Here is a 115343-nt window from a genome sequence, read left to right as displayed (position 1 = left end):
GATACAACGGGTAAAAAGCTTCGGGAATATAAGGCAGATTCAGGGGCTGGCGCTGCTCAACCTTGCTGGCCAGTTCGCGGGTAAGATGATGCAGGAATAACTCGATGCGACGGGATTGGCGATACCAAAGCCACCCCAGCAGCGTGATGCAGGCACCGAGAAATGCCGCTAGATAAACCATGGGCTGAACCTTACCACTGAGTCTCCCTCGCAGATTGTTAAAGGACGCGCCCACTTCCATGGCAGGGGAAACTCCCCTGCCGAGGGCAAAGATTACTCGTAACTTGCCTTGATGGAATGATAGCTGTCAAGGAAGGCGTCACCGGCCAGATCGTCCGGCGTCACCGGCAGACCACGGGCAGCAAACACTTCGAGGCGTTGCTCAAGCTCGCTGCCGGCGCGCAGTTCACCAGTGTAGAAGGCGGCAGCGCGGATAAAATCGAGGTAGGTCACTTTTTCGGGCAAATAAGGTAAATCAGCCCAACGTTCCACCACTTCCATCACTTCAGGTGCAAAGTCCCAGCTCTTGAGAACCGCACGGCCGATGGGGCCCTGCATCTTGCGCACCAGTGAGCGCAGGTGCTCGATGGTGGTAAAGAGTTCAGGATGGGCTTCCGCTTCAGTCAGCACCGGCAAGGCACCGATGTTGTGCACCAGGCCTGCCAGAGTCAGGGTATCGTAGTTCAGACTACTGCCTGGATGCTTTTTATTGTAAATCTGCAACAAAGCACAGGCCGATGCCGTTACATCGATAGAGGTGCGCCAGGCTTCATCCATAACTTCCCACACCATTTCGTTGGTGGAGATAAACAGCTGCTCCATGGCAACTGAGGTGGCGATAGACTTGATTTGGGTCAGACCGATACGGGTTACCGCAGCGTTAATGTTCTCGGCTGGCACACCACGGCTGTACAGGGCACTGTTGGCAACTTTAATAATACGTGCCGAGATAGCGGCATCCTGCCCAATAATTTCAGCTACTTGCTTAAGGCTTGAGTCGGGGCGACCCACCACTTCCTGAACCCGCATGGCCACTTCAGGCAACGTCGGCAGTACCAGGGCATCATCCTTCAGCTTCTTAAGCAATCCGACCAATAGCTGGTGCTCGTTCGACATCTTGGCTCCCATCTGAAAAAAGTTATTCTGATTATCATTGCAGTATATCAGTCTGAAGACGCAGACGAAGTTCAAAATATCACCATGCAGTGACATACCGGCAACATTTTAGCGTATTGGTCCATAATTCCCTACTGGATCACTCAGATTTGCACATTGGGGTCAGGATTGAGTAAAATGCGCCCCCGCGATCCGCGACTCGTTAACTATTTTCTTCGGGAATTACTATGTTCAAACCTGAGCTTCTGTCGCCGGCAGGCACACTGAAAAACATGCGCTACGCCTTTGCTTACGGTGCAGACGCCGTTTACGCAGGCCAGCCCAGATACAGCCTGCGGGTACGTAACAACGACTTTAAACTGGAAAACCTGAAGACCGGCATCGAAGAGGCCCACAGCCTTGGCAAGAAGCTGTACGTGGTGAGCAACATTGCCCCCCACAACGCCAAGCTGAAAACCTACCTCGATGACATGGCCCCTGTGGTTGCCATGAATCCGGACGCCCTCATCATGTCTGACCCGGGTCTTATCATGATGGTGCGCGAAGCCTTCCCTGATCAGGTGGTTCACCTGTCGGTACAGGCCAACGCCATCAACTGGGCCTCGGTGAAGTTCTGGCAGTCTGTGGGCATCAAGCGGGTTATTCTGTCCCGCGAACTGTCGCTGGATGAAATTGAAGAAATCCGTCAGCGCTGCCCGGACATCGAACTGGAAGTGTTCGTGCACGGCGCCCTGTGCATGGCCTACTCCGGCCGTTGCCTGCTGTCTGGCTATATCAACAAGCGCGATCCCAACCAGGGCACCTGCACCAACGCCTGCCGCTGGAAGTATGACGCCCACGAAGCCACCGAAAACGAAGCCGGTGATGTGGTCGCCATTCACACGCCAGAAAGCGCTGTGCAACTGGAAACCCCTACGCTCGGCAATGGCCCTGCCACAGACAAAATCTTCCTGCTGCAGGAAGAAAACCGTCCCGGCGAATACATGCCTGCCTTTGAAGATGAGCACGGCACCTACATCATGAACTCCAAAGATCTGCGTGCCATCCAGCACGTGGAGCGCCTGGCCAAAATTGGCGTGGATTCATTGAAAATTGAAGGCCGTACCAAGTCGTTCTACTACGTGGCCCGTACCGCTCAGCTGTACCGTCAGGCCATTGAAGATGCCGTGGCTGGTCGTGGTTTCGACCCTCACCTGATGACCCGTCTCGAAGGTCTGGCCCACCGCGGTTACACCGAGGGATTCCTGCGTCGCCACGTGCACGACGAGTACCAGAACTACGACTATGGCTACTCCATCAGCGACAGCCAGCAGTTTGTGGGCGAGTTTACCGGTAAGCGCAACGAAGCGGGCCTGGCCGAAATCGATGTGAAAAACAAGTTCATCGTGGGTGACAGCGTTGAGCTGATGACCCCCCAGGGCAACATCAACCTGACCGTAGACACCCTCTACAACCGTAAAGGCGAGGCTGTTGAAGCCGGTCTGGGTTCCGGCCACATGGTGTACCTGCCAGTGCCTGCCGAAGTGGATGTGAACATGGGCGTACTGCTTCGCAACCTGCCAAACGGTAACAACACCCGTAACCCACACGGCGACGCTGAAGTGATCCCCACCAAAGCCGAGTAATCTCGCCAGGGGTTATCCATAAAAAAGGCTGCATTGAATGCAGCCTTTTTATTTGCCATCCTGATACGCTTTAAGTGAGTTCCAGCCCAGCTTTGGCCTTAAAGGCCTTAGCAATCAAAGTGCGAATCTGTGTTTCAGCGATTGCAGCAGTGGCTCAGAGCCAGACAGGCGCCACTCGAGCCAGTTATCCCACTCCAGTTTTAACGTATCCCCGGCACGCACCAGCTCATAGCTGTCGTAGTCGATACCTTTATCGAACGCGAAGGGGCTGTACTGGGCCTTTACCCGCCACCCTTCTGCCTTGAGGCTTTCAAGCACCTGATTTCCCTTATCTGTGGCTATCCATTCGAGCACCATGGCATATCTCCTTTGCCGCTGCCGGTGATTGATTAACGCTGCCAAGAGGCTCGGGCTGCTGCGTAGAGCCTGTGGGCCGCCCGACGAAACAGACATTGGTTAAAAATGTAGCACATGAACATGACACTTTGTATGCAGCGCCAGTATGAACAGGCGCCCGAGCAAAGCCGCGCCCTTAGCTTGCTGCACCCTTCGCTTCTCGCACTCTTAGCTTGCTGGGCCCTTAGCTTGCAGCGCCCTTAGCTTGCAGCGCCCTTAGCTTGCTGGGCCCTTAGCTTGCTGGGCGCTTAGCTTGCAGCGCAAAGATGAACAAAAAACAACCAAACGATCAGCCCGCGCTTTAGAGTAAAGATTCGATTATGCACCGAGAAAGGCGCGATTGAAGGCAAAGGCATATTTTTACAAATCGGCCCAGCAACAGGCGCTTGCTTATGCAAGCAAATAGAATTATCAAGCAAGTCAAAATCAACACAAGCCATTAAAGATGAATCAAATCAGCCAAATTTACCCTGCCACCATGCTGTTTATGCAAGCAGAAAGTGCAGCAGACCACAAAGGCGCTACAACCCATAGCAAGGGGTGAAAAACCGGCCATAAAAGCGGGCGCTCAAGCCATAAAAACACCGATTATTATCGAAAAATTTACACAAAAGTTTCATATAAACAGCGCATTAACATCCATCATCCCTGTGGCATACTCGCGCCGCGAAAGCACCTCAAAGGGACTTGCACGCATCGGCAGGATGCCAATAACAATAATTGCGAGACCAACTAGGATGAAAATGAAAACTACCCTGACCGCGCTGTTACTGGCCGGTCTCAGCGTTCACGCCCAAGGCGCGCTGCTGATAAGTGAAGTCCTTTACGATGCCCCGAATAACGACAGCGTTGAGGAATTTATTGAACTGTATAACTCAGGTTGTGAGTCAATCGATCTGAGCCAATACCAACTGAGTGACAACAACGCCAGCCTTAGCCTAAGCGGCACTCTGGCCGCCGGGCAGTACTACACCTTGGCCATTAATGCCGCAGGCTTCAGTAACCTGTTTGGCAAAACCCCCGACTATGCGCCCCTGCCCTTCAGCCTTGGTAACTCAGGCGATTTTGTAAAACTGACCCGCGGCGCCGAATTGATGGATGTGGTCGCCTGGGAAGGCGGTCTCAGCGGCTGGAGCCTGAATGTCAGGGACATCGCCCTGGAGCGCACCACGGTACAAAACACTCAGTCGCAGGCCGATTGGGCAGCCGCAAGCTCGGCAGGCACACCGGGCACAGGCGAGCTGGCAGCCTGCAGCTCCACACCCGCACCGAACAACCAGTTAACCAAGGGTGAAGTGCGCAGCAACCTGAGCGCCAACTCCGGCCAAGGCCTGTCGTTCATTGCCGATATTCCCGATGGCGCCACCAACATGGTGGTCACGCTCGCCGGTGGCAGTGGCGATGCCGACCTTTACGTGCGTCAGGGCGCTGAGCCTTCCAGCAGCCTTTATGACTGCGCCCCGTACCTCAGTGGCAATAACGAGCAATGTGAGTTCGCCACCCCCACGGCCGGTCGCTGGTACATTCTGGTGCAGGCTTACAGCAGCTTCAGCGGTGCATCCCTGTCGCTGGATTATCAGCAAGGTGATGGTGGCAGTGGCAACGGAGGCGGTGATAATGGTGGCGGTGATAATGGCGGCGGCTCGGGCGGCGAGCCGACACCGCCCGGATACAGCTACGACAGCTACTACGCCCAGGCCATCGGTAAAAGTGGCACTGAGCTTAAATCGGCGCTGAACCTCATCATTCGCGGCCACACCCGCTACAGCTACAGCCAGGTGTGGGATGGCCTCAACTACACAGATGAAGATCCCGCCAACCCTAACAACGTTATTCTGCTGTACACCGGCCGCTCGGAGCCCAAAACCAACCGCGCCGGTATGAGTAACTCCCTCGACGCCTGGAACCGCGAGCACGTTTGGCCCAAAAGCCATGGCTTCCCCGACAGCAGCAGCCACGCCTACACCGACCTGCACCACCTGCGCCCGGCCGATGTTACCGTTAACAGCAGCCGCAGCAACAAAGACTTCGCCATGGGCGGCACGCCACTGGACGAGGCACCGGCCAACAGCACTGACAGTGACAGCTTCGAGCCTGCCGATGCAGTCAAAGGCGATGTGGCGCGGATGCTGATGTATATGGATGTGCGTTACGACGGCGACAGTGCCAGCGCCACCCCGGATCTGATGCTGGTATCAGGCACCACTTCCACCGAGCCCAAGCTTGGCGATCTGTGTACCCTACTGGCCTGGCACAATCAGGATCCGGTCAGCAGCTGGGAGCGTCGCCGTAACAACCGGGTGTACGAGTGGCAGCACAACCGCAATCCCTTTATCGACAACCCTGCCTGGGCAAACGCCCTGTTTGGCAGCCGCTGCAGCAACTGATGTGGCAGCCACTGATATGACAACGGCTGATGTTGTAAAAGCTGCAACCTGAGCAATAACAACCTCGGGAAACAGACATAAAAAAGGCCCCGACGGGGCCTTTTTTATCTGCGGCGGCTCAGTCGGCCAGCAGGCTGACCATCTCATCACAGCCATTATGGAATGAGCTGGCTTTGGCATAATCCAGGGCAACTTTTTCATCGCCATTTTTAATCGACTTATCGGCGCCCTTGGCCAGCAAATATTTGCCCGCCTCGGTTTGGCAAAACTTGGCGGCCTGAATTAATGCCGTGTCCATTTTATTCCAGTCCTGAATATTGATATCGATCCCCTTATTCACGAACTTTTCCAGCGGTGCCAGTTTGCCCATGGCAGCACCATTATGGAACTCGGTAATATCCTGACTCGAAAACATATCGTCGCCACAAACGCCTTTTTTAAAGCGCATCACAGAGCCGCGCTTCAATTCCAACAGGTCCGCATTCAAGCTCAGCAGCTTATGGTTTCCCACCTTGGCCAGATACAAGCCATCGGCGTCCAGCTCCCATTCGCCGGTCTGCTTAAAAGCACTCTCAACCCAGGTGTAATTGCCGTCTGCCGCAAGATTTATATCAATTTTTTCAGGCACTTTAGAGCCAAAACCTTCCTGCTCGTAAAAGCACCAGTCCCCTACCAGCGCCGCCTTATCCACGGCAACCGCTTCAGCAGCAACAGATGAAAACCCCATACCAGCCAGCAAAAGCCCAGCAGCCAATGTCGTTATTCTCATAGATATCCCTATTTTTAAAATCCATATTACTCAGGTGGTTGCGGGGAATCCCCCGGCAACACCATTAATAACATACAAATGTGCAGCAGCAATACCACCATTACACTTTCTGCACGGCTTGCCGCCACTGCAGGTTTCCCTAGCTAACTCAGGCTGAGGATAGCGCATGCGATTACCCATAATTTGCTGCGCTTGGATGAGTTCAAGGCGGTCAAACTTTGACAACCAGGGGGAGAATGAGGTTTGGCAACCTCTGTGTGCCGGTGGTTTGTGATTCCGACTTAAGCCATTGGTTCATTGGAATTTTCATGATGGTTGTGTTTTTAGCAGTACAAGTTGATTGCTGACAGGACGGAGTTTGAACTAACGGCGCAGTTTGTCACTCCTTGATGAGAAGTCGCTTTGCAAGCGACTGAAAATCGCGGCCTTCCAGCCCGCCTCCGGGCAAGGGGTGTTGCTTGCCCAACACCCCTTGCAACCCCAAGGACACCCCGAACGAAGCCGAGCACTTTGGTCTTACGGACTGAAAACGGCCACCGCGACCGACTCGCTCCCAGCTCGACGGTCTCTGCCTCGATATCCCTATCTCGGCTTACCCGTTTCACTCAGCCCAACGCCCAAAGCGGCTTCGATGGGGTTCAAAAACCGGCGCAATCTGTACGTGAAGAATTGTGCCTGCCCTATCTTTCATTAATCACTCTTAAGTGCTTTGTTAACTATCTTGTTTCGCCTTGCGCAATTCTTCAAATGTAGAGTGCAGCATTCTTGTACGACGATACATATTGAATAAAGAGAAACCATTAAAAGGCACAATTTCTGATTGTAATACTCCTCCTGCACTGCCGGGGTAAAATGATAGGAAAATACGGTTCTTTTCTACGGTTCTCTTAAATATTTTCAGTTGTTCTTCATTTACTTGCTTTAAGAAAGTTGTAACAGGGTCAGTGTCTTCGGCATATGAGAACGGAATATTAAACCATGTTTTAGATGCAACCTCTTCTAGAGCAGTAGCCGCTATATCGAAGTTTGACTGTACCTTTGGCACTGAAAGAAATAAGTTCGCATACTTGCCAGTGAACTGATGTACTTGAATTGACATCGCTACAAGTCGTTTGCGCTTCAGAGCGATTTCATGACCTCTAGTGTTTTGGTATGACACTAAGAATAGTTTTTCCTGATGATCTTTAGACTTTCGAACTCTTGCTGAGGTTTCTAATATTTCATTAGCATAAATTTCGCAATCAGTAACGAGTGCCCCGACCTCAGTAAAAAAAGCGTTTAACTCACCCCAAGCTTGTAACTTTATATTGGCTAACAGCTGTGATTTCCAGTTTGACGTAGCACTTGCGTAAGCGACCAAAAAACCGACAACTGTTACCAATGAACTTACTATTGCCACCTTCATTTCATCATTCAATGTCCTTAACCAAACCATTAGCTCATCAAAAGAATATGCAGGATAACCAAAGATAGATTCACAAAAATGACGTACTACAAGCAACGTAATCAAAACACCGTATAAATTCCCCAAGAAGAAACGTGTGCAAACGCCTAAGCTGATACATATATAAAAGAAGACCGTTTTAGCAACGGAAATATACTGTAAAGTCAAATGTAACCTCCTAGATAGTCAACGCCCTGTTAAGGGATTAGCAACGCAATACCGAAGCTGACGCATACCACCTTAATCACTTAAACCAACGCATAGTAAAATGCCATGCGTTGCGAATCCCTCTTGAACAGTTTGTTAGACGAATGATGTGAATGTTTGTCTTGAAACTAACGAACCATCATTATGATTGGCAATCATCTTTCGCGTACTTATATCAAAATCATTTTGAGTCACTTCGTATGCGGAAAATAGATCTTTATCCAATGGAACTGAAGCATAAGGATTATAGTATATATGTAAGCCATCCAAGTGTGACTCTTTATGTTCACTCGATGGGTAAATATACGTGTCAGAGCCAAATACAAAATCGCCACTTAATATTCTCATTGAGAAGACATCATAACCGGGCTTTACTATCTTATGAGTTGTACCTAGCATGTTATGACCCTCTTTTGCCATAAACTCATCAACATCCATTTGACGATAGCGCGTTGCTCGAACAATGTTCTCTAGACCAGCTTGAACTACAGCTTTGCCAAACATACCCGTAGTAGAGAAAATTACCGCGCTAACTTCTTTGTAACTTGGGTTGGTGAATATACCTAGTTCAACCTTTTGACCATTTTCCTTTGAGATATGACTTATTTTTTGTCCATTGCCCATTCAGGGCCGGAGCATACTTTGAGCAGTTTCTAACCAAAGAACACTCTTTCCCGATAATCGTCGCACCAGCCAGCCTGTTTTAGCTTGTTTCTCTGGCTCGGGGCGCCACAGTCACATTGCCGTAGCATATTCATGACGAAGCGGCGGAACAGGGCTACGTTTTCGACAGCCCCTTCAAGTGCTATCCGTGAGTCGTCTTCTTTGAAAACTACATCCAGCACGTAATGCTGACTGTTTTCAATCCGCCAGTGCTGACGGATGTAATGACCAAGCAATTTATGCCGTGGTGATAGCGAGCTCACGTAGTAGCTGGTATCTGTCGTTGTCTTACCATTCTGCGAGCGATGTCGTTCCACAGCGACGATGCTTCGGATTGTTGGCCATCTTTCTGCAAGCTTTTCAGGCAGCTTTGCCTTCAGTTGGAAAACGTAGCGCTCTTCTTTTCGGCCATGGGCTTCTTGTTTGATTTCGGTGACAACTTTCTCTTTCTTCGCATCGAAAACAGTCTGAAACTGCGACTGAACAGCCTCCCAAAGAGCAGGCTGGTTATTTTTGACCTGAACAACAACGTGAGCCTTCTTTTCGCTGATTTTCTCCAGCGTTTCGCGCTGGCAGTGCAAGGCATCAAGTGTGATCACCGCGCCTTTCAGGTTAAGAACATCAAGCATCTGCCGAACCACGCTGATTTCACCGTTCTTGGTTTGGGTTGGCTTTTGGCTAAGGACCAATCCGTTTTCGGTGTCGTAGGCTGTAACCAACTGCAACGCCGTTTTGGAGTCATTGCGGTAAGAGCCTCTGAGCACCTTGCCGTCAAAAGCTATTACGGGTTTACCGATGCTGGCTCGCTGTTCATTCACCCAATTCAGCAGCGCTTCGAGCAATGACTCCGCGACCACGGTACGAAGGATCCGCGCAATAGTGTGTCTTCGGGGAATACCATGCTCAAACGGGCGAAATTTTCGCAGCCATGGCAGTTTATGGTCACCGTAAGTTTGAATATCCTGCCAGCCCTCGGCACCTGACATGATGGCGCTTAGTACGAGGAACATGACATCCACAAGGTCATGCCTTTGATTAACTTCAGAGCGGGTTTCTTCTACAACGGTCAGGTGTTCGAGCAAGTTCATTGGAGCAGCGACTGATTAAATGAACCGCTATTAGATCACAGCTGATCTGCTCACTCAACACTGGCTAGAAAAGTACGATCCCGCCCTGATTGCCCATTGGTGGGGGTGGGTTTAGCCCATAAAGCACCCTATTTATAGCCATATTGTTTTGCGAATACGAAAGATGGTTATCGAAAGGAGCTACAGCGATGACAAAAGGGTTACCTTTGACATGTTCTAGTGAGTAATATGGGTGCTTTTTATTGTTAGTACCAATGAATAAATCTCTTTTATCCTTTAGCTTTCCAGCAAGTTTAATTGTTGATCCATCCAAAAATTCATCGTTGTTTTGCATTGAAACTGAACGAAGTGATTCGTTCAAATAATATTCTGTCTTTAGATTATCCCTACTATTTGAAGTAACAGCTTCCACATTTACGATACGACCAGATCTATGACACAAATTGAAATCAGGGCTTTCTTTGGAGTAGTCGATACTGAAGCCAAAATCAACAAATGCTTTATTTAGATAAAGCTCCCACAATGACGAGTTGAATGATATCTGAAAGTCTTGAATGAACTTTTTAGATTCTTTCTTTCGCCCCATCAGACCTGTAGCCCAGCTGTTTATAACATCGATGGTTGGTTCATAGCCTTTAGTAGAGATGATTCTCTTGAATAAAGGATGAAGCCGATCTTCTTTTACTGCTGGTTTAAACAATTCCAAAGTTAATCCTCATTGTTTGATACGAGTGCTTATTCGCCTAACGCCCGGCACAGCGGCGAGGTAAAATTGGCGCTAAATTTGCGCCAGCAAAATTAGTGACGGCTTTTGCCGAGTCCGACTGCTGCCGCTTGTTATGTGTGTATTTCAAACTCTAGCTTTCCACCTCGAATATTGACCGAACCAAAGTCACCTGCCAAATAAAACGAGCCATCCTCGATATTGAGTACATCAATGCTTCCGAAATCTGCCGCCCCTTCAGGATCGGTAGTTGAACGGACCAGATCCTTTAGCTTTAGCCCTTGCACTTCATTTACGTTCACAAACCGAAGTGTTGCTTTCTTGTAGCATGTATACTCATTATCCTTTGGCTTTGAGTAATGTTCCGACTCAGGCCAAATGCTTGCCTCTAATTCGAAAGACAAACGATCACCTTCGCAACACCAATCCAAAACGAATGAATCGTTGAGATCTATACCTTTGAAAATTTCGAATTTAGACCATTCCATGCCGAGACTCGCTCACACATAACATTTTATTCATACGACCTTGCAAGGTTACCCGAGCTTGTAAGCTCGCCCTACCTTGCAGGGTAGCTCTATTTACCAATAGCAACTCGGCTGCAGAAGGTTGCTCCAATCCCGCTCGAAGCGGCGGCGGGTGTTGCTGAAAATGGCGTGGCGAGGCATGGATGCCGAAGCAGCGACCGTTGAGCTTGGAGCGAATCGGTCGCGACAGCCAATTTTCGGCTAAAGCCCGACGGGGCTGTCCGCTTCGTCGCGGGTCGCTGGGGGATTGGACAAGGGGGCCTGTCGAAACGGTCCCCTTTCCCCGGGTGTGGGTCGGAGACCCACGACCTTCGTCAAGCGCAGCTTGGCATGCCGAAGGCATTAAAAACGCCCCACAGCTGCACCCAGCAACACCAAATAACCAATAAAAATAACGCTATAGCAGGAAGAGGAAAGGTTCTGTGAACAAGATCAGAAGACTGGCTGCATCCCTGCGCAATTACGGATATCTAAGGGTGGTTTCTGTCGCTGACGGCTCAATCCCTCTAAACCAACAACACACACTAACGAGCCAATCTACCCAAGAAAACAGACTAAAACAAGCGTACCAATTAGCAAAAAAACAAAATGAAACAACATGCTAAGCACATGACATAAATAGCGAAAAACGCTATCGACGCACCACAAAGTTCGAACTAATCCTTAGCGACCACGGGATACCCCCAAACAGCTGCAATGGCACTCAGCCAAGTGCCCAGCAACCGGTGGGCAGAGCCTCCCAATGAGTGGTATACTCCCCGCCCCGACGGCTAAGCTGTAGTAAAGAGCCATGCACTGTGCCCAGAGCCAGCAGCCAACAGCCGAGCGAAAGCGCAAGCCGGCTTTAACGTGTGACCACCGCAAACGGTGGTAATATTTTCGAGGTTTTTCAAGGCAATGGCCTTAATAATTGACGACAGCTGCATTAACTGCGATATGTGCGAACCCGAGTGTCCCAACCAGGCGATTGCCATGGGCGCTGAGATCTATGAAATCGATCCGGATCGCTGCACCGAATGTGTGGGCCACTACGACAAGCCTACCTGCGTGTCTGTCTGCCCGATTAACTGTATCGACCCCGATCCGGCGCACCCTGAAAGCCAGGACGAGCTGCTGATTAAGTACGCCCGCCTCACCGGCAAGCTCTAAGCCAAGGGCCGCAGCCAGATACAAAAAGGCGCTGATTATCAGCGCCTTTTTACATTCTGCCACTTCGCTTTCTTAACCATATATTGCTAATCGCTTGCCGCTTTTGCGCGGTCAGGCTTTTGCGAGCCCAGCTCAGAGAGCAGCGACAATAGCAGCATCCCCAGCAGCACCGCCACTATCACAGAGCCCAGCCGCATCAATGACGAGGTGAGCGACGCGGCGCCCTGATGACTTATCACCTGATACACCAGCATCACAAAGCCACTCATCAGCAACTGATATTCAGCCATCGACACCTTGCGGGCGGTGGCGGCGGCCCCAAGCCAGAGCGCCAGCGCCACGGCCAGCAGCATTTGCAGCCACCAGACCATATCGAGCCAAAATGCGATAAGCAGCGGCAGGCTGTAAACCACCGCAAGCCAAGTGGTCCACAGCCGCTGGCGGGCATTATGACTGCCGGCAAGGGGATTGGGGTCTTTTATCAGGCTGGTGAGGGTGATAACGATAAGCAGTGCCTGACTGCTGTCGGCGTCCATCAGCAAAAAGATGATCAGCATGATAAACAGTGCCTTGGCCAGCACCTTAAGCCAATGGCTGGGGGTCACCTCCCAGCTGATATCGGCGCTGACTTCCAGCTCGCCGCCGGGAAACAGCCAAAACATCAGATAAATCACCCCTATGGCACTGATAAAGGCCAGCGCCAGCAGCCAGGGCAGATTGGTGAGCGTCATCGCGTACTGAAAATGCAGCACAGTTACCACTATGCCGAGGATCATCATCATCAGCCCAACTACGTCTTTGGGATTCAAGTGGATGCGTGACAGGCTGTAAAACAGCACCGCGAACAAAAACAGCCAGGTACCGGTTCCTGTGCCGCCAAGCAGATTGCCCGCCGCACTTTGCACCAGTGCCGCCACGACCACCACGGCGGTAAGCTGCAGCAATACCGACACCGACGGCTTACCGGGCATCAGGGTAAGCATGACCACGGTAAACACAGACACCAGCATCGGCAGTGGCACTTCGAAGTATTGCAGCAAAAACAGCGGCACCAGAGTGCCCACCGCGACCCGCAGCAGCGGGTTGGCCGCCGCGAAATATGGGCGTTTGCTGGCACTGCTACTGGCACTGCCTGCGCTATTGGCGCTGGGCTCTGCAGCCGCTGTAGTCTCTTGCTCAGCCATGGTCAGGCTCCACTCCTGGGTCGCTTGTCACCCAGCCAGGACAGATTTCACGAGACATAGGTCAGCTTGCTCCAACACCACATCCACAGACTGGCAAGCATATCGCCAAGGCTGCTCTCGCCGGTGTAGAAGGCCACTGTGGCCTGAGAGCCGAACCTCAGCTCCCGGTCGATGCCATTGGTATCAAAGCGAATATGCACCGGGAAACGCCGCGCCTGCTGCTTGCCGGTCTGGGCCGACTCAAAGCCGGTGCTCTGGTCGATATTGTTGGCGCCGCCACTGCCCCAACCAATGCTTTCCACTTCCCCTTCGAACACCCGTCCCGGCAGCGCATCAAACACTATGGCTACCTTGCCGCCGCTGTGGATATGCTCGAGGGAGTTTTCCCGCACCATCGCGGAAATCCACACTTCGCGGGGGTCGATAAAGGTCAGCGCCGCTTGTCCGGGCGCCATATATTGGCCGGTGGTCAGCTGCACATTGGTCACCAGCCCGCGGGAGGGCGCGCTCACCCGGGTCCGCTTGAGGTCAAGCTCGGCCTTGGCCAGCGCCGCCATGGCCGCTTTAAGCTCAGGGTTGTTTTCACCCACAGGCCCCAGATTCTGCTGCGCCTGAATAAGCGACGCCTCGGCTGCCGCCAGCGCCGCCTTGGCTCTGTCTTCGGCTTCGCGGGCGTTATCGAGCTCTGCCTGACTCAGTACGCCGCGACTGGCGAGCGCCGCCACCCGCTTGGCCTGGGCCGACGCATTGGACAGCGCCGCCCTTGCGTCACCCACCTTGGCCTGGGCCACTTCCACCGCCGCAGTGTTGGCACCAAGGCTTTGACCTACCCGCTCCAAATCGGCCCGCGCCTTGGCCAGGGCGATATCGTATTGGCGGCTGTCGATTTCAAACAGCAAGTCACCTGCATCCACCACCTGATCGTTTTTCACCTCCACCCGGGTAATGCTGCCCGCCACCTCGGGGGTAATGCGCACCAGATAGGCATGCACGTAGGCCTGGGTGGTCATGGGGGTAACACGGTCGGCCCACAGGCTATAGAGCCAAATGGCAAGCACCGCCAGAAACAAATAGCTGCTGATTTTTTTAGACGCCTTTGCAGACTCAGTCATGGGGTATCTCCCTGATCCTTAATGGTTCCATGCTAGCGCTATGGGTAAAAGTTCGCCACCGTTGGCTGTGCATTTGTGAGGCAGTGCAAAGCTCAAACCGAGACAATAAAGCCGCCAAACGGCAAGCGATTTGGCAAAGGACGTAGCCTGCCGCTACTTGGCGGCATTCACGGCGGGACTTAAGTAAAAAAACAGCCCGCAAAAGCGGGCTGTTTGGTGCAATCATCTGAGCTGCTGACTGGCTCTGGCTCAGTCTCTGGCTCAGGCTCAACGTCAGGCCCAGGCAGGCTCGGCCTGACGTTCCAGCGCCTGCAGGGCGCGGGCAAGCTGCGACAATGTTGTCGTCACAGGCGATGGCAACCGCTCAAGGTCGATGGCCAGCAGCAGGTTTTTCACCATCAGCCCAAGCTCGGTATCGCCTTCAATGGTGAGTTTACGCTGGAAGAACAGGGTATCAGGGTCTTCTTTACCGGCCGCAATCAGCAAAAGCTCTTTGGAGTCGGCACTGAAGCGCACCTCGGCCGCTTGCCCATTGGCTTCATTAAGCTGGCGGTTAAACGCGGCTTCACGCACGCACAGGCGGCCTGCGCTTTGCACGCCCTCACCTGCTTCAAAGCTGACCTCAAACTTAAGCCCTAAATCGGTCACTTCAATGCCCACCCAGCGACCTTCGAGGAAGTCCAGCTCTCCATCCTTCACTTCCCTTGCGAGCAGCAAATTCAGCCCGGGGCGCAGCACCGCCGCTTTGGCAGCAAAGGGCACACGGGACAGCGGCAGGCGCACCAGTGCAGGGGCGATGTCGAGCGCGTCTTTGGCAAGACGGGCGGCAAAGGGGAAAGGCATAAGAGGTCCTCAGTACGGCGAACAAACATCCGGCGAGTCTAACTTGCTTTTAATTCCAGCCATTTGTCTTACATCAATTCCCGGTGGGGTAAACATGGGTACACTGCGGGCGTTTTGCATTTCTTAACACATTTTTGAAGCGTTTATTGAAGAGAGTCACACTATGGAACTCCTGTGTCCGGCCGGTAATCTGGCCTCGCTCAAGGTGGCGCTGAATGCCGGGGCCGATGCCATTTACCTGGGGCTGAAAGATGACACCAACGCCCGCTCCTTTGCCGGGCTGAACTTCACTCCTGAGCGGCTTAAAGAGGCGCGCGCCCTAACCCGCGCCGCAGGTAAAAAGCTGTTTCTTACCTTAAATACGTTCCCCAAACCCGGCGAAGAAGCGCGCTGGTATTCAGCGGTCGACATGGCGGCAAGCATTGGCGCCGACGCTTTGATTGTCGCGGATGTGTCGCTGCTCGATTATGCCCATAGCCGTTACCCCGAGCTGCCGCTGCATCTGTCGGTGCAGGCCAGTGCCACCAACCTTGCCGCCCTGAGTCTGTATAAAGATGCCTTTAATGTGGAGCGGGTGGTGCTGCCAAGGGTGCTGTCAATGAAACAGGTGCGTGACCTTGCCGCCGACACCCCGGTGGATTTGGAAGTGTTTGCCTTTGGCAGCCTGTGCATCATGGCTGAAGGCCGCTGCCATCTGTCATCCTATGTTACCGGGCAGTCGCCCAATACCGGCGGTTCCTGCTCGCCCGCCAAACATGTGCGCTGGCAGGAGCAAGGGCCAGACCGGCTGACCCGCCTCAATGAAGTGCTTATCGATAAATCTTCCGCCAACGAACAGATGGGCTATCCGGTGGTGTGCAAGGGACGCTTTATTGCCGAAGACAGCCATACCCCCGAGTATCTGCTGGAATCCCCCACCAGCCTGAATACCTTAAGCCTGCTGCCGGAACTTGCCCGCGCTGGCATTGTGTCGCTCAAAATTGAAGGCAGACAGCGAAGCCCGGCCTATGTGGAGCAGGTCACCCGGGTGTGGCGCGCCGCCATCGACAACTATCTGCGAAACCCGGATGCCTATCAGGTGCAAAGCGATTGGGACCGAGCCCTGGGCAAGGTGTCAGAGGGACAAGTCACCACCCTTGGCGCGTACGAGCGCCGTTGGCAGTAAGCGATAAAAGCAGGAACAAATACCATGAAAACCAGTTTAGGCCCCCTGCTGTACTGCTGGGAAAAGGACAAAGTCAGCGACTTTTATCAGCATGTTGCCCAAAGCGACATTGAGCTTGTGTACCTCGGCGAAGCCGTATGCAGCCGCAGGCGTGAACTCAGAAGCAGCGACTATCTTGAGCTTGCCAAAATGCTCAAAGGCAGCGGCAAGCAGGTGGTGCTGTCAACGCTGGCGCTGATTGAAGCCGCCGGCGAGCTCAGTGAGCTTAAAAAGCAGGTTAACAATGGCGAGTTTATGATTGAAGCCAACGACATGGCGGCGGTGGGTTATGCCCGCGAGGCCGGCGTGCCCTTCGTTTGTGGCCCCCATATCAATCTCTATAATGCCGCCAGTATTCAAAAGCTTGCCGACTGGGGCATGCAGCGCTTTGTAATGCCGATCGAGCTTTCAAAAGACTGGCTTGCCAAGGTGCTTGAGCAGCTTGGCGGCAAACCGCAGCGCCCCGAGGTGGAAGTGCTCGGCCATGGCCATCTGCCACTGGCGCACTCGGCCCGCTGCTTTACCGCCCGTCACAAGGGGCTTGCCAAAGATGGCTGCCAAACCATTTGCCGCGAGCACAGCAAGGGATTGTTGGTGCAAACCCAGGAGTCGCAGCCACTGCTGCGCTTAAATGGTATTCAGACCCAGTCGGCGGCCTGCGTTAATCTGGCCGGACAATGGGCCGAGATGCAGGCAATGGGGGTGGATTGGTTTAGGATCTCCCCGGCCTCAGCGACCCTGCCAACGCTCGATATCCATACGCCGGTGACGGCGGATGAGTGCAATGGTTATTGGTTTGGCGAAGCAGGCTTTAGCCGCTCCACAGGCTAACCTGACCGTTGGGGCGTGTACTGCTTGAATGCAGGGAGAGAGCATCGCACAGGGAAGTGCTGCTATTCGGGACGTCGCAGCAATTCAGCCTGCCACAGCAGCATGGCCAGCAAACTGCCCCATTCCAGCACCGCAGGCCACCACAGGCTTGGACGGGGGAACGGCGAATAGGCTTCTTCATAAAAGGGGCGGTTAAACGGCAGTGACTCCAGCGCCAGATGGGGCAACACCAAAAAGGCGCTGACAAACAGTAAACTGACTGAGCAAAGCCCCAGCGCCAGAGGGCTGCTCGGACGCTCACTTCTGAGCGCAAGCCACAGCAAATACCCAAGGGTTGCCGCAAGCCCAAAATAGAAATACCACTTCAGTGCCACCGTGTGCAGGTGATAGACGTTGGACGGAAACAGGCCAGACAACGCCAGCGCCAGCCAGCTCGCCGCCAGGGTCAGCCACACCAGCACACCAAACCCTGAAACACTTCGCATCCCCTGCAGGCTCGCCAGTGTCAGCAGCAAGCCGCCAAAGAACACCCCGCCATTGGCCAGCACCGCCAGCGCCGACAGACCATAGGTGCCAAGCTCCGACAGGCTGTGATTGAACGGGCTGAACAGCTCACCTTCAGCCGGGTGGTAACCCAGGGCAGCACTGAGCAGACTGACGCAAATCAAAAAGGCGCCCACCGCAAACATCTGTCTTGCGAGCCTGAGAACCCTGTGCCCTCTGGTGTTCAGTTGCATTGCCCTGAGCGTCCCCTGTTAACTGCGACCTGGCTGTTGTCTTTGACCCGCATCGGATGCTCCCAAGGGAGCGACATCCGTGCCGGGGCTTAGCGAGAAACTTAAAAAACTGCTTTTTTACCATACAGATAATTAACGTCCTTTGCAGTATGACCGTATGACATTTTTTTAAGCGCCCCTAAAACCACAACTCAGAACAAATAACCAGAATCAGCCGGTTTGACCACGAATTCACCTACACCTTACAAAACTCATGGTTATGTGGAACAAGCAACTAATTTACATCAATAAAAAAGTGTAAACCCCTGCATCAAACAAGGTTAAAAACTGCTACATTGTTCGCAAATTTTCAAGTTATTCGACCAACATCAACTTTCGTAGTAGAAAATGTCCAGAAACCGTCCAGTTAATAATCGCGAAGTCCCGCTGCGCAGGGATGATGAACTGATTTCCACCACAGATTTACGCGGTGTTATCACCTATGTGAATCCACGTTTTATTGAAATTTCGGGTTACACAGAGTCGGAGCTCCTGGGGCACTCCCACAATCTGGTGCGTCACCCCGATATGCCTGCCGCCGCCTTTGCCGAAATGTGGACCATGTTGAAAAAGGGCAAGTCCTGGCGCGGCGTGGTAAAAAATCGCTGCAAAGACGGCGGCTTTTATTGGGTTGACGCCTTCGTTACCCCGATGTTTGAGGCCGGTAAGGTCATAGGTTACCAGTCGGTGCGCCGGGCGCCGGAAGCAAACTGGGTGCGCCGCGCCGAGGTGCTTTATCGCCGCCTGCGTGATGGCAAGGGCATCCCCCGTCATCTGTCATTGGCGCAAAAACGGGTGCTGTCGGCCATAGTGGCGGGCAGCGGCCTGCTGGGCTGCGCCTGGTTGTGGGGGCCGGGTGTGATGGTGGCAGGTGCCGCGCTGATGGCGCTGAATCTGGCGATTTTTTACGATGAAGCCTTTCGGGTACCCGCCCGCTTGATGGCGCTCAAGGCCAACTACGACTCGGTAAGCCGCTACGTATATGCGGGCCACGACACTTCATCGGTGCTGGAATTTCAGTTGCTGCTGCAACAGGCGCGTATGCAGGGCGTGCTGGGTCGCAGCCAGGATCAGGCGCTGCAATTGCAGCAGATTGCCGAATCTTTGGTGGTTGCCACCGGCCAGACCCAGACGGGTCTGGATATGCAGCGCCGCCAGCTGGAGCAGCTGTCCTGCGCCATGGAAGAGATGAGCGCCACCATCTCTGAGGTCGCTTCCAACAGCCAGCAAACCTCGGCCAATATCGAAGATGCCCACCAGCTTTGCCGTCAGGGCGAGCAGGCCATGTCCCGCAACCGTCAGCGGATCACCAATCTGGCAGACGCTGTGGCAACCGCCGCCAGCAATGCCGAGCTGCTGAATCGGGAAGCCGAACGGGTGGCCAGCGCCATGGGTGAGATTGATGCCATTGCCGAGCAAACCAACCTGCTGGCACTGAATGCCGCCATTGAAGCCGCCCGAGCCGGTGAGCAGGGGCGCGGCTTTGCGGTAGTGGCCGATGAAGTGCGGGCATTGTCGGCGCGCACCCAGCAGTCAACCCAGAGTATTTCCCGCAGCGTGGAGCAGATGTTCAGCATGCTGGGGAACTGGGCCGAAGAGATGGGCCGCAGCCAGCAGGAGGCCGAGGCCTGTGCCCATGCCATTGCCGCCAGTGTGGAAGACATTTCAGCAATTTACCGCCAGATCAGCGACGTGCACGATTTTGCCCGTCAGAATGCGGTAGCGGCCAGCCAGCAAGGCACTGTGGTGCATGAAATTAACCACAATCTGCAGGAAATCGCCCATGCTGCCAACGAGAACCTAAGCGCCATGAGCCAGGTGGCCCGTGCCGCCAGCGAGCTGCAGGCGAGTGCCGACAAGGCAAGTTCACTGCGCAGCACATTCGGCCAATAAGCGGTACCTTTGGCCAATAAGCAGTTGATAAATAAAAAGGCGAGCCCGGAGCTCGCCTTTTTTACCCAATAGCCACTGGCCTTCCAACACCCCTGTGATACCCCTTTTAACCCCCTTGCAGCCGTTTACCACCGGGTTTTAGCAAGGCATTCACTTAGCGGCCAACCGGCTCACCTAAACCAGACAACAGCCTTCACAGCAGGGCTTACAACAGCCTGCACAACAACAGCTTAAGCAGACCGCAACAATCGAGTCACACACAAATAACACCATGATTATCATGAATTTATTTCGTGATGTTTCGCCACTGCAAAGGTAAGCTATATCCAGTCATTCATGGTCAATAACTATGCTCAAGCTCAAACTTGAGCAATATCGTCCGCGAATCGTTTTACAGCGCCGCCCATTGGGAGTAATCTTGCCCCCTTGCCGATTTTCGGCCTGCATGGACATGCAATTGGCGCTGCGTATATGGCAGAGCCCCAGCCCCAGGAACCGGGTTTTTAAAGCTCACTCGCAACAGGTTAAGGTGCTTTCACCGTGGCTACAGAAAAACAAAATCACAACATTCGGACGATCCTGACCTTTATCGTGCCGTCTCTTATTGGCCTTCTGCTGTTTATGACTCCGGTCAGCTATCAGGATGCCATTACCATTCCTATCGCCATTATCTCCAAGGCGCTGCAAAACGCCCTGAGTGATTCGGCCACCGCCGTGGTAACGGCTGTGGTGGTGATGACCACCCTGGCCTCGATTCTGACCAAGGTATTCAAGCCCAAGTTTGTTACCCAGAGCAGCTTCCTCAGCGGCCTGCTCAATGTCAGCCCCATGTGGTTTGTTATCCGCATTCTGGGTGCCGTATTTATTGTGATGACCTTTGGCGGTTTAGGTCCTGAAGCCATTACCTCCGGCAATACCGGCGGACTGGTGCTGAACGACCTGCTGCCGGTGCTGCTGAGTGTGTTTATTTTTGCCGGTATGCTGCTGCCACTGCTGCTGAACTTTGGTTTGCTTGAGCTTTTTGGCGCACTGCTGACCAAAATCATGCGCCCAGTGTTCAATTTGCCCGGCCGCTGTGCCATCGACTGTATGGCATCCTGGCTCGGCGATGGCAGTGTGGGCATTCTGCTGACCAGCAAGCAATACGAAGGCCGTTTCTACACAGCCCGTGAAGCGGCGGTGATAGGTACCACCTTCTCGGCGGTGTCCATTACCTTCTCGCTGGTGGTGATTTCCCAGGTGAAGCTTGAAGCCCTGTTTGTGCCTTTCTACCTTACCGTGTGTCTGGCCGGTATTGTGGCGGCGATTGTGGTGCCCAAACTGCCACCGCTGTGCTGGAAGAAAGACAACTACATCGATGGCAGCCCGCGCCATCCTGACGATGAAGTGATCCCTGAAGGCCACAGCACCCTGTCATGGGGTTATGACCGCGCTCTCGCCAAAGCCGCCGCCAGTGGCGGGGTGAAGGAAACCCTCACCGAAGGCGTGAAAAACGTAGCCGATATGGTGTTTGGCATTCTGCCTGTGGTGATGGCAATCGGCACCATGGCGCTTATTGTGGCCGAGTACACTCCGATATTTGACTACCTGGGCATGCCCTTTATTCCACTGCTTGAACTGCTGCAAGTCCCTGAAGCCACCGAGGCGTCCAAGACCATTGTGGTGGGCTTTGCCGATATGTTTATCCCCTCCATTCTGGCAGCTGGTATCGAGTCTGACATGACCCGCTTCGTGATTGCGGCGCTGTCAGTAACTCAGCTTATCTACATGAGCGAAGTGGGTGCCCTGCTGATTGGCTCACGCATTCCGGTGAATCTGCCGGAACTGTTTGTGATCTTTATTCTGCGTACCCTGGTTACACTGCCGGTGATTGCCGGTGTTGCCCACCTGATTTTCTAATCGAAAATCCCATGAAAAACCGGCGCCTGACGCCGGTTTTTTATTGCCTCCGACTCGCATCTTTTCATTCAGCTTCTACACTTTAACTACTTATTCAAAGGGTTCTTTACGTGAAGCTGACCATTTCCGCTCTGCTGATTTTTTGCGGCGCCTTGTTTTGCGTCCAGGCATACGGTTACACGCCGGCGTTCCAAACGTTGGAGGCTGAACACGGCCTGTCGATGAACACGGTGAACGATCTGGTCACTGACGACAGAGGCTATCTATGGGTCGCCACCCAGGCTGGCCTGAACCGCTACGATGGTCAATCCTTCAAAGTTTATACCCACAACCAAACCAGCAAAGGCCCCTCGGCCAACGACATCAGCTTTGTGTATGTCACCCAGTCCGGTGCCCCGGGCGAGCTGTGGCTGCTGACCGAAAATGCCGGCCTAAACCATTATCGCCACCAAAGCGACGACTTTGAGGTATTCGGCGCCGATGCCGGTATTCCCGATGTGGCCTTTACCGGCATCGCCGAAGACCATTTGGGCAACCTCTGGCTTGCCACCGACAAACAAGGGCTACTGGTGTTCTCCCCCGCTGAAGGCAAGGTGATAAAACGCCTCAATAATCAGTCAAGCCCCGCCCTTGCCGATAACCATCTGCAGGGGATAACCGCCGATGGTCGCGGCGGTTTCTGGATTATCAGCCAATCGGGGGTATCTCACCTTGGCTTCAGCGGCAAGGAGGTTAGCCCGGATGCACTCAAAGGCCTTGGGGTCAGTGCTATCACCGCCGACAGCGCAGGCACCCTCTGGCTTGGCACCCACAGCATGGGGCTGTTCAGCTATCAAATCGAAGAAGACATGCTGGAGAGCTTCCATCAGCACTTTCCGCCGGAAATGTCCCCCAATACCATTACCGATTTACGCCTCGACCGCGAAGGCTCGCTGTGGATAGCCACCTCCGGCAGTGGCCTGGCCAAGCTTGTTCCCAAACAGAACAAGATTTCCCTTTATGCTCACTCCCCCAGCGACTACCTGAGCCTGACCAGCCAAACCCTCACCCGTCTGTGGGCTGACGACAACAACCTGCTGTGGATAGGCACCCGCAGTGCAGGTGTATCCCGTTTGTCGCTGGCAGCGGCCGTCTTTGGCCATGTGCATGGGTTAAGTTTTGCCGACCACAACCTGCGCAGCACCGATATTCGCAGTATCTTCCGGGACAGGCATGGCCAGCTGTGGGTTGGCTCGACAGGTGGCTTAATGCGCGCCATGGAAGACAAGGGCGAAGTCTCCGGCTTTTTAGCCCACAATCTGCCGTTCGATGGCCTCGATCAGGCCTTTATCAGTTTTATCAATGAAGATGACGAAGGACGGCTGTGGATTGGCACCCGCGGGCTTGGACTGATTATCGCCAGCGCCGATCGTCAATCGGTGGAGCACTTCAGCTACCAGCCGGGGGTCAGCGGCGGCTTGCCAAGCAACACCCTCTACAGCCTGTTTCACGACAGTAATCACAACTACTGGATAACCACCCTAGATGGCGGCATCAGCCGCATGGACAGAACCACAGGCCAATTTGAGTCCATCGACCGTTTTGGCAGTAATATTCTGCCCGAGGATCAGGTCACCGGCATGGCCGAAGATGCCGCCGGCAACCTGTGGGTGTCGACCTATGGCGGCGGCCTGGCAAGGCTTGCCAAAGACGGCAGCGCCACCCATTTCAATACCGCCTCCAACCCGGCACTGCCCAGCAACCATTTGTTTTCTATCTATATGGATAACCACAGTCGGCTGTGGATTGCATCGGACAATGGTGAGTTTTCGCTGGATACCCAAAGCATGATCCTGCAGCACTTCAACCAGGACAGCGGCCTGGTGGGCAATGTGGTATACCTGTCGATTCTCGATAAAGCGCAGCGACTGTGGGCAGGGACTTCCACCGGGCTGAGCATCATAGATACGACCAGCGGCCATATCCGCAACTTCACCCGGGCCGATGGCCTGCAGGACAATGAATTCAATTTCGGCGCTGCCTTTGTCGATAACGATGGCAGCCTGTACCTTGGTGGCATCAATGGCTTTAACCACATTCGCCCCGACAAGCTGAGCCCCAGACCTGCCCCCAGAGCGCCGGTGATCCACAGCTTTTTGCTGATGAATAAGCCCGCCGCCTTACCCGCGGCAAACCGCGATGACGCGGCGCCGCGGCTTGATATCAGCTACCGCGATACCCTGTTCTCATTTAGCTATCAATCACCTGCGCTGATTGACGGCAATCAGCTCAATTACGACTACCGTATGCTGGGGCTGGACGATAACTGGTTCAGAGACTTAAACGGCCATCAGGCAAGCTTTACCGGCTTGAGCCCGGGTAACTATCGCTTTGAGGTCAGGGCGAGAAATATCGATGGAGCCCTGAGTCCGGTCACCGCGCTGGATATTCATATTTTCCCGGCGCCCTGGCAGACCTGGTGGGCATACAGCCTGTATATACTGATGATGGCATCTGTGCTTGGCATCATCCTCTATATGAGCATGTCGAAATACCGCGCCAAGATGGCGCTGCTTGGCAAAATTGCCGTCAGTGAACAGCGCTTGCAGCAGGCGCTGTGGAGCAGTGGCGATGAATTCTGGGATTGGGAAATCGCCAATAAACGTCTGACCCGCTCCAACACCTTTATGCTGTATCCGGAAAATGAAACCAGCCTGGAAAGCACCCTGGCGGCGGTGATCCATCCCGACGACCAGCCGCTGGTGATGCAAACCATGGAAAGCACCCTCTACCACGGTGAGGATGAATTTGAGGTAAGTTACCGCGGCCGCACCGGCGAAGACAGCTGGCTGTGGGTGCTCAACCATGGGCGGGTGATTTCCCGTGATGAGAAGGGCCGCCCCAACCGTATCATGGGCACCATCAAAAACATCCAGCGGCTCAAGGAAGCCGAAGAGGCACTTCGCAGCCTCAATGCCGAGCTGGAACACAGGGTGCTGGACCGCACCCGCGAGTTGTCGCAAAAAAATGAAGAGCTGAACGAGACTCTGGAAGAGCTGAGTCAGGCAAGGGATGAACTGATAGACAAAGAAAAAATGGCCACTCTGGGCGGTCTGGTGGCGTCCATTACCCACGAAGTGAACACCCCCATAGGTATCTCTGTCACCGCCGCCTCTCACCTGCAGGACAGGGTGCGCGAGTTTACCGCCGCCTTCCAGAACGGAGAGGTGGATGAAGACGACTTTATGCAATACCAGAACGAGGTAAACGACTGCTGTAAGTTAATGCGCACTAACCTCGAGCGGGCGGCCAAGCTTATCAGCAGCTTTAAGAAGGTGTCGGTCGACCAGTCCCACGAGGAGCTGCGCGAGTTCGACTTATGCCAGTATGTCGATGAAATCTTTTTATCGCTCAATCCGTTACTGTCGCGCTCCGGCCACCACTACAGCTATCAGTGCGATCCACAGATGTACATTAACAGTAACCCCGGCATCTTCTATCAAATCATCAGTAACCTGTTTAACAACTCGATTATCCACGCCTTCCCCGAAGGTGGCTCCGGCCATCTAACCCTGAATATCAGCCACCATGAAAACGGCATAGTGATTGATTACCGCGATGATGGCTGCGGCATGAGCGAAGAAGTGCAAAGCCACATTTTTACCCCCTTCTTCACCACCAAGCGCGGCAAAGGCGGCAGTGGTCTGGGGATGAACATAGTGTATAACCTTGTTCATCAGGTGCTTGGCGGTGAAATCACCCTGGAAACAGCCCCAGGCGAAGGTGCCCACTTTGTTATCACCCTGCCGGAAACCATTCTGGTGAAAAGACTCGCCTGAGTCAGTAAGGTGCCATAGCTGAAACTCGGCCGACGCCACCCGCTAAAACTCATCTGCGCTGCATCGCCAAGTCCCCCCTAACCTTCCAAAGCACCAGGCGATAATTGTCATATCCGCGTCATTTGGCCGTCATTTCAGCGTCATCCCCCCATCCTAGACTGCAGCTATTGCAAACGCCCGGAGTCGCTATGGACACCAACACGCCATCATTGACGGCAGCCCAGTCCGCCACTTCTTCCTGTACTACTGACAGCTGTAATACTGACGGTAACGCTAATACCGACACTAAAATTGCGCCCACTACTGGTATCAAGATCAGCAGCAACGACAACATCAACCCCAAGCTCAGCGCCAACGATTCATCCGCTACACCACTATCATCAACGCCCACATCATCAGCACCCCGCTCATCAACACAAGACTCCCCAGGCAAACGTCGCGGCGGCGCCCTTGGCAGCTTCCACTGCCTGTGGATTTCCGATGTGCACCTTGGCACCCCGGACTGCAAAGCCGAAGCGCTGCTGAGCCTGCTGTCGTCCTACCATTACGACAAGCTGGTTTTGGCGGGCGATATTGTCGACCTGTGGGCGCTGAAACGGCGCAGCTACTGGCCTGAAAGCCATAAAAAAGTGCTGGAATTACTGTTGGCACTGGCCGAGCAGGGCGTGGAAATTGTTTATGTACCCGGCAACCACGATGAGTGGTTCCGCCGCTTTGAAGGCGGTCTGTTCCGCGGTATTCGCATCAGCCTGTTCCACGACCACCTGAGTCGCCAGGGGCTTAAAGTGCGGGTAATCCATGGCGATCAATTTGATGCCGACATCGCCATCGGCCGCTTCCATGCCCGGCTGGGCGACAACCTGTATGACCTGCTGCTGTGGCTTAACCGCGCCCTGCACAGCGCCCGCAAACGCCTTGGCCTCCCCTATTGGTCACTGGCCGGTTACATCAAGTCGCGGGTGAGCAAAGCTCAGGCCGCCATTGGCAAATACCGCGATGCCGCACTGCGTTACTGCGCCGCCGAAGGCTGCGACATGGTGGTGTGCGGTCATATCCACCAGCCCGCGCTGGATGAAAACAGTCAGCGCATTTACGCCAACACAGGTGACTGGGTCGAAAACACCACCCTTATCGCCGAAACGCCCCAGGGCAATTTCCAGCTGCTACGGTGGAACCACGGTGCCCATCGCCTGGAACTGGAACAGGAAATCTTGCTCGCCACCAAGGCCCGCCGCCGGGTCGCCTGATACGGGAACCGCCATGATATTTACCGTCGATAATCTGATAGACAGCCACCTGCCCCAACTCTCGGGCAAAACCTGGCTTAAGCGTCCGGTCAGCGCCGCCCTCAAATACCTGCTCCATGAAGAAGAATGTAACCGTATCGCCTCGGAATTTGGCTTTCTGCGCGGCGTCGACTTTGCCAGCGCCGTACTGGAAGCGCTGAATTTCAGCTTCAGCGTGCCCGATGCCGATATCGACAATATCCCCCGCGAAGGCCGGGTAGTGATTTTTGCCAACCATCCCATCGGCTCTTTGGATGCGCTGGCGATGATCAAACTCATTGGCGAAATCCGCCCGGATATCAAGGTCGTGGCCAATGAAATCCTGATGGCCATCGAACCGCTGCACCCAATTTTGCTGCCGGTACGCAACATGGGTGGCGGCACGCCCAAACAGCATTTGGAAGCCATTCACCGTCATTTGCAAAACGAAGGCGCACTGCTGATATTCCCCGCCGGGGAAGTGTCGCGTCTGCGTCCCAACGGGGTACGCGACACCCGCTGGCAATCCGGTTTTCTGAAAATAGCCCAGGCCTGCGATGCACCGCTGCTGCCGATGTTTGCCGATGCGCGCAACTCCGCCACCTTTTACGGTACCTCTATGATTTACAAGCCGCTTTCTACATTGCTGCTGGTCAAAGAGATGTTCCGGCAGAAGCAGCGAACTATGCCTATCCGCATTGGTGAGCTGATCGCACTCGATACCCTGAGAGCCAACGACTTTGACCGCACCACCATGGTGGGCCTGCTGAAAAACCATTTGTACCGCATCGGTAAAAACCGCCCACCGCTGTTTCGCACCCAAAGTCCCATCGCCAGACCCGAGTGCCGCGCCGAGCTGAAAGCGGCGCTGGATGAATGCGAGCGTCTTGGAGAAACCGCCGATGGCAAAGGCATTTACCTCTACCGCCACAAAGGGGCAAGCCCCATCATGCGCGAGATTGGCCGCCTGCGGGAAGTGGCATTCAGAGCCGTTGGCGAAGGCACTGGCAAGCGCCGCGATATCGATGCCTTCGACAGCCACTATTTTCATCTGGTGCTCTGGGATGGCGGAGCGCTGGAGATAGTGGGCGCTTACCGCTTCGCCTGCGCCGCCTCATTGCATCAGGCCAACGGACCGCAAAGCCTATACAGCCAAAGCCTATTTGATTACACCGACGCCTTTGCCCCCTGTTTTGCCGAGGGCCTTGAACTTGGCCGCAGCTTTGTGCAGCCCAAATACTGGGGCAAGCGCAGCCTGGATTATCTCTGGTTTGGCATCGGCGCCTTTATTGCCCGCAACCCGCAGTATCGCTACCTGTTTGGCCCAGTATCGATAAGTGGCCAGATGCCGCTGGCCGCAAGGGAGATGCTGGTGCACTTCTATCAGCACTTTTATGGCGCCGCCGAGCCCATGGCCCGTGCCAAACAGCCGTTTCGTATCTCGCGGGAGCGACGTGAAACCCTGGACAGTCTCTATCAGGGGCTCAGCGAAGATGAGGCCTTCAAGCGCCTTAAGCACACGCTGTCGGGCATGGGGGTGGCAGTACCAACCCTGTACAAACAGTACAGTGACCTGTGCAGCGAAGGCGGCGTGACCTTCGCCGATTTCGGTGTCGACCCCGACTTTAATCACTGTATCGACGGACTGGTGCGGGTAGATTTAACCAGGCTCAAAGCCAGGAAGCATGAGCGATATATTGGGGTTCATCGGCAAGGGCAGCAGGAGCCTGACAGGTTGCAAACAACCCAAGTCTGACTCGCGCATGCGCAAGGAGTCTGATATACCTAGAGAAACGGGATTTCTCAGGAATGGGTTATGGAACTGAATATCGCCGATATCATGATCACCCGCTTGGTGACCATAGAAATGGACGACCGCCTGGTGCTGGCAAAGGAAATCTTTGATCAGGCGAGTTTTCATCACCTGCCGGTGGTGGATGAAGACGGTAGCCTCAGCGGCATGCTGTCGGAGCGGGATCTGCTGCGCGCCATCAGTCCGCACATAGGCGCCATCGGTGAGACCAATCGCGATCAGGAAACCCTGCAAAAACGGGTGCATCAGGTCATGACCCGCGATCCTGTGACCATAGCGCCGCACAAGTCATTGGATGACGCCAGTTTATTGATGCTCGAATACAGCATAGGTTCACTGCCGGTACTGGAAGACGGCAAGCTGGTCGGCATTATCACCTGGAAGGATTTGCTCAGGGCATACAGCCATCTTGGCCGCCGCCCCTGACGCTTCTGTTCATATTTTTACATAATTTATCAAAAGCCATTCACGCCCGCCCGCAAGGCCATTCACATCCTTTTTTTATAGTGGACGCATCAAAGAAACGGAGATGCGTCCATGTCACACCCCACTCAATCCCCCAAGGAGAGCAGAAGCCGGGAGCTTAAGGGCTTAGGCTTTATTGTTTTTCTGCTTTTTCCGGCACTTACCGTCACCTTTATCAGCCTCTACGGTTTGGCGCTCTGGGTTTACCAGGCCGTCACCGGCGTTGCGCCCCACTGATTTTCGAGGATATTGCATATGAAATGGTTCTCTTCTCTCTGGCAAACCCTCGGTAAGCCCGCACTCACTCTGAGTCTGGGCTTTATTGCCATCAGCGCCTTTATCATGGGTATCGTATTCTGGGGCGGCTTTAACACCGCACTGGAAGCCACCAATACCGAAGAGTTTTGTATCAGCTGCCACAGCATGGAAAGCAAGCCGTATCAGGAGCTGCAACAGACTGTGCATTGGTCAAATCACTCCGGCGTGCGTGCCACCTGCCCCGACTGCCACGTGCCTCACGACTGGAGCCGTAAAATCGCCCGTAAAATGGAAGCCTCCCACGATGTGTGGGGCTGGTTATTCCAGACCGTCAACACCGACGAAAAGTTTGAGGCCAAGCGCCTCGAGATGGCGAGCCGTGAGTGGAAACGTTTCGATAGAGACAACAGCCTTGCCTGTAAAAACTGTCACGATTACAAGTCGATGAAGTGGGACACCATGTCACCTCTGGCACAAAAGCAGATGAAACGCGCCGCCGAAATCGACCAGTCCTGTATCGATTGCCACAAGGGTATTGCCCACAAGCTGCCAGATATGGGCACTGCCCGCGCCCCTGAGCTGATTGCCGAAGTGGGCAGCGGCGTCACCCCAAGTGTGGGCGAAAGCTACTTCAGCGCCCTGACCAAGCCTTTGTATCTGGATGCCACCACCGCCGAAGAAGCGGGTACTCTGAACGTGGCCACCAAGGTCAAGGTGCTGGAAACCAGCGGCAAGCGCGTAAAAGTGGCCATCGAAGGCTGGCGCAAGCGTGTGGGCGCAGGCCGGGTGATTTACTTCGACTTTGGGGTGAACATCCTCTCGGCCCAGCTGTCGCTGGATGCCGCCAAAACGCCAGACCTTATCCGCACCTTTGAAGAGAAACAAGACCCCATGACGGGCCTGATGTGGGAGCGGGTTGAAGCCGACATCTGGACCGACGCCGACTACCTGCTTGGCGACATTGCCCCGCTGTGGAGCTATGCCAAGTCGACCTACAGCACCAGCTGCAGCGTGTGCCACACCCAGCCAGACGAAGCGCACTTCGATGCCAACACCTGGCCGGGTATGTTCCAGGGCATGTTGGCCTTCGTCAACATGGATCAGGACACCCAGGCACTGGTACAGAAGTACCTGCAGGAACACTCAGCCACCTTTAACAAAGATGCCCACTAAGGGGAGACAGTCAGATGAAAAGACGTGATTTTTTGAAAGGCCTGATGTCAGCCTCCTGTATGGCCATTGGCGGCAGCAGCCTGCTGAGCCCATTGAACGCACTGGCCGCGCCCCGCGGCCGTGACGAGTGGCTCACCACCGGCAGTCACTTCGGCGCCTTTAAAATTCGCCGTAAAAACGGCGTGATTGCCGAGGTCAAACCCTTCGAGCTCGATAAGTATCCAACGGATATGATTAAGGGTATCAAGGGCTTGGTGTACAACCCATCCCGTATTCGCTACCCCATGGTCAGGCTCGACTTTTACAAGAACGGCCACAAGAGCAATACCGCCGAGCGGGGCGACTTCCGCTTTGTGCGGGTGACCTGGGATGAAGCGCTGCAGCTCTTTAAAGAGTCGCTGGATGAAATCCAGACCAAATATGGCCCAAGCGGCCTGCATGCCGGCCAAACCGGCTGGCGCGCCACCGGCCAGTTGCACTCCTCCACCAGCCATATGCAGCGCGCTGTGAGCATGCACGGTAACTTCGTCAAAAAGGTAGGCGACTACTCCACCGGCGCCGGTCAGACTATTCTGCCTTATGTGCTGGGCTCCACCGAGGTGTATGCCCAGGGTACCTCCTGGCCGCTTATCCTTAAAAACACCAAGACCCTGATTTTGTGGTCAAACGATCCGGTGAAAAACCTGCAGGTGGGCTGGAACGCCGAGACCCACGAATCCTTCGGCTATCTGGCTGAGCTGAAAGAAAAAGTCGCCAAGGGGGAAATTCGGGTCATCAGCATCGACCCTGTTGAAACCAAGACTCAGGCCTACCTTGGCTGCGAGCGGCTGTATATCAACCCCCAGACCGACGTGGCCATGATGCTCGCCATCGCCTACGAGCTGTATCAGCAAAAGCTGTACGACGCCGAATTTGTTAAGAGCTACAGCCTGGGCTTTGAGGACTTTTTGCCTTACCTGCTTGGCAAAACCGACAACACCCCCAAGACGCCTGAGTGGGCCGAGGCCATTTGCGGCGTGAGCGCGGCAACCATTCGCGACCTCGCCAGGGTGATGGTGAAAGACCGCACCCAAATCATGATGGGCTGGTGTATCCAGCGTCAGCAGCACGGCGAGCAGCCTTACTGGATGGCGGCGGTGCTGGCCACCATGATAGGTCAGATTGGTCTGCCCGGCGGTGGTATCAGCTATGGTCACCACTACTCCAGCATCGGTGTGCCCGCCACCTCGGCAGCAGCCCCCGGCGCTTTCCCCCGTAACCTCGATGAAGGCAAAAAGCCACTGTTTGACAGCAACGACTTCAAAGGCGCCAGCAGCACCATTCCGGTGGCGCGCTGGGTGGATGCCATCCTTGAGCCTGGCAAAACCATCGACGCCAACGGCAGCCGGGTGACTTACCCCGATATCAAGATGATGGTGTTCTCGGGCAACAACCCCTGGAACCACCATCAGGACAGAAACCGCATGAAGCAGGCGTTCCAGAAGCTGGAAGCCGTGGTCACCATAGATGTGAACTGGACCGCCACCGCACGCTTCAGCGATATAGTGCTGCCCGCCTGTACCACGCTTGAGCGCAACGATATCGACGTGTACGGCAGCTACGCCAACCGCGGCATTCTGGCGATGCACAAGATGGTGGAGCCGCTGTTCGACAGTTTGTCCGACTTTGAAATATTCACCCGTTTTGCCGCCATCCTCGGCCGCGAGCAGGAATACACCCGTGGCATGAACGAAATGCAGTGGATTGAACACCTGTACAACGAGTGCCGTGAGGCCAACAAGGCCAAGTACCCGATGCCGGATTTCGCTACCTTCTGGAAAGAAGGCTATGTGCACTTCGGTGAAGGTGAAGAGTGGACCCGTCATGCGGATTTCCGTGCCGACCCGGAAATCAATCCGCTGGGCACCCCATCGGGGTTGATTGAAATTTTCAGCCGCAAGATTGCCGCCTTTAACTACGATGATTGCCCAGGCCACCCCATGTGGATGGAGAAAAAGGAGCGCAGCCACGGTGGCCCCGGCAGCGACAAGCACCCGCTGTGGCTGCAATCCTGCCACCCGGATCAGCGCCTGCACTCTCAGATGTGCGAAAGCGAAGAGTACCGCGCCACTTACACAGTCAAGGGTCGCGAGCCGGTGTACATCAGCCCCGAGGATGCCAGGGCCCGCGGCGTGAAAGACGGTGATATAGTGCGGGTATTCAATGACCGCGGCCAGCTGCTCGCCGGTGCTGTGATTTCCAAGCGCTTCCCTAAAGGGGTTATCCGTATCCACGAAGGCGCCTGGTACGGCCCGGTGGGCAAGGATGGCAGCAAAGAAGGCGGCAACGAAATCGGTGCCCTGTGCTCCTACGGCGACCCCAACACCCTGACCATGGACATTGGCACTTCCAAACTGGCGCAGGCCTGTGCGGCCTACACCTGTTTGGTGGACTTTGAGAAGTTTGAAGGCAAGCTGCCCGAAGTCAGTTCGTTCACAGGCCCTGTGGAGGTAACACTGTAATGAAAACGTCTCACTCTTCGCTTGCAGAATCCTCGTTTGTAGAAACGTCTTTTAAAGAAACAAATGACGGCATGGCCGCTAATGAAATGAATGCCGTGCGCGCCTCGGTGTGGCAGCTCTTAAGCTCGCTCTTTGCCAAAGAGTTAAGTGCTGAGCGCATTAGTGAACTTGCCGGCGCAGATCTTTGGCAAGCATTTGCCGGGGAAGCCGAGCTTGAGGGGCCCGCCGCGCAAATCCAGCAGGCCCTGATTGAAGCCAGCCAGGCTCAGGACGACAATGCCCGCCTCGAACTTGCCGCCGATTTCTGCAGCGCCTTTTTGCAAAATGCTGAGCACTGCGCCGCGCCCTACGCAAGCCTCTATCTTGGTGATGCTGGCGAAAAAGCGGAGAATGAGACGGTTGGTCACGATAAAGCTGCCCAGGATAAAAGCGAGCGCAGCCTCTACGGCGAAAAGCATCAGCTGATGAGTGATTATCTGCGCTCGGCAGGTCTTGGGCTTGCGGATGATTTTCGTGAGCCAAGCGACCATCTGGCTGTGATCCTTGCCTTAATGGCGCACCTTTGTGAGCAGGCAAGTGCTGACAGCCAGCGGGCGTTTCTTGAAAGCGCCATTTTAAGCTGGCTGGCGGAGTTTAATGCAAGGCTTGGCAGGCTTAAGCTTGTAAGCCCGCTCTACGGTGCCCTTGGCGACTTTACACTCGCCTGGGCAAAGCTCGATACTGAGATATTGCGGGGCTGAACCGCATCTCTGTGTTTTGTCGCGGTGGTCTGCCGCTGACCATTGAGTCAGTCGCCGACCATTGAGCCAGCCCAGCAACCGGGCTGGTTCAATCATTGGGCCTAATCAATCATTGGGCTTAATCAATCGATAGCGTTGAGCCAATCAGCCAGCGCTTGCAACGACGCCTGCCACAGCGCTTTGAGTTCTGGCAGGCGTTTTTCTTGCCACTGGGTTTCTGTTATCTCGCTGTGCTGCAGCGCCTTTTCCAGCTCAGCCGCCGTCTGTGCCAACGCCTCCAAACCCATGCTGGCACTGGCGCCTTTTAGCGCATGCAGGCGGGTTTGGCGCTCATGCAAAGCCACGCCCCGCTCAAAGGCCGCAAACTGCGCCTTGCTGGAGGAGCTAAACTGCTGCGCCATCTCATCCAGGGTCTCGCGGCCGAGAATATCCAAATCGAGCTCAAGCTGTTCGGTATTTAACAAATCGAAGCATGAAGCCAGAGCGCCGCTGGCCGCACTTGGCGCCGTGCTGGTGGGTGGCACTTGTGTCTGTTGCATTTGTGTCTGCTTCACTTGCGTCAGTGACGCTTGCCTCAGCGAGGCATCCCCCAGCCACAGCCCCAGAGCCGCCAGACTAAGCGGCTTGGCAAGCACAGTTTCTATGCCCGCCTGCTGATAGTCCGCCACCGCATCGGAATCAACCTGCGCGGTAAATGCCGCGACCCAAATACCCTCTGGCAGCGATGGCAACAGGCTGCGACCATCACCGTCCGGAAGCTGCATATCCAGCATCAGGGCATCGAATTGCTCTGCGGCCAGCAGCTGGCGCGCCTCGGCCAAATCCCGCGCCCAAGACGCCTCGTGGCCCAGGGTAGCGAGATAGCCACGGGCCACCAGCGCATTCACCTTGTTATCTTCCACCAGCAGTATCCGCCTGGGCGATGCCGCCTCAAAGGACTGAACCACCGCCTCGGCCGGGGCTGCACTGTGAACCAACGGCAGACTGAAACTGAAGCGACTGCCAATGCCCAGCTCACTTTCAACCCGAATGCCACCCTCATTGCCGCTGTCAGGCTCCGGGTCCGCTGCGGACATCAGGCACACCAGTTCACGGCTGATGGCAAGCCCAAGTCCGGTGCCACGGGCTCTGCCCTGCACATCGCCGGTCTCATAAGGGATAAAGAGTCGCTGCCGGGTCGCTTCGTCCATGCCAACGCCGGTGTCGGTCACGCTGAAAACAAGTCTTTGGCCCTCAACGCTAACCTGCAATACCACAGCGCCATGCTCAGTAAATTTAATGGCATTACCCAGCAGATTCAGCAGCACCTGCCTGAGTTTGGGGCCATCGAGGCTCACGTATTGCGGCACATCGGGCGCCAGCAGTTCAAGCCTGAGTCCGGCAAGGCTGGCACCGGCAAGCATCAGACTCATCACTTCATCCAGCAGCCGCGGCAAATCCACAGGGGCGGGCTGTGCCTTAAGCTGGCCTTTTTCGAGCCGTGAAAAATCAAGAATATCTGATAACAAAGTCTGCAAGAGCACGGCGCTGTAGCGTGACAGCCCCAGTAACTGATGCTGGGGCTCGGTTAGGCTTTTATCCTTATCGAGCAGCTCCAGCGTGCCCATTAACCCATTGAGCGGCGTGCGAATTTCATGACTCATAGTGGCAAGGAAGCGGCTCTTGGCCTGACTTGCGTTTTCCGCCGCCTCCCGGGCACTGGCAAGCTCGGCGGTGCGCTCTATCACCTTCACTTCCAGCGCGGCCTTATGGCTGGCAAGCTCGCGGGCACTTTCCCGAAGCTCGCCGGACAGCTCCTGATTGCGAATGGTTTTGGCTTTAAAGGCCTCGATTGCCTCCGCCATGGCGGTCAGCTCATCATCGCCGTGGGGGTCGAGACTGATATCGGTATTGCCCCGCGCCAGACTGTGCATGGCGGCAGTGGCTTCACCGAGGCGCACCGCAATGCCTTTGTAAATCACCCGGTACGACACCAGCAGAATAAGCAGCAACATGGCAAAGCCGGTTCCCCACAACCCCACACCCGCCCAGGAGAGCTGGCGCAGATAGTCTTTACGGGCCTCAAGCGCCTTGGCGCCCTGGGTTTGCAGCGCCCGGTCGAGGCGTTGGCTCAGACCAAACAGCTTATCCTGCAGCAGTTGCTGCAATGAATTGGCCGAGCGACTGGCGGTCAGAAACTCGGCTCTGAGTTTCAGCATTTCCCCCACCCCCAGTAAACGCCGGGTTTCTTCTTCGAGTGAGGCCTGACGCACAGGGTCACGCACCAGCTGGCTGACGCGCTTGAGTGGCCAAAGGCCGCTTTCCAGCGCGCCATCAGCTGAGCTATCCGCAGCGCCCTCACCGAGAATATCACCCAGGGGCAGCCCCGAGTCTGTGCCTTCATCGGCGAGTTCGGCCACCAGCGCAATACGGTTGATAAGTGACAGAGCGCGCTGCAACTGGCTTTGAATATCAAGCTCTGTTTCTATGATGTCATCGAGTAAACGGGCGCTGCGCCCCTGCCCGGCCTGCTGCGGATACGCCTGACTGAGTTTCGCCAGAATAGCTGCATCCACCACAGCCAGCTCGGCCTGCAGCAGCTCACGGGCATGGGCGCTGGCAATGGCCAGACTGTTGGCCTGCTCGCTCAGCATATTCAACAGCGCCAGCTTACGTCCTACCCGATTACCAAGCTCGGCCAGACCCGAGACGATATCGCCCGAGTCCCGCCCCAGGGTGTTGGCGGTATCTACCCCCAGGCTTCTTAGCTTCTCGGCGGCGCTCAGCAGATTGGCCGTTTCGATGGACAGCTTGCGGCCAATAAACTCCCGCTGATTTTCTTCACTGACCCGGGCAAGCAGCTGGGTGTTCTCGGTGAGCGCCGAGGCCGATTGCACCAGCTCGCGGGCGGCATCGGAAGCGGGTAAAGAACGCTCGTAGAGCATGTGGTCGGCCTGCTTAACCCAGTGAAGGCTCACCGAGCCCAAACTCACCAGCAACAGCAGCAATGCAGCCAACAGCACAAAGGCCAGAATGAGGCGTCCGGACAGACTGGAGAAGGACAATGAAGGAGGGGTCACAGGCTCACCTATAGCTGATACACTTCGGCTGTGACCATCTTACGGAACTCTTGCCGTGAACATAAGCCCCAGGATCCTTTTACTCTTGATAGCGCTGGGAATTTCCACCGCCGAGGCCGCCCCATGGCAGCTAGAGCAGCGAACGCCCTTTAACGCCATCGAGCAGCAAACCAAGCCGCTGCGCCTGACGCCCCTTGGCCGTGCCCAACAGCCATGGAAGCTGTGTGTGCTGGTGCCGCATTTAAAGGATGCCTACTGGATTGGCATTAACTATGGCCTTGCCACTCAGGCAAAAAAACTCGGCATTAGTTTTGAGATGTTCGAAGCCGGCGGCTACCCCAATCACGACCGCCAACTGACCCAGCTGGACCAGTGTTTAAGCGGCGAGTTTGATGCTGTGCTGCTGGGCGCCGTTAGTCCTCATTTGCTTAAAAGTTTGCCGGGGGAGCTGAATAAGCCGGTACTGGCGCTGGTGAACAAGCTCGATGATGCCAGGGTCGGCACCCACATTGGGGTGAACTGGTATCAAATGGGCAGCCTTATCGGCAATGCCATTAAAAGCCGCTTTACATCCAACGCCAGCCTGGCGCTGCTCGCCGGGCCTGAGTCTGTTGGCGGCACCGACCTGGTTGAGCAGGGCATCAGCGAAAGCCTCAGCGGCAGCAAGCTCAGCATTGGCGCCATTCGCCATGCCGACAACAATCGTCATCTGCAGCGGGAGCAGTTACAGCAGCTGCTTGAATCGAGCCGTCCTGACGCCATTGTGGGCAGCGCTGTGGCCATTGAAGTGGCAGTGAATCAGTTTGGCCAGACGCCGCCGTCCCATCCGATTGTGTTGGGCTCGAGTTATTTTTCCCCCGCCATTGCCCGCGCGCTGCAGCGCGGCAAAATCGCCGTGGCCTGTGACGACAAGGTAGTATTACAGGGCATGGTTGCGGTGGATTTGGCGGTAAGGCAGCTGCAGGGTGATGATGCCTTTGGCGATGTAGGGCCGGCTATTGTGGTCAGAACCCCGGACAACAGCGATGCGCCGGCACTGGCGGATTCACTGCCGCCAGCCGAGTTTTACCCCGTTTATCGGTTTAATCCCTGACACTGGCTGCAAACAGATAGCCTTCACCGTGGACGGTCACAAACAGCTCAGGATTCAGCTTGCCACGCAGGCGGCGGATAATCACATCTATGGTGCGGTCGTTGGCATCTTCGCTGCGATGACTGGTTTGCTGCATTAAACGCTCCCGCGACAACACCTGCCTTGGGTGCAGCGCAAACGCCACCAGCAATTCAAACTCCGCCTTGGTGAGCTTGATAATCTCCTCACCCCGGGACAACTTGCGGCTGCCAAGTTCAAGCACGTAATCGTCGAACTCGATTCTGTCATCGCCCTCGTCCATGGCGGCCATTGCCTGCTGTTTTGCCTTGGCTACCAGAGAGATACGCCACAGCAGGTTTTTTACCCGCACCAGCAGTTCGCGCAGTTCAAACGGTTTGGTGACGTAGTCGTCGGCACCCATCTCAAGACCAACGATTCTGTCGACAGCTTCGTCGCGGCCACTCACCAGGATGATGCCCACTTCGGAGCGGCTTCTCAGCTCACGGGTCAGTGACAGACCATCGGTGCCCGGCAGATTGATATCCAGCATGATAAGGTCCACATGGGTCAGCGCCAGTTGCTGCCACATGTCATCGCCATTGGCCGCTTCCAGCACCCGATAACCTTCCTTGCTGAAATAGCCTTTCAGACGGGTGCGAATGACCGCTTCATCATCGACAACCAGGACTGTGTAAGCCATGGGATACCTCCGGGAACTTTGACTGCATCAGTATATTCATATTTTTTCATATTTCATATCTGCCGGGCAGAACTGGGATCAGCACAGCAACCTTGGCCCCGAAATCGCGGATAACATACGGAAAAATCGGTTGCACTCTTTTACAGCCGCAGCCGCATGACTTATGCTTATGGAAGTTTACCCGGCCAGTAGAAAGGACCCACTATGGACGAGAGGCGCAAGTTCTCGCGAATACTGTTTGACACCAAAGCCACCTTGTCCGGTGATGGAATGCAATGGGAAACCCGTATTCTTGACTTAAGCCTGAATGGCGCCCTGCTGGAGGCCCCGGCTGAGTTCGCACCCGCCAGTGACAGCCTGCTGTTGTCGTTCACCTTGCCCGACTCGGATGTGGAAGTACAGATGCAGGCGCTGATAGCCCACCAGAAACCGGGGATGATAGGCCTGACCTGCCAGCATATTGATGTGGAGAGCATCAGCCATTTGCGGCGCATGGTGGAGCTTAACCTAGGTGATGCCTCTTTGCTGAACCGGGAGCTGGAGAACTTTATCGAATCACATGAAAAAGGGGACTGAGGTCCCCTTTCTTTTTGCGCCGCAGGTACAGACTTGCCTGTAAGGCCAGAGATTACAGCGCTGCCAGCGCCTCAGTAAGCTTGCCCACACCGATAATTTCCATGCCTTCGGGCGGCTTTTTCGGCACATTGGCTCTGGGCACTATGGCACGGCGAAAACCGTGCTTGGCCGCCTCAATCAAGCGTTCCTGCCCATTGGGCACGGGGCGGATTTCACCGGACAGACCCACTTCGCCAAATACCACCAGATCCCGCGCCAGCACTTCACCGCGAAAACTCGACACCATCGCCAGCAGCAAGGTCAGGTCGGCACTGGTTTCCGAAACCTTCACCCCGCCCACCACGTTTACGAATACGTCCTGATCCGACATCTGCAGGCCGCCATGACGATGCATGACCGCCAGTAACATGGCCAGACGGTTGGCATCCATCCCCACGGCAACCCTGCGGGGGTTGGACAGGGCCGAGTTGTCCACCAGCACCTGTAATTCCACCAGTAGCGGCCGGGTACCTTCCCAGACCACCATCACCAGCGAGCCGCTGGACGCTTCTTCGCCGCGGGAGAGGAAAATGGCCGATGGGTTAGCTACTTCTTTAAGCCCCCGCTCGGTCATAGCAAACACCCCAAGCTCGTTAATGGCACCGAAGCGATTTTTATGGGAGCGCAGGGTGCGGTAGCGGCTGTCGGAGTCGCCTTCAAACATCACCGAGCAGTCGATGCAGTGCTCAAGCACCTTAGGGCCTGCCAGGCTGCCATCTTTGGTCACGTGGCCAACCATGATCACCGCAATGCCGTGCTGTTTGGCAAAACGGGTAAGAAACGATGCCGACTCGCGCACCTGGGCCACACTGCCCGGAGATGATTGCACATCACTCATGTGCATCACCTGAATCGAGTCCACCACCATCAATTTGGGTTGTTCTTTAAGGGCGATATCGCAAAGGGTTTCGACGCTGGTTTCCGAGAGCATTTTCAGCTTCGAGGTCGGTAGCCCCAGCCGATGGGCGCGCATGGCCACCTGCTGCAAGGATTCTTCACCTGTGACATAGAGCGCGGGCATGACTTCCGCCAACTGACACAGGGTCTGCAACAGCAGCGTACTCTTACCCGCCCCCGGATGGCCGCCAATCAGAATGGCGCTGCCGGGCACTATGCCGCCGCCAAGTACCCGATCAAATTCTTTAAAAGAGCTCGGGATCCGCGGCAACTCATTGAGATCAATCTGATCCAGCGTTTTTACCTCGGATGCCCCGGCACCGGCGTAACCGCTGAAACGGCCGCCACGGGCCGGGGTTGCAGCCCCCAGACGCACCTCGGTAATGGTGTTCCACTCCATGCAGGCGCTGCACTGCCCCTGCCAGCGAGGGAAGTCCTGGCCACACTCGTTACACACATATGCGGTTTTATTCTTTGCCATAACTCTCTAAATTTCGTATAAAATTGGGTAAAGCTCCCAGAAAAACGGCCGACAATAGACTAGCAATTCCTTTCTCCGTTGGCACGGCAAAAAGACAAAACTCCATGAGCCTGACCGAACATTCAGCACTGATAGAACAGCTTAAGCCCCTGATGATGGAACCGAACTTTTCCCAGGTGTTTGAGCATCTCACCGAGGGGGAATCCAATTCCACCCGCTTTTTGCTGAAAATGGAGCTGAGCCGCCTCGGCGCCGACTGCACCCGAATCATCGACTTACGCGACAAATCTGAACTGCCCTGTGAAGAAATTATCATAGGCAAACAAACCCATTTCCTCGATGAACCGGCCAAAAATGCCTTCGAACAATCCCTCGCCCTGTATCAGGGAAAGTACACCATGGGTGTGTATGAAGAGGTGATGGATGCCCACAAGCGCCGCCGACTGAAGGCCAGAGAAACCCCCAACCAGACAAGCGACAACGAGAGCCAGCCATTCAGTGTTCCCGGCGTGGTGCTTGGTAATTACTTCAGCCGCACCGAAGAGCGGATGAACTACGCCATGAAAATTCTGGTATCTCAGCCGGGGCGGGAGGAAGTGGCCGGGATCACCGCCGATCTCTCGGTGGGCGGCGCCCGAATTCGTCTGCCCGCACGGCACCCGTTTTCACTGGACTTGCCGCTCAAGGTAAAGCTCACTGAACTCAGTCAGGAATTCTATTACGAAGATTTGCAGCGCGGGGTGGAGTATCAAATCGTCAATGCCGAGGGCAATGGCGAGTTTACCTGGATGCGGCTTAAGCGCGTGGGCGGCTCCGACGGCCTCACCGAGATGCTCACCAACCTCATTCGCGGCTATAAGTTCCGCTACAAGGTAGACATCAACGACGTGCTGGTGACGGCAACGGGTCTGGGGTTTGAACGTCACTATCTGCCCCACTTCCCGCACCTGCCGCTGTTTGTCGACTCACGCGGCGAACGGCCAAAGCTCAGCCACATGCTGCTAAGCCCTGATAATCAAGGAATTTTGCATTACTTCCTCGATGAGAACGACGTCAATCAACTCGAAGGTATGCTTACCGCAGGCCGCCTCGCCATGGCGCTCAAGCACCCGGACGATGCCGACCACAGGATGCTGTTCAGCTTCACCCACAATGCCAACGGCAAACTCTATTTTTATTCCGCCACCCTTGCCGAACTAAAGCACCGCAATGAGCGGGAGCTGTTTTTGGGTTTTGGTGCCAGCAAGCCAAGCTGGCGGGTATTCCGTCTTGGCATGGAAGTCATTGACCACGGCAAACGCTACAAGTGTTCGGTGATCCCGGGGGATGCCGAAAACTACTCGGCCCTGACCGAGCAGCAGCTGAGCGGCTTCAGCCATGTACTGCAATTAATGGACTTAACTCAGGAAGAGGCCAGAAGCCAGTATCGCAGCTGGTACAACAATGCCAACGCCAATGCGCTTAAGGTATACGGCCAAAAGAAACTGCCCCAAAGTGGTATCAAGCCAGTATCGCTGGAATTCAGCGAACGGCGCCGCGAGGCCAGATACGCCTTCAAGACCCTGGTGCAGATCCAGCAGGGCGGCCACAAGGTCGAAGGCATCAGCCACGACATTTCCAGCCGTGGCCTGCAGGTCATTCTGGATAACACCGCCGCACTGGAAGAAGGCAAACCGGTTACCCTGTCGTTGCCCAAGCTGCAATCCATCGCAGGCAAGACCCGCCTCGATGGTCTGGCCTACCGGCTGGTACGCAGCCGCAAAGACGGTATGGTGCTGCACCTTGCCGCCATCGTCGGCCACGAGGTTCATGCCGGGGTGGAGTTTCTGAATAAGCTCATAGTGCACAACCGGGAAAAACTCGAGCACTTAAGTGAGAACAACAGCGAAATCAAAGATCTTGCCGACGGCATGAAGAATTTGGTGATGAGGCGGCTCTACGGCGTACCCTTCTTTGTCGAGAAGACCGCCCGCAATCTGGTGGTCAGCCACTTGGGGATCAGCGTTCAGGGCAATGATATCAGCGATATGTTTGCCGCCCTGAGCCAGGAGTCCCACAGCTACAACCTGGCGCCACTGCTGGCACAGGGTGCACTCAAGCGCGACATTCTTGAGCCAATGCGTGGCATGCGCCCCAACGATGAAATGACCTCAACTGAACTCTTTGTGCAGGTGATCCGTCAGTCCCGTGGCGGCATTTTGCTGAAATGCGTACCTGTGGCCGAGGTGGGTGACACAGACGCGCAGCTGGCGTTTATCAGGCAAAGCAATCAGTTGGGTAAATTTATGGCGCTGCGCCTGTACCGAGGCGTGGCAGGAAAGCCCGATAACAGCGCCATTCGCCGCGAACTCGAGTACATTCATGTGCATGCCCAGCACAAGGCCAAAGCCCTCGAAGAGCAGCTGTGGCGGATTGTCGGCGTGGGTGAACTGTTGGATGTCAGTGACGAAGTGGTCCTGAGATACCCGTCGCTGTGGCGCCAGAGCGGCTCAGACAGCGCCCCGTAACCCTTCCACATCAAACCCCAGCAGCCAGTCCGCCACGGCGCCAAAATGGTCTGAAGGGGCATCCATATGGGTCAGCATTCCGGCATGGTCGTAGTCGTGCCGGTAACCGTTGGCCCGCGACAGCAAGGTAAAGCGCGCATCGGCCGCGCAGCACTCTGCCATCATGTCTTTTACATCACTGGGGTTACCAAGCACTGTATCGCGGGCACCGGCAATAAACCAGGCAGGGGGGATTCCATGGGCCTTGGCCGCCTTTGAATAGTCAAAACCGTCATCATGGTCTATCCAATCGCCACGCACCCAATCGATACTCTCATTCAGCGACGCCTGGCCTTCATTGTCCATCCCCAACTTCAGCGCATCGGCGGGCAAAAAGCCCTTATGTTTGGCGATGGCCGGTGCCAGACGATTCCAGAACATGTCCACCATGGCCCATTTCTTAAAGGAGCTGACCCGGATAGTGCGCTTGCTGCCAAAGGTAAGCAGCGACCGCACTCCGGCTGCCAGTTGTGGATAGCGCACCAGACTGCTTGCCATCAGCACGCCGCCCCAGGAATGACCGCACCAGTGCACGCCCGGCGCGCCGGGATGTCGTCTGGCAATAAACTGCTGCGTCAGCGGTAATTGCTCGCGGATCACCTTGCCCTGCCCCGGGTCAACGCCCTTTGACAACTTGGGAGTACTGAGGCCCCGACCGGCGGTATCGAGCACGTAAACCTCAAAGCCACTGCGGGCAAGAAAGCAGGCAAAACCTCTGCCGGAGTCGCTGTAAAACACCCGACCATTGGACATGGCGCCGTGCAGCATCAGCACGGGGGAGCGCGAAGGATTCGGCTGAGCCGGCGCTATATGGCGCAAATGCAACTGGCCGCCGTGGTAGGGAATAAACAGCGATTGCTGCACAATATCCTGTTGCGGCAATGGCTTGGATGAAGGGGAAATCTGGGGCTCTGTCATGATGTGAGAAGGTCTGTGCCTGGGCCAATATTCAATCAGGCTAAACCAGAGCACAGACAAAACTCAAGAGTAATTACTCAAACCCCACGACTGCGAAAGCCGCGGGCAACCGCATCAGGCCCTGAGCAGGAACGGCAGCACCCGTAAATCCAGCGCCTTGATGGCCGCATCGGCCGCTGCGGCCAACTTGGGTTTGGCATGGAAGGCGATACCAAAATCGGCCCGCTGCACCATGGGGATGTCATTGGCGCCATCGCCAATGGCGAGACGCTGCCCATCGCCAATACCGTATTCGGCGCTGAGACGACTGACCACATCTGCCTTGAAGTTGGCATCAACCACAGTGCCTGTTACCTCGCCCACAAGCTTTCCATCTGCAATCACCAGTTCATTGGCAAAGGCCGCGTCCAGCCCAAGAGTCTGTTTAAGATGGCCCACAAAGGGGGTAAAGCCGCCGGACGCCACGGCGAGGCGCCAGCCATGGGACTTAAGCTCGGCCAGCATCTCGGTCAGGCCTTCCATCAGTGGCAGTCGGGCACAAAGGTCATCGATAATTCCGGCATCGGCACCGGCAAGTTTGGCCACCCGCTGACGCAGGCTTTGCTCGAAATCAAGCTCGCCCTGCATGGCACGCTCAGTGACTTCAGCCACGGCTTCACCCACCCCGGCCATGGCGGCAAGCTCATCGATACACTCGATTTTGATGGCGGTCGAATCCATGTCCATCACCAGCAGCCCAGGCACATTGAGGCGCGCCAGAGTCTGTGGCAGCACAAAGCTTTCAACGCCCTGCATATCGGCAAACACCGCGGCGAGTTTATCGGTGTCATCACCGATAATTTCAAGGCCAAACATCGCGTTCTGGCGCTCGAGGGTGCATACGGAAACACAGTTTCCGCCAATAGCGGCAAGCACAGAGTCTGTCAGTGCGGCATCCTGCCATACCAAACGTACACGCCGCCCGGCGGTATGGTCTGCCTCCCGATACAGTGCAATCCGGCCTTCACTGTTGCTGGCCAGGGTTTGCAGGCGGGAAGTCAGCAGGCTCGCTTGGGTGTTTTCCATGGGTTTGGTTTCTCCGGCTATCCGCTTTGAGCCATATCCTTTATGATTAGCGCAAAGGGTCATCTACAAGGGTCAAGGTGTTGTATCTTAAAGGGCTAAAGAAAAGCCAAAAAATCAGCCGACTGCTGCAGATTGCCATCGCATTGGCGCTGCTTGCCGGCCTTGTTCAGTTATGGCAGTCAAGCCTACTACAAGGCCAGCAGCTTCTGAAGTCCCAAACGGAAAAGATGGCCAGATTGTTGGTGCAGCAAACGGCCTATGGTGCCGCACCGGCGTTGCTGCTGCAGAACGATGAACAATTGCAGTGGCTGGCAACCGCTTTGGTGGAAGATCCCAAGGTGATGTCGGCCGCAATTTATGGCGAGCAAGGCACCCGGCTGTCGTTCGCCCAAAGCGTGACCGAAGAGTGGCTGGAGCCTGAGTCTGATGAGCTTAAAGCCCTGCTTGCCCCCTACCCGCCCTTTGTGGAACCTGTGATTCAGGACGATAAGAACCTCGGTTACGTGGAAGTGCGGCTCGATCCCAAGCTGTTTTTGGCGGAAATCGAAGAGGTTCACAAGCTCAATATGGAGCAGCAGCAAATCATGCTGCTGGTAGCAGGCTTAATCGGCATGTTGCTGTCCCGCGCCATGTCATTCAAACGAGCCCATTTTGACCGCCGTAAGTTCCGTGCCAAGCGCCATCTGGCCACTATGACAGGCGAACTGCCAGCGCAAGATCCACCGCAGCAGAAAAGTACAGAGTCTGATGAGAATAAGCAGGATAATGTCGCGGCGGATGAAGATAGCGCGCAGCAGACAAAGGGATAAACCGGCTCAGGCTTAGCACCGCTTGTGGGTGCATAAAATAGAAAAGGCTCCCCAGGGAGCCTTTTTCAATACCACGGCTTAACCGCCGCAGCGTACCGGATTACAGATTGATAGCTGCATCCAGAGTCATGATGATCATGTCGTTGAAGGTGGTCTGACGCTCATCAGAGGTAGTCTTTTCACCGGTACGGATGTGATCAGATACAGTTACCACACACAGAGCGCGGGCACCGAACTCGTGAGCCACACCGTACAGACCAGCGGCTTCCATCTCAACGCCCAGAACACCCATTTTCTCCATTACGTCGAACATTTCTGGATCTGGAGTGTAGAACAGGTCAGCAGAGAATACGTTACCAACGCGGGTCTGGATTCCGTGAGTCTTGGCAGACTCAACCACAGCGCTCAGCAGGCTGTAGTCGGCGATAGCGGCAAAGTCCTGGCCTTTGAAACGCAGACGGTTAACCTGAGAATCGGTACAGGCACCCATTCCGATGATCACGTCGCGCACCTTAACGTCGGTGCTGATGGCACCACAGGTACCTACGCGGATGAGGTTCTTCACGCCGTAATCTTTTACCAGCTCAGTGGCGTAGATAGAGCAGCTTGGGATACCCATGCCAGAGCCCATCACTGAGATGCGCTTGCCTTTGTAGGTACCGGTGAAGCCCAGCATGTTACGAACGTCGGTTACCTGCTCAACGTTTTCGAGGAAGGTTTCGGCAATGTACTTGGCACGCAGTGGATCGCCTGGGAAAAGTACGGTTTCTGCAAATGCACCTTCAACGGCATTAATGTGTGGTGTAGCCATCTGTATAACCCCTGTATTTTTGTTTAAGACTTAAGTCTTTGATAATAGGCGACTCAAAGGAAGTCGCCAAAACGAAACTTTTTCAGCCCTGTGCTTACTTTGCAGCTTGCACGAAGGATTCGCCATACTCCATCGGACTTAATCCGAAGTAGTGGGCAATGGACTGACCAATATCGGCGAAAGTACCGCGCTTACCGAGGGAACCCGCATTGAGACCAGCGCCATACGCCAGTACTGGCACGAATTCGCGGGTGTGGTCGGTACCCTGCCAGGTTGGGTCACAGCCATGGTCAGCGGTCAGCAGCAGCAGATCGCCTTCTTCCAGCAGCGCCATCAACTCAGGCAGACGGGCGTCGAAGTATTCCAGCGCCTTGGCATAACCGGATACATCGCGGCGATGACCATAGTGGGAGTCGAAGTCCACGAAGTTGGTGAACACGATAGTGTTGTCACCGGCCTGCTTGATTTGCTCAAGCGTGGCATCGAACAAGTCTTCCAGTCCTGAGGCCTTCACCTTCTTGGTGATACCGCAGTGGGCGTAAATATCGGAAATCTTACCCACACTGACCACATCGCCGCCGGCTTCTTTGAGCTTATCCAGCACGGTTTTTGATGGTGGCTCAACCGCATAGTCACGACGGTTGCCGGTACGGGCAAAGTCACTTGGGCCAGTACCCACAAACGGACGGGCAATCACGCGGCCAATGTTGTATGGCTCCAGCTCTTCACGGGCGATTTCACACAGGCGATAGAGGTTCTCAAGCCCGAAGCTTTCTTCGTGGCAGGCAATCTGGAACACGCTGTCGGCAGAGGTGTAGAAAATCGGCTTGCCGGTTGTCATGTGCTCTACGCCAAGCTCTTCCAGAATGGCGGTGCCGGAAGCGTGGCAGTTACCCAAATACTCGGTTAAACCGGCACGCTCCAGGATTTTGTCGGTCAGCTCTTTCGGGAACGAATTGGTGTGGTCGCTGAAATAGCCCCACTCAAACAGCACGGGCACACCGGCCATTTCCCAGTGACCACTAGGGGTGTCTTTACCTGAGCTGAGCTCCTGGCAGTGACCGTAGGCGCCAATGATATCGACGTTGTCGCCAAAACCGGCAGCGAAGGCGCCTGTGGCTTCTTTGGCGGCATGGGCCAGCCCCAAACGGCTTAAGTTTGGCAGCTTGAGTTCGCCGTCACGGCCGTTGTTGGCTTTGCCCTCGGCACACATCTTGGCGATATGACCAAAGGTGTTGGAACCCACGTCACCGAACTTGTCGGCATCGTCTGCGGCACCAATGCCGAAGGAGTCCAGCATCAGAATAATGGTACGTTTCATAACTTGTTCCCCTTACAGATCTTCAGCGCGTACGTACTGATAGATCTCAGGTGTTTTCTCGGGTTGCTTGTCGGCAATCTCGATAGCGCTTCGAACGGCACGAGCCGCTTCTTCGAAGGCATCTTCCGACTGAGCATGAATTACGGCCAGCGGTGTCGCCTTGTCGATGGCCTGGCCCAATGCACACACATTGGACAAGCCCACGCTGTAATCCAGCGCATCACCAGGCTTGCGACGACCGCCGCCCAGAGTCACTACGGCGAGGCCCAGTTCACGGGTCACCATACTATAGGCAAAGCCTTCACGTTCTGCATAAACCGGGCGTACTATTGCCGCCTGCGGCAGATACTTGTCGTAGCTTTCCACAAAGTCGGCAGGACCACCCAGACCAGACACCATCTTGCCGAAGATCTCGGCGGCGCGGCCGTTATCCAGTACCGCATTGAGCTTGGCGCGGGCCTCGGCTTCATTGGCAGCCAGACCACCGAGCACCAGCATCTCGGCGCACAGGCCCATGGTGACTTCATAGAGTCTTGGGTTACGGTACTTGCCGGTCAAAAAGTCGACCGCTTCTTTCACTTCCAGCGCATTACCGGCGCAGGAAGCCAGCACCTGATTCATGTCGGTGAGCAGTGCAGTGGTCTTGGTGCCGGCGCCATTGGCAACGGCGGTAATAGAGCGGGCCAGTTCCAGTGAGGCTTCATAGGTCGGCATAAAGGCGCCGCTGCCCACTTTCACGTCCATCGCCAGCGCATCCAGGCCTGCGGCCAATTTCTTCGACAGAATCGATGCAGTGATAAGAGAGATGGACTCGACAGTGGCAGTGTTGTCACGAATCGAATAGAAGCGCTTGTCGGCAGGTACCAGATCGCCGGTTTGACCAATAATGGCCACGCCAGCTTCTTTCACGACCTTACGGAACAGCTCGCTTGAAGGCTCAGTTTGGTAGCCTGGAATGGCATCAAACTTATCCAGGGTGCCACCGGTATGACCCAGACCTCGGCCTGAAATCATAGGTACATAACCGCCACAGGCGGCCGCCATGGGGCCAAGCATCAGCGAAATCACATCGCCAACACCGCCGGTGCTGTGCTTGTCGATAACCGGGCCATTGAGGCCAAGGCTGTCCCAGTTGAGCACTGTGCCGGAATCACGCATGGACGTGGTCAGCGCAATGCGCTCGTCCATGGTCATATCATTGAAATACACCGCCATACCCAGCGCGGCAATCTGTCCTTCGGATACGCTGCCATCGGTAATCCCTTTCACGAAGAATTGAATTTCTTCCTTGCTGAGGGCATCACCGTTGCGTTTTTTGCGAATAATCTCTTGTGCCAGAAACATACTGCTGTCTCCAAGAATGTCGGTGGCTTTCAGTTTCCACCGACGATTCGTCCTCTGGAACGCCGAAACTGTAAAAATATTACAGGCTCATATTAGCCAAAGATGAAGCTGACCGTTTCGACGCGGATCACAATTCAGACCAGGGCTTAGTAGCCTTGGGCGCCTTTTGGTGCTTCTGCCAGCTCCAGGGTGTGCAGCAGACTGCTAAGCAGACTGGAAGCACCGAAGCGGAAGGTACGTGGAGTCACCCAATCTTCACCCAGAATGCGTGCAGCGGTGCCCAGGAACTCGGCGGCAGCAGCGGCATCACGCACGCCACCGGCAGGCTTGAAGCCTACTTCGCGGTTCTTTTCGGCAATCACGGTCAGCATAATTTCAGCTGCTTCCAGGGTGGCGTTCACAGGCACTTTACCGGTAGAAGTCTTGATAAAGTCAGCGCCGGCATCGATAGAGATTTCAGAGGCCTTGCGGATAAGGGCTGGGTCTTTCAGCTCGCCGGACTCGATGATGACTTTCAAAAGTACATCGTCACCGCAAGCTTCTTTACAGGCTTTCACCAGTTCAAAACCGACAGTTTCGTTGCCTTCCATCAGCGCACGGTATGGGAATACCACGTCCACTTCATCGGCACCGTAAGCTACGGCGGCGCGGGTTTCGAGCACAGCAATGGCGATGTCGTCGTTACCGTGGGGGAAGTTAGTCACAGTGGCAATCTGGATATCATCGGCATCAAGCTCAATCAGCGTCTTGCGTGCGATAGGAATAAAACGGGGATAGATACAGATAGCGGCAGTGTGACCTGCTGGGGTGACGGCCTTTTTGCAAAGCTCGATGACTTTCTCTGCAGTGTCGTCATCGTTCAGCGTAGTGAGGTCCATCAACTCAATGGCACGCTGGGCTGCTTTTTTAAGATCGCTCATAGTTGTTCTCCGAGACGTAATTCAAATGAAACAGAAATAATGTCCAGGGCAACGCCTTGAGGTTGGCGGATTGTTTGAATAATTATGGCCGGGCCTTCAGGCGGTGCCTTATGCCGAAAGGGCATAGTTACAGGTATTCAGTGTCGATAATATTTATCACGACTTGAATCCTTGAAGACCGGAAAGGGGAAACTGACTGTTTCTGCTTTCCGCGAAAAATCCCTTTTAACGCGAGAGCTCACAAACCTTACTTAAACATGCTCTTGGGGATAAAACCATGCTTGAGTAAAGATTAAGACCTAAGCATTAAGCGTGGAGCCGTGCAGCGCACGGCTCCAACAGTACAATTAGAAGTTGTACTTGGCAGTGAAGATAGCTGCGTCGTGGTAAGCAGCAGTACCCAGCTTGTGATCAGCATAGCGATACTGCAGACCGAAGGTCAGCTCTTGAGTGGCGTTCCACCACAGAGATACAGCACCGTTCTGACCAGTAGATTTCAGCTTGTACTCGGTACCGTTGTAACGGAACTGTTCTTCACGAGCGAATTCAGTTTCGTGCCAGTTGGTAACCATGAACTTCTGGCCAAAAGCTTCGAAGTTGTAGCCCAGTACCCAACCAGCCATGTAGCCGTTGAAGCCTGAACCAGCGTAAGTTTGGTTTTCGTAGTGTACGCCCAGGAATGGCTTGATCCAGAAGCCAGAATCGGTGAACACGTCGTAGCTCACACCCACAACCAGGTTCTGGTCGAAGAAGCCGTCTTCTGCAACAGTCAGGCTGTACAGGTGAGAGTATACGTTCCAGTTGCTGCTACCGATGTTGGCAGCGATAGAGCCTTTGGCAGCGATACGGAAAGAGTTGGTTGTACGGCCGTCAGCACCAGTGCTGTCGTTGATGTTTTCTGGGTTTTCCAGATCGATGAAGCCGTATACGTCACCCCAAGAGTAACCAGCACCACCTTCCAGCTCCAGGTATACGAAGTCTTCTTTGGCGCCACCGTAACCGTTGTTAGAACGATCTTCTGCTTTAGCGGTCCAGTCCAGGTAGTTCACGGACATGTTAGAGAAACCGTAGAACTGTTCGGCCTGAGCGGTACCGGCAGACAGAGCAGCAAAAGTAGCGGCGGCAACAGCCATCATTTTAACGTTTTTCATCATCAACCCCATTTATCTAGGTATTTGCTGCCTTTGGCAGCGTTTTTGTTTTGCCCGCGTATTCTACCTTTCCCGTGCGAAAGCACAATAATTTTGGCAGTAAACGCGAACACAAAATTCTTATTTGTGAACAAAGTCGTGAAACGACCCCTTATCCCAATTAACCTTTTTAACAAGCGGCTTACTTTGGGACCCCACAGAAGTTTAGAACACGGTGGGAAATGATTCAGACTTTATTCTTTGGAAAATGGTTGAATTAACTGGGGTCCTGCCCTGATAACAGGACCCCGGAGGCACTACTGTTACAGCGCCAGGAACAGACCTGCGAGAGTCGCACTCATCAGGTTAGCCAGAGAACCGGCGATAACGGCACGGATACCCAGCTTGGCCAGATCGTGGCGACGGTTAGGTGCCATGGCACCCAGGCCACCCAGCAGAATGGCGATAGAAGACAGGTTAGCGAATCCACACAGAGCGAAGGACACGATAGCCTTGGTTCGGTCAGACATAACAGCACCGGTCTCGGCTACTACCATACCGCCGTCAGCGATGTCTTTCAGGTATGGAGCAAAGTTCAGGTAGGCTACGAATTCGTTCACAACGATCTTCTGACCGATGAAAGAACCAGCAACCAGGGCTTCGTTCCAAGGTACACCGATAAGGAATGCCAGAGGCATGAAGATGTAACCGAGGATCAGCTCGAGGGTCAGACCTTCAACACCGAACCAGCCACCTACACCACCGATGATACCGTTGATCATGGCAATCAGACCCACGAAGGCAATCAGCATGGCGCCTACGTTCAGGGCCAGGTGCATACCAGAAGAAGCACCGGCAGCGGCAGCGTCCAGAACGTTGGCTGGCTTGTCAGGATCTTCTGGCAGCTCGTCCATTTCGTTCTTGGTGTTTTCAGTTTCTGGGTGCATCAGTTTGGCCATCAGCAGACCACCTGGAGCGGCCATGAATGACGCAGCTACCAGATACTCAATTTTAACGCCCATAGAAGCGTAACCGGCCAGAACAGAACCAGCGATAGAAGCCAGACCACCCACCATGATGGCGAACAGCTCAGACTGAGTCATGGTTGGGATAAATGGACGTACAACCAGAGGAGCTTCGGTCTGACCTACGAAGATGTTCGCAGTAGCAGACATAGACTCGGTACGGCTGGTACCCAGTGCTTTCTGCAGACCACCACCGATGATACGGATAACCCACTGCATTACACCCAGGTAGTACAGTACAGCGATCAGAGAAGAGAAGAAGATGATTACTGGCAGTACGTTGATGGCGAAGATGAAGCCAACTTTGAACTGTGCCAGATCACCGAACAGGAAGTTGATACCGTTCTGGCCGTAACCGATAACAGCAGACACACCGTCAGAAACTGACTTCAGGATGTCTTTACCCCAAGGTACGTACAGAACGAAACCACCGAAGGCAGCCTGAATTGCGAGAGCGCCACCTACGGCACGAACGCTGATTGCCTTTTTGTTATTGGAAAGGAGGAAACCTATTCCAAGTAGGACTGCTACACCTACCAAGCTCATTAATATACTCATTAACCATCACCCTTTTGTTAACACTTTTTAGTTATGTTGTTAACCAACCTATTTCCGAGCAAAATTATACCTTAGCCTTTGCTGAAAATCGTCGTTTTGATCAAATTTTTGAACTTAAATTTCAACTGCTTAGCAACACATCTCATTGCGACAAACACCTGTTTAAGTGAAAAAACCTACAGCTCAAACAGTTGCGTTACATTGGCCAACAGTCGTTCTGATATTAGAACATTGGATTTTTTTTTGCAAATGGGCCATTTTGGTGATGATTTGACCAATTATCAGCGGAGAATTACGCCGTGAGACTGAGTTTTTAGGGGCCATAGCCGGTGAATCTGTCTCGCAAATGAAACTTTCTATCGGCAACTGAGCCACCACTTTATGCAGCTTTACTGCATCATCATTCAAAAGCAGTCCACCAATGCCCAATCGATAACCAAGCTCAATATAGCGTTTGGCGATTTCCACGCTGCCATAAAAGCCATGGATCACCCCGGAGCGTGGCAGCTTATAGCGTGCAAGCAGCGCCAGCAGCTCATTGTGCGCCTTCACGCAATGCAAAATAAGCGGTAACTCAAGCTCTGCAGCCAAAGCCAGCTGCGCCTCTAAAAGCGGCGTTTGCCACTGCCAGTTCACGTTTTTGTGTTTATCAAGACCGCACTCCCCTATTGCCACCAGCCGCTGCTCGCCTGCCAGACCATAAAGCCGGGAGCGAAGTTCAGCCATCTGTAACTGCCATTGCGAAGTCGCCCACCAGGGGTGAATGCCGAGGCTAAAAGGGCAGTCAAACTGCGCCGCCACCTCCAGCTGTTTATCCCAATGGGCCGGTGACACCCCGGGAATGAGACAGCGGCGGATATTGGCGGCATGCATGGCTGAAAACAGCTCTGCCCGGTCGTCGTCAAACTCGGCAAAGTCCAGATGTGCATGACTATCGACAATGTAAGTTTCTGACATATCAGCGCTCTTTGTGCTGAGGGGCATCCACGCCCTGCCCTTCGGTGTTGGGCTTGGATGCGCTCGCCAGCGGTGGGTCTTGCAGTCTTGGGGCGCAGCAACGGCGGTTTTCCGGTGTCAGCCCCATCTTGTCACACCAATCTGTATAGGCCTTCCAGGCTCGCTTGATGACATTCAGCATGGATTTCCCTCCGTGATAACAACTGGCCATATCAGCAGCCAACTAACAGGTAAATTTCAGGCAATAAAAAAGGCGGGAAAGCCCGCCTTTTTCAATCGGGAATTAATGCTCCCGGGTCTTGGCAAACTGGATGTCGGGATAACGCTCCATCGACAGATTCAGGTTTACCATGGTGGGGGCGATATAGGTCAGGCTATCGCCACCGTCCAGCGCCAGGTTGGCGGAACACTTGCGCTTGAACTCATCCAGTTTACGGGCATCGTCGCTGTATACCCAGCGGGCGGTGGCCACGTTTACCGCTTCATAGATGGCTTCTACATTATATTCCGACTTAAGACGGGCCACGACCACTTCAAACTGCAGCACACCCACGGCGCCCACAATCAGGTCGTTGGAGTCCAGCGGACGGAATACCTGCACCGCGCCCTCTTCAGAGAGCTGTACCAGCCCCTTGAGCAGCTGCTTTTGCTTCAAAGGATCTTTGAGGCGAATGCGGCGGAACATTTCCGGGGCAAAGTTAGGAATACCGGTGAACTTCAAATCTTCACCCTGGGTAAAGGTATCACCAATCTGGATAGTGCCGTGGTTGTGCAGACCGATAATATCGCCGGCAAAGGCTTCCTCGGCGCGCTCACGGTCACCAGCCATAAAGGTTACGGCGTCGGAGATGTTCACGGTTTTACCAATGCGCACGTGCTTCATCTTCATGCCCTGGGTGTACTTGCCCGACACAATGCGCATAAAGGCGATGCGGTCACGGTGCTTGGGATCCATATTGGCCTGAATTTTAAACACGAAGCCGGAGAACTTGTCTTCACCGGCTTCCACGGTGCGCTCGCTGGTTTCACGTGGCATGGGCGCCGGCGCCCAGTCAGTCAGACCGTCGAGCATATGGTCTACACCGAAGTTACCCAGTGCGGTACCGAAGTAAACCGGGGTCAGTTCCCCCTGCAGGAACAGCTCATGGTCGAACTCGTTGGACGCGCCGCGCACCAGTTCCAGCTCTTCACGCAGCTGCTCGGCAAAGTCACTGCCTACGGCAGCATCGAGCTCAGGGTTATCAAGACCTTTTACAATGCGCAGTTCCTGAATGGTATGGCCATGACCGGTCTGATACAGAATGGTCTCATCACGGTGCAGGTGATAAACGCCCTTGAACAGCTTACCGCAGCCGATAGGCCAGGTAATAGGAGCGCAGAGGATGTTAAGCTCGGTCTCTACCTCGTCGAGCAGCTCCATGGGATCGCGAATATCACGGTCGAGCTTGTTCATAAAGGTCACGATAGGGGTATCACGCAGACGGGTCACTTCCATCAGCTTACGGGTACGGTCTTCCACACCCTTGGCGGCGTCAATCACCATCAAGCAGGAGTCCACCGCGGTCAGGGTGCGGTAGGTATCTTCCGAGAAGTCTTCGTGGCCGGGGGTATCGAGCAGGTTCACCAGACAGCTGTTGTACGGAAACTGCATCACAGAGGTGGTAACCGAAATACCACGCTCCTTTTCCATCTCCATCCAGTCAGACTTGGCATGTTGATTGGAGCCGCGGCCTTTCACCGTGCCCGCGGTCTGAATTTGACGGCCGTGCAACAACACCTTTTCGGTGATAGTGGTCTTACCGGCGTCGGGGTGAGAAATAATGGCGAACGTACGACGTGACGCCACTTCTGCAAGCAGTGAATTTGACATGGATAGCTTTCTTTCAAGTAGCGTCGCCGCCCGAAGGCGGCGACTCGAATGGAACTTAATTGGCGGGTATTTTCGCCTATATTGGCGAGGAGTACAACGACAGACTCAGGGTTGCTCGAGTTCGGCCTGTGCCTGATTGGCAAGGCGCCCCAGTTCTACCCGGGCATATCTGTGTTCGACAAAGTCGTAGATGTTGGTGGCAAGCGCCAGACGGAAGTAATTGGCGGCCGCTTCTTTGTTACCGGCAGCTTCTTCGGCTTTGGCCACGTAGAAGTAGGCTTCACAGAGGCGCTCTGAATATTCACGTGGATGATTCAAGCCGCTGCGGGCGCGCTCAAACAGCGCTTTGCGGGACAAGGTCCCCAGGTAATAGTCACTGATGGCACTGGCCCAATCATCTCCTTTGAGCGACTTACGATGCTCCGCCAGCCTTGCCAGCGCGGCGGCGCGGTCAATGTCGGCATCAATCAGGAAATACCACAGGGCGCGATAACCATCTGAGGGGTCGCGGCGCAGGAAGTTATCCATATCCGCCACCGCAAGGTCTGCTCGCTCGCCGTAATAGAGGGCAATTCCACGGTTCAGATAGGCGTAATCGTAGTTGGGCTCGAGTTCAAGCACCGCATCAAATGCCTCGTAGGCGTTGTCGAAGTCGCCTTCCTGGGTGTAATAAATACCAAGGAAATTATAAGCATCGGCAATATTGGGGCGAATTTTCAGCGCCTGATGAAAGTCGAGTCGGGCCATCAACCGCAGCCCCAGGGTGTCGTAAATAACGCCACGTTCGTAGTAAACGCGGGAGAGCTGATCTTCGTTCAAATCCATGCTGGCCAGCACTTCATTGAGCCTCGCAAGGCCCACTTCATGCTTATAGTCGGGTAACAGCGGCGCCACCATCAAACGGCCTTCACCGGCGTTATCGAAACCACTGCTCTGGGTTGAGGCACAGCCGCCCGACAGCACAGATAAGCCAAACAGCCCGGACAACATCAACGTCTTGAGTTTACGCTCCATCAAACACTCACCTTCACGACCAGGGAAACCCAAATGGGCTCTGTTTGGCTCCATCATAGCAATCCATCCCGAGTGTCGCCATCAGCCATTGATATTTATTACAAATTGCCAAACTTGCAGCTGTAGCAATAAAAAAAGGAGATCCGAAGATCTCCTTTTTATGTCAGCTCAGCAGCAATTATTCAGCGGCTGGCTCTTTGGTTTGTGCTTCTTTGATAGACAGACGCACACGACCCTGACGATCCACTTCCATTACCTTCACGGTAACTTCCTGGTTCAGTTGCAGGTGGTCAGATACGTTGGCTACACGCTCATCGCTGATCTGAGAGATGTGTACCAGACCATCTTTGCCAGGCAGGATGTTCACGAAGGCACCGAAGTCAACGATACGGATAACCTTACCTGTGTACAGACGGCCCACTTCCACTTCAGAGGTGATTTCCTCGATGCGGCGGATAGCTTCGCGGGTAGCGTCGCCATTGTTAGAGGCAATCTTCACAGTACCGTCATCTTCCAGCTCGATGGTGGTACCGGTTTCTTCGGTCAGCGCACGAATAACCGCGCCGCCTTTACCGATAACATCACGGATCTTCTCTGGGTTGATCTTGATGGTGGTGATACGTGGTGCGAAGTCAGAGATATCTGGACGGGCGCTGCCGATGGCCTGGTCCATCACGTTCAGGATGTGAACGCGGGCGCCGTAAGCCTGTTGCAGAGCGATTTCCATGATTTCTTTGGTGATACCTTCGATTTTGATGTCCATCTGCAGTGCAGTAACACCATCACGGGTACCGGCTACTTTGAAGTCCATGTCGCCCAGGTGATCTTCGTCACCCAGGATGTCAGACAGAACCACGAAGTTGTCGCCTTCTTTCACCAGACCCATGGCAATACCAGCCACGGAAGTCTTGATAGGTACACCGGCATCCATCAGCGCCAGAGAGGTACCGCACACAGAGGCCATGGAAGAAGAACCGTTGGACTCGGTGATTTCAGATACCACACGTACAGAGTATGGGAACTCTTCGGCAGACGGCATTACCGCATTGATACCACGCCATGCCAGCTTGCCGTGACCGATTTCGCGGCGCTTTGGCGAGCCAACCATACCGGTTTCACCCACAGAGTATGGAGGGAAGTTGTAGTGCAGCATGAAGCGGTTGGTGCGCTCGCCCATGATGGAGTCAATCTTCTGAGCATCACGCTCGGTACCCAGAGTACAGGTTACCAGCGCCTGAGTTTCACCGCGGGTGAACAGCGCGCTGCCGTGGGTACGTGGCAGTACACCGGCCATTACAGACAGGGCACGGATCATGTCTGGCTCGCGGCCATCGATACGTGGCATGCCAGCGATGATGCGGCTGCGAACTACGTTCTTCTCGAGGCTACCCAGCAGATCGGCGGCTTCACGTACGTTCACTTCAGGATTGGCTTCCTGCAGCTTGGCGATGGTGGCTTTCTTCACTTCACCAACGGCTTCGTAACGCTCTTGCTTGGCCATGATCTGGTAAGCGGCAGTCAGACCTTCTTCGGCCAGTTCTTTGATTTGCGCAACCAGAGTTTCGTTCTTAACAGGTGCAGTCCAATCCCAACGTGGCTTGCCGGCTTCGGCAGCAAACTCGTTGATGGCAGAGATAACAACCTGCTGCTGGTCATGACCGTAAACCACGGCGCCCAGCATCACTTCTTCCGGCAGAGATTTAGCTTCAGATTCCACCATCAGTACGGCGCCCTGGGTACCGGCAACCACCAGATCCAGTTCACTGCCAGCCAGTTCGGCGGCACCTGGGTTCAGTACGTATTCGCCGTTCACATAACCCACACGGGCAGCGCCCAGAGGACCGTTGAAAGGAATACCGGAGATAGCCAGCGCAGCGGAGGTACCAATCATGGCAACGATGTCCGGCTCAATCTGAGGATCTACCGATACCACTGTGATGATGACCTGTACTTCGTTGGTAAAGTCATCGGGGAACAGAGGACGGATAGGACGGTCGATGAGACGGGCAATCAGAGTTTCGTCTTCAGAAGGACGGCCTTCACGCTTGAAGAATCCACCTGGGATCTTACCGGCTGCGTAGGTCTTCTCCTGATAGTTTACAGTCAGCGGAAAGAAGTCACGGCCTGGGTCCGCTTCCTTTTTGCCCACAACAGTTACCAGAACTGTAGTGTCGCCCATGCTGGCCATAACGGCACCATCGGCTTGACGAGCGATTACACCTGTTTCCAGGGTGACTGTATGCTGACCATACTCAAAACTTTTTACGATAGGATTCACGTGACCCATTCCTTAATTAATGACCTTGAAATACGCGCGTAAGTATACTGCAAGTCAAGCAGATAGTTAAAGAGCGGATTCTGGTGACAAATCTGCAACTTTTCACTAAAGTGAGGATTATTGGTCGGCAAAAAAGAGCGCCAGGCGCCAAGTATGTCGATGTCCTCCCTGACCCGGAACCCGATTGATGGCGATAAGGTTTAAGTCACTTACTTGGAAACAAACCAACCTCGTTGTTTTTTCAGCGCTATTTTTTGCTATTGCCGTGTTTATTGTGGAACTGTCACTGATGGTGATGTCCACCCGTGAAGCGCTGACTTCCAACCAGCAGGAGCTGCTGGATTCGGTTGAACAGCCTGCCGCCAACGCCGTTTGGGCCCTCGATGACAACCTCGCCCGCCAAACCCTCGAAGGGGTGCTCAAAGTTGAGCATGTGGGTGCATCCGTGATTGAGCTGGATGACGGTTCCATGTTTGTCTCAGTCAGCAACAGCAAAAATACCTATTCAGACTTTTTTCGCGATCTCAGTGAAGAGCTGTTTGGTGACCTGCGCGAAATCTCACGTCCCCTTTACCGCCCCTTCTACTTTGAAGGCTCACGCCAGCAGCAACTGATTGGCACCCTGACCATTTTTTACGATACCCAGGAGCTTGCCAACAGCCTGTTCGGCCAGCTTAAAGTCGGCTTCCTCGCCACTCTGGCGCGGGCCTTACTGCTGACCATGGTGTTATCGATTGTGTTCCACCGCTTTTTGACTCAGCCCATTGCCCGCATCAGCGAGGCCATCGACAAGATTGAGCCTGAGTCCCCCGATGAAAACCTGCTGCCGATTTCAGATGCCCACAAGGACGACGAGCTCGGGCTGGTAACCACCAAGCTGAATCAAATTCTGCTGCAATTTGGCCAAACCCAAAGCAAGCTGCGCAAGATGGCCACCAGAGACCCGCTCACCGGGCTACCAAATCGCACCCTGCTGCTGGAAACCATTGCCGTGACCATTCAGCGCGCCAGAGTGCACAGACGTGCCTTCGCACTGCTGTTTATCGACCTGGACCGCTTCAAAAACGTAAACGACTCCCTTGGTCATGCCCTTGGCGATCAGTTCCTTGCACGTATTGCGCGGCTGCTTGAGCGGGTTGTCGGTGATAAAGGCACAGTCGCCCGCCTTGGCGGTGACGAGTTCGTAATTCTGGCTGATGAAATTAACTCCGCCGATATGGCGGCAGACTTTGTTGATAAGCTGCTGTTTCAGCTAAATAACCCAATTCAGCTTGGTGACCACTCAATCCACCCGGCCGCATCGGTAGGGATCTCCCTCTACCCGGAAGACGGTAACAGCGCCGAAGATCTTATTCGCCACGCTGATATCGCCATGTACAGCGCCAAGGCCTCCGGCTCGAACCAATGGGCCTTCTTCAAGCAGCAAATGACCGAGCGCGCGGCCGTGCGTCTGCGCACCGAAGCCTCGCTGCACGATGCCCTGAAAAACGATGAGTTTCTGCTGCACTTTCAGCCCAAACTGGACCTGTCCACCGGCAAACTCATGGGCTGTGAAGCGCTTATTCGCTGGAAAAAAGATGGCCGTCTGATAAGCCCCATGTCGTTTATTCCTGTGGCAGAAGAAACCGGCATCATAGTGCCCATCGGCCGCTGGGTATTGGAGCAAAGCTGCAAGACGCTGCGCCAATGGCAAAAGCAATATAACTTTGCCATCCCTATTGCGGTAAATGTCGCATCACAGCAGTTTGCCGACGCAAGCCTGGTGCCCGACATCAAACAAATGGCATTGCGCTATCAAATCCAGCCGGAGCTGCTGGAAATCGAAATCACCGAAACCTCATTGATGAGCGATGTGGAAGCGGCCATCAGCAAGCTTGAGCAGCTTAAGAATGCGGGTTTTGGTATTGCTGTGGATGACTTTGGTACCGGCTATTCGTCGCTGTCGTACCTGCGCCACTTGCCCATCACCACCATGAAAATCGACCGCTGCTTCGTGTCTGACCTGCCAAGCGACAGCGCCATCGCCTCGACTATTCTGATGCTGGGTAAGCAGCTGGATCTGCGTATTGTGGCTGAAGGGATTGAAAATGAGCTGCAACTGGAGTGGCTGAGAAAAGCCGGTTGTGGTGTGGGTCAGGGCTTTTATTTCAGCCCGCCGCTGCCGGTGGAAGAGTTTGAACAGAAGTATTTCCAAAGCAGTACCGCCAGCGTCCATGATTTGAGTGGCTGATACTGATTAGGTCATCAAGCACCCACAAGCCTGAAAAACAGGCATGAAAAAAGGAGGCATAAGCCTCCTTTTTCCTGTATCTGCGGTGCTGATTAGCGACGCAGACCCAGCTTTTGGATCAGCGCAGTGTAACGCTGAGCATCGGTACGCTGCAGGTAAGACAGCAGCTTACGACGAGAGCTAACCATACGCAGCAGACCACGACGTGAGTGATGATCGTGGATGTGAGTCTTGAAGTGACCCTGCAGGTGGTTGATCTGAGCAGTCAGCAGAGCTACCTGAACTTCAGTAGAACCAGTGTCGTTTTCACCACGGCCAAACTCAGCCAGGATTTTTGCTTTAGCTTCAGTACTTAGTGACATGAATATCTCCAAAATATCAGTAAATTGTCTCAGCCGATCACTAACTCAGCCGAGAAGACGCGCTATTTTAGCCGCATTCAACCTTGGCCGCAACCGCTTTAATCGTTGTCGTTTGTGAAGACAACCAAGCGCTTGGGCGCCAATTGACCATCGTCGTTCATCTTGCCGATGCCAACGAAGCGTCTGGCTTCACCGAGGGTGATCCGCATCAGCGAATCGCCGCTGATGCCAGCAACCCGAACCGGATTACCATTCATCAGATAAGGCGCCACCGCATCGGGAATGTTCACTTCGGGCAAGTCGGCCACCGCGGTGTCCATCGGCAGCAGCAGTTGGTCGAGCAGAGTCTTGGACTCGACGCCCTGCTCTTCGGCCTGTGCTACCAGCGCTTCCAACTCTTCGATGGTGACCATACGCTCATAGGGGTAGGCCGCCACGGCAGTGCGGCGCAGCATAATGACGTGAGCACCACAGCCAAGTTTTTCACCGAGGTCATCGATGATGGTACGGATGTAAGTTCCCTTGGAGCAGTGGATATCCAGCGTCAGCTCATCGCCTTCAAGCTTGATAAAGTTAAGCTCGAACACAGTGATTGGCCGTGCTTCGCGGGGCACTTCCTTACCTTCGCGGGCATATTTGTACAGGGGCTGGCCCTGATACTTGAGCGCCGAGAACATGGACGGCACCTGCATGGTATCGCCGCGGAAACTGTCCAGCGCCGCATCCAGTGCGTCCTGGGTAAAGTTCAGCGGTCGGGTGCTGACCACTTCGCCGTCGGAATCACTGGTATCGGTACGCTCACCCAGTTTGGCGGTTACCAGATAACGCTTATCGGCATCCAAGAGATGCGATGAAAACTTGGTTGCCTCGCCCAGACACACTGGCAGCATGCCAGTTGCCAGCGGATCGAGCGCACCTGTGTGGCCGGCTTTGGCCGCATTGTAAAGCCGCTTCACCCGCTGCAATGCATGGTTGGAACTCATGCCAGTGGGTTTATCGAGCAGCACTATGCCGTCGATATTGCGGCCCTTGGTGCGTCTTGCCATCAGTTTTCTCCGCCCTCGGTAGCCTCGCCTTCTTCGTCGGCGTGGCCTTTTTTGGCTTCGTCATTGCGGATCACCTGGCTAACCAGGTTGGACATGCGCATACCTTCCACCAAAGAGGCGTCGTAGATAAAGCGCAGTTCAGGCATCACCCGCAGCTTCATGCGGCCAGCAACCAGGGTACGAGCGAAGGGCGCAGCGGCGTTAAGGGCAGCCAGCTTGTCCTCAATAATTTTTGGATCTTCTTCGAAGAAGGTGACATAAACCTTGGCGTGGCTCAGATCGCGGGACACGTCCACATCATTCACTGTCACCATGCCGATACGGGGATCTTTCATATCCCGCTGCAGCACCATTGCCAGCTCCTGTTGCAGCTGCTGGCCGATGCGGCGGGTACGACTAAATTCTCTTGCCATGATGTTATTACCGTAAAATCAACAAGGGCGGCCTAAGCCGCCCTTTTGGTTGTTAGAGTGTCCGTGCGACTTCGATGGTTTCGAACACTTCGATTTGGTCGCCTACGCGAACATCGTTGTAGTTCTTCACCCCGATACCACACTCCATGCCGTTGCGGACTTCGTTAACGTCGTCCTTAAAGCGGCGCAGAGACTCGAGCTCACCTTCGTAGATAACCACGTTGTCACGCAGTACACGGATTGGCGCGCTGCGCTTCACAACACCCTCGGTGACCATACAACCGGCGATTGCACCCAGTTTAGGCGACTTGAACACATCGCGCACTTCGGCCAGACCGATGATCTGCTGCTTGAACTCAGGTGACAGCATGCCGCTCATGGCAGACTTCACTTCGTCAATCAGGTCGTAGATCACGCTGTAGTAGCGCAGATCAACGGCTTCAGATTCGATGGTCTTACGGGCCTGAGCATCGGCACGCACGTTAAAGCCAACCATGATGGCGTTCGAGGCCGCAGCCAGAGTGGCGTCGGTTTCGGTCAGCGCACCCACACCGGAAGCAATGATATTGACCTTCACTTCGTCGGTAGACAGCTTACGCAGCGAGTCGGAAATGGCTTCCAGAGAACCCTGTACGTCGGCCTTCAGTACCACGTTCAGTTCCTGTACTTCGCCTTCGGTCATGTTGGCGAACATGTTCTCCAGCTTGGCCTTCTGCTGACGTGCCAGCTTAACTTCACGGAACTTGCCTTGACGATACAGGGCAACTTCACGGGCTTTACGCTCGTCACGCACTACAGTGGCTTCATCACCGGCTGAAGGTACGCCAGACAGACCCAGGATCTCTACTGGAATAGAAGGACCGGCTTCCTGAATTGGCTTGCCGTTCTCGTCTTTCATGGCACGGATTTTACCGTACTCGAGACCACACAGAACGATGTCGCCCTGACGCAGTGTACCTTCCTGAACCAGAACGGTTGCTACCGGACCACGGCCCTTGTCGAGCTGAGATTCGATAACCACACCGGCGGCCATACCTTCGCGGCGAGCCTTGAGTTCCAGCACTTCGGCCTGCAGCAGAATGGCTTCGAGCAGTTCGTCAACACCGGTACCCGCTTTGGCAGATACGTGAACGAACATGTTGTCGCCACCCCAGTCTTCCGACATAACGGCGTGCTGGGCCAGCTCGCTCTTCACGCGATCCGGATCGGCTTCTGGCTTATCCATCTTGTTCACAGCCACAATCAAAGGCACGTTACCGGCCTTGGCGTGCTGGATAGCTTCGATGGTCTGTGGCATTACGCCGTCATCGGCGGCCACTACCAGAATTACGATGTCAGTTGCCTTGGCACCACGTGCACGCATTGCGGTAAACGCGGCGTGACCTGGGGTATCCAAGAAGGTGATCATGCCGTTATCGGTTTCTACGTGGTATGCACCGATATGCTGGGTAATACCACCTGCTTCACCGGCGGCAACCTTGGCACGGCGGATATAATCCAGCAGCGAGGTCTTACCGTGGTCAACGTGACCCATGATGGTTACTACCGGGGCGCGTGGCTCCAGCTTCTCATCATCGTCACGGTCGGCCAGTACCTGATGCTCCAGCTCGTTTTCACGCAGCAGTACCACCTTGTGGCCCATCTCCTCGGCAACCAGCTGAGCAGTTTCCTGATCCAGCACCTGGTTGATGGTAACCATGGAGCCCATCTTCATCATCTGCTTGATGATTTCGGTAGCTTTCACGGCCATCTTCTGCGCCAGCTCGGCTACAGTAACGGTTTCACCAACACGCACTTCACGGTTCACAGCAGCCACAGGCTTGTTAAAGCCGTGTGCCATGGACTCAGGCGTGTTCTTGTGACGCATGTGCTTCTCACGACCTTCACGGGCATCTTTACCACCACGCTTACTCTTGGTCTGAGTCTTGTTGCGGTTGCGACGGCCACGCTTCTCTTCGTCCTGATCGGCGGTGTCTTCGGCGGCACGGGCCACTTTAGAGGTGGTCACATGGTGATCGCCAAAACGCTCGGCCTCGATGCGACGACGCTCTTCTTCGGCCCAACGGCTTTCGTTTTCTTCAGCCAGTGCACGCGCCTTTTCTTTGGCAGCGGCAGCTTCTTCGTCGGCCTTACGCTTAGCAGTTTCTTCCTGCTGCGCTTTCAGGCGGGCAGCTTCGGCGCGAGCTTCTTCGGTCTCAGCCTGTTTGGCCGGATCTTTGGAAGCAGCCTTGGCATCAGCTTCTGCCTTGGCTTTTGCCTTGGCAGCGGCTTCGGCTTTGGCCTTGGCGTCAGCTTCGGCTTTTGCTTTGGCAGCAGCCTCTGCTTCGGCTTTTGCCTTGGCAGCGGCTTCGGCTTCTGCCTGAGCGCGGGCTTCTTCTTCCGCTTTCAGGGCAGCTTCGTTGCCATCACGCTTCACGAAAGTACGCTTCTTACGCACTTCTACTTTAACGTCTTTAGACTGGCCACCGCTGGATACACTCAGGGTAGACACAGTTTTACGCTGCAGCGTCATCTTGGTTGGCTGCGCGTCGCCGCCGTGTTGCTTCTTGAGATAATCAAGCAGCTGCTGCTTTTCAGTTTCTGTCACACTGTCGGCTTTGGCCTTTTTGATACCGGCCTGGGCGAACTGTTCAATCAGTCGCTCAACAGATTTGCCAACTTCTGTGGCTAATTTCTCTACCGTCATTTCCGTCATTAGTTACCTCCCCTGTTGATCGACTTAAGACTCTTCGCCAAACCAACAGATGTTACGGGCAGCCATGATCAGCGCGCCGGCTTTTTCTTCTGTCAATTCTTCTATTTCGATCAAATCATCAATGCCTTGTTCGGCCAAATCTTCCAGAGTGACAACGCCACGGCTGGCCAGTACAAACGCCAGGTGACGCTCCATACCGTCAAGATTCAGCAGCTCTTCGCTCGGCTCAGCGCCGTCCAGGGCTTCTTCCGAGGCCAACGCACGGGTAGAGATAGCTGCTTTGGCACGCTCGCGCAGCGCTTCAACGATGTCGTCGTCAAAGCCGTCGATGGCCAGCAGTTCAGCTACGGGTACGTAAGCCACTTCTTCCAGTGAGGTGAAGCCTTCATCGGCCAGCACCTGAGCAAAATCTTCATCTACGTCCAGTGACTCCATGAACAGGGTAACCACCTTGGCGCTTTCGGCCTGGTGCTTGGCGTTCATGTCTTCCACTGTCATTACGTTCAGTACCCAACCGGTCAGCTGAGTTGCCAGACGCACGTTCTGACCATTGCGGCCGATGGCCTGGGCCAGAGAGTCCGCTTCAACCGCGATGTCCATCGAGTGGTTGTCTTCATCAACGATGATAGAAGCCACATCGGCAGGGGCCATGGCGTTGATCACGAACTGGGCTGGGTTGTCGTCCCACAGCACGATATCCACGCGCTCACCACCGAGCTCGTTAGAGACGGCTTGCACACGGGCACCACGCATACCGACACAGGCACCGATAGGATCGATGCGGCGGTCGTTGGACTTCACGGCAATCTTGGCGCGACTACCTGGGTCACGGGCTGCACCCATAACCTCAATCATTTCGTCAGCAATTTCTGGCACTTCAACACGGAACAGCTCAATCAGCATTTCCGGCTTGGTGCGGGTCAGATACAACTGAGCGCCACGGGCCTCAGGGCGTACTGCATACAGCAGGGCACGAACGCGGTCGCCTGGGCGGAAAGATTCACGGGCAATCAGGTCTTCCTTGTACAGCACGCCATCGGCGTTGTTGCCAAGGTCAACGATCACGCTGTCACGGTTGGACTTTTTAACCACACCTGTGATGATCTCGCCTTCTTTATCGTAAAACTGTTCAACTACCTGAGCACGTTCGGCTTCGCGCACTTTCTGCACGATAACCTGCTTGGCAGTTTGGGTGGTGATACGGTCGAATACCACGGACTCAATTTCGTCCTCGATAAACTCGCCAACCTGAATTTCAGGATCTTCATAGCGAGCGGCTTCGAGGGTAATTTCGCGGTAAGGGTTTTCCAGCGCTTCGCCGTTATCCTCTACCACCATCCAGCGGCGGAACGTTTCGTAGTCACCGGTCTTGCGATCGATAGCCACACGAACGTCGATATCACCTTCGTACTTTTTCTTGGTAGCCGTGGCCAGTGCGGTTTCCAGCGCCTCAAAAATCTTTTCACGCGGAACGGCTTTTTCATTTGAAACCGCTTCAGCGACCAGCAGAATCTCTTTATTCATCGTCTTGCCTCGTTCACCTTGAAACTATCAAAACTTCGCAATAATGTTGCCTTTGCGGATATTGTCCAGGGCAACGACCAACGCTTTGCCATCGACTTTGATGGTCAGCATCTGGCCGTCAACCGTGTCGATAACGCCTTTCAAATTCCGACTGCCTTCCACAGGCATGGTCAGTTGTACTTTCACATCTTCACCGATGTAACGGGCATACTGAGCCGCGTTGAACAACGGGCGGTCTAGCCCGGGTGAAGACACCTCAAGGGTGAATTCGTGAGAAATAGGATCTTCAACATCGAGGATCGCACTGATTTGGCGACTGGATTCGGCGCAGTCGTCCACGGAAATGCCCTTCTCGCTGTCGATATAAACGCGCAGGATAGAATGTTTACCCGCTTGCACGTATTCAATGCCCCACACCTCATAGCCCAAGGCTTCGACAGCCGGTGTCAGCATCTCTGCCAGTCTGGTTTCCAAAGTCGCCAAAGTGACCCCCCAAAAAACAAAAAAGGGCTATAAAGCCCCAGTACTGTACCGCAAACCTCGCGGCGGATCTGAAAGTCCATATAACAAAAAACCCCGTAATAACGAGGTCATTGCTTCTAAGAACCTGTTTACAGTAGCGAATTCTTCCGTAAATTCGAAACTGGGAGCTGGTTGCGGGGGCCGGATTTGAACCGACGACCTTCGGGTTATGAGCCCGACGAGCTACCAAGCTGCTCCACCCCGCGTCAACTGCTGCAAGTATATTGACTTACGTCGTTTCTTGCAATGACTGATAGTCGCTTAAGCTGTAACAGTCGTTTTTAAAATTGGTGCCGAGGGCGGGACTTGAACCCGCACGTCCGTTAGGACACAGCCACCTCAAGGCTGCGCGTCTACCAATTTCACCACCTCGGCTAATCTTGCTTTTTAGTCAGGGATTTTGGTCTCTGACTGTTCGGTTTGCTGAACTTCCTGAGCGGCAGGTTCAGAACCGATGTTGTTCCATTTATCTTCCTGCTTCACGTGGTGTGCACTCAGGTTGCCGATGATCAGGCTCAGAGTGAAAAACGCCACTGCAAGGATGGCTGTGGAACGGGTCAAAAAGTTGCCTGAACCACTGGAACCAAACAGGGTACCCGATGCACCGGCGCCAAATGACGCGCCCATATCGGCCCCTTTACCTTGCTGGATGAGTACCAGGCCAATCAGACCCAGGGCAACCAACAAGTAAATAACTATCAGTACTTCGTACATATCATGCGCTCATTGCTATGGAACACAGGGTTAAAAACTCGGTTGAGTTTAAACTGGCTCCGCCAATCAGTCCACCATCAACATCAGGCTGGGCAAACAAATCTGCCGCATTGCTCGGCGTCACACTGCCGCCGTAGAGGATCCTGATGTTCTCGCCGATAAAGGGAGACACTTCAGAGAGCCTTCTGCGTATAAACGCATGCACTTCCTGGGCTTGCTCTGGTGTAGCGCTTTTGCCTGTGCCTACTGCCCAAAGCGGCTCGTAAGCGATAATGGCATTATCAAAAGCCATGGTGCCGTTCTTTTCGATCACCACATCCAGCTCTTCTGCAATCACCTCGAAGGTGCGTCTTGCTTCACGCGCTGGACCGGATTCACCAACACAAAGTATTGGGGTCAGTCCGTGCTTTTGAGCGGCGGCGAACTTCTCTGCGACTATGTCGCTGGTTTCACCATACATTCTTCGCCGCTCTGAATGTCCGACAATTACATATCGACATCCGGAATCTTTCAGCATCTGCCCGGATATTTCACCGGTATAGGCACCAAAGTCATGTTGACTTAAGTTTTGCGCGCCCATTCGAACCAAGCAGCCGTTGAGGGCTTCTTTATTCGCTTCAAGCAGTTGCCTGACGCTTTCAAGGTAAATTGCCGGCGGACACAACACGACTTCCGCTGAATCGTTTTGGAGCTTAACGGCAAACTTGCTGAAGAGTTCCTGAGCCAGCGCTGAGCTGCCATTCATCTTCCAGTTACCTGCTACCATTGGACGCCTGAGTGCCATCACCATCTCCTCTGAAAGCGGAGCGAATAATAGCGAACCGCGTTTTAAGTTACAACACCTATTTTCGACTTTTTGGCAAAAACAGGCTCGACTGTTGCTTTTTTATTCCAGCGAGCCCATTTTTGCTTAAAACGCGCGCTAAGCTACTAAAATTTATACATTAACGCTTTTACACCGCCGCTTTTACCGCATCGGCAATTGCATTGGCAAGACGGGTTACCGTGTCTTTGTGCTCACCTTCCACCATCACCCGCAGCAGCGGCTCGGTGCCGGATTTGCGCAGCAGTACCCGGCCGCGTTCACCAAGCTCACGCTCAACTTCGGCAACCTTGGCAGTCACGCTTTCAGCTTCCAGTGGATTCTTATCGCCTTCAAAGCGGACATTGACCAGAATTTGCGGGAACATCTTCAGATCATTAATCATCTCTTTCAGATCTTTACCGCTGCGACGCATCGCCGCCAGCACCAGGATACCTGCCACAATGCCGTCACCTGTAGTGCCATGGTCGAGATTGAGAATATGACCAGAGTTTTCGCCGCCAATGCGCCAGCCATGCTCTTTCAGCAGTTCCATCACATAGCGGTCGCCCACTTTGGAGCGGGCAAAAGGAATGCCTTCTTCTTTTAATGCCAGCTCCAAACCGAGGTTGGCCATTTGCGTGCCTACCACGCCGCCTTTAAGAATGCCGCGCTCTTTGGCATCGCGGGCAAGGATATAAAGGATTTGGTCGCCATCGACAATCTCTCCATCACGGGTCACCATCATGATTCGGTCGCCGTCGCCATCCAGGGCAATCCCCAGATCAGCTTTAACTTCGATTACCTTGTCACGGATGGCTGCCATGGAGGTAGCACCGCACTTATCGTTGATGTTCATGCCGTTTGGCTCAATGCCAATGGCAACGACATCGGCGCCGAGTTCACGGAATACCGCCGGGGCAATGTGATAGGTTGCGCCGTGGGCACAATCCACCACGATTTTAAGGCCACTCAGGGTCTGATCTGCGGGGAAGTTACCTTTGCAATATTCAATATAACGGCCGCGGGCATCGTCGATACGGGACACCTTGCCAAGGTGCTGGGACTCAGCACACTCCAGTGGCTTTTCGAGTTCAGCTTCAATTTGCAGTTCAATCTCGTCATCTAACTTGCTGCCGTCAGTGGAGAAGAACTTGATGCCGTTATCATAATAAGGATTGTGGGAAGCGCTGATCACCACCCCGGCTTCGGCGCGGAAGGTACGGGTAAGATAGGCAACGGCCGGCGTAGGCATTGGCCCCATCAGCAGCACATTCAATCCAGCGGATGAAAAACCCGCTTCCAGCGCCGACTCAAACATATAACCCGAAATGCGGGTGTCTTTACCAATAATCACCTTGCGGGTTCCGGTACGGGCCAGAACCCTGCCGGCGGCCCAGCCCAGCTTAAGCGCCAGTTCAGGCGTCATCTGGCCTGAACCTACCTTGCCACGAATGCCATCGGTTCCAAAAAATTTACGTTGCGACACGCTCTACCCCATTTACTCTCTGGTCCTTGCAGGACTTCAACTTTCTTATGCTGTCACATCCTGTGTCACAGCTTGTCATAGGCTCCGGTTGCCTCGAGTACCTTAAGTACATCGACAGTCTCGGCAACATCGTGAACCCGAATGATATTGGCTCCCTGCTGGGCGGCCAGCATAGCGCCGGCCAGGCTGCCCGCGAGACGTGAGGTCGCATCGCGGCCAAGCAGATTGCCAAACATACTCTTGCGGGACAGTCCCGCCAATAACGGCAAGCCAAAGCGCTCAAAGGCTGCAAATCGGGCGAGCAGCTCATAATTGTGCGCCAGGGTTTTGCCGAATCCAAAACCAGGATCAAGGATAATCTGCGCCTGTGGGATCCCGGCGTCAACACAGGCGGCAATCCGATGTTCAAAAAACGAACACACATCATCAATCAGATTGTCATATTGTGGACTGTGCTGCATGGTGCGCGGCTGACCTTGCATGTGCATCAGACACACCGGCAAACCAGTGGCGGCCGCGGCGGCCAGAGCACCAGGCTCCTGTAACGCCCGCACATCATTAATCAGATGGGCACCCGCTAGGGCAGCTTCCCGCATCACCTCGGCTTTGCTGGTATCCACGGACACCCACACATCGTGGGTGCGGGCAACATATTCCACCAGCGGAATGACCCGGCAAAGCTCCTCATCAAGCGACACCTCGGCGGCCCCTGGCCGGGTGGACTCGCCGCCAATGTCGATAATGCCCGCGCCTTGCTGTACCAGCTGATCGGCATGATCGCATGCCGACTCAATCGCGGCGAATCGGCCGCCATCGGAAAAAGAGTCAGGGGTGACATTCAGGATGCCCATCACCACCGGGCGACTCAGAACGAGGGTTTTGTCCCTGGCTGTAAGCGTGAACACGTGCTCTCCTCAAACAAGAAAACCCCGAGACCGGGGTTTTCTTTTATTACATCAATCCTGCGACAGCATCAGTGTTTGGTCACAGGCTCGTCGGGATTCAGGTCCGTCGGCTTGGCGGCTTCATCTTCTGAGGCAGCCTCAACACCTTTGTTACCCTTATCGCCTTTGTCGCCATTTTGCTCGTCTTTCTGCCAGTCGGCAGGCATACGCACTTCACGGCGCTCCATCAAATCTTCAATCTGACGGGAGTCGATAGTCTCGTACTTCATCAGCGCGTCTTTCATGGCATGCAGGATGTCCATGTTATCAACCAGTAGCTGATTGGCACGCTCATAGTTACGGTCGATGATGACTTTCACTTCGGCGTCGATAAGCGCAGCCGTTTCGTCGGACATGTGCTTGGCCTTGGCCATAGAGCGGCCGAGGAACACTTCGCCTTCTTCATCGGCATAGAGCAGCGGGCCAAGCTTGTCGGAGAAGCCCCACTGGGTCACCATGTTACGGGCGATAGACGTGGCATACTTGATGTCCTGAGAGGCGCCGGTAGAGACCTGCTCGGTGCCGTAGATAAGCTCTTCGGCCAGACGACCACCGTAGGCAACCGAGATTTTACTCTCAAGTTTACGGCGACTCTGACTGACAGCATCCGCCTCGGGCAAGAAGAAGGTTACACCCAGCGCGCGACCACGGGGAATAATGGTCACCTTGTGCACAGGGTCGTGCTCAGGCACCAGATAACCCACAATGGCGTGACCAGCTTCGTGGTAGGCGGTCATTTCTTTTTCGGCTTCCGACATCACCATGGAGCGGCGCTCGGCGCCCATCATGATTTTGTCTTTGGCACGCTCAAACTCTTCCATGCTTACCACGCGGCGGTTACCGCGGGCGGCAAACAGCGCTGCTTCGTTGACCAGGTTGGCCAAATCGGCACCTGAGAAGCCAGGCGTACCACGGGCAATTACGCTCGCTTTCACGTCTTCTGCCAGTGGCACTTTGCGCATATGCACTTTCAGAATTTGCTCACGGCCACGAACATCTGGCAGACCCACAACAACCTGACGGTCGAAACGGCCTGGACGCAACAGCGCCGCGTCCAGCACGTCCGGACGGTTGGTCGCGGCAATAACGATAATACCTTCGTTACCTTCAAAGCCATCCATCTCAACCAGCATCTGGTTTAGGGTCTGCTCACGCTCATCGTGACCACCACCGAGACCTGCACCGCGCTGACGGCCCACGGCATCGATTTCGTCGATAAAGATGATACAAGGCGCGGACTTCTTGGCCTGGTCGAACATGTCGCGCACGCGGGATGCACCCACACCGACGAACATTTCCACGAAGTCAGAACCGGAAATGGTAAAGAATGGCACCTTGGCTTCACCGGCAATGGCCTTGGCCAGCAGGGTTTTACCTGTACCTGGAGGACCTACCATCAGCACGCCGGTAGGAATGCGACCACCCAGTTTCTGGAACTTGGTTGGGTCACGCAGGTAGTCCACCATTTCCTTCACTTCTTCTTTGGCTTCATCACAGCCAGCCACGTCTGCGAAGGTGGTTTTAATCTGGTCTTCACTCATCAGCTTGGCTTTGCTTTTGCCAAAGGACATAGCGCCTTTGCCGCCACCGCCCTGCATCTGACGCATAAAGAAGATCCACACCCCAATCAGCAGCAGCATCGGGAACCAGGAGATGAAGATTTGGGTCAGGAAACTGGATTCCTGCGCTTCTTCGCCCTTCATGGTCACGCCTTTGCGATCGAGGTCGTTAATCAGATCCTGATCGTACATGGGCATGATAGTAGTGAACTTTTCACCACTGCGTTTCTGCCCTTCGATAGTGCGTTGGTCGCTTTTGATTTCGACCGTGGCGATTTGGCCGGAACGAACATCGTCCAGGAAGGTGGAGTAATCCATCTTCTGCGATGACGAAGAAGAGGGGGAATAGCCCTGGAACACCGACATCAGCACAACGGCGATGACGACCCAGAGAATGAGATTTTTTGCCATATCACTCAAGTTAGTAGGCCTCTTTACAGTCTTGCGAAGCTAAGCCTCAGGGTACTACAACTTGTACCCTGTTGCCACCAGATAGACTTCACGGGAACGCGCCCGCGATGAGTCCGGTTTACGTGTTTTGACGACCTTGAACGCCTCTTTGACCGCTTTCATGTATTCGTCAAAGCCCTCCCCCTGAAAGACTTTAACGGCAAAGCTGCCGTTGGGCGCCAATACCTGATGGCACATGTCCAGCGCCAGTTCCACCAGATACATGGCCCGGGGCTGATCAACACCACCAGTACCACTCATGTTGGGTGCCATATCAGACAACACCACATCTACTTTATCGTCACCCACCCGTTCAAGGAGGGCTTCGAGTACCGCATCTTCACGGAAATCGCCCTGCAGGAAGTCTACCCCAACGATGGGATCCATCGGCAGAATATCACAGGCAACAACCTTGCCCCTATCACCCACAAGTTTGACAGCCACCTGGGACCAGCCACCGGGGGCTGCACCCAAATCCACCACTGTCATGCCGGGTTTAATCAGATGATCCTTTTCCTGCAGTTCTTCCAGTTTGAAAGCGGCGCGGGAACGTAAGCCCCGTTTTTGGGCCAATTTCACATAGTGATCATCGAAATGCTCCTGCATCCACCGGGTGGAGCTGGCAGAACGTTTTTTAGCTGTCATTAAAAATCCGCGACAAATGAGAGTTACACAAGGGCTATATAAGGGTAGAATACCCAACTTTCAACAGTAACTCAGCAAAAGTTGGTAGAAATGAACCTGACGACCAAACAGAAACAGCATCTCAAAGGACTGGCGCACGATTTAAAGCCGGTGGTGCTGCTCGGGGCCAATGGCCTGACCGAGGGAGTGCTGGCTGAAATCGACGGAGCCCTGAATCACCACGAACTTATCAAGGTGAAAGTGGCTACCAGCGATCGCGAAATGAAACTCGCCATCGTTGACGCCATTGTACGTGAAACCCAGGCTGCCAAAGTACAGCTTATCGGTCACGTGCTGGTGCTGTATCGCCAGTCCGAAGAGCAAAAGATTGGCCTGCCAAAGGCGCGTTAATCTTTCGCCCTCTCGCGTGAGAGAATCAACAAAAAAGCCGCTGAAAAGCGGCTTTTTTGTTTGATGGCAGCAGAAATCAGATGTATTCCACTTCCACCACTTCGTAGGCAGTCACACCTGCCGGGGTCGTGATATTCACTTCATCCCCCAGGTTTTTGCCAATCAGACCTCGGGCAATAGGCGAGTTCACCGAAATCAGGTTTTCTTTGATATTGGCTTCATCATCACCCACGATGCGGTAAGTCACTTCGGCATCAGTATCCAGGTTCAAAATGGTCACTGTGGTGCCAAAAATGATGCGGCCAGTGTTGGGCATCTTGGTCACATCGATGATTTGCGCGTTGGACAACTTGCCTTCGATATCACGGATGCGGGCTTCACAGATCCCCTGCTCTTCACGGGCAGCGTGATATTCGGCGTTTTCCTTAAGATCGCCAAGCTCCCTTGCCGCGGCAATGGCTTCAGTGATTTTAGGGCGACGGTCGAACTTCAAAAAGTCCAGTTCTTTACGGAGCTGCTCGGCTCCAACCACCGTCATAGGCACCTTATTCATAGTGTCTTTCGTCTCCTTAAAACAAAAGCAACCTGATGCCGGTATCAAACCAGCACAGGAAAACGATGCGTGAAATTGGCGCTAGTGTACCCTGAAATCCGTGCCCGATGCACGACAATTCCCCATGAAAAACGCCCCTTGCGGGGCGTACATAAGTAGGGGGAAAAGTGTAAGCCTTACTTGCGAACGCCTTCCACCACCAGGTCCAGGGTCACGTGGGTCGAGGCTGGGCCCAAATCATAGTTAATGTTGTAGTCCTTAAGGGCAAAGCTGGTTGTGCCGGTGAAGCCCGCACGGTATCCACCCCAGGGATCGGTGCCCTCACCCACGGCTACGGCGTCGATAACCAGCGGCTTGGTCACACCATTTAAGGTGAAGTTACCGCTGATTTGCAATTTGCCATCGGCGCCGGCCGTTACTGAGGACGACTCAAACACAGCCTCACTGTATTTGCCTGCATTGATAAAGTCGGCACTCTTTAGGTGTTTGTCACGCTCGGCGTGGTTCGAGTCCAGACTCTGGGTGTTAACCTTCACCTTTACTTTAGCGGTTTCAGGAGATTTGGCGTCAAAGCTGAATTCACCGCCAAAATCATTGAAGCGCCCTACAACAAAGCTGTAGCCCAGGTGATTCACTTTAAAATGGATAGACGCGTGGGCGCCCTGGCTGTCAATCACATAGTCAGCGGCAAAGGCCGGGGCAGTCATCACAGTGCTGGCGAGCAGCGCAGAGATCAGTGTCTTTTTCATGGTTAAGCTTCCTTTTGCGGTCTTAAAATACGTAATAAGGTGGTGTCTTTATCAATCAGGTGGTGTTTGAGGGCCGCCAGCGCATGCAGAGCCACCAGGCCAATCAACGACCAGGCGAGCAGTGCATGTAGATCCCCGGCAAAATCTTCCTGCCCCTCAAAGGTCATCAAAGCCGGAACCGACACCAGACCAAACACATCCAGCGGCCTGCCATCGGCGGTGGAAATCAAATAGCCACTGAACACCAGTGCCAGCGGCAACAGGTAAAGCAGCAGATGAGTAAACCTGGCGGCCATCTGTTCAAGCGCGTTGCCGAATGCTTTGGGAGACGTACTTGTTACTCGTACGGCCAGTCTCAGCAGCAAGAGTACAAACATCAGAACGCCGAGGCCCTTGTGCCAAAAAGGCGCTGTCTTGTACCAGGGGCTGTAATAGGTGAGTTCCACCATCCACAGGCCCAGTGCAAACAGCCCCAATATCAGCAGTGCCATCAGCCAGTGGATACCTATGGCAAACCAACCATATCCGGAAGAACGATTTCGCCACATATGATCACCAAAGCGAGTTAACGAGAATGGTTATCATCTTACGGCGTGCATTGAAAAAGAAAATCGCTAAAAATCGCCAATACGGTTCGATTTTTTAGAAAAGTGAAGCAAACAGCACCGAAAACAGCATGGATGGGCCAGGTAAACACTGAGCTTTAGGAGGTATATGGCCGCCAACCCAGCCAATTTGCTGGTTAAATCGGCAGAAAAGCGCCATTTCACGGCACTTTGGCGAATAACTGGCCAGACGCACAGAATCTGCGGAAAAAGCGCTTGCAGGAAAAAAATGACCGCTATATTATACGCGCACTCCAGACGAGACGGGCACAACAACCCGGTCTGAAGTAGACGACTAACACTCAGTTTAGTTGCCCGAATAGCTCAGTTGGTAGAGCAGCGGATTGAAAATCCGCGTGTCCCTGGTTCGATTCCGGGTTCGGGCACCACCTTTCAGGCCGGCATAGCTCAGTTGGTAGAGCAACTGACTTGTAATCAGTAGGTCCCGAGTTCGACTCTTGGTGCCGGCACCAAAAAAGTAGTAGAAGCCACTCAAACGAGTGGCTTTTTTCGTTTTGATGCCCCCCTTTGCCCCGCCCCTTCCTGAAACCTTTGCTCAGACCATGACGATTCATTCAAATCATCGAGAGATGGATGAGTTGCCGGCATCAATTTCAAGCACAAAGTTTCAGGCACAAAAAAAGGAGGCCTGAGCCTCCTTTTTTATCTGCATCAACACATCGGACTGTTACTTCCAGCTGCGCATCTTATGGCCTTTCACGGCATAGAACAGGATAAACAGATAGCATGGCAACATGACCATATAGCCACCTTGCTGGCCAAGCGACGATGCCTGGCTGGTCAGTCCCCAGAACAGCGGACCGAAAGCACCACCGGCAATCCCCATCACCAACAGCGCAGAGCCTGTGCTGGTCAACTTGCCCATGCCAGACAGCGCCAGAGGCCATACTGCCGGCCATACAATGGCGTTAGCCAAACCGAGGAAAGCGATCAGCAGCAGAGTGTCTGGCAGCATGGCACCACCAAAAGGCACCAATACCGCATTGGCAATCGCATAGGAGCTGTTGTCACCAAACAGGATCCCCAGTGTCAGCAATATCCCCAGAATCGCAGAGACCATCAGTGCGGTCGGCTGAGAAATAAAGCGAGGGATAGTCAGGATACCCAGGGTGTAACCCAGCACCATACAAACCATGGTGTAAGAAGTCATCACACCGTAGTTTTCAACGCCCAGAGAGAGCGCGAAGGTACCAATGGTGTCACCGGCAATCACTTCCACGGCAACGTAGAAAAACAGTGCTACCACACCCAGAGCCAGATTTGGATGAGACAGGGCTTCACGGATCTGACCTTTGTTGTGCTCTTCGTCCTGCTCTTCACTTTCGAGTTCTGGCAGCGGGGACTTCTTGACCAAAATGGCAAGGAAACCGATAAACAATGCCATGCCCAGATAAGGGATCACCAGGCCATTGGCCATTTCATCGATTTGAGCGGCACTAAGTTCGGTACCCACGCGGTCTTTAAACGAGTCCAGGATCAGCGCGGTAAACACCAAAGGTGCGATAACACCAGCGCCTTTATTCAAAATACCCATCACACTGACGCGGGCCGCAGCAGACTCTTCAGGGCCAATGCGCACCACATAAGGGTTAACAGCAGTTTGCAGTAAGGTTTGGCCAGCGCCCATCACCAGCTGAGCAAACAGGAACAGTCCGAATATTTGCGTTTTGGCCGCTGGAATAAACAGCAACCCGGCGATCATCATGATCCCCATCCCCATCGCCATACCGGTTTTGTAACCCACTTTACGGATCACCCACGCGGAAGGCAGTGCGGTAAAGGTCACGGCAATATAGAAGGAGAACAGAATGAGTGAAGCCTGGAACGGGGTCAGTTGAAGGATCTGCTTAAGGTACGGCATCAAAGAGCCATTTAACCAGGTGGCAAACCCAAGAATGAAAAATAGCCCCGCGACAATCGCCATCGGGATAACGCTGCTACGTTTACTTTCACTTTTAAGAGTCATTTCCATAAGCCTGCTTTCTTATAGTAATTAATGTTGTGACATCAGGCTGGCTGACATCGGCTGACCAGTCGGTTTATCCCGCCCCTTAGGGTTAGAAGCCAGGAAAACCGGTTTTCTCCATCAATGTTTAACTGATGTTAAATCACAACACCTAAAAAGACAACGCTGTCATTTTATTAAAATGCGATTAACAAGGCCGCCTGAGGCGCCCCTGAGCGCCGGCAGGCTAACACCCCTGACTTAAATCCGGATGAATATGCCTTTGCGGTACATCCAGTAAAGCAACGCCCACTGCACCAGCAAAAAGCCGATAGCTGCCGCCAACGCCTGAGCAGGCAGAGGTAACACATTGATAAGTCCGCCAAAGAGGCTCTTACTGAGGTAATCCCAGTTCATCAGGCTGGACGCCAGATAAATAATGATGGAGTTAACTCCAATCACCACAAAGGGGAATGCCAGTCGTTTGGCACCGAGCAAATCCACCACCACATAAAAGAGAGCGAGGAACAGCAAGCTCCAGCCGGTGGTCACCAGTACAAAGCTTGAGGTCCACAAATCTTTGTTCACCGGCAATAGCGGATTAAGCCCCCAGCCGAGCACCAGTGCCAACACCCCTGCCCCGGCCAAAATCGCCGCCTTGGCCCAGTCACCCTTGGGGTGTGGCTTCGCAATAAAGCGGCCAACGAATACGCCCATCAGCGCATTCACTATGGCAGGCAAAGTGGAAAGAATGCCTTCTGGATCGTAAGGACGGTGTTGATAGGTGATCCCCGGCAGGAAATGGGTATCTACCCAGGCATTGATGGAGCCGGCGGGGGTCAGCACCCCAGCCTGACCACCCGGTACTGGCAGCCACAACTGAATCGCGGCGTAGCCGAGTAAAATCGCCACGGCCGCCACTATCTGAGTGCGAAGACTGCTGTGCCATACCAAAAGCGCGGCAAAGAACCAGGCAAAGGCGATGCGACCCAGCACACTGGCATAGCGCACCTCTTCTGGATGAGCCGGGATACCAGCACCCCAGCCGTGGTTATAAAGCACGCCCAGGGCCAACAGCAGAAACAGACGCTTAACCGCATGACGATAAATCGGATTGCGCTCGGCAGGCGGCAACTTATCGAGACGTTTGGGCGACAGCCCCAAAGCTACACCGGATAGGAAAATAAACAGGGGGAAAATCAAATCGTAGAAGGTAAAACCATGCCACTGACTGTGGTGCATTTCGGCATCGGCAAGCTGCCAGAACGACCAACCAGTGAGAGCGAAGAGTGCAATAAACAGCTTCTCTCCACCGAGGATCCAGAACATATCGAAGCCCCTCAAGGCATCGAGTGACATTAACCTCGGCTTGCCGGCCTTGGTCTGTGTTGCTTGCATCTTTTTATCCTTTGTTTTTGTTATGTTTTTTTGTTTTTCAGTTTGTTGCAGATAAAAACAGGCCCCGGAGGAGCTTACTCCGCCAGGGCCGGTAGTCGTCAAGTGTGGATCACAGACCAAACACCTGCTTGCCGCCAATCCAGGTACCACGGCAACGGCCGTTATCATCGAGCAGTACCATATCGGCTTGCTTACCGACAGCCAGGGTCCCCACCCTGTTGTCGATGCCAAGGAACGCGGCGGGATAGAGTGACGCCATGCGAATGGCTTCCGCCTGCGGCAGCCCCAACATGTCGACAGTATTTTGCACCGCACCGGCCATGTCCAGCACGCAGCCGGCCAACTCGCCGGTCAGGGCATTGAGCTTGTCGCCCTGACGCACTACCTGGATACCAAACAGCTCAAAGCTGGCGTTTTCATCCATCCCCACGGGCGGCATGGCATCGGTCACCAACATCACCTTACCGCGGGGCTTGGCTTTGATGGCAATACGGGCCGCCGCTGAATGCACGTGGTGACCATCAACAATCAAGCCACACCAGGCATCATCGCTGTCGATGGCAGCGCCAACCACGCCTGGCTCACGGGAAGTGAGTGCCGACATGGCATTATAAAGGTGGGTAAAACCGCTGGCACCAGCTTCGAGCGCGGCGACCGTAGTGGCGTAATCTGCATTGGAGTGACCCAAACAGACCTTAACCCCGGTTTCCACCAAAGCGCGGATGACCTCGGGTGACACATTCTCAGGAGCCAGGGTTACAACCTTCAGTCCCAGATCCTGACGGGCAAAAATCTCCAGCTCGCGATCGCCGATGCGGCGAATGTGCGACTCGGGATGCACACCTTTTTTGGGTACCGACAGATGCGGCCCTTCAAAGTGAACCCCAAGCACGCCGGTGGAGCCTTTGGCGATAGCTGCTGCTGCCGCATCGGCGGCGCGGGCCATGGTCTCAACCCCATCGGTAATGAGCGTCGGCAAATACCCTGTGGTACCAAAGCGGGCATGGGCGGCGCCTATGGCTTCAATAGCAGCCACAGTTGGGGTGTCGTTAAAGAGCACACCGCCGCCACCATTGACCTGCACATCGATAAAACCAGGCACCAGGGTGCCCTGCAATTTCACCTCGGCGCTGCCAGCTACGGTGTCGAGGGCCAGCACCAGGCCATCTTCCACAGTCACAGGCACATTGTGGTGAAACTGCTCGCCATCAAACAGGCGCTCGGCGATAAGGGTCGTTTTCATGCGCGCTCCGGGCAATAAATTACAGGGTCTGGGTAACCTTTTTCAGGCCTGCCGGTGCATCCGGGTCAATGCCACGGGCAACGGCTACGGCGGCCACATCAATGTAGAAGCGTTGCAGCAGTGCAAGTGGCGCCACCCGCGGGTGGATGTCGGTGGAGGTTTGGTTCAGGTGAACCAAATCGGCACCGCGGCTGCTGACGTTCTCAATCTGCTCGATGTGGCTGGCATAAGACTCATCGCCCACGCACACATCCACAATGGTCAGCTTCTTCTCAACCAGGGTCACAGGGCCGTGGAGGAATTCGGCACTGGAAAAGGCTTCAGCGTGGATAGAGCAGACTTCTTTAAGCTTCAGAGCAATCTCTTTGGAGACGGCATAGCCAAGACCACGCCCCAGTACCACCAGGTTACGCACGGCGCCAATGCCTTCGGCAGTCAGTTGAGGCTCGGCATTTACAGCGGCTTCCAGCGCGGCAGGCATGGTCTCAACAGCCTTCACCAGTGACTCACTCTGGGTCCAGGCAGCCGCCAGTTGGATAAGCGCAGACAGGGTGCACAGGTAGCTCTTGGTGGCAGCAACGGCTTTTTCTTCATCGGCGCGCAGCGGCAGAACCACATCCACTATGTCTTTGATAGGCGCAGACTCATCGTTCACCAAGGCCACACAGAAGGCACCGGCGTTTTTAGCCATACGGGCCTGGGCAAGAATATCAGGGCTGCGACCGGACTGGGAGATCACAATCACCAGAGCGCCTTCGAGTTTCAGCGACTTACCGTACACGCTGGCAACAGAAGGTGCGGCGGCAAAGGTAGGTACGCCGGTTTCGATTTCGAACAGGTACTTACCGAACACGCCGGCGTGATCGGAGCTGCCACGACCCACAATCATCACGAAGCGGGGGTTCAGTTCCCGCAGCTTGGCGCCGAGCTCGGCAGTGATCTGAGCGTTGGCAGCCAGCTGGGCCGCGATTTTGGCGGGAGCCGTGCGGGCTTCCTGCTCCATGATGGTATTGGTCATCTGTGTCACCTTAAGTCTGGAAATAGTGGGTAAAGTCAGCCGCCTCAGGCCGCTGACTGTTTTGTATGTTGTTGAATAGCAAAGAGCACTGCGCCCATTTCCGGGGCAGCCAATGTAGGTTCAAGCCGCGCGGTCACATCCGCATCCAGCCACTTGGCCAGGGGCTCGGCCAAACCACCAATCATGGAGAAGCGGCTTGGGTTCAGGGCAAACAACTTGCGGGCCATTTCGCTGATATAGGCGGCACCTTCCTGCATGATGGCCTTGGCCACCTCATCGCCTTCGTCGGCGGCGGACAGCACTTCGCGGGCAAGTTTGGCGTAGCAGCTCGATGAGCGGCCGGCCAGGTTCTCAACAATGCCCAGAGCATCGTTTACGCCCAGGTTGGCAAACAGACGTTCGGTCAGCGCACTGGGTTTGGCAAACCCGTCGAGGTGCAACAGCACATGCTCGGCGGCGCGCAGGCCCATCCAGGCACCGCTGCCCTTGTCGCCCAGCGCAAAGCCATGACCACCCAGGCTCAGGCTGTCATCACCCACATGCACATAGCCGCACGAGCCGGTGCCTGTGATAATCACAGCGCCATCGGCGCCCTGATGAGCACCGATACAGGCAGTATGCAGATCGGAAGTGACATACATGGCCTTGAAGGGATGCTGCCAGCCCTGCACATCGGCAAGCAGTCTTGGCACATTCACACCGGCAAGCCCGAGACCGGCCACCAGCGAACCTGCATCACTGAGGCTCAGGCCCGCATCTTTGAGCGCCAGCTCGGTAGATGCCAAAATCGACTCAAAGGTCTGCTCCAGACCAAACAAAGGGTTGGCTCGCCCGGCAACACCTGTGCCCAGCACCTCGAGTTTGTGGTTATACAGGGTAGCGCGGCATTTGCTGCCACCGCCATCTACACCCAGATACAACTGCCCTTCCAGGGTTTGGTCAAAAGCCATGAGTTCCTCTTTGCACATTTGGATTTGGCGTGGATCCGTTGTCCACAGCCTATGCATTTTTCAAGTTAACCCCATGTTACAGTAAAAATGACAGCGTTGTCATTTGTTTTTTGAACAGGGGAAGAATTCTGTGTTCACCCCGCGGGAAGCCCGCGTAAACCGTCAAACTGACACTAAAAAGAGGTCTGATTTTCATAGGAAAAAATCAGACCTCTGTTGTTACATCGTGGTTACTTCACTTCGAGGGTACGACCCTTGCGAGTACCATCTGCCGCCACACCACGCACTTCAACCGGCAACTTGGTTACCGCAACCTGTCCCTGATAAGGCTGCCAATTACCACCGGCCTCGCGGTATTCAATACCCAGGCCCGGGAAGGCGATATTGGCCGACAGCTTGCCATCTTCAATCCGGGCGCCAACTGTGGGTACACGGTAGTGCACACCGGCCAAATCCAGCTTGGCCAGCTCTTTATGACCAAGGGTGTTGGCCATCTGCTGCCAATCGGCGGCCTGCAGCGCACGGGCTTCGGCGCTGAAAGTGCCACTGCTCTGGTTATAGAGCGCGCCTTCGTGGTTGTAGGGTACTTCCCAACCCGGCTTGTGCCAGGCACGCTCCGCCAGCATCAGCAGGCGGGGGAAAATCATGTACTGGGCCTGCTCGTCACTGCGAATGGTTTCGCTCCACAGCTGGCCCTGCACGCCATAGAAGGCCTTACCAGGCTGCATAGGCTCGCTGATAACCTTGCCCGCCTCATCCAGCTGCTTTGTATCGTCAGCTGCGAAGGGGTTGTTCTCGATATCCAGCCATTGCTCCGCATTGGCCGGCAGGTTACCCGGCATAAAGCCGAAAACCTTCTGGCTGTTGGTGGCGCGGCTCGCCCAGTAGTAGCCATGCTCCTTCGGATCGGCCTCGTATGGGAAATCGAAATACAGCACCTCAGGGTTAGACAGTACGACTTCCCAGCCAAGGTTAGCCTGCTTGTGGGCACGCTGATGACCTTTGTGAGCGACCACATCCCAGATGTTGCTCTGGTTCATGGCAGGCATTTTTTCCGGGCGGGTGTGGCTCATGCCATCACTCCAACCAGCGGGTTCAATGCCCTTGTCGTGGAGCATTTTGGCCACCCGCTCGATAAAGTAAGCACCCAGCTCACTCTTGTCGGTCACGCCCTCGTCGTTATTGGCAATAAAGGCCTCACACTTGGGCGACTCAAGCCAGGCACCGGCGGTTTCATCGGCGCCAATGTGATAACGGGTCAGCGGTTGACCGGCTTCTTTGTGGAGCTTGGCAATTTCATCAATCACCTTGTCAACAAAGTGGTACGTCGACTCAATACACACGTTGAGGGTGTTGTCGTCGTAGTACTGAATAGAGCTGTAAACCGTCTTATCTTCCGGGTCGATAAGGCGATATTCTTCAGCGCCCTTGATATCGCCCACCTCGGCGAGACGACGATACCTGGCTTCCATGGCTTTGACGGCAGCGCGGCTGTGGCCGGGCATGTCCATCGACGGGATCACCTGAATTTGTCTGGCGGAGGCGTATTTCAGGATCTCAATATAGTCAGCCTTGCTGTAGAAACCATTGACCTTCACATCGGCATCCGGACCACTGCCAAGCTGCGGCAACAGACAGGTGTCTTCAGCAAGGTCGTGACAACGTTTGCTGCCAATCTCAGTCAGCTCCGGCAGGCCGTCAATCTCGAGGCGCCAGCCCTCATCATCACCCATGTGCAGGTGCAACTTGTTGAGCTTATAGGCCGCCATCTGGTCAAGCAGGCTCAGCATAAACTCTTTGGAGTGGAAGTTACGGGACACATCCACGTGCATGCCGCGAAAGCCGTATCTTGGTTCATCTGTGATGGTTTGAGCGCTGATAACCGACTTGCCTGGCTGCACAAGCGCTGCCAGTGACGACAGACCATAGGCAAAGCCGGCATTGGTGGCGGCTTTAATCTCGGCGCCCTCTGGGCGAATAAGGAGCTTATAAGCTTCTGCACCAAGTGAGTCATCACTTACCAGCTTGAGCTTGGCACCGTTCGCAGCCTCCTCAATACCGAGGCGGGCAAGACGTGCCAGCGCAGCATCGATGGCGGCTTTATCCAATCCCTGTGGCAGTTCAACGGCAATACCGCCTGACAAGTCCAGCGTACCAAGGTCCGCTTCCAAGGTTTGCGACAAAGGCGCAGGCACTATGCGCTGTGCCGCTGCGGCAGGGTCAGCAACAAGCGACTGATTGGCCCCGAACAGCACTGGCGCCGTTGCCCACGGCAGTTTGTCATTGTCGGTACGACGATACTGCTTGTCGGCATCGGTAAAGGCTTCAACGTAGGGGCGCAGCTCAAGGCCGGTTTCGGCTTCTACCGCGAGCCTGGTGCTGGCAATTACCACAGGCTTAAGTCCTGGCGCGGTAATGTAATAATTGGGCATGGCATCGGTTTCAGACAGCTGCCACAGCTCACCGCGAAACGCCAGGGTCTGACTCTGGTTGGCCTTGAATCCGCCGAAATGTTCGGTTGGCTTGATGCGGTGCAAATCGCCTTTTACATGCTCAATCACAAAGTCTGTGCTTTGCACCGACTGCACCGGGCGCATCTGGCTGTAATAGATTTCAAAATCGCGGCCGTCGAAGTCGATGGGCGACGTCAGCACAATTTCGGCCTGAAAGCAGCGGCCTTCGCCTGCGTCTTTTTTGCACTGTTCATCGGGTCTGTTGGTGATCACCCGATATTTCACGTCCAGCCCATCGGCGAAGGCCTGCAAACTGGCCTGACTAAGCACCGAAGGCTCGGCGGCAACGGCAGCGAGCTCGACCGGGGCTTGTGAGCACCCACTGACACCGAGGGCGAGAAGAATCGCAGATGCGGCTAAGGAAAATTTCATTGTTGTCCTCATTTTTCCTGTTTTTCAGGGCTACAACCTGAATGAGTTTACAAGTGCCCGCAATCTTTCCCCCTGTTGGAACAGGCGCTCACCGGACTGCGCCAACGAGGCGCTGTCTGCTGAGGCCGAACCTGAGATGCCGGCGAGATCGTTCAAACTTCTGGAAATATTTTCAGTGACGCTGGTTTGCTCGGATGCAGCATGGGCCACTTCGGTATTCATTGCGTTGATATTGGAAACCAGGCGGGTGACGCTGGCAAGCATGGATTTGATTTCCTCGGCCTGCGACAACGACTTATCCGACAGCTGCTGACTGGCGCCCATCACGGTAACCGTATCATTCACCCGGGTTTGCACCTGCTGGATCATCTTTTGAATTTCGCCGGTGGCTTGCTGGGTACGGCTTGCCAGGGTGCGCACTTCGTCGGCCACCACGGCAAAGCCCCTGCCCTGCTCTCCCGCCCGGGCAGCTTCAATGGCGGCATTCAGCGCCAGCAGATTGGTCTGCTCGGCAATGCTGTTAATGACCACCACCACTTCATCAATCTTTTGCGTTTCCTGCTGCAGCTGCTGCACCGATACCGCGCAGCGACTGAGCTCATCCACCAGCTGCCGGGTCAGTCCCAGACTCTGGTCAAAGCGGCGCTGGCTCTCATCCACCTGAGCATCGGCTTCGGCCGCGGCTTCGGAGGTGCGCAGGGCATTGCCTGCCACCTCGGCAGCACTGGCCGACAGCTGGCTTACCGCCGTCACCGCGGCTTCGGTCTCCTGACGCTGCTCCTGCACCCTCAGATTATTGGCGCCGCTCAGGCTTCCCAGGGTTCCCGCCCCTTCGATTAGCTGGACAGCGGTTTCCTGCACCTTGGTTACAGTGGCATGAATTTGTTCAATAAAGGCATTAAATGCCGATGCCAGACGGCCAATCTCATCCTGACTTTCCACCGGCAGCCGCCGGGTCAGGTCGCCATCACCGCTGGCAACATCCTCCATCGCCGATACCACATGGGCCAGCGGAGTAATCACTAACTTTTTGAGAATAATGACGATGACCACCATAGACAGCAGCAAAATCAGTGCGCCCTGGGCCAGCAGCCCAAGCAGCAGTGCACTGAGCCGCGCCTCGATGGGCGCCCGGGTAAAGGTCACGTCCATCTTGCCGGTGGGTTTGCCGTTGTCGCTGAAGCTGATGCTCTTTTGCTCAAGACCGGCATCTTCGCCGGTATTACTGCCAACACTGGCCATGGGCTTACCGCGATGGTCGAACACCTTAAGCGCGGCAATTTGCTCCTGCTCCAGCGTCACCGACAAAATCGCTTCTATCTGTTCAAAATCATAGGTAAACACCGGCTGAGCCATGGTCACTGCCAAGCTGGCAAGTGTGTCTTTTTCATATTCGGCAAAGGCCTGTTCAAGCTTTTGCTTTTCAAATAAAAAGGTCGCACCAAACAGCAGCACCATCAAGCCTGACAGCGCCACCGCCAGGCCTATCTGCACCTTGAGAGCCAGATTATTATTCATTTCACCCCCTCCATACTGAACAGATCGAGCCATAACTCAGGCCGGTTTACCGGCGTCTGCGGGCTCAAATCCGGCGTATTCAAGCGGATGATGACCCGTTCATTGAATTTGGCGATGCGATAGAGCTCGTCGATTTTCAGCTCTTTATTGAACATGCGATCGAAACTGCCATCAGCAATCATGGCCTCAAGGCCAAGGTTCAAATCCTCGGCCAGCGCCTGACGTTTGGGGGAAACAAAGAAGTACGCAGGACTGCGGTATTGCAATAAGACGTGGCTGTCGACTTTCAGCGCCGGATCAGGATGTTTAGCCAGCTCATCCCAGATTTCCTGAGCGCCCAGCGCCAGATAATCGAAGCGACCGCCTTCGAGCATGGGGTAAAGGTTTTTGTATTTGTAACTGGTAATCAGCGGCAAACCGTTGGATTCGATAATGGTAGCGTCGGGCCAGTAACGGTTTTGACCTGCCCGAAAAGCACTGAAATCCTGTTTGTTTTTAACCTTGGCAAAACGGCCCTGATCCGCATCACGGATGATAAGCAGCCGGTTGCCCAGCAGCCCTTTGAACAAGGGCACCCTGATGGGTAATACGGTACGTTCGAGTTCGGCTGAGGTCATGCTCCAAAAGATATCAATGTTGCCCTCAAGCGCCTCTTCAACCTTGCGCTTTTGGTTCATCTCGGAGCTAAGTTGGGAAATCTGATAGTCAGTGCCCGAGCGCTTCAGCGCCTCGGTAAGCAGAGTGAACTGCCAACTGTTGGGAATGGTAGTGACAAGAGATGCGTCAGCGGCTTGGCACGGCAAAGCGCCGGCAAGGGAAACCGAAAAAAACAGTGCGTAAAACCAAGACCTTGTTTGCATTGTGCAGCCCTCTTTTATGGCTTTCGCCATGGGGGTTGTCGTTGTTTTAGTACCGCCAATACCCGGGCTTTTTGGTCAATCACCCAAAAAAAGGGCTGGGCACTGCGTACAGCACCCAGCCAACAATAGTTTCTGGGGAGAGACTATTTAAGTTTAAATACAAGTACATAGCCGCCCGACAGATACGTACTTGCCAATAAACACATGAAAAAGGAGACCTCATCCCTTTCATGCAGACCTTACAAGACAACAAAGCCACACAAGCAAATGACAACGCTGTCATTGGTTACATTACACAATGCGGCACAGGATTTCTACAATTTTTTGACATTTTTTCGTCGCTTCTGAGAGTCATTCGTTATAACTATATTTTTCAGTAAATTACGAAATCAGCTTCAACAGACAACCGAATGACAGCGATGTCATTCATTGCTAAAATCTTGGACAATCTGCCAGCAGTTATCAAGAGTTGCTGCGCCGACTCCTTCTAATTCCATCGCCGTTGGCATAACAACAACCTAAAAGGAACGGCTTTGCAAACTGAACTGACACTACACAAGAGCCGCTGGCTCTGGCCACTGCTGCCGTTAATAGCCCTGGGCCTATGGCTGATGTGGGCAAACAGCCTTGGCGACCTTTCTGAGCTGCTCGCATCCCATGGCCGATTCATGCTGCTTGGGATCAGCGGCGCTATCTTTGCCAACAGCACAGGCGCCGGTGGCGGCGTTATTTTTATTCCCGTATTCGATGCCCTTCAGTTCACCCCGGTCCAGGCGGTGGCGACGTCCTTTGCGATTCAGTGTTTTGGCATGACAGCAGGCGCCCTCAGCTGGAGTTACCATTTCAAGAAACGCCATGCGAAGGACTGCGAATGGCAGATGTTACCCAAGGCCGTGGTCTGGACAGCGCCTGCGGCAATTGCAGGCCTGTGGCTGTGCCAGGGGCTTGGGCTGCAATCCCCCGCCTCGCTGCACACCAGCTTCAGCATCTTCTCGATTCTGTTGGGCGCCGCCATTATTGCCAATAGCGTAAGAAAGCAGACCAAGGCGCATCGCACTGCCCTGAGTCAGTGGGATCTGCTGGCGCTACTTGGTATCGGGCTTGGCGGAGGCATCATCACCGCATGGCTGTCGGTGGGTGTGGGTGAGCTTATGGTGATTTACCTGCTTATCCGCCGCTTCAATGCGCCCATGTCGGTGGCGGCAGGCGTCATAGTGTCGGCCCTTACCGTCTGGTCAGCTGCACCGCTACACTTGGCTCCATGCAGTAACGCACTGTTTGAACTGGTACTCTTTGCCGGCCCCGGCGCCATTATCGGCGGCATACTCGCCCGCAAGCTGGCACTGGTGTTACCGGTCAAAGGCCTTAAACTGTTTTTCGCCTTCTGGATAGTGCTCACCGGCTGCGTGATGCTGGTGCAGTGATGGGCACACATTTGCTGTTAACCATGTGGTGACATGTTCCACAACCATTGATAACATCGGGTCTTCGGTGTCCGAACCCAGCTGCAGTTGATGAAGCTGGCGGCTCTTACGGTGGAGTTTTGAAACCGGATACATGACTCTTAGATAAAGGATAATAAGAATGACTGCGCAGTACGTTCCTCTCAACAACAGTGTTCACAAAAATATCAAAGTTAAACAGGCGCTTGAACTGAAAGAGTTTGAAAAGCACCACATGCTTCCTTTGGTTGTACAGGAATTTATGCCTGCCGCTACCAGCTTCCCTATCATCTTCGCCAAGAACACCGAAAGCGGTGAATTCCAGCCAGTGGCCATCACCTCGCTGCAGCCTGAAAGCAACCAATTTATCAAGGACGGTAAGTGGACCCAGCGTTATGTGCCTATGCAGCTGCGTGTAGCCCCCTTTATCGCAGGCCCAGATGAAACCAATGAAAAACTGATGATTGGTATCAATCAGAACAGTGAACTGCTGAGCGAAGAAGAAGGCGTGGCGCTGTTCGACGAGCAAGGCGAGCAAACCGAATTTTTGAAAGACCGTGTGAAGTTCATCGGCCAGCTGTTCGACTTCCGTGAACTGACCAAGCAATTCGTTAAGACGCTGGCTGACCATGACCTGCTGCATCCCAAGACTCTGACCGTAAACGGCAAAGATGGCGCCAAAGCCAACTACGACGGCATTTACATGGTTGATGAGCAAAAGCTGCACCAGCTGAGCGACGAAGCCAAACTGGAGCTGTTCAATAAAGGCGCCCTGTCAGCAATCTATGCTCACTTGGCCTCTTTGAACCAGATTGACCTGGTTATGGGTAACTGAGCCTGTACAGCACGTTAAAGAAAAGCCGGGGTATGCCCCGGCTTTTTTTATTTGGGCGGGAAACCCACCTCAATGATAATACAGCGCCGAGGCAACCGACTTTCATGGACGGTGGTTGCATGAAGCTGTTTTGCATCATGGCAGATCAGACGCCCAGGCTCAGACTTGAGTCGGTACTGTCGTGACTGTGCAAATGTGCTCAAACTACCGAGTCTCATCTCATCACTATCATCATCCAGAAACACCAAATCGGCGCCGTTATCCGGTACATCGACATAGAAAATCGCCACCATATGGGGTATGACCCAATCATCGGCGGCATGACGATGTGCAACCGCCTCGGATCCATACGACATTTCATTTGCCCACACCCGATGGAATTTAAACTTCCTGATGTCCCGGGTTTTATCAAACCCCAAGGCCTTGGCCGCATCATGCAATTGATACATCAGCCAATGCCCAAGTCGAGTCTCACGCACCTTGAGGATGTTCAGCAGGTCTAGTTGATCAGCCAAATGTACTGACGACAGCGCTCTGCCACCGGCCGCATCCGGCACGTTTGCTTTAGCCAACACACTGGGGTGCTGCAGCAGCTGCTCTAAGATGTTGCTCCACAGGCGCAGCTCATCTCCGTGCTCCGCTTCGTTAACGTCAGCCAGCCAAACACCGCTGTCAAAAATGGGGGTGTACATAAAGTTACCGTTAACCCGCGCGGGCCATTGCTGCTTTCAAACCGTCCAGCCAATCTTTATGAGCCAGTAATTGTTTTGGTGCAGCCTCGACCATTTTATTGTTCAATTCCAACAATTTCTGGCTTTGTTCAATCTCCACCAGGGTTATGGCTTTGGCTTTAGTCTTAAACTTCATCCCATAAAGTACATAGAGGAAGTTTTTGTCATCAAACAAGTCGAACCGAGTAAAGAAATCAGACTGTTGTGGCGGACGAATGGCAAATTTAGCCAAGCGCTCTTTCAGTTCGTCGGACCAGGTTGCACTGTTACGGTTGTCATCCCAGAAACCGGTATCCTGCCTGTCAGACAAGCAGTAATGCAGTTTAATGAAATCGATGACGCGTTCCCAGGCGTAGGTCAGAACCTTGTTGTAATAGGGTCTGACGATATCCATGTCGTCAGAGTCTCTGGGGAAGTTCTTGGCCAGCAGCTCGGCTGAAAAATCAGTGACCAAAATGGAAGTCGCTTCCAGCGGCTCAACAAAGCCCTGAGCGAGTCCCAGGGTGGCACAGTTTTTTGCCCAGAATTCCTGACGGTAGCCTATCTGCATCGGAATTTTCCGCGGGCTGATGCTGGCCTTATCAACACCGAGATATTGAGCAAACAGGGTGTGGGCCTCGTCGTCACTCATATATTTAGAGCAATAAACAAATCCGGTACCACGGCGGGTGGTGAGTGGAATATCCCATATCCAACCGGCCTTATGCGCGGTAGCCGTGGTATAAGGTGCCAATGCTTCTCCCTCTTTCAAAGGCACCTGTTGCACCATCACAGAATCGGTGAGCAGTTCATGGCCCTTATCCACAAATGGTACATTCAGCACCTTGTCGAGCAATACCGAATGAAATCCACTGCAATCGACGTAGAAGTCGAAGGCAAGCTCTTGTCCATTCTCAGTTACCAAGGCTTTAATGGCGCCATTGTCATCCAGTAACCCGCCTGTCACCGTGGCGTATTGATGCTTGACGTTAAAGCGGGATTTGGCGTTTTCGGCCAGTAAGTTTGCAAACTTTTGAGCATTAAAATGATAGGCGTAGGACAAGTCTCCGACGTATTCGCCGGAACTCTTCTTCTTCGGCGCCAAACCTAATTCACACACCCGGCCTTGAATACTGACTTCATCAAAAGGCTGGTTACCGTCTTGAGTTAACCAGTAGGGAGTAACGTCATATCCACTTGGATAAGGGATATCAAAGGGATGGTAATAGTGATTCTCGCCATGAAGTTTGGGATCCAGCCAATTGACAAATTTTATCCCCTGCTTGAAGGTGGTATCACATTTGACCAAAAGCTCAGCTTCCGAAATGCCAAAGCGTTTCAATGACTTCATGATATACGGAACCGTGCCCTCACCGACACCTATGGTGGCGATATCCGGCGACTCAATCAGGGTTATTTCGATTTCAGCGTCGCCGGCAAGTTCGGCGCCAAGATGGTTGGCAGCTAACCAACCTGCGGTTCCACCACCTAATATCGCAATAGTCCTTACTTTCATTTCTATTTTCCGCCCAAAATAAAAAACCCAGCCTAGACTGGGTTTTTATCACACATACAGATTAGAAGTTAAAGCTGGCACCCAGTTTATAGGTGGTTTCACCTTTAAACGACCAGGTTGGGTAGCCATCCTGCAGTGCAGGCTTAACCGCAGTACCTGCACCGGCAGCACCGTACTGTACGTCATCTTCTGCAGTCAGGTTAATCACCTCAAGGCGCAGAGCGATGTTCTCAGTTACAGTCCAACCCAGAGTCAGGTCCAGAGTACCGAAGTCATCGTGCATACGGTTGCCGTAGTATTTTCCGTATTCACGCACCATGTACTCGCTACGCCAGTTGTAAGCAGCACGGGCTGAGAAAGTATCATTTTCCCAGTAACCAACCAGGTTGGTGGTGTGCTTGGAAGCTTCAGTGAATACACCAATGTTGTCGGTGTACACTTCAGCAGGCGCAGTACCGTCAGTGAAGGTGTAGTTGGCGTTGATACCGAAACCGTTGTCCCACGCATGGTTCAATTGCAGTTCGATACCATCGATAGAGCCACCACCGGCGTTCATATAGCTGTCAACAATCCAGCTGTCGGTGCCCAAATCTTCGTTTACTACACCAATCGCCTTGGTTTCTGGCGTGGTAGCTACGATAAAGTTGCTGATATCTTTGATGAAGTAGGTAGCAGCAAACAGGTTGCCATCGCCATAGTAGTACTCGATGCTGACGTCAGCCTGAGACGACTTCATTGGCTCCAGACCTGGGTTACCATAGGTGATCTGCTCGTTGCCTTGACGGTCATCTGGATAGCCTGATGAAGTAGACAGGAACAGGTTGTCGTAGTTTGGACGAGTGATTGCCTGACCAGCAGCTAAACGCAGGATAACGTCATCAGCCAGATCGAATGCCACGTTTACGCTTGGCAGAACGTCATGGTAGCTATCACTTACAGTGTGAACTTCTTCGCTCCAACCTGCATTGATGCCCAGGTTGTTTGCTGGCGAGTTGTCGATCACGTGACCGCTTGAAGTCACGTCAGACTGGATATAACGCAGGCCGAAGTTACCACGGAAACCTTCACCTTCGAACGAGAACATACCGTACAGAGACAGGTTTTCTTCGTCGATCTTGCCATAGGCAGGACGGCTGTAAACGAACTCATCAACCAGAGAAATGGTAGAGTCGATCATGGCATCCAGGTTGGCTTTTGGAATGGTCCATTCGTCATAGCCCAGCTTCATGGTGCCGCCGTAAAGATCGGTGCTGTTGAATACGTTAGGCTTGCTGCCATACACAGCGCGATATTCTTCTTTTTCGAAGGTGTGCTCAGTGTAGCGGATACCGGTTTCAAACTTGTTGATAACACCCAGATCCAAATCGAAGTCGAAATCTACCTGAACGTAAGCTTCTTCGTCCGTGTTAGGACCTTGGATACCAGTCCACTGAGAGGTACCTACTGTAGTGTCGAGCTGGTCCAGACCGAAGCTCATGTCGCGACCATTGATGTCGATTTGCTTGCCGGTAGCATCTACCACGCCAGCCCATTTCACATCTTTGAACTTGTCGCCCCACCAGCCGTAGCCGAAGTTTGCACTCATCTGAGTACCACCTTCAGCCTTGGTCTGACCGGCCACGGCAGCAATGGAGTAACCGTCACCGTCGTATTCCATGTTCAGTTCGTAGGTATCAGAGGTCATCTCACCCTTACGAGCCCAGTTCTGGAAGAACACGTCAGTTGGTGCGCTTTCTGGAGTATCGCTATAAGTACATACGCCAGCGGCGTTGAAGCTCTGGCAGTTAGAGTCACCGGCACCCCAGTTGGTGTCAGTGTTGATATACATGTTAGCACCGATGCTGTCTGCGCCGAGTTTAAGCGACAGAATGTGCGCACCGAACTCCAGGTTTTCAGTTGGACGGAACTGGAGAGTAGCGTCAATAGCAGTACGTTCCTGGCTTTGCAGGAAGCTTGAAGGCTGAATAGAGGAACGACCGCCCCAATCCAGATCGGCTTCGGTACCTACACGCAGGTACTCACGATCTACATAGGCACCAGATACCAGAACACCGAAGGTTTCGGCTTCGTTCTTCCAGCTATAAAGACCAGACACTTCAGGTGCCCACTCTTCGTTGATTGAACCGTACTCACCCTTTACAGAGCCGAAAATGGAATTGGCTTCCATGTCCAGTGGCTTGCGGGTTTTCACGATTACAGTACCACCGATACCACCTTCAACGAGGTTGGCCTGAGTGGTCTTGTATACTTCCATACCGCCAATCAGTTCAGCTGGCAGCATGGAGTAGTTGAATGAACGGTCAACGTTCATCTGGTCATACCAACCAGTAGAAGCAACGTTTTGACCATTCAGAGTGGTAAGAGTCATCAGAGGATCGGTACCACGGATAGATACGGAACTACCCTGACCGAAAGTGCGACCCACAGTCACACCAGGAACACGGCCCAACGCCTGACCTACGTCAGAGTCTGGCAGCTTACCGATATCTTCGGCAGTTACAGCATCAACTACGGCATTGGAGAAACGCTTTTCATTGATGTTGGCTTTGTTTGAAGCGCGGATACCGCGAACTTCGATTTTTTCAATGTTGGCAGTTTCGTTGGCAGCTTCTGCAGCCACTGCACCTACTGATACCGCACCACCGAGGAGGATAGCGATATTGGTAGCGAGGACACTCTTTTTAAAGGTAGATGGTCGCATCTCGTTTCCCTTCCATATTATTTTTTATGTTTTTTGCATCCATAACCATTCCCGAGGGAATGACAACGCTGTCATGTCTAGCGCAAACATTACACAATAATTAACAGCGTTACCACAACAAAATAACTCAGGAACGAAAAAAAATGTTTCCAGTACAAGGGTGACAAAAGCCACTTACAAGAAACACCTTTTGTGAACAGCATGTTATCACAGTCATCTTAAATGAGGATGAAGCTACGAGTCGTGGTCAGCAGCCACAATCAGGGAAAAGGCGATTGCCAATCCCGATAAAAGTCAGCACTATACGTGAAATATTCTCAAGCAAACCACATGCAATATCCGGTATACATAATGGCGGTCTCTGTCGGCAGCCAGCGGATAAAATGCAGATAACAAACTGAATAATTGAGCTTTTAGATGAAAGTCACCATCAATGATGTCGCCAAGTATGCCGGGGTTTCGATTAAAACCGTTTCCCGGGTAACCAACAACGAGCCGTCGGTAAAGCAGTCCACCATTGATAAGGTGAATGAAGCCATTAAGGCCCTGAACTATCAGCCCAACCTGGCTGCGCGCAATCTGGCGGGCACCAAATCTTATGTTGTCGGTTTTATTTACGATAACCCCAACGCCTACTACATCATTGATATGCAAAACGGGATTTTGTCGGCATGCCGCAATAAAGGCTATGAACTGCTGATCCACCCCTGTGATGCCAAGGCCGACAGCATTTGTGACGAGTTGATGGCGCTGGTAAAGCATGCGCGTTTGGCCGGTTTGGTACTGACGCCGCCGTTATCGGAAGACCCAAAAATCCTTGCCGCACTGGACAGCATAGACGCCCACTATGTACGCATTATCGCCGGTGATGAATCCAAAGAAGACAGCTGTGGCCTTACCGTACTGGTGAACGACCGTCACGGCGCAGTGTCCATCACCCAGCACCTGATAGATTTGGGCCACGACCAGATTGGTTTTATCAGCGGTGACGAGCAGCACGCGTCCACCAAAGAGCGCTTCGCCGGCTTCTGTGATGCTCTGGCCGACAATGGCATTCCGCTTAACCCTGAATTTGTGGTCGATGGTGAGTATTCGTTTGAATCGGGCGTAGAGGGTGCAAAAGCGCTGTTGTCTGCCACGCCGAGGCCAACGGCTATCGTGGCCTGTAACGATGAAATTGCCGCGGGCGCCTTGTTTGCGGCGCGTTTGATGGGAGTGGATATCCCCGGTGAGATATCAATTGTCGGCTTCGAAGACAGCCCCTTCTCGCGTCAGACCTGGCCCAAACTCACGACTGTGCATCAGCCAAACGAGAAAATCGCCCAAATTGCGACCGAGCTTCTTATTGCCCATCGAAGAGAGTTGCGCCAGGAAAGCGCCAAGGTATTTACGCCAGAGCCTGTGGTGCGCGACTCGAGTGCAGCGCCGCTGCGTTAACCCATATATCAGGGCAGCATCAATGCTGCCCTGTATCGTTTTACCGTTTTGATTAATGCAGCTTCAGCTTGGGGCGCTGCCATCTCAACAGCTTTTGCGCCAGCCGATATACCATGGCAGAAAACCAGCCGAACAAACTCGCCAGGTGGCGGTGATACAGCGACAAATACATGAACCTGGCCACGTGGCCTTCGATAAAGAAATCACCGCTGCGAAGATTGCCCATTAAATTCCCGACTGCAGAGAATCGGCTTAACGACACCAAAGAGCCATAGTCATGGTACTCAAATGGCACTTCGGCTTTGTCTTTGAGCCTGTTAAGGATATTGCGATACAGGGTTTCAGCCATCTGCGATGCCGCCTGCGCCCTGGGAGGAACCGGTTTACCACTCGCCAGGATGAGCTGCGCGCAGTCCCCCATGGCATAGATATCTCTGTGGCCTTTAACTCGCATACAGGCATCGACTTCAACCTGATTACGCGGCGTAATGGGTAATTTTGTCAGATCCGCAAACACATCAGGCCCTTTAACACCTGCGGCCCATACCTTAATGTGCGCTTCAATCAGGGTGCCATCCTGGGTGATAAAGCCTTCTTTTGTCGCCTCTTTTACCTGCACGCCCAAATGCAGATGTACGCCAATTTTATCTAGCACAGCCTGAGCCCGCCCGCTGACTCTATCGGGTAACTGCGGCAGAATTTTAGGGGATGCTTCCACCAAATGAATATCCAGATGCTGCTTAGAGATGTTTTGATAGCCAAATTCTTTAACCGACTCAACCACGTGGTGCAGTTCGGCCGCCAGTTCAACGCCGGTTGCGCCAGCGCCAACAATGCCGATACTGAGCCGGGTTTGGGTTTCATTAAGCAGCATCAAGCCGTCAAGCAGACGGCGGTGGAAACGCTCGGCGCTTTCCAGGTTGTCCAAAAAGATGCAGTTTTCGTCGGCGCCTGGCGTATTGAAGCTGTTTGAAACACCACCGAGGGCAAGCACCAAATAATCATATTCGATGACCCGCGGCCCCATCAGTAACTCGTTATTGTCACTGTAAAGTGCGGAAAGTTGGATGGTTTTCGCATCGGGATCCAAGGCTTCGAGTGCGCCGCGTTGATAGCGATAACCATTTTTAAGCCCATGGTCGCGGTACAGTAATCCTTCAATGGACTGGTCAATCACGCCGACTGCGACTTCGTGGAGTTTGGGTTTCCAAATGTGGATAGGGCTTCTGTCAATCAGCAGAATGTCGGCCTTACCTTTTCGCCCTAACTTGCGGCCCAACATGGATGCCAAAGCCAAGCCTCCGGCCCCGCCACCTACTATAACGATGCGTTTCGTACCCACTGTTTACCTCCCTCGCCCGATCTGAGGCAGTTATAACACAGCTCCGGATGAAGACAAGCTAAGCAATTAAGTTAATTAGAAATATATGCCAAACTTTACACACATAAGCAGTCAGTTAATTTGCAAATAAAAATCCTTACAGTGCATTAAACCAGGGTCGACCTTGATTACGCTTGAATGACAGAGTTAGCCACTAAAAAAGGGGCCCGAGGCCCCTTTTTATGATTTATTCAGCTAACTTAAACCGCTTCTTCGTTTTCTTCACCGGTACGGATCCGGATCACCCGCTCGATATCAGTAACGAAAATCTTCCCGTCACCAATCTTACCTGTGCGAGCGGTATCGACAATAACATCAAGGGCTTGATCCAAAAGATCATCCTGGATAACCAGCTCAATCTTCACCTTGGGCAGGAAGTCGACCATGTATTCAGCACCGCGATACAGCTCAGTATGACCTTTTTGGCGCCCAAAGCCTTTAACTTCAGATACCGTCATACCGGTAATGCCAATTTCCGCCAGCGCTTCGCGCACATCATCCAATTTAAAGGGCTTGATAATGGCTTCGACCTTTTTCATCCACCCGCTCCTGTAGGGAAGTTGTTGTTAATGACACAAGCTTAACATGTATTGCTCTCGGCCATGAAGGGCGCATTCGCGAATTCTGAGCACTGAACTATACTCAAATTCAACCAAACTTTTTCACGGACGAGAAAGATGAAAACCAGCAAAGGATTGACGCTGGTGGAGCTGATGGTTGCCATGGCGGTATTCGCCATTCTGGCAGCTGTTGCTCTGCCCTCACTCGCAACACTTCAAAATGCCATTCGTGCCGACTCCAAGATTCGGGAAATAGACGCGCTGGCGAAACTCGCACGCAGCTACGCGATAAGCTATGGGGTTAGAGTTACCTTGTGCCCGATTGAAAACAGCTGCTGCTCGGATAACTGGGCCAGTGGTTTTTCTTTGTTTACTGACACAGGAACCACAAGCTGCCTTGATGGTACAGACAGGATTATCCAAACTTTCCCCGCCATCGACCCCAGCGACACCCTGCAGTTTAGTCGTCGAAGCTTACGCTTCCTTCCCGAAGGACTGGCGTCTGGCTCAAACGGAACCTTTAAGTTTTGTGCTGGTTCCCCGTCAGGCGACCATGGTAAATCATTGATTATCAGTAACGCTGGCCGCATACGACTGGGTCAGGAAAAGGTAAGCTGCGAGTAAACGGAAAATTGTCAAAATATCCTTTTGTGACAATTAATTGTCGTAATTTCAATGATGAGAAACAGCTGAATTATCCCGATAACTGACGTATACTCAAACGATATACGTCTTCGAGGATAAGCTCATGCACACCCCATCAAAAGGATTTACGCTGGTTGAAGTCATGGTGACCGTTGTTATAGCGGGAATTCTGGCTGTGGTTGCATTGCCATCGTTATCCTCTTGGTACGATAGAGCAAGGGCCGACAGTGAAATCAGAAAAATTCAGGATGCGCTTAAGTTTGCGAGAAATCAGGCGTTTTCTTATGGTGCGACTGTGGGAGTTTGCCCGGCAGGCGCATCAGGTTGCGGTACTGACTGGAAACAAGGCATAAGAGTATTTCTTGTACGACCTGATAACACTCAAGAAACGCTCAAACTCATCAATGCGTTCAATGCTAAGGACAGCGTTAAAGGCCTGAACGTTACATTCACTCCAAATGGTTTAGCGTCTCAGGCTATCACCTTTACTTATTGCCCTAAAGGTGAAACTACCTATTCTAAAAGTATCGAGCTTTCTGTCACAGGTCTCATTAAAACGGCCAGTGATGGGCAGAGCTGCAGTTAACTCACCCTGCGGCAGATATTTGCTCTACCGCAAGGTGTTGTATTGGCTATTAGCGTAAGGTCTTCGTATCAAGCTTTCGTGCCAGCTTGTCAGAAAAGTCCTCTTTTAAAGAGACACATTCGTGCACTTTTTTGATGTAATTGGGGTTACCTTTCGAATCCTGAAGTCGTTTGCCGACCAACCTCATTTGATTTTTTTCAACATCAGCAGGTTTCCAACCAAAAAAGACAATTTTCTGCCCCTGACTGGCTGTTACAAAGCACTTGTAGTCACTCTGCTCTGCCCAAGCATGTCCAGAAACAGATAAAATGACCACAATAGCCGCTAGATTGATTAGCTTCATTTCCAGCACTCCTGATTAGGTCCCTTAACACCGGTGTCGGTAATCGTCAAAGTGGTGCACTCAGTGTCTCTTGAGGCCTGAGCCCCCTGAGGTGTTGCTGTGATGGTAAAACTTGCGCCAGAATCCGCCGTTGTCGCGTCGACCGAGTAATGCCCATTCTCTGAAATAAAGGGGTCAGCCGCCAATCCCAGTTTAGTCATATCAGCGGCGTAAGTCCTGTGGTCGAGATAGTACTGCTCTTGCAAGTTAGCAACTCTCATTACTGCAGCCTGACCTTCTGAACGATTCCCTTTCGCGGCATACTTCACGTATGACGGGTAGGCAATTGACGCCAATATGGCAACTATACCTACAGTAATCAACACTTCAATCAGCGTATAACCGATAACCTGTTTCTTCATTCCAATTACTCGTCCACGTGAAAGTAGATTTTATTCGTGTCAAGACCGGTACCTATGTTGATAGTACCTTTATATTGCCCATTTTCATCCTGCTCACCTTTACCCACACCGATGATGTAGGCTTGAGGTTCCTCCCCTTCCTTGGGTTCAGGGATAACAATTTGAGGCGTGTCTGGCACCCGTTCACCCAGCTCATAGTAAACCTGGCTGTAGGTCCTGGTTCCCTTATGTAAATCAAATACGTAGAGTCGCCCTTGCCCTGAAAACCCACATATGCCAGCGTCCAGATCTACGGTTTGATCGGTCGGGGGGATAAATGAGGTGAAATATACCTTGCCGTCAAAAATCAATGATGCAGACAAGGTTTTTTCACCGGCCATATTGAAATCGTAGTACCAGCCGCGCTTGGTGCCAAAAGTGACGTTGTCTGCTTCTGACGATGGCGGATTCGACGAGACATCGTAGAGATCTGCAATCGTCAGGGCCGCAGGTGTATCAGTATCACTAAAATGCTTAGACACCACATTCCTGTCCTGGAATACATAGAACATATCGACGGTTGTAGCATCCAGCGGGTGTGTTCTGTTACCGGAACCAACAGTTACTGCATCATAGGGAATTGTCTGATAAGACAATACGCCGCTTTCCGAATGAAGATTGGTGAACTGAGTCTGAGCAACTGTCGGCTCAGCAAAAAACATCCGATTGTTGGGCGAAGTACTGCCGATAGAGGCAAACTTAAAGGTCGTCCAATCTCCAGGAACCTTGTTTGCCAAGTCCATACGCCATACATTGCCACTTATATCGGTAGCATAGATTCTGTCGGTGGCACCATCGTTATTACTGTCAAGAACAGCAACTTTGTTCGGAATGGCGTCCATATCATCATGAACAAAATGATGTATTTTTTTACCGGTTAAGGCTTCTACAATATAAACACCCTTACCTTTACCAGCGCTGGAATCACCATAGCCTCCACCAAATATCAGCACAGGGCCATCCACACCGGGAACCGTAGTGACGACTGGCTCAGACCATGTCTGGCCTAAATTGGTGAATCCATCCGAGCTCGGGTTGATCACCCAGCCAAGCACTGGCGAGTCGGGTGAAGTAATATTCAATGCGTAATAAGATGAACCACCTCTGCGCATACCTATGTATACCCAGGCTTCAATCACCTTACCCGACGCATCTGTTTTGGTGTAAGCAACGGGTGATGAGTCCAAGCCATACACATTATGCGTTCCAGTTGCTTCGTTTTGTCTCAGAGCAGGTAAGTTATCGATTAGCTCTGCCGGAATAAAAGCCCAGGACTCATCAACAGTACCAACGCTGTAATCATTGCTGCCTGTATCAGAGTCTTTGAACATGTGCAGCAAACCTTGGTTAGTGCCTACCAAGACTCGCACATCCAAACTTGAGGTGGATTCGCCAAAGTTAATAGCCAACGGTTTGGAGTGCAGAGGGTCTCCCATAATATCTTCACGGGCATCCGTAACAATTGGTTTTCCATCAGCATCAAAATCATTGTCGTCGTTGTCAACATCGACGCCATACAGCCAATCCAGATGAGTCTGAACAGCTACAGCTTCAGATTCTGCCGCTGGACTACCGAGCAAACTGTACATCGTTGACTCAGCAACATTGTCAATATCGGTCAAACCGCCAACGTTGGTAAGAATCTTCCTGGATTTTAGCTTTGCCCTCAGCTTAGGCAGTACCCCACCAGAATTGACCCTATTCCCATCGGGAGCACTCGAAGCACATGAGTTCCAATAAGTGCAGGTTGTCGAGGAAATGTTGCCAGCCTCATCAATAGCATTAGCTGTTGGACCAGGCGCGACCAATTCACCAGATGCCGTTACTTTGAGTTTCTTAAGATTCCCACTCCATCTGGGGCCACTGCCAGGAAGAAACATCGCATAATAGGCTGAGTTATAAGTTTGGGTTTTGTCAAAGTTATTACTGGCAATACTGGGCGATGTGAACGAAGAATCGACCGCCAAAATCGTCTTCAGCGCATCTTCCAACGCTGCAGCCAAATCCAGACCCGTTGCAGCCCGATAATAGCCTTTTGATACTCCACTATCATTTCGAGGATTCCCCCCCCTGAAGGCGGCCTCCTCCAACAACTCTGCCGCGGCATCGGCGCCTGCAGAAAAGCCGATTGTAAATAACCTGACGGATTGCTTGTTATCGTTACCCTTGGAGTCTACGGGCCCAGATACCAAATCATTGTTAAACATATATGCTGCGAGCGCAGGGAAATAACTTTCCTTTTCCTCGTCAAGATAAGAATCGTAATAACTCACTGTACTATAGTCAGCCTTGACCTTGGCATTTCCTATTAAAGTACTAATGCTAGTATCTGCGTGATTGTCCAGTGTTGGGGCACCATCTGTAATATAGATTACATAACCAACATCGGGACATTTCTTGAAGGGCGTTGTGTAGTTACCTTCACTCAAAATACTTGGCGGCGTATTAACCTGATATCCGTCAATTTTGTACCAGCCCTTTCCGTTGGCATCCTTATTTCCATAAGTAACAGGCCCACCACTAAAATACTGATATGCTTCGTATAAGGTTTCACAGAGTGGTGTATTAGTTTGTGCTGGCGTACTATTAATCAAAGTTACCAGAGAGTTCACGTTGCTTGATGTCATTTCCTGAATTGGATAAACAATCCGGCCGCCATCCGCATTGCCATCTTCTGGATAGTTTAAATTGAAAATCGCCAAACCAGCATCAATCGGAATACTCAGGTTTTCCAAGGCATCCTGCATTGCTTCCTTGGCAACCTCCAAACGCGTTCCAGTACCACCGCTATTCTGTCCATCGGTAGTTGTAGTGGCCCATTTGTACCAAACTAGATAGTGAGGAGTATAAAGGGTAACTGGGCGGCCTAATGGAGGGGAGGTCGCTGGTCTATCGGAGACATAACCATCTTTAGCACCATTTTGTGGATAGCCATCTGTAGAATAGGTGCTGCCGGGGTTAGAAGGGTCTGATTCATTCCAATCTTGCCAACAATCAAAAATATCATTTTTATTGAGACCCTCATTTTCCTTCAGGTCTTCCCAAGCATAGGTATTTCCGGTTTTGTTGCGTTCCCACATATAACCGGTATATCGACCACGGCTCGCCAAGGCTTTTTTTGCGCCATTACAATTGTTGTTTTCATGAAAAAAACGGCGACTATCCGTTGGGTTTTCGGGTGTCGGCATGGTACTACTGCCGTCTATCCCGCCAGAATTCCAATATATGGCATTGTCGTTAATATAACCGGAGTAACTTTCCGCAAATTCGACGAAATTTGGGTCCAAAGTACAGGTGCCAGCAGTCGCTTCAGCCGGGGAACAATAGGAGCTGCTTGAGTTTTGGTCTTCCGTGGACATACTGCCTGAGTTATCGAAGACGAACAGTACCTGTGGCCTTTTCCCTACCCTAACGTTGGATTCAATAAGATACAGCTCAGTGTCATCACCAAAGCTAACACCAGACATAACGGTGAGCGCAGCGGCCACACCAACGATGGTTTTCCTGAACATAATCTTAATTCCCGGTCAGAACCTGCTGTTCAATCCCTGAGACTATCTGCAACTGCCCCAGTCCCTTACGCCCGTATGTCGTCGTCGTGGTAATTTCCGCACGCCGACAGCTGATGAGATTCGCTCCAGATGCTCTGGAGCTTCGTTGACAGCTGACATCACCCAACGTCAACGGTAATATTTCAGAATCACTATTGAAGGCATCAACTCGCTCTTGAATGCCACCAGCCCCTAAGTTAGCGAGTGCCGCACCTTTATTATTGTTGATCACTCTATCCTGAGCTCCCTGAGCACCGGACATTGCCTCAATTCTTTCAGCACCGGCACCCGCCATACGAAGTGACTGACCGGAATTGACAGCCAAAGCGACACCGATAACCGTCATGATTATCAGGACAATAAGCGCTACAAACAGCACCATGCCTTGCTCTTTTCTCATATCAATTCCTTATCAGTACCGGGTTTTCGAGCACTATGGTTGTTGAAACCACTTTACGCCTGAAATTATCATTGGGCGCTGCAATCACCTTATCTCCCAGGGTGTATTGCACATCATTTTTGTAGGTTCTGTCAGGCTGTACAGATCGAACCAATAAATAGATCCGAAGCGCAACCAAGCGTTGGAACAATTCGTTGTCCCACATTAATGTGGTGACATTTTGAACCGGCATATAAGTATCAGCGGTATCATCGCCGTCATTGTCAAAGCCATACATGATGCGCATATTCTCGATACCTTCCACCAACTGCTCATCGTTGCTCATGCCGGTGCTCGACAGAGTTTTACGCCTCAGTTCCGGAACGCCTGCTGTGTTATTGGCAATGAAATAGACATGATGCTGGTACTCCCAAAACCGCGCATTCTCGAGCACAGGTACCGCGCCACCGGCAAAGAAAATGGCTTGATTTGAGGTGGTCGCCAGATAAAAGCGCCCAGCTGTAGCACCAGCCGCTGCAACATTTGGCCCTATGACTCTTTTGACCTGAAGAACGTCAGTGCCAGACACAACACCTGATGCTCCTAAACAAGTCAGAGAGTCCGCACTGACACCACTTTCATAACCCCAAAGTTTGCGAAAATGAGCTGGCGTGTTATTCGGGAAGGTTGCGTTGTTGGCTCCGGCACCAACGCAGTCAAGGGCAAGAGCGGGAAGAGAGTCCAGCGTTGTGTTACCACCAACAATAAAGTCGGTTCCGGTGATGTCCCCCATAAACCCCAGCTGTGTCAGATCCCGCTCCAGAATCGCCAATGCAATACGGCCATTCTCCTGAAGCTGGCCATACTGACTGGTTGTGGTTACGTTGGTAGCAGACATGGAAAACATCGCGAAAATGCCGCCGGTCAAAAATAACCCTATGACCAAGGCGACCATCAATTCAACCAGCGACAATCCTCGTTGTATCCTTAACTTCGTCAACATCACTGGCTTCCTAGATAATCACGGTATTAATGACAAACACGCGGCGACGGTTATTTTTAGTGCCACAGTCTTTCACAAAGCTATCGGCGGCGGAATCACCACCATCGCTCACCTCACGGATCCCGCGCCAGGTCATCACGACGGTGACATCGCCGGTGTTTTGAACGCGGATGCAGGCGATTGGCTTATCCAAACCACCAATATCACGACCACCGGTGGCCTCAGATGAGCCACTGAAAAGCTGCTCCCACTGATACTTATCCCAATCTCGGGTTTCGGTATTGGTACAAATAGTATTGGCCCCAACGGCAACGTCACAAGATGTACCAGGGTCAGCCAGGCTGCCATTGTAGGTACCAGCATAATTAGCCAGCTCTGGCTTATTCAGCTTCATCCGGCTGATGATGTCAGACGCAAAATACGCCGCCTGAGTCTGCTGGAAAGATTCAAAGCTACTCTGTTTGGCGACTGTGTGAAGATTGAATATGCCAATAAGGCCAATCACCAGTATGACCAGTGCGACCATCACTTCAATCAAGGAAAATCCATTCCTGTACTTTTTCATCGGTGTCAAATCTCCCGAATTCGACATTTTTTTGACGACCAAACCAGAAAATTACCCTTTAAAATCTTAATCTTAAGTCTACATTTGATTCTACAGGTTAATCATAGTTGAGTCGATTGTTTGCTGCCAGTAACAATAGCATCTAAAAAGATGAACCATTATACCTAGAACTTTACGCCAATAAAAAAAGAGGCTTGCGCCTCTTTTTTAACATTTTCTTTTCAAACAATCACCTAAGTTCGACTGGTACCGCAAAAACAACGTCTTCTTTGCGACCTTCGACCTCTGTCACCACGCTGGGGGCCAGATGGGTAATTGCATCGATAACCTGCTTTACCAGCACTTCCGGCGCTGATGCACCGGCAGTAACAGCCACTTTATCCACGCCAGCGAACCACTCGGCCTTCACGTCAGCCGCACTATCGACAAGATAGGCCTGGGTACCCGACTTTTCGGCAAGCTCCCGCAGGCGGTTGGAGTTGGAGCTGTTTTTCGAACCCACCACGATAAATAGCTTGGCCTGAGTCGCCAGACTGCGCACTGCATCCTGGCGATTTTGAGTGGCGTAGCAAATATCGTCCTTGCGTGGTCCCTCAATGGACGGAAACTTCGCCTGCAGAGCCGCGATGATGTCCAGAGTATCATCAACCGACAGAGTAGTTTGGGTAACGAAGCACAGGTTATCCGGGTCTTTCACCTGAAGCGCTTCGACGTCTTCCACCGACTCAATCAGATAAACGCCCCCCTCAGGGTTATCGTACTGACCCATAGTGCCTTCAACTTCCGGATGGCCTTCATGGCCAATCAGGATGCATTCAACCCCTTTGCGGCTGGCACGGGTTACCTGCAGGTGCACCTTGGTCACCAGCGGGCAAGTGGCATCGAATACCTTAAGGCCACGCTTTTTGGCCTCGGCCCGCACCGCCTGCGACACCCCGTGGGCAGAGAAGATCACTATGCTGTTGTCCGGCACCTGATCCAACTCTTCGACAAAGATCGCACCACGGTCTTTGAGGTTTTGCACCACATAACGGTTGTGCACCACTTCGTGACGCACATATATAGGTGGCGAAAACAGCTCAAGGGCGCGCTCAACGATGCTGATGGCACGGTCAACCCCGGCACAAAAGCCGCGTGGATTGGCGAGCAGAATGTTCATCTGTCCAGTCATCAGAGCTCCTCCAGCACTTCCAGCTCGAAGGTCACAGCCTGACCGGCCAGTGGATGGTTCAGATCGACCGTCACAGAATCGCCGGCCACATCACGGACAATACCAGGAATTTCGCTGCCACCGGGGCCTGCAAAACTGACTATCACACCGGTTTCCAACTGCATATCGGCAGGGAAGCGGCTGCGATCGAGATGATGAATCGCATCTGGATTCACATCACCAAAGGCATCCTGTGGCTGCAGGGTAAACTTGTGTGAATCACCGACCTTCAGTGCGCCAAGCTCAGCTTCAAATGCGGGGCTCAGGCTGCCATCACCAATATTGAGGCGCGCAGGCTTACCCGACGCCTTGGTACTGTCGGCGGTAGAGCCGTCAGACAAGAGAATATTCATATGGCACAGCAACGACTTTTGGCTCATGTGTTACTCCTTGATGGCCTTGTCATCCGAGCTGGACGCTTTAAAGCTGTCGATAATAATCAGCACGGCACCAATAAAGATGGCGGCATCGGCTATGTTGAACGCCGGGTAATGGGCGGTGTTCCAATAGAAATCGAGGAAATCCACCACAAAGCCATGTTGCAGACGGTCAATCAGATTACCAAGCGCTCCGCCAATCACCAGGGTGTAGGCCAAATTCAGCCGCACCATATTGGCTGGCTGCTTACGCAGCCAAATGGTTAACAGCACACTGAAGCCCACGGCCACCGCCGTAAACAGCCAGCGCTGCCAGCCCCCTGCATCATGCAGGAAGCTGAAAGCTGCGCCATAGTTGCGCACATAGGTGAAGTTAAAAAACGGCAGCAGCTTGACCGACTCGTACAGGTCAAAGTTGGCCAGTACCCACTGCTTGGACAGCTGGTCGGCCAAAAACACCACCACTACTACCCAATACCAGCGCAGGCCACTTTCTTTCCAATTCAATTGCATGGCCATCCTTATGCGAAGGCGCGGGCTTCGCCGTCACCCTCAATGTTGGTCACACAGCGGCCACACAGGCTTGGGTGCGCTTCAACTGAACCCACATCTTCACGGTGATGCCAGCAGCGCTCACACTTGGCCGCGTCAGTCTTGGCAACCAGCACCTTCAGACCGGCAATCTCAGTGGCAACAGCTGACTCAGGCGCAGCATCGATTGGCAGCACCTTGGCATCCGAGGTCAACAGCACAAAGCGCAGCTCGTCACCGAGCACAGCCACCTTGGCTGCCAGTTCGGCATCAGCAAACAGGGTCACGGTTGCTTCCAGTGAGCCACCCAGCACCTTGTCGCGACGTGCCTGCTCAAGCTCTTTGTTCACTTCGTTACGAACGCTGAGCAGCAACTCCCAGTGGCTATCGGCCAGATCGCTTTCCAGGGTTACCGGCTTCAGGCCTTCGTACCATTCCTGGGTGAACACATAGGCTTCACGCTTGCCAGGCAACAGCTGCCAAATCTCATCGGCGGTAAAGCTCAGCACAGGTGCAATCCAGCGCACCATGGCTTCGGCGATGTGGAACAGTGCCGATTGACAGCTGCGACGGGCATGGCTTTCACGCTTGGCGGTGTACTGACGGTCTTTGATGATGTCCAGATAGAAACTGCCAAGTTCTACCGAGCAGAACTGCATCAGCTTATGGGTCACCATGTGGAAATTGTATTGCTCGTAAGCGGCGATGATTTCGCTCTGCACCTTGGCGGCACGGCGCACCATCCAGCGGTCCAGCGCCACCATGTCCTCTACGGCAACCATGTCGGTTTCAGGCTCGAAACCATTGAGGTTCGCCAGCAGGAAACGACCTGTGTTACGGATACGGCGATAAGAGTCGGCGGCGCGATTCAAGATTTCATCGGATACGCTCATCTCACCGCTGTAATCGGTAGCAGCTACCCACAAACGCAGGATGTCTGCGCCGAGCTTGTTGGTCACTTCCTGAGGCGCAATCACGTTGCCGATAGACTTGGACATCTTGCGGCCCTTACCGTCCACGGTAAAGCCGTGGGTCAGCACCTGCTTGTAAGGTGCCTTGGCATGCATGGCGGTAGACAGCATCAGTGATGACATAAACCAGCCGCGGTGCTGATCCGAGCCTTCCAGGTACAGATCCACGCCATGGCCCTGGAACTCAGGACGGGCAGCTACCACGGTTTCGAAGGTAGAACCTGAGTCATACCAGACGTCCAGCGTATCGGTCACTTTGCGATACTGGTCGGCTTCATCACCCAGCAGCTCGGCAGCGTCCAGATCCCACCAGGCCTGAATGCCCTGCTGCTCGATGCGGTGCGCCACGCGCTCCATCAAGGAGACAGAATCTGGGTGCAGCTCTTCGGTTTCCTTGTTAACAAACAAGGTGATAGGCACGCCCCAGGTACGCTGACGGGAGATACACCAGTCAGGACGGTTGGCTACCATGGTCTCGATGCGGCTCTGGCCCCAGTCAGGGATCCACTGGGTGTTTTTGATTTCGCCCAGTGCAGTGCTGCGCAGGCCCTGGTTATCCATAGAGATAAACCACTGCGGGGTTGCACGGAAAATGATTGGCGTTTTGTGGCGCCAGCAATGTGGATAGCTGTGACGGTAAGCCACATGGTTCAGCAGCGCGCCTTTTTCTTTCAAAAGCGCAACCACGTTGTCGTTGGCTTTAAATACATGCTGACCGGCAAAGAAAGGGGTATCGGCCTTATACACGCCGTTGTCACCCACAGGGTTGGCCACTTCCAGACCATACTTCTGACCTACCACGAAGTCGTCCTGGCCATGGCCAGGGGCGGTGTGCACCACGCCGGTACCGGCATCGGTGGTCACGTGGTCACCCAAAATCACCGGCACGTCAAAGTCGAGGAAGGGGTGAGCAAAACGCATCAGCTCAAGCTCGCTGCCTTTTACGCGGCCCAGCACTTCGAATGACTCGGCGCCAAAACGCTTCACGCAGTCTTCGTGCAGCACATCGGCCACCACAATGGCACGGGTAACCTCGTCTTTGGTGAAAGATACCAGCACATATTCAAGGTCGCCGGATACGGCCAGTGCGCGGTTGGCAGGCAGGGTCCAGGGGGTGGTGGTCCAGATGACCATGGCGATATCTTGGTCGTACTGAGCTACGCCAAATTTGGCCAGCAGCGCAGACTTATCAACCACATTGAAACCTACGTCGATGGCAGGAGATGTCTTATCTTCGTACTCCACTTCAGCTTCGGCCAGTGCTGAGCCACAGTCGGTACACCAGTGCACCGGCTTCACACCTTTTTGCAGGTGGCCGTTGGAGATAACTTTGGCCAGAGAACGCACGATGTTGGCTTCAGTGGCAAAGTCCATGGTCAGGTATGGCTTGTCCCAGTCACCCAGCACGCCCAGACGGATGAAGTCTTCGCGCTGACCATCAACCTGAGCAGCAGCATACTTGCGGCACTCTTCACGGAATTCAGCGGCAGAGATCTTCTGACCCGGTTTACCAACTTTTTGCTCTACTTTCAGCTCAATAGGCAGACCGTGGCAGTCCCAACCCGGCACATAGGGGGCATCAAAGCCCGCCATGGTCTTGGACTTGATAATGATGTCTTTGAGGATCTTGTTTACAGAGTGACCAATGTGAATGCTGCCGTTGGCGTATGGAGGGCCATCGTGCAGGATAAATGGCTTGCGACCAATGCGGCTGTCACGGATCTGCTGATACAGCTTGTCCTTGTTCCAGCGCTCAAGCATTGCGGGCTCGCGATTAGCCAGATTCCCACGCATCGGAAACTCAGTTTCCGGCAAATTCAAAGTAGATTTATAGTCGCTCATCGATCCTATACCGTTAATTGCCAAATAGTTTTAGCGTTCTTTGCTTAACCTGCATCGTCACCAAGCAGAGCCCGGGCTCTGTCGGCATCGTTCCAAATCTGTTTTTTCAGGGCGTCTAGGGATTGGAAGGGCTGCTCGTCGCGGATTTTCGCCACCAGTTCCACTTCTACCCGTTTGCCATAGAGGTCGCCTTCAAAATCAAACAGATGCACCTCAAGCTGGCACACCTGTCCATTGACTGTGGGCCTGAACCCCACATTGGCAACCCCTTCATATATATCACTGCCATCCCACCACAGCTTGACGGCGAACACGCCGCGCACCGGTACCACCTTACGCTTAAGCGCAATATTGGCGGTGGGAAAGCCAATCGTCCGGCCAATCTTTTGCCCGTGGGCCACCCGGCCACATAGGGTAAAAGGGTGGCCGAGCAAGCGCCTTGCCTGCTCCAGATTGCCCTTGGCGAGCTGCTCACGCACCGCGGTAGAACTCACCCTCAGGTCGCCCACCATAAAAGAGTGGGTATTGACCACGGCAAAACCGAAACGCTCGCCGGCTTTTTTCAGCATCTCAAAGTTACCGGCGCGGCTCTTACCGAAGCAAAAATCGTCACCGACCACCAGATACCTGACCCCGAGCTTTCGCACCAACAGGTCTTCAATAAAGTGCTCAGGATCCATCGCGGCAAACTTAGCATTGAAATTGACGCACAGCAGGCGGTCAATTCCCAGCTCGTCCAGCAGCACTATCTTATCCCGCAGCAAACTCAGGCGCGCCGGCGCATCATCACCACGGAACAGCTCCTGCGGCTGGGGCTCGAAGGTCATCAGGGTCGCGGGCAGACCAAAATGCTTGGCCCGCTCAACCAAACTGGCAATCACTTTGGCGTGCCCACGATGGACACCGTCAAAGTTGCCGATGGTTAGCACACATCCCCGATGGGCGGGCAAGATATTGTGAATTCCGCGGATTAATTCCATGTGACCTGACAACTGGCGTACGTAAATTGGCGGATTATATCTCAGCTGACGCTGAGAATCAGCCCTTGCGGGCGCGTTTCATCTGCCAGGGCTTAATCCCCAGCAGAATAAGCGACAACCCATAAACTAAAGCCCCCAGACCGATATAACCGGCAAGGGCACCGGCACGCTCGCCAATATGCCACTCGAGCCACACCGCCTGTGTGGGCAACAGATACCACAGAAGCGCCCCCATAGCGAGGGTAGACACGGCCACCTTGGCAAAAAACACCAGCGTCGACTTCGCCACTTTATATACACCGGCCTTATGCAGCCCCCGATAAAGCAGCGCAGCATTGAGCAGCGCCGACAAGGAGGTGGCAATCGCCAGTCCCACATAGCCAAAGGGCACCGCAAAGATAATGTTAAACACCATATTGCTGACCATGGCGACAATACCGTAACGCACAGGGGTTTTGGTATCCTGGCGTGAGTAATAACCGGGCGCCAATACTTTGATAAGCATGAAGTTAAGCAGGCCAGCGCCATAAGCCATCAAACTGTAAGACGCCATTTCCACATCGCTGATATCAAAGGCGCCACGCATAAAGAGCACCATCAGCATGGGTTTGGCCAGCACAATCAGCCCCAGCATGGCGGGCATACCCAGAAGCAAAATCGCCCTCACCCCCCAGTCCATGGTTTTGGCAAAGCCTTCGCCTTCATCGTTCACATGCTTTTTCGACAACGCGGGCAACACCACAGTGGCAATAGCAATACCAAAAAGTCCCAGGGGGAACTCAAGCAAACGGTCGGAGTAATAGAGCCAACTGATGGAGCCTGTCATCAGGAAGCTGGCAATAAAGGTGTCAAACAGCAGGTTAATCTGCGACACCGACACCCCGAACAGTGCCGGGATCATCAGGGTGCGGATTTTGGTCACCCCCGGGTGATGCCAGCCCCAAGAGGGCTTAACCAGGGCACGCTCGCGGTACAAAAAGGGAATTTGGAACAGAAACTGAATAAGACCGCCGGCAAACACGCCCCAGGCCAGACCGATTTCCGGCTGCTCAAGCTGCGGCGACAACCACAGGGCGAAGCCGATAATGGCGATATTCAAAAATACCGGGGTAAAGGCCGACACCGCAAAGCGGCCGCGGGTGTTGAGGATGGAGCCTGCCAGCGCGGTAAAGGTGATAAACCATAAATAAGGAAAGGTTATCTTCAGCATCAGCGCAGCAAGTTCAAACTTGGCGCCGTTTTCACCGCCTTCCAGCCAGTCAAGAAACCAACCGCCACCAAACAGCGCAGCCAATATTGGTGAGCCAATCACCCCGAAAAGGGTCACTATGGTAACCAGGCCGCCAAGGGTACCGGCCACTTTTGAGAGCAATTCACGGGTTTCTTCGCTGCTGCGCTTTTCCTGATATTCGGTCAGAACAGGCACAAATGCCTGAGCAAAAGCGCCTTCGGCGAATAATCTGCGCAAAAAATTGGGAATTTTATTGGCAAAGAAAAATACGTCGGCACTGGCTCCGGCCCCCATCAGATTGGCCACTACCATGTCGCGAACTAAACCCAACACACGGGAGATCAAGGTCATGGCACTGACTATCATCCCTGACTTCAGAAGTTTCTTGCTCAAAACGCCCCCTGGGAAGGACCGGAAAATGCGGGTGATATCTTGGAAAAAAACGCTTCCGGCTCTGTCACACGACAGTATTTGCTGGTAGAATTGCGCCACATTTTACACGAGTTGGGTTGAAGATAGCCAAGTCGGGTTGGATTAATTTGCTTTTATGGCCGATATTCAACCATTGCCATTGACAAGGTGGCAAAATACGGGCATATTCCTCGACCTTTGAAAGTATCAATCCCAAGTTTTTAGGAGTTGCACCTTGGCTAACAGCAAGACTGCAAAGAAGCGCGCGCTTCAATCTGAAAAGCGTCGTCAGCACAACGCCAGCCGTCGCTCAATGCTGCGTACCTACGTGAAGAAAGTTATCGCTGCCATCAAGGCTGGCGATCACAAAGCTGCTACCGAAGCCTTCGCCGTAGCCCAGCCTATCGTTGACCGTATGGCGACCAAAGGCCTGATCCACAAGAACAAGGCTGCCCGTCATAAGGCTCGTCTGAACGCCCGTATCAAGGCTCTGGCTGCTTAATCGCTGCCAGTAAGACGTAAAAAAACCGGCCCAGGCCGGTTTTTTTATATCTGCTCAATGGCAATATATGTTGTTGAGTAACTTGATGATCTCCTTCACCTCATCACTCTTCAATGAGTAGAACACCGTCTGAGCTTCCTTGCGGGTCGAAACCAGATTGTCTTTGCGAAGCCAGGCCAGGTGCTGCGATAACGCAGACTGACTCAGTCCCAGTTTCTTGTTCATCTCACCTACACACATCTCGCCTTCGTTCAGCAGATGGCACAGGATAAACAATCGACGTTCATTGGCCAGTGCCTTTAGCAGCACCACCGCATGATCAGCTCGCTCCTGCATCAATTCTATATTCATTACGAGCATATTCTCCTAATACAAACCCCGGG

Annotated in this window: 96 protein-coding genes, 4 tRNA genes and 1 pseudogene (1 of these 101 only partly in view); 29 read left to right on the top strand and 72 right to left on the bottom strand. The window is 53.7% G+C overall.

Annotated features, from left to right (window positions below; genetic code table 11):
- Both STH12_RS02710 and STH12_RS02705 read right to left on the bottom strand, forming a co-directional pair.
- Positions 1–181 carry the 5' end (the start) of a putative bifunctional diguanylate cyclase/phosphodiesterase gene (locus STH12_RS02710; protein ID WP_126166139.1) on the bottom strand. Its footprint begins 1304 nt before the window's first position, so the window shows 181 of its 1485 coding nt (coding positions 1–181); it begins with the start codon at positions 179–181; its stop codon lies off the left edge, out of view.
- 92 nt (positions 182–273) lie between these two features.
- Positions 274–1116, bottom strand: coding sequence for an HDOD domain-containing protein (locus STH12_RS02705; RefSeq protein ID WP_126166138.1), 843 nt, complete (start codon positions 1114–1116; stop codon positions 274–276).
- Between the two features lie 227 nt (positions 1117–1343).
- Between STH12_RS02705 and trhP the strand changes: the two genes are divergently transcribed.
- The gene (trhP, locus tag STH12_RS02700) at positions 1344–2741 is read left to right on the top strand and encodes a prephenate-dependent tRNA uridine(34) hydroxylase TrhP (protein ID WP_126166137.1); all 1398 of its coding nucleotides are present in this window, start codon (positions 1344–1346) and stop codon (positions 2739–2741) included.
- A gap of 114 nt (positions 2742–2855) precedes the next feature.
- Here the strand turns inward: trhP and STH12_RS02695 are convergent, their stop codons facing one another.
- Positions 2856–3098: a hypothetical protein gene (locus STH12_RS02695; protein WP_126166136.1), complete on the bottom strand. Its 243-nt coding sequence runs from the start codon at positions 3096–3098 to the stop codon at positions 2856–2858.
- Positions 3099–3874: 776 nt separating this feature from the next.
- Between STH12_RS02695 and STH12_RS02690 the strand changes: the two genes are divergently transcribed.
- Entirely contained in the window at positions 3875–5524 is a 1650-nt protein-coding gene (locus tag STH12_RS02690; protein ID WP_126166135.1) for an endonuclease, read from the top strand.
- A 118-nt stretch (positions 5525–5642) separates the two neighbouring features.
- On the opposite strand, the gene STH12_RS02685 is transcribed toward STH12_RS02690, so the two are convergent.
- The 6 genes from STH12_RS02685 to STH12_RS02660 all read right to left on the bottom strand — a co-directional run bounded on the left by STH12_RS02685 (position 5643) and on the right by STH12_RS02660 (position 10907).
- Positions 5643–6293, bottom strand: a complete 651-nt coding sequence (locus STH12_RS02685; protein WP_126166134.1) for an ankyrin repeat domain-containing protein — start codon at positions 6291–6293, stop codon at positions 5643–5645.
- 712 nt (positions 6294–7005) lie between these two features.
- Positions 7006–7905, bottom strand: a complete 900-nt coding sequence (locus STH12_RS02680) for a hypothetical protein (RefSeq protein WP_126166133.1) — start codon at positions 7903–7905, stop codon at positions 7006–7008.
- Positions 7906–8040: 135 nt separating this feature from the next.
- Entirely contained in the window at positions 8041–8568 is a 528-nt protein-coding gene (locus tag STH12_RS02675; RefSeq protein WP_126166132.1) for a hypothetical protein, read from the bottom strand.
- 29 nt (positions 8569–8597) lie between these two features.
- Positions 8598–9695 carry an ISAs1 family transposase gene (locus STH12_RS02670; protein ID WP_126166131.1) on the bottom strand — a complete coding sequence of 366 codons (1098 nt, stop codon included), beginning with the start codon at positions 9693–9695 and terminating at the stop codon, positions 8598–8600.
- A gap of 64 nt (positions 9696–9759) precedes the next feature.
- Positions 9760–10401 carry a hypothetical protein gene (locus STH12_RS02665; protein ID WP_126166130.1) on the bottom strand — a complete coding sequence of 214 codons (642 nt, stop codon included), beginning with the start codon at positions 10399–10401 and terminating at the stop codon, positions 9760–9762.
- Positions 10402–10532: 131 nt separating this feature from the next.
- Entirely contained in the window at positions 10533–10907 is a 375-nt protein-coding gene (locus tag STH12_RS02660) for a hypothetical protein (protein ID WP_126166129.1), read from the bottom strand.
- Positions 10908–11843: 936 nt separating this feature from the next.
- On the opposite strand from STH12_RS02660, the gene STH12_RS02655 reads away from it, so the two are divergent.
- Positions 11844–12095, top strand: a complete 252-nt coding sequence (locus tag STH12_RS02655) for a YfhL family 4Fe-4S dicluster ferredoxin (RefSeq protein ID WP_011759118.1) — start codon at positions 11844–11846, stop codon at positions 12093–12095.
- An 86-nt stretch (positions 12096–12181) separates the two neighbouring features.
- Here the strand turns inward: STH12_RS02655 and STH12_RS02650 are convergent, their stop codons facing one another.
- The 3 genes from STH12_RS02650 to ubiT all read right to left on the bottom strand — a co-directional run bounded on the left by STH12_RS02650 (position 12182) and on the right by ubiT (position 15234).
- Entirely contained in the window at positions 12182–13279 is a 1098-nt protein-coding gene (locus STH12_RS02650; protein WP_126166128.1) for a DUF2955 domain-containing protein, read from the bottom strand.
- A gap of 47 nt (positions 13280–13326) precedes the next feature.
- Positions 13327–14391, bottom strand: coding sequence for an HlyD family secretion protein (locus tag STH12_RS02645; protein ID WP_126166127.1), 1065 nt, complete (start codon positions 14389–14391; stop codon positions 13327–13329).
- 273 nt (positions 14392–14664) lie between these two features.
- On the bottom strand, positions 14665–15234 hold the full coding sequence (ubiT, locus tag STH12_RS02640) for a ubiquinone anaerobic biosynthesis accessory factor UbiT (protein WP_126166126.1): 570 nt from the start codon (positions 15232–15234) through the stop codon (positions 14665–14667).
- Between the two features lie 163 nt (positions 15235–15397).
- Here ubiT and ubiU point away from each other — a divergent pair, with 163 nt between their 5' ends.
- The gene (ubiU, locus tag STH12_RS02635; RefSeq protein WP_126166125.1) at positions 15398–16399 is read left to right on the top strand and encodes a ubiquinone anaerobic biosynthesis protein UbiU; all 1002 of its coding nucleotides are present in this window, start codon (positions 15398–15400) and stop codon (positions 16397–16399) included.
- 24 nt (positions 16400–16423) lie between these two features.
- Complete coding sequence (locus tag STH12_RS02630; protein WP_126166124.1) at positions 16424–17269, top strand: U32 family peptidase; 846 nt, start codon at positions 16424–16426, stop codon at positions 17267–17269.
- Positions 17270–17331: 62 nt separating this feature from the next.
- Here STH12_RS02630 and STH12_RS02625 read toward each other — a convergent pair whose 3' ends face one another.
- Complete coding sequence (locus STH12_RS02625; RefSeq protein ID WP_126166123.1) at positions 17332–18006, bottom strand: DUF998 domain-containing protein; 675 nt, start codon at positions 18004–18006, stop codon at positions 17332–17334.
- Positions 18007–18393: 387 nt separating this feature from the next.
- On the opposite strand from STH12_RS02625, the gene STH12_RS02620 reads away from it, so the two are divergent.
- The 10 genes from STH12_RS02620 (at position 18394) to torD (ending at position 33870) form a co-directional block, all read left to right on the top strand.
- Positions 18394–19938, top strand: coding sequence for a methyl-accepting chemotaxis protein (locus STH12_RS02620; protein WP_126166122.1), 1545 nt, complete (start codon positions 18394–18396; stop codon positions 19936–19938).
- A 540-nt stretch (positions 19939–20478) separates the two neighbouring features.
- Positions 20479–21837, top strand: coding sequence for a YjiH family protein (locus tag STH12_RS02615; RefSeq protein WP_126166121.1), 1359 nt, complete (start codon positions 20479–20481; stop codon positions 21835–21837).
- A gap of 110 nt (positions 21838–21947) precedes the next feature.
- Entirely contained in the window at positions 21948–25655 is a 3708-nt protein-coding gene (locus STH12_RS02610; protein WP_126166120.1) for a two-component regulator propeller domain-containing protein, read from the top strand.
- A 188-nt stretch (positions 25656–25843) separates the two neighbouring features.
- A complete protein-coding gene (locus STH12_RS02605) occupies positions 25844–26902 on the top strand; it encodes a UDP-2,3-diacylglucosamine diphosphatase (RefSeq protein ID WP_126166119.1) in 1059 nt (352 codons plus the stop codon).
- Between the two features lie 13 nt (positions 26903–26915).
- Positions 26916–28676 carry a bifunctional ornithine lipid synthase OlsF gene (gene olsF, locus STH12_RS02600; RefSeq protein ID WP_126166118.1) on the top strand — a complete coding sequence of 587 codons (1761 nt, stop codon included), beginning with the start codon at positions 26916–26918 and terminating at the stop codon, positions 28674–28676.
- Between the two features lie 60 nt (positions 28677–28736).
- A complete protein-coding gene (locus STH12_RS02595) occupies positions 28737–29159 on the top strand; it encodes a CBS domain-containing protein (RefSeq protein ID WP_126166117.1) in 423 nt (140 codons plus the stop codon).
- A 111-nt stretch (positions 29160–29270) separates the two neighbouring features.
- Positions 29271–29435, top strand: coding sequence for a periplasmic nitrate reductase, NapE protein (locus STH12_RS02590; protein ID WP_011759105.1), 165 nt, complete (start codon positions 29271–29273; stop codon positions 29433–29435).
- A gap of 18 nt (positions 29436–29453) precedes the next feature.
- The gene (torC, locus tag STH12_RS02585; protein ID WP_126166116.1) at positions 29454–30629 is read left to right on the top strand and encodes a pentaheme c-type cytochrome TorC; all 1176 of its coding nucleotides are present in this window, start codon (positions 29454–29456) and stop codon (positions 30627–30629) included.
- Positions 30630–30643: 14 nt separating this feature from the next.
- The gene (torA, locus tag STH12_RS02580) at positions 30644–33130 is read left to right on the top strand and encodes a trimethylamine-N-oxide reductase TorA (RefSeq protein WP_126166115.1); all 2487 of its coding nucleotides are present in this window, start codon (positions 30644–30646) and stop codon (positions 33128–33130) included.
- A 71-nt stretch (positions 33131–33201) separates the two neighbouring features.
- The gene (torD, locus tag STH12_RS02575; protein WP_164551128.1) at positions 33202–33870 is read left to right on the top strand and encodes a molecular chaperone TorD; all 669 of its coding nucleotides are present in this window, start codon (positions 33202–33204) and stop codon (positions 33868–33870) included.
- A 122-nt stretch (positions 33871–33992) separates the two neighbouring features.
- Here torD and torS read toward each other — a convergent pair whose 3' ends face one another.
- Positions 33993–36929, bottom strand: a complete 2937-nt coding sequence (torS, locus tag STH12_RS02570; protein WP_126166113.1) for a TMAO reductase system sensor histidine kinase/response regulator TorS — start codon at positions 36927–36929, stop codon at positions 33993–33995.
- A gap of 55 nt (positions 36930–36984) precedes the next feature.
- Between torS and torT the strand changes: the two genes are divergently transcribed.
- Positions 36985–38022 carry a TMAO reductase system periplasmic protein TorT gene (gene torT, locus STH12_RS02565; protein WP_126166112.1) on the top strand — a complete coding sequence of 346 codons (1038 nt, stop codon included), beginning with the start codon at positions 36985–36987 and terminating at the stop codon, positions 38020–38022.
- Here torT and torR read toward each other — a convergent pair.
- Positions 38012–38722, bottom strand: coding sequence for a two-component system response regulator TorR (torR, locus tag STH12_RS02560; RefSeq protein ID WP_126166111.1), 711 nt, complete (start codon positions 38720–38722; stop codon positions 38012–38014). The genes torT and torR overlap by 11 nt on opposite strands.
- Before the next feature lie 204 nt (positions 38723–38926).
- On the opposite strand from torR, the gene STH12_RS02555 reads away from it, so the two are divergent.
- Positions 38927–39298, top strand: coding sequence for a PilZ domain-containing protein (locus tag STH12_RS02555; RefSeq protein ID WP_126166110.1), 372 nt, complete (start codon positions 38927–38929; stop codon positions 39296–39298).
- 52 nt (positions 39299–39350) lie between these two features.
- On the opposite strand, the gene radA is transcribed toward STH12_RS02555, so the two are convergent.
- Positions 39351–40715 (bottom strand): DNA repair protein RadA, encoded by a 1365-nt coding sequence (radA, locus tag STH12_RS02550; protein WP_126166109.1) that lies wholly within the window; start codon positions 40713–40715, stop codon positions 39351–39353.
- A 104-nt stretch (positions 40716–40819) separates the two neighbouring features.
- On the opposite strand from radA, the gene STH12_RS02545 reads away from it, so the two are divergent.
- Positions 40820–43222: a PilZ domain-containing protein gene (locus tag STH12_RS02545; RefSeq protein ID WP_126166108.1), complete on the top strand. Its 2403-nt coding sequence runs from the start codon at positions 40820–40822 to the stop codon at positions 43220–43222.
- On the opposite strand, the gene STH12_RS02540 is transcribed toward STH12_RS02545, so the two are convergent.
- Both STH12_RS02540 and serB read right to left on the bottom strand, forming a co-directional pair.
- Positions 43205–44179 (bottom strand): alpha/beta fold hydrolase, encoded by a 975-nt coding sequence (locus tag STH12_RS02540; RefSeq protein WP_126166107.1) that lies wholly within the window; start codon positions 44177–44179, stop codon positions 43205–43207. The two genes, STH12_RS02545 and STH12_RS02540, sit on opposite strands and share 18 nt — an antisense overlap.
- A 114-nt stretch (positions 44180–44293) precedes the next feature.
- Positions 44294–45244, bottom strand: a complete 951-nt coding sequence (serB, locus tag STH12_RS02535) for a phosphoserine phosphatase SerB (protein ID WP_126166106.1) — start codon at positions 45242–45244, stop codon at positions 44294–44296.
- Positions 45245–45321: 77 nt separating this feature from the next.
- On the opposite strand from serB, the gene STH12_RS02530 reads away from it, so the two are divergent.
- On the top strand, positions 45322–46053 hold the full coding sequence (locus STH12_RS02530; protein WP_126166105.1) for an AhpA/YtjB family protein: 732 nt from the start codon (positions 45322–45324) through the stop codon (positions 46051–46053).
- Positions 46054–46153: 100 nt separating this feature from the next.
- On the opposite strand, the gene deoD is transcribed toward STH12_RS02530, so the two are convergent.
- The 11 genes and pseudogenes from deoD to pnp form a co-directional block, all read right to left on the bottom strand.
- Complete coding sequence (gene deoD / locus STH12_RS02525) at positions 46154–46864, bottom strand: purine-nucleoside phosphorylase (RefSeq protein WP_126166104.1); 711 nt, start codon at positions 46862–46864, stop codon at positions 46154–46156.
- Positions 46865–46958: 94 nt separating this feature from the next.
- Positions 46959–48185 (bottom strand): phosphopentomutase, encoded by a 1227-nt coding sequence (locus tag STH12_RS02520; RefSeq protein ID WP_126166103.1) that lies wholly within the window; start codon positions 48183–48185, stop codon positions 46959–46961.
- Between the two features lie 12 nt (positions 48186–48197).
- Positions 48198–49529 (bottom strand): thymidine phosphorylase, encoded by a 1332-nt coding sequence (deoA, locus tag STH12_RS02515; protein WP_126166102.1) that lies wholly within the window; start codon positions 49527–49529, stop codon positions 48198–48200.
- Positions 49530–49675: 146 nt separating this feature from the next.
- On the bottom strand, positions 49676–50449 hold the full coding sequence (gene deoC, locus STH12_RS02510) for a deoxyribose-phosphate aldolase (RefSeq protein WP_126166101.1): 774 nt from the start codon (positions 50447–50449) through the stop codon (positions 49676–49678).
- Between the two features lie 347 nt (positions 50450–50796).
- Positions 50797–51600, bottom strand: coding sequence for an outer membrane protein OmpK (locus STH12_RS02505; protein WP_126166100.1), 804 nt, complete (start codon positions 51598–51600; stop codon positions 50797–50799).
- Positions 51601–51902: 302 nt separating this feature from the next.
- Positions 51903–53162, bottom strand: coding sequence for a NupC/NupG family nucleoside CNT transporter (locus STH12_RS02500; protein WP_126166099.1), 1260 nt, complete (start codon positions 53160–53162; stop codon positions 51903–51905).
- Positions 53163–53338: 176 nt separating this feature from the next.
- Positions 53339–54104: pseudogene (locus STH12_RS02495) on the bottom strand (TatD family hydrolase).
- Positions 54105–54120: 16 nt separating this feature from the next.
- Positions 54121–54300 (bottom strand): hypothetical protein, encoded by a 180-nt coding sequence (locus STH12_RS02490; RefSeq protein ID WP_126166098.1) that lies wholly within the window; start codon positions 54298–54300, stop codon positions 54121–54123.
- Between the two features lie 102 nt (positions 54301–54402).
- Positions 54403–55989: a peptide chain release factor 3 gene (prfC, locus tag STH12_RS02485; RefSeq protein WP_126166097.1), complete on the bottom strand. Its 1587-nt coding sequence runs from the start codon at positions 55987–55989 to the stop codon at positions 54403–54405.
- Between the two features lie 105 nt (positions 55990–56094).
- A complete protein-coding gene (gene nlpI, locus STH12_RS02480) occupies positions 56095–57003 on the bottom strand; it encodes a lipoprotein NlpI (protein ID WP_126169392.1) in 909 nt (302 codons plus the stop codon).
- Between the two features lie 178 nt (positions 57004–57181).
- Positions 57182–59281, bottom strand: coding sequence for a polyribonucleotide nucleotidyltransferase (gene pnp / locus STH12_RS02475; RefSeq protein WP_126166096.1), 2100 nt, complete (start codon positions 59279–59281; stop codon positions 57182–57184).
- 187 nt (positions 59282–59468) lie between these two features.
- On the opposite strand from pnp, the gene STH12_RS02470 reads away from it, so the two are divergent.
- Positions 59469–61511, top strand: coding sequence for a putative bifunctional diguanylate cyclase/phosphodiesterase (locus tag STH12_RS02470; protein ID WP_126166095.1), 2043 nt, complete (start codon positions 59469–59471; stop codon positions 61509–61511).
- A 92-nt stretch (positions 61512–61603) separates the two neighbouring features.
- Here the strand turns inward: STH12_RS02470 and rpsO are convergent, their stop codons facing one another.
- From rpsO to rlmE, 14 genes are all read right to left on the bottom strand, one after another.
- Positions 61604–61873 carry a 30S ribosomal protein S15 gene (rpsO, locus tag STH12_RS02465; protein ID WP_126166094.1) on the bottom strand — a complete coding sequence of 90 codons (270 nt, stop codon included), beginning with the start codon at positions 61871–61873 and terminating at the stop codon, positions 61604–61606.
- A gap of 98 nt (positions 61874–61971) precedes the next feature.
- Positions 61972–62919: a tRNA pseudouridine(55) synthase TruB gene (gene truB / locus STH12_RS02460; protein ID WP_126166093.1), complete on the bottom strand. Its 948-nt coding sequence runs from the start codon at positions 62917–62919 to the stop codon at positions 61972–61974.
- Positions 62919–63332, bottom strand: coding sequence for a 30S ribosome-binding factor RbfA (gene rbfA / locus STH12_RS02455; RefSeq protein ID WP_126166092.1), 414 nt, complete (start codon positions 63330–63332; stop codon positions 62919–62921). Before rbfA ends, truB begins: the two co-directional genes overlap by 1 nt.
- Positions 63333–63384: 52 nt before the next feature.
- The gene (gene infB, locus STH12_RS02450) at positions 63385–66027 is read right to left on the bottom strand and encodes a translation initiation factor IF-2 (protein ID WP_126166091.1); all 2643 of its coding nucleotides are present in this window, start codon (positions 66025–66027) and stop codon (positions 63385–63387) included.
- Between the two features lie 24 nt (positions 66028–66051).
- On the bottom strand, positions 66052–67551 hold the full coding sequence (nusA, locus tag STH12_RS02445; RefSeq protein WP_126166090.1) for a transcription termination factor NusA: 1500 nt from the start codon (positions 67549–67551) through the stop codon (positions 66052–66054).
- Positions 67552–67578: 27 nt separating this feature from the next.
- Positions 67579–68034, bottom strand: a complete 456-nt coding sequence (gene rimP, locus STH12_RS02440) for a ribosome maturation factor RimP (protein WP_126166089.1) — start codon at positions 68032–68034, stop codon at positions 67579–67581.
- A 168-nt stretch (positions 68035–68202) separates the two neighbouring features.
- Positions 68203–68279: transfer RNA gene (locus tag STH12_RS02435), tRNA-Met, on the bottom strand.
- 82 nt (positions 68280–68361) lie between these two features.
- Positions 68362–68448, bottom strand: a tRNA-Leu gene (locus STH12_RS02430).
- 12 nt (positions 68449–68460) lie between these two features.
- Complete coding sequence (gene secG, locus STH12_RS02425) at positions 68461–68787, bottom strand: preprotein translocase subunit SecG (RefSeq protein ID WP_126166088.1); 327 nt, start codon at positions 68785–68787, stop codon at positions 68461–68463.
- A 1-nt stretch (position 68788) separates the two neighbouring features.
- Complete coding sequence (gene tpiA / locus STH12_RS02420; RefSeq protein WP_126166087.1) at positions 68789–69571, bottom strand: triose-phosphate isomerase; 783 nt, start codon at positions 69569–69571, stop codon at positions 68789–68791.
- A gap of 169 nt (positions 69572–69740) precedes the next feature.
- Positions 69741–71078 (bottom strand): phosphoglucosamine mutase, encoded by a 1338-nt coding sequence (gene glmM, locus STH12_RS02415; protein WP_126166086.1) that lies wholly within the window; start codon positions 71076–71078, stop codon positions 69741–69743.
- 65 nt (positions 71079–71143) lie between these two features.
- Complete coding sequence (gene folP / locus STH12_RS02410; protein WP_126166085.1) at positions 71144–71983, bottom strand: dihydropteroate synthase; 840 nt, start codon at positions 71981–71983, stop codon at positions 71144–71146.
- Between the two features lie 68 nt (positions 71984–72051).
- Positions 72052–74001, bottom strand: a complete 1950-nt coding sequence (gene ftsH, locus STH12_RS02405) for an ATP-dependent zinc metalloprotease FtsH (protein WP_126166084.1) — start codon at positions 73999–74001, stop codon at positions 72052–72054.
- 45 nt (positions 74002–74046) lie between these two features.
- On the bottom strand, positions 74047–74676 hold the full coding sequence (gene rlmE / locus STH12_RS02400) for a 23S rRNA (uridine(2552)-2'-O)-methyltransferase RlmE (RefSeq protein ID WP_126166083.1): 630 nt from the start codon (positions 74674–74676) through the stop codon (positions 74047–74049).
- 90 nt (positions 74677–74766) lie between these two features.
- On the opposite strand from rlmE, the gene yhbY reads away from it, so the two are divergent.
- Positions 74767–75066 carry a ribosome assembly RNA-binding protein YhbY gene (yhbY, locus tag STH12_RS02395; RefSeq protein ID WP_126166082.1) on the top strand — a complete coding sequence of 100 codons (300 nt, stop codon included), beginning with the start codon at positions 74767–74769 and terminating at the stop codon, positions 75064–75066.
- 76 nt (positions 75067–75142) lie between these two features.
- Here the strand turns inward: yhbY and greA are convergent, their stop codons facing one another.
- The 3 genes from greA to STH12_RS02380 all read right to left on the bottom strand — a co-directional run bounded on the left by greA (position 75143) and on the right by STH12_RS02380 (position 76916).
- Positions 75143–75619: a transcription elongation factor GreA gene (gene greA / locus STH12_RS02390; protein WP_126166081.1), complete on the bottom strand. Its 477-nt coding sequence runs from the start codon at positions 75617–75619 to the stop codon at positions 75143–75145.
- A gap of 176 nt (positions 75620–75795) precedes the next feature.
- Entirely contained in the window at positions 75796–76368 is a 573-nt protein-coding gene (locus STH12_RS02385) for a YceI family protein (RefSeq protein WP_126166080.1), read from the bottom strand.
- Between the two features lie 2 nt (positions 76369–76370).
- Entirely contained in the window at positions 76371–76916 is a 546-nt protein-coding gene (locus STH12_RS02380) for a cytochrome b (protein WP_126166079.1), read from the bottom strand.
- A 370-nt stretch (positions 76917–77286) separates the two neighbouring features.
- Here STH12_RS02380 and STH12_RS02375 point away from each other — a divergent pair.
- Both STH12_RS02375 and STH12_RS02370 read left to right on the top strand, forming a co-directional pair.
- Positions 77287–77362: transfer RNA gene (locus STH12_RS02375), tRNA-Phe, on the top strand.
- An 8-nt stretch (positions 77363–77370) separates the two neighbouring features.
- A tRNA-Thr gene (locus tag STH12_RS02370) sits at positions 77371–77446 on the top strand.
- Positions 77447–77661: 215 nt separating this feature from the next.
- Here the strand turns inward: STH12_RS02370 and nagP are convergent.
- The 8 genes from nagP to STH12_RS02330 all read right to left on the bottom strand — a co-directional run bounded on the left by nagP (position 77662) and on the right by STH12_RS02330 (position 88811).
- A complete protein-coding gene (gene nagP, locus STH12_RS02365) occupies positions 77662–78966 on the bottom strand; it encodes an N-acetylglucosamine MFS transporter NagP (protein ID WP_174234564.1) in 1305 nt (434 codons plus the stop codon).
- A gap of 234 nt (positions 78967–79200) precedes the next feature.
- Positions 79201–80337, bottom strand: coding sequence for a transmembrane glucosamine N-acetyltransferase NagX (gene nagX / locus STH12_RS02360; protein WP_126166077.1), 1137 nt, complete (start codon positions 80335–80337; stop codon positions 79201–79203).
- Between the two features lie 109 nt (positions 80338–80446).
- Positions 80447–81580: an N-acetylglucosamine-6-phosphate deacetylase gene (gene nagA / locus STH12_RS02355; protein WP_126166076.1), complete on the bottom strand. Its 1134-nt coding sequence runs from the start codon at positions 81578–81580 to the stop codon at positions 80447–80449.
- 19 nt (positions 81581–81599) lie between these two features.
- Positions 81600–82598 (bottom strand): glucosamine-6-phosphate deaminase NagB-II, encoded by a 999-nt coding sequence (gene nagB-II, locus STH12_RS02350; protein WP_126166075.1) that lies wholly within the window; start codon positions 82596–82598, stop codon positions 81600–81602.
- Positions 82599–82642: 44 nt separating this feature from the next.
- Entirely contained in the window at positions 82643–83548 is a 906-nt protein-coding gene (gene nagK / locus STH12_RS02345) for an N-acetylglucosamine kinase (protein WP_126166074.1), read from the bottom strand.
- A 230-nt stretch (positions 83549–83778) separates the two neighbouring features.
- The gene (locus STH12_RS02340) at positions 83779–86433 is read right to left on the bottom strand and encodes a family 20 glycosylhydrolase (RefSeq protein ID WP_126166073.1); all 2655 of its coding nucleotides are present in this window, start codon (positions 86431–86433) and stop codon (positions 83779–83781) included.
- Positions 86434–86463: 30 nt separating this feature from the next.
- Complete coding sequence (locus tag STH12_RS02335) at positions 86464–87951, bottom strand: methyl-accepting chemotaxis protein (protein WP_126166072.1); 1488 nt, start codon at positions 87949–87951, stop codon at positions 86464–86466.
- Positions 87948–88811: a substrate-binding periplasmic protein gene (locus STH12_RS02330; protein ID WP_126166071.1), complete on the bottom strand. Its 864-nt coding sequence runs from the start codon at positions 88809–88811 to the stop codon at positions 87948–87950. Before STH12_RS02330 ends, STH12_RS02335 begins: the two co-directional genes overlap by 4 nt.
- A 533-nt stretch (positions 88812–89344) precedes the next feature.
- Between STH12_RS02330 and STH12_RS02325 the strand changes: the two genes are divergently transcribed.
- The gene (locus tag STH12_RS02325) at positions 89345–90235 is read left to right on the top strand and encodes a sulfite exporter TauE/SafE family protein (RefSeq protein WP_237158717.1); all 891 of its coding nucleotides are present in this window, start codon (positions 89345–89347) and stop codon (positions 90233–90235) included.
- A 160-nt stretch (positions 90236–90395) separates the two neighbouring features.
- Positions 90396–91088, top strand: coding sequence for a SapC family protein (locus STH12_RS02320; RefSeq protein ID WP_126166070.1), 693 nt, complete (start codon positions 90396–90398; stop codon positions 91086–91088).
- Between the two features lie 47 nt (positions 91089–91135).
- Here the strand turns inward: STH12_RS02320 and STH12_RS02315 are convergent, their stop codons facing one another.
- The 3 genes from STH12_RS02315 to STH12_RS02305 all read right to left on the bottom strand — a co-directional run bounded on the left by STH12_RS02315 (position 91136) and on the right by STH12_RS02305 (position 96015).
- A complete protein-coding gene (locus tag STH12_RS02315; protein ID WP_126166069.1) occupies positions 91136–91780 on the bottom strand; it encodes a putative 2OG-Fe(II) oxygenase in 645 nt (214 codons plus the stop codon).
- 10 nt (positions 91781–91790) lie between these two features.
- Positions 91791–93314: a tryptophan halogenase family protein gene (locus STH12_RS02310; protein ID WP_126166068.1), complete on the bottom strand. Its 1524-nt coding sequence runs from the start codon at positions 93312–93314 to the stop codon at positions 91791–91793.
- A gap of 61 nt (positions 93315–93375) precedes the next feature.
- Positions 93376–96015 carry a TonB-dependent receptor gene (locus STH12_RS02305; protein ID WP_126166067.1) on the bottom strand — a complete coding sequence of 880 codons (2640 nt, stop codon included), beginning with the start codon at positions 96013–96015 and terminating at the stop codon, positions 93376–93378.
- Between the two features lie 417 nt (positions 96016–96432).
- Here STH12_RS02305 and STH12_RS02300 point away from each other — a divergent pair, with 417 nt between their 5' ends.
- Positions 96433–97452, top strand: a complete 1020-nt coding sequence (locus tag STH12_RS02300) for a LacI family DNA-binding transcriptional regulator (protein ID WP_126166066.1) — start codon at positions 96433–96435, stop codon at positions 97450–97452.
- Positions 97453–97504: 52 nt separating this feature from the next.
- Here the strand turns inward: STH12_RS02300 and STH12_RS02295 are convergent, their stop codons facing one another.
- A complete protein-coding gene (locus tag STH12_RS02295; RefSeq protein WP_126166065.1) occupies positions 97505–98794 on the bottom strand; it encodes an NAD(P)/FAD-dependent oxidoreductase in 1290 nt (429 codons plus the stop codon).
- A 239-nt stretch (positions 98795–99033) separates the two neighbouring features.
- The gene (gene glnB / locus STH12_RS02290; protein ID WP_126166064.1) at positions 99034–99372 is read right to left on the bottom strand and encodes a nitrogen regulatory protein P-II; all 339 of its coding nucleotides are present in this window, start codon (positions 99370–99372) and stop codon (positions 99034–99036) included.
- Positions 99373–99510: 138 nt separating this feature from the next.
- Between glnB and STH12_RS02285 the strand changes: the two genes are divergently transcribed.
- Both STH12_RS02285 and STH12_RS02280 read left to right on the top strand, forming a co-directional pair.
- Complete coding sequence (locus STH12_RS02285; RefSeq protein WP_126166063.1) at positions 99511–100017, top strand: GspH/FimT family pseudopilin; 507 nt, start codon at positions 99511–99513, stop codon at positions 100015–100017.
- 124 nt (positions 100018–100141) lie between these two features.
- Positions 100142–100624, top strand: coding sequence for a GspH/FimT family pseudopilin (locus tag STH12_RS02280; protein ID WP_126166062.1), 483 nt, complete (start codon positions 100142–100144; stop codon positions 100622–100624).
- 49 nt (positions 100625–100673) lie between these two features.
- Here STH12_RS02280 and STH12_RS02275 read toward each other — a convergent pair whose 3' ends face one another.
- The 12 genes from STH12_RS02275 to murJ all read right to left on the bottom strand — a co-directional run bounded on the left by STH12_RS02275 (position 100674) and on the right by murJ (position 114440).
- Positions 100674–100967 carry a TapY2 family type IVa secretion system protein gene (locus STH12_RS02275; RefSeq protein WP_126166061.1) on the bottom strand — a complete coding sequence of 98 codons (294 nt, stop codon included), beginning with the start codon at positions 100965–100967 and terminating at the stop codon, positions 100674–100676.
- Positions 100964–101368, bottom strand: coding sequence for a type IV pilin protein (locus tag STH12_RS02270; RefSeq protein WP_126166060.1), 405 nt, complete (start codon positions 101366–101368; stop codon positions 100964–100966). The genes STH12_RS02275 and STH12_RS02270 overlap by 4 nt, the downstream gene beginning before the upstream one ends.
- A gap of 5 nt (positions 101369–101373) precedes the next feature.
- Positions 101374–104919 (bottom strand): pilus assembly protein, encoded by a 3546-nt coding sequence (locus tag STH12_RS02265; protein WP_126166059.1) that lies wholly within the window; start codon positions 104917–104919, stop codon positions 101374–101376.
- Between the two features lie 4 nt (positions 104920–104923).
- On the bottom strand, positions 104924–105358 hold the full coding sequence (locus STH12_RS02260; RefSeq protein WP_126166058.1) for a pilus assembly PilX family protein: 435 nt from the start codon (positions 105356–105358) through the stop codon (positions 104924–104926).
- Between the two features lies 1 nt (position 105359).
- Positions 105360–106340 (bottom strand): PilW family protein, encoded by a 981-nt coding sequence (locus STH12_RS02255; protein WP_126166057.1) that lies wholly within the window; start codon positions 106338–106340, stop codon positions 105360–105362.
- A 10-nt stretch (positions 106341–106350) separates the two neighbouring features.
- Positions 106351–106905 (bottom strand): type IV pilus modification protein PilV, encoded by a 555-nt coding sequence (gene pilV, locus STH12_RS02250; protein ID WP_126166056.1) that lies wholly within the window; start codon positions 106903–106905, stop codon positions 106351–106353.
- A 229-nt stretch (positions 106906–107134) separates the two neighbouring features.
- The gene (gene ispH, locus STH12_RS02245) at positions 107135–108064 is read right to left on the bottom strand and encodes a 4-hydroxy-3-methylbut-2-enyl diphosphate reductase (protein WP_126169390.1); all 930 of its coding nucleotides are present in this window, start codon (positions 108062–108064) and stop codon (positions 107135–107137) included.
- 11 nt (positions 108065–108075) lie between these two features.
- Entirely contained in the window at positions 108076–108495 is a 420-nt protein-coding gene (fkpB, locus tag STH12_RS02240; RefSeq protein ID WP_126166055.1) for an FKBP-type peptidyl-prolyl cis-trans isomerase, read from the bottom strand.
- Positions 108496–108498: 3 nt separating this feature from the next.
- Positions 108499–109005: a signal peptidase II gene (gene lspA / locus STH12_RS02235; RefSeq protein WP_011759041.1), complete on the bottom strand. Its 507-nt coding sequence runs from the start codon at positions 109003–109005 to the stop codon at positions 108499–108501.
- Between the two features lie 8 nt (positions 109006–109013).
- Positions 109014–111836, bottom strand: coding sequence for an isoleucine--tRNA ligase (gene ileS, locus STH12_RS02230; RefSeq protein ID WP_126166054.1), 2823 nt, complete (start codon positions 111834–111836; stop codon positions 109014–109016).
- Positions 111837–111880: 44 nt separating this feature from the next.
- On the bottom strand, positions 111881–112816 hold the full coding sequence (ribF, locus tag STH12_RS02225; RefSeq protein WP_126166053.1) for a bifunctional riboflavin kinase/FAD synthetase: 936 nt from the start codon (positions 112814–112816) through the stop codon (positions 111881–111883).
- Between the two features lie 58 nt (positions 112817–112874).
- The gene (gene murJ, locus STH12_RS02220; protein WP_126166052.1) at positions 112875–114440 is read right to left on the bottom strand and encodes a murein biosynthesis integral membrane protein MurJ; all 1566 of its coding nucleotides are present in this window, start codon (positions 114438–114440) and stop codon (positions 112875–112877) included.
- Between the two features lie 253 nt (positions 114441–114693).
- Here murJ and rpsT point away from each other — a divergent pair, with 253 nt between their 5' ends.
- Positions 114694–114960, top strand: a complete 267-nt coding sequence (gene rpsT, locus STH12_RS02215) for a 30S ribosomal protein S20 (RefSeq protein ID WP_126166051.1) — start codon at positions 114694–114696, stop codon at positions 114958–114960.
- A 54-nt stretch (positions 114961–115014) separates the two neighbouring features.
- On the opposite strand, the gene STH12_RS02210 is transcribed toward rpsT, so the two are convergent.
- Positions 115015–115311, bottom strand: a complete 297-nt coding sequence (locus tag STH12_RS02210; RefSeq protein WP_126166050.1) for an ArsR/SmtB family transcription factor — start codon at positions 115309–115311, stop codon at positions 115015–115017.
- Between the last annotated feature and the right edge of the window lie 32 nt (positions 115312–115343).

Source organism: Shewanella khirikhana, from assembly GCF_003957745.1.
Classification (GTDB): Bacteria; Pseudomonadota; Gammaproteobacteria; order Enterobacterales; family Shewanellaceae; genus Shewanella; species Shewanella khirikhana.
Note: the sequence above shows the minus strand (reverse complement) of the source record. Positions and strands in the feature narration are given on the sequence as shown.

Excerpts from the sequence above, each read along its gene's own strand:
- pilV (WP_126166056.1), bottom strand. The coding sequence starts at position 106,905 with ATGAAAAAGTACAGGAATGGATTTTCCTTGATTGAAGTGATGGTCGCA.
- STH12_RS02540 (WP_126166107.1), bottom strand. The coding sequence starts at position 44,179 with ATGACAGAGCCCCAGATTTCCCCTTCATCCAAGCCATTGCCGCAACAG.
- rpsO (WP_126166094.1), bottom strand. The coding sequence starts at position 61,873 with ATGTCACTAAGTACTGAAGCTAAAGCAAAAATCCTGGCTGAGTTTGGC.
- rlmE (WP_126166083.1), bottom strand. The coding sequence starts at position 74,676 with ATGACAGCTAAAAAACGTTCTGCCAGCTCCACCCGGTGGATGCAGGAG.
- STH12_RS02320 (WP_126166070.1), top strand. The coding sequence starts at position 90,396 with ATGACTGCGCAGTACGTTCCTCTCAACAACAGTGTTCACAAAAATATC.
- prfC (WP_126166097.1), bottom strand. The coding sequence starts at position 55,989 with ATGTCAAATTCACTGCTTGCAGAAGTGGCGTCACGTCGTACGTTCGCC.
- STH12_RS02685 (WP_126166134.1), bottom strand. The coding sequence starts at position 6,293 with ATGAGAATAACGACATTGGCTGCTGGGCTTTTGCTGGCTGGTATGGGG.
- STH12_RS02590 (WP_011759105.1), top strand. The coding sequence starts at position 29,271 with ATGTCACACCCCACTCAATCCCCCAAGGAGAGCAGAAGCCGGGAGCTT.
- STH12_RS02315 (WP_126166069.1), bottom strand. The coding sequence starts at position 91,780 with ATGTACACCCCCATTTTTGACAGCGGTGTTTGGCTGGCTGACGTTAAC.
- STH12_RS02655 (WP_011759118.1), top strand. The coding sequence starts at position 11,844 with ATGGCCTTAATAATTGACGACAGCTGCATTAACTGCGATATGTGCGAA.
- lspA (WP_011759041.1), bottom strand. The coding sequence starts at position 109,005 with ATGCAATTGAATTGGAAAGAAAGTGGCCTGCGCTGGTATTGGGTAGTA.
- radA (WP_126166109.1), bottom strand. The coding sequence starts at position 40,715 with ATGGCAAAGAATAAAACCGCATATGTGTGTAACGAGTGTGGCCAGGAC.
- nagP (WP_174234564.1), bottom strand. The coding sequence starts at position 78,966 with ATGGAAATGACTCTTAAAAGTGAAAGTAAACGTAGCAGCGTTATCCCG.
- ribF (WP_126166053.1), bottom strand. The coding sequence starts at position 112,816 with ATGGAATTAATCCGCGGAATTCACAATATCTTGCCCGCCCATCGGGGA.
- STH12_RS02595 (WP_126166117.1), top strand. The coding sequence starts at position 28,737 with ATGGAACTGAATATCGCCGATATCATGATCACCCGCTTGGTGACCATA.
- torD (WP_164551128.1), top strand. The coding sequence starts at position 33,202 with ATGGCCGCTAATGAAATGAATGCCGTGCGCGCCTCGGTGTGGCAGCTC.
- rbfA (WP_126166092.1), bottom strand. The coding sequence starts at position 63,332 with ATGGCAAGAGAATTTAGTCGTACCCGCCGCATCGGCCAGCAGCTGCAA.
- STH12_RS02660 (WP_126166129.1), bottom strand. The coding sequence starts at position 10,907 with ATGGAATGGTCTAAATTCGAAATTTTCAAAGGTATAGATCTCAACGAT.
- greA (WP_126166081.1), bottom strand. The coding sequence starts at position 75,619 with ATGAATAAGGTGCCTATGACGGTGGTTGGAGCCGAGCAGCTCCGTAAA.
- STH12_RS02705 (WP_126166138.1), bottom strand. The coding sequence starts at position 1,116 with ATGTCGAACGAGCACCAGCTATTGGTCGGATTGCTTAAGAAGCTGAAG.
- truB (WP_126166093.1), bottom strand. The coding sequence starts at position 62,919 with ATGGCAAGACGCACCAAGGGCCGCAATATCGACGGCATAGTGCTGCTC.
- STH12_RS02265 (WP_126166059.1), bottom strand. The coding sequence starts at position 104,919 with ATGTTCAGGAAAACCATCGTTGGTGTGGCCGCTGCGCTCACCGTTATG.
- olsF (WP_126166118.1), top strand. The coding sequence starts at position 26,916 with ATGATATTTACCGTCGATAATCTGATAGACAGCCACCTGCCCCAACTC.
- STH12_RS02210 (WP_126166050.1), bottom strand. The coding sequence starts at position 115,311 with ATGAATATAGAATTGATGCAGGAGCGAGCTGATCATGCGGTGGTGCTG.
- ispH (WP_126169390.1), bottom strand. The coding sequence starts at position 108,064 with ATGAACATTCTGCTCGCCAATCCACGCGGCTTTTGTGCCGGGGTTGAC.
- STH12_RS02340 (WP_126166073.1), bottom strand. The coding sequence starts at position 86,433 with ATGAAATTTTCCTTAGCCGCATCTGCGATTCTTCTCGCCCTCGGTGTC.
- STH12_RS02380 (WP_126166079.1), bottom strand. The coding sequence starts at position 76,916 with ATGTGGCGAAATCGTTCTTCCGGATATGGTTGGTTTGCCATAGGTATC.
- STH12_RS02630 (WP_126166124.1), top strand. The coding sequence starts at position 16,424 with ATGAAAACCAGTTTAGGCCCCCTGCTGTACTGCTGGGAAAAGGACAAA.
- STH12_RS02260 (WP_126166058.1), bottom strand. The coding sequence starts at position 105,358 with ATGAGAAAAGAGCAAGGCATGGTGCTGTTTGTAGCGCTTATTGTCCTG.
- STH12_RS02505 (WP_126166100.1), bottom strand. The coding sequence starts at position 51,600 with ATGAAAAACGTTAAAATGATGGCTGTTGCCGCCGCTACTTTTGCTGCT.
- nagK (WP_126166074.1), bottom strand. The coding sequence starts at position 83,548 with ATGGCTTTTGACCAAACCCTGGAAGGGCAGTTGTATCTGGGTGTAGAT.
- STH12_RS02305 (WP_126166067.1), bottom strand. The coding sequence starts at position 96,015 with ATGCGACCATCTACCTTTAAAAAGAGTGTCCTCGCTACCAATATCGCT.
- secG (WP_126166088.1), bottom strand. The coding sequence starts at position 68,787 with ATGTACGAAGTACTGATAGTTATTTACTTGTTGGTTGCCCTGGGTCTG.
- STH12_RS02310 (WP_126166068.1), bottom strand. The coding sequence starts at position 93,314 with ATGAAAGTAAGGACTATTGCGATATTAGGTGGTGGAACCGCAGGTTGG.
- STH12_RS02690 (WP_126166135.1), top strand. The coding sequence starts at position 3,875 with ATGAAAATGAAAACTACCCTGACCGCGCTGTTACTGGCCGGTCTCAGC.
- serB (WP_126166106.1), bottom strand. The coding sequence starts at position 45,244 with ATGGAAAACACCCAAGCGAGCCTGCTGACTTCCCGCCTGCAAACCCTG.
- tpiA (WP_126166087.1), bottom strand. The coding sequence starts at position 69,571 with ATGGCACTCAGGCGTCCAATGGTAGCAGGTAACTGGAAGATGAATGGC.
- STH12_RS02545 (WP_126166108.1), top strand. The coding sequence starts at position 40,820 with ATGAGCCTGACCGAACATTCAGCACTGATAGAACAGCTTAAGCCCCTG.
- yhbY (WP_126166082.1), top strand. The coding sequence starts at position 74,767 with ATGAACCTGACGACCAAACAGAAACAGCATCTCAAAGGACTGGCGCAC.
- nusA (WP_126166090.1), bottom strand. The coding sequence starts at position 67,551 with ATGAATAAAGAGATTCTGCTGGTCGCTGAAGCGGTTTCAAATGAAAAA.
- STH12_RS02335 (WP_126166072.1), bottom strand. The coding sequence starts at position 87,951 with ATGAATAATAATCTGGCTCTCAAGGTGCAGATAGGCCTGGCGGTGGCG.
- torA (WP_126166115.1), top strand. The coding sequence starts at position 30,644 with ATGAAAAGACGTGATTTTTTGAAAGGCCTGATGTCAGCCTCCTGTATG.
- STH12_RS02555 (WP_126166110.1), top strand. The coding sequence starts at position 38,927 with ATGGACGAGAGGCGCAAGTTCTCGCGAATACTGTTTGACACCAAAGCC.
- nagX (WP_126166077.1), bottom strand. The coding sequence starts at position 80,337 with ATGCAAGCAACACAGACCAAGGCCGGCAAGCCGAGGTTAATGTCACTC.
- fkpB (WP_126166055.1), bottom strand. The coding sequence starts at position 108,495 with ATGAGCCAAAAGTCGTTGCTGTGCCATATGAATATTCTCTTGTCTGAC.
- STH12_RS02500 (WP_126166099.1), bottom strand. The coding sequence starts at position 53,162 with ATGAGTATATTAATGAGCTTGGTAGGTGTAGCAGTCCTACTTGGAATA.
- STH12_RS02605 (WP_126166119.1), top strand. The coding sequence starts at position 25,844 with ATGGACACCAACACGCCATCATTGACGGCAGCCCAGTCCGCCACTTCT.
- deoD (WP_126166104.1), bottom strand. The coding sequence starts at position 46,864 with ATGGCTACACCACACATTAATGCCGTTGAAGGTGCATTTGCAGAAACC.
- STH12_RS02695 (WP_126166136.1), bottom strand. The coding sequence starts at position 3,098 with ATGGTGCTCGAATGGATAGCCACAGATAAGGGAAATCAGGTGCTTGAA.
- STH12_RS02670 (WP_126166131.1), bottom strand. The coding sequence starts at position 9,695 with ATGAACTTGCTCGAACACCTGACCGTTGTAGAAGAAACCCGCTCTGAA.
- deoC (WP_126166101.1), bottom strand. The coding sequence starts at position 50,449 with ATGAGCGATCTTAAAAAAGCAGCCCAGCGTGCCATTGAGTTGATGGAC.
- deoA (WP_126166102.1), bottom strand. The coding sequence starts at position 49,529 with ATGTTTCTGGCACAAGAGATTATTCGCAAAAAACGCAACGGTGATGCC.
- infB (WP_126166091.1), bottom strand. The coding sequence starts at position 66,027 with ATGACGGAAATGACGGTAGAGAAATTAGCCACAGAAGTTGGCAAATCT.
- STH12_RS02385 (WP_126166080.1), bottom strand. The coding sequence starts at position 76,368 with ATGAAAAAGACACTGATCTCTGCGCTGCTCGCCAGCACTGTGATGACT.
- ileS (WP_126166054.1), bottom strand. The coding sequence starts at position 111,836 with ATGAGCGACTATAAATCTACTTTGAATTTGCCGGAAACTGAGTTTCCG.
- nlpI (WP_126169392.1), bottom strand. The coding sequence starts at position 57,003 with ATGGAGCGTAAACTCAAGACGTTGATGTTGTCCGGGCTGTTTGGCTTA.
- STH12_RS02470 (WP_126166095.1), top strand. The coding sequence starts at position 59,469 with ATGGCGATAAGGTTTAAGTCACTTACTTGGAAACAAACCAACCTCGTT.
- ubiU (WP_126166125.1), top strand. The coding sequence starts at position 15,398 with ATGGAACTCCTGTGTCCGGCCGGTAATCTGGCCTCGCTCAAGGTGGCG.
- STH12_RS02625 (WP_126166123.1), bottom strand. The coding sequence starts at position 18,006 with ATGCAACTGAACACCAGAGGGCACAGGGTTCTCAGGCTCGCAAGACAG.
- STH12_RS02520 (WP_126166103.1), bottom strand. The coding sequence starts at position 48,185 with ATGAAACGTACCATTATTCTGATGCTGGACTCCTTCGGCATTGGTGCC.
- trhP (WP_126166137.1), top strand. The coding sequence starts at position 1,344 with ATGTTCAAACCTGAGCTTCTGTCGCCGGCAGGCACACTGAAAAACATG.
- STH12_RS02330 (WP_126166071.1), bottom strand. The coding sequence starts at position 88,811 with ATGCAAACAAGGTCTTGGTTTTACGCACTGTTTTTTTCGGTTTCCCTT.
- nagB-II (WP_126166075.1), bottom strand. The coding sequence starts at position 82,598 with ATGACCAATACCATCATGGAGCAGGAAGCCCGCACGGCTCCCGCCAAA.
- STH12_RS02255 (WP_126166057.1), bottom strand. The coding sequence starts at position 106,340 with ATGTTGACGAAGTTAAGGATACAACGAGGATTGTCGCTGGTTGAATTG.
- STH12_RS02300 (WP_126166066.1), top strand. The coding sequence starts at position 96,433 with ATGAAAGTCACCATCAATGATGTCGCCAAGTATGCCGGGGTTTCGATT.
- STH12_RS02490 (WP_126166098.1), bottom strand. The coding sequence starts at position 54,300 with ATGCTGAATGTCATCAAGCGAGCCTGGAAGGCCTATACAGATTGGTGT.
- glnB (WP_126166064.1), bottom strand. The coding sequence starts at position 99,372 with ATGAAAAAGGTCGAAGCCATTATCAAGCCCTTTAAATTGGATGATGTG.
- STH12_RS02645 (WP_126166127.1), bottom strand. The coding sequence starts at position 14,391 with ATGACTGAGTCTGCAAAGGCGTCTAAAAAAATCAGCAGCTATTTGTTT.
- STH12_RS02285 (WP_126166063.1), top strand. The coding sequence starts at position 99,511 with ATGAAAACCAGCAAAGGATTGACGCTGGTGGAGCTGATGGTTGCCATG.
- torR (WP_126166111.1), bottom strand. The coding sequence starts at position 38,722 with ATGGCTTACACAGTCCTGGTTGTCGATGATGAAGCGGTCATTCGCACC.
- ubiT (WP_126166126.1), bottom strand. The coding sequence starts at position 15,234 with ATGCCTTTCCCCTTTGCCGCCCGTCTTGCCAAAGACGCGCTCGACATC.
- nagA (WP_126166076.1), bottom strand. The coding sequence starts at position 81,580 with ATGAAAACGACCCTTATCGCCGAGCGCCTGTTTGATGGCGAGCAGTTT.
- torC (WP_126166116.1), top strand. The coding sequence starts at position 29,454 with ATGAAATGGTTCTCTTCTCTCTGGCAAACCCTCGGTAAGCCCGCACTC.
- STH12_RS02280 (WP_126166062.1), top strand. The coding sequence starts at position 100,142 with ATGCACACCCCATCAAAAGGATTTACGCTGGTTGAAGTCATGGTGACC.
- STH12_RS02675 (WP_126166132.1), bottom strand. The coding sequence starts at position 8,568 with ATGGGCAATGGACAAAAAATAAGTCATATCTCAAAGGAAAATGGTCAA.
- STH12_RS02650 (WP_126166128.1), bottom strand. The coding sequence starts at position 13,279 with ATGGCTGAGCAAGAGACTACAGCGGCTGCAGAGCCCAGCGCCAATAGC.
- STH12_RS02270 (WP_126166060.1), bottom strand. The coding sequence starts at position 101,368 with ATGAAGAAACAGGTTATCGGTTATACGCTGATTGAAGTGTTGATTACT.
- STH12_RS02620 (WP_126166122.1), top strand. The coding sequence starts at position 18,394 with ATGTCCAGAAACCGTCCAGTTAATAATCGCGAAGTCCCGCTGCGCAGG.
- STH12_RS02275 (WP_126166061.1), bottom strand. The coding sequence starts at position 100,967 with ATGAAGCTAATCAATCTAGCGGCTATTGTGGTCATTTTATCTGTTTCT.